General features: G+C 58.9%; 88 protein-coding genes and 2 tRNA genes (2 of these 90 only partly in view). 45 read left to right on the top strand and 45 right to left on the bottom strand.

Annotated features, from left to right (window positions below; translation table 11 throughout):
* Both Pan181_RS26660 and Pan181_RS18980 read left to right on the top strand, forming a co-directional pair.
* Positions 1-131, top strand: partial view of a family 16 glycoside hydrolase gene (locus Pan181_RS26660; RefSeq protein WP_231943643.1) — the final stretch only. 1,363 nt of this gene lie to the left of the window's left edge; the window shows 131 of its 1,494 coding nt (coding positions 1,364-1,494); its start codon lies off the left edge, out of view; the stop codon is at positions 129-131.
* A 173-nt stretch (positions 132-304) separates the two neighbouring features.
* Positions 305-1,744 carry a Gfo/Idh/MocA family protein gene (locus tag Pan181_RS18980; protein WP_145249100.1) on the top strand — a complete coding sequence of 480 codons (1,440 nt, stop codon included), beginning with the start codon at positions 305-307 and terminating at the stop codon, positions 1,742-1,744.
* 32 nt (positions 1,745-1,776) lie between these two features.
* Here the strand turns inward: Pan181_RS18980 and Pan181_RS18975 are convergent, their stop codons facing one another.
* Positions 1,777-3,051 (bottom strand): ATP-grasp domain-containing protein, encoded by a 1,275-nt coding sequence (locus Pan181_RS18975; protein ID WP_145249098.1) that lies wholly within the window; start codon positions 3,049-3,051, stop codon positions 1,777-1,779.
* A gap of 238 nt (positions 3,052-3,289) precedes the next feature.
* On the opposite strand from Pan181_RS18975, the gene Pan181_RS18970 reads away from it, so the two are divergent.
* Genes Pan181_RS18970 through Pan181_RS18950 form a run of 5 tightly spaced genes read left to right on the top strand, consistent with a single transcriptional unit; the run spans position 3,290 to position 9,524 of the window.
* On the top strand, positions 3,290-4,432 hold the full coding sequence (locus tag Pan181_RS18970) for a fatty acid desaturase family protein (protein WP_145249096.1): 1,143 nt from the start codon (positions 3,290-3,292) through the stop codon (positions 4,430-4,432).
* 42 nt (positions 4,433-4,474) lie between these two features.
* Positions 4,475-5,545, top strand: coding sequence for a ketopantoate reductase family protein (locus Pan181_RS18965; protein ID WP_145249094.1), 1,071 nt, complete (start codon positions 4,475-4,477; stop codon positions 5,543-5,545).
* 50 nt (positions 5,546-5,595) lie between these two features.
* Positions 5,596-7,275, top strand: coding sequence for a GH3 auxin-responsive promoter family protein (locus Pan181_RS18960; protein ID WP_145249092.1), 1,680 nt, complete (start codon positions 5,596-5,598; stop codon positions 7,273-7,275).
* Positions 7,276-7,326: 51 nt separating this feature from the next.
* A complete protein-coding gene (locus Pan181_RS18955; protein ID WP_145249090.1) occupies positions 7,327-8,328 on the top strand; it encodes an NAD-dependent epimerase/dehydratase family protein in 1,002 nt (333 codons plus the stop codon).
* An 11-nt stretch (positions 8,329-8,339) separates the two neighbouring features.
* A complete protein-coding gene (locus tag Pan181_RS18950) occupies positions 8,340-9,524 on the top strand; it encodes a dipeptide epimerase (RefSeq protein ID WP_145249088.1) in 1,185 nt (394 codons plus the stop codon).
* Positions 9,525-9,922: 398 nt separating this feature from the next.
* Here Pan181_RS18950 and Pan181_RS18945 read toward each other — a convergent pair whose 3' ends face one another.
* Positions 9,923-10,300: a hypothetical protein gene (locus Pan181_RS18945; RefSeq protein WP_145249085.1), complete on the bottom strand. Its 378-nt coding sequence runs from the start codon at positions 10,298-10,300 to the stop codon at positions 9,923-9,925.
* Positions 10,301-10,615: 315 nt separating this feature from the next.
* Between Pan181_RS18945 and Pan181_RS18940 the strand changes: the two genes are divergently transcribed.
* Together Pan181_RS18940 and Pan181_RS18935 are read left to right on the top strand one after the other, a co-directional pair.
* Positions 10,616-11,641: an IS110 family RNA-guided transposase gene (locus Pan181_RS18940; protein ID WP_197528511.1), complete on the top strand. Its 1,026-nt coding sequence runs from the start codon at positions 10,616-10,618 to the stop codon at positions 11,639-11,641.
* Positions 11,642-11,961: 320 nt separating this feature from the next.
* Positions 11,962-13,044, top strand: coding sequence for a family 43 glycosylhydrolase (locus Pan181_RS18935; protein WP_145249083.1), 1,083 nt, complete (start codon positions 11,962-11,964; stop codon positions 13,042-13,044).
* Between the two features lie 40 nt (positions 13,045-13,084).
* On the opposite strand, the gene hemC is transcribed toward Pan181_RS18935, so the two are convergent.
* The 3 genes from hemC to Pan181_RS18920 all read right to left on the bottom strand — a co-directional run bounded on the left by hemC (position 13,085) and on the right by Pan181_RS18920 (position 15,869).
* The gene (hemC, locus tag Pan181_RS18930; protein WP_197528510.1) at positions 13,085-13,999 is read right to left on the bottom strand and encodes a hydroxymethylbilane synthase; all 915 of its coding nucleotides are present in this window, start codon (positions 13,997-13,999) and stop codon (positions 13,085-13,087) included.
* Between the two features lie 11 nt (positions 14,000-14,010).
* Positions 14,011-14,976, bottom strand: coding sequence for a DUF502 domain-containing protein (locus tag Pan181_RS18925; RefSeq protein ID WP_145249079.1), 966 nt, complete (start codon positions 14,974-14,976; stop codon positions 14,011-14,013).
* A 119-nt stretch (positions 14,977-15,095) separates the two neighbouring features.
* Positions 15,096-15,869 carry a ComF family protein gene (locus Pan181_RS18920; protein WP_145249077.1) on the bottom strand — a complete coding sequence of 258 codons (774 nt, stop codon included), beginning with the start codon at positions 15,867-15,869 and terminating at the stop codon, positions 15,096-15,098.
* 156 nt (positions 15,870-16,025) lie between these two features.
* Here Pan181_RS18920 and Pan181_RS18915 point away from each other — a divergent pair, with 156 nt between their 5' ends.
* Positions 16,026-17,162, top strand: coding sequence for an LptF/LptG family permease (locus Pan181_RS18915; RefSeq protein ID WP_197528509.1), 1,137 nt, complete (start codon positions 16,026-16,028; stop codon positions 17,160-17,162).
* Between the two features lie 356 nt (positions 17,163-17,518).
* Here the strand turns inward: Pan181_RS18915 and Pan181_RS18910 are convergent, their stop codons facing one another.
* The gene (locus Pan181_RS18910; protein WP_145249073.1) at positions 17,519-18,733 is read right to left on the bottom strand and encodes a hypothetical protein; all 1,215 of its coding nucleotides are present in this window, start codon (positions 18,731-18,733) and stop codon (positions 17,519-17,521) included.
* A 388-nt stretch (positions 18,734-19,121) separates the two neighbouring features.
* On the opposite strand from Pan181_RS18910, the gene sppA reads away from it, so the two are divergent.
* The 4 genes from sppA (at position 19,122) to Pan181_RS18890 (ending at position 24,276) form a co-directional block, all read left to right on the top strand.
* Entirely contained in the window at positions 19,122-20,990 is a 1,869-nt protein-coding gene (sppA, locus tag Pan181_RS18905) for a signal peptide peptidase SppA (RefSeq protein ID WP_197528508.1), read from the top strand.
* A gap of 167 nt (positions 20,991-21,157) precedes the next feature.
* Positions 21,158-22,465, top strand: coding sequence for an adenylosuccinate synthase (locus tag Pan181_RS18900; protein WP_145249069.1), 1,308 nt, complete (start codon positions 21,158-21,160; stop codon positions 22,463-22,465).
* Between the two features lie 14 nt (positions 22,466-22,479).
* The gene (locus Pan181_RS18895; RefSeq protein ID WP_145249067.1) at positions 22,480-23,235 is read left to right on the top strand and encodes an isoprenyl transferase; all 756 of its coding nucleotides are present in this window, start codon (positions 22,480-22,482) and stop codon (positions 23,233-23,235) included.
* A 63-nt stretch (positions 23,236-23,298) separates the two neighbouring features.
* The gene (locus Pan181_RS18890) at positions 23,299-24,276 is read left to right on the top strand and encodes a phosphatidate cytidylyltransferase (protein WP_145249065.1); all 978 of its coding nucleotides are present in this window, start codon (positions 23,299-23,301) and stop codon (positions 24,274-24,276) included.
* A gap of 28 nt (positions 24,277-24,304) precedes the next feature.
* On the opposite strand, the gene Pan181_RS18885 is transcribed toward Pan181_RS18890, so the two are convergent.
* Positions 24,305-25,426 carry a nucleotidyl transferase family protein gene (locus Pan181_RS18885; RefSeq protein ID WP_145249063.1) on the bottom strand — a complete coding sequence of 374 codons (1,122 nt, stop codon included), beginning with the start codon at positions 25,424-25,426 and terminating at the stop codon, positions 24,305-24,307.
* 259 nt (positions 25,427-25,685) lie between these two features.
* Here Pan181_RS18885 and Pan181_RS18880 point away from each other — a divergent pair, with 259 nt between their 5' ends.
* From Pan181_RS18880 to Pan181_RS18870, 3 genes are all read left to right on the top strand, one after another.
* Positions 25,686-26,801, top strand: coding sequence for a GNAT family N-acetyltransferase (locus Pan181_RS18880; RefSeq protein ID WP_145249061.1), 1,116 nt, complete (start codon positions 25,686-25,688; stop codon positions 26,799-26,801).
* A 94-nt stretch (positions 26,802-26,895) separates the two neighbouring features.
* The gene (locus Pan181_RS18875) at positions 26,896-28,245 is read left to right on the top strand and encodes a radical SAM protein (protein ID WP_231943642.1); all 1,350 of its coding nucleotides are present in this window, start codon (positions 26,896-26,898) and stop codon (positions 28,243-28,245) included.
* 118 nt (positions 28,246-28,363) lie between these two features.
* Complete coding sequence (locus Pan181_RS18870; RefSeq protein ID WP_145249057.1) at positions 28,364-28,867, top strand: hypothetical protein; 504 nt, start codon at positions 28,364-28,366, stop codon at positions 28,865-28,867.
* Between the two features lie 33 nt (positions 28,868-28,900).
* Here Pan181_RS18870 and Pan181_RS18865 read toward each other — a convergent pair whose 3' ends face one another.
* Positions 28,901-30,376: an alpha-L-fucosidase gene (locus tag Pan181_RS18865; protein ID WP_145249055.1), complete on the bottom strand. Its 1,476-nt coding sequence runs from the start codon at positions 30,374-30,376 to the stop codon at positions 28,901-28,903.
* A gap of 181 nt (positions 30,377-30,557) precedes the next feature.
* Here Pan181_RS18865 and Pan181_RS18860 point away from each other — a divergent pair, with 181 nt between their 5' ends.
* Entirely contained in the window at positions 30,558-31,328 is a 771-nt protein-coding gene (locus Pan181_RS18860; RefSeq protein WP_145249053.1) for a hypothetical protein, read from the top strand.
* Positions 31,329-31,377: 49 nt separating this feature from the next.
* On the opposite strand, the gene Pan181_RS18855 is transcribed toward Pan181_RS18860, so the two are convergent.
* From Pan181_RS18855 to lysS, 6 genes are all read right to left on the bottom strand, one after another.
* Complete coding sequence (locus Pan181_RS18855; RefSeq protein WP_145249051.1) at positions 31,378-31,812, bottom strand: hypothetical protein; 435 nt, start codon at positions 31,810-31,812, stop codon at positions 31,378-31,380.
* 130 nt (positions 31,813-31,942) lie between these two features.
* Complete coding sequence (gene ilvE / locus Pan181_RS18850) at positions 31,943-32,800, bottom strand: branched-chain-amino-acid transaminase (protein ID WP_145249049.1); 858 nt, start codon at positions 32,798-32,800, stop codon at positions 31,943-31,945.
* Positions 32,801-33,007: 207 nt separating this feature from the next.
* Positions 33,008-33,736 (bottom strand): ABC transporter ATP-binding protein, encoded by a 729-nt coding sequence (locus Pan181_RS18845; protein WP_145249047.1) that lies wholly within the window; start codon positions 33,734-33,736, stop codon positions 33,008-33,010.
* A gap of 51 nt (positions 33,737-33,787) precedes the next feature.
* Positions 33,788-35,305 (bottom strand): ABC transporter permease, encoded by a 1,518-nt coding sequence (locus tag Pan181_RS18840; RefSeq protein WP_145249045.1) that lies wholly within the window; start codon positions 35,303-35,305, stop codon positions 33,788-33,790.
* 120 nt (positions 35,306-35,425) lie between these two features.
* Entirely contained in the window at positions 35,426-35,761 is a 336-nt protein-coding gene (locus Pan181_RS18835) for a hypothetical protein (RefSeq protein ID WP_145249043.1), read from the bottom strand.
* Positions 35,761-37,356, bottom strand: coding sequence for a lysine--tRNA ligase (lysS, locus tag Pan181_RS18830; RefSeq protein ID WP_145249041.1), 1,596 nt, complete (start codon positions 37,354-37,356; stop codon positions 35,761-35,763). The genes Pan181_RS18835 and lysS overlap by 1 nt, the downstream gene beginning before the upstream one ends.
* Positions 37,357-37,558: 202 nt before the next feature.
* Here lysS and Pan181_RS18825 point away from each other — a divergent pair, with 202 nt between their 5' ends.
* On the top strand, positions 37,559-38,281 hold the full coding sequence (locus Pan181_RS18825; RefSeq protein WP_145249039.1) for a hypothetical protein: 723 nt from the start codon (positions 37,559-37,561) through the stop codon (positions 38,279-38,281).
* Positions 38,282-38,291: 10 nt separating this feature from the next.
* On the opposite strand, the gene Pan181_RS18820 is transcribed toward Pan181_RS18825, so the two are convergent.
* From Pan181_RS18820 to Pan181_RS18810, 3 genes are all read right to left on the bottom strand, one after another.
* Entirely contained in the window at positions 38,292-38,669 is a 378-nt protein-coding gene (locus Pan181_RS18820; protein ID WP_145249037.1) for a DNA polymerase ligase N-terminal domain-containing protein, read from the bottom strand.
* A gap of 12 nt (positions 38,670-38,681) precedes the next feature.
* Positions 38,682-41,204, bottom strand: a complete 2,523-nt coding sequence (locus Pan181_RS18815; protein ID WP_197528507.1) for a COG1361 family protein — start codon at positions 41,202-41,204, stop codon at positions 38,682-38,684.
* Positions 41,205-42,510: 1,306 nt separating this feature from the next.
* Positions 42,511-42,732, bottom strand: a complete 222-nt coding sequence (locus Pan181_RS18810) for a transposase (RefSeq protein WP_145249033.1) — start codon at positions 42,730-42,732, stop codon at positions 42,511-42,513.
* A gap of 423 nt (positions 42,733-43,155) precedes the next feature.
* Between Pan181_RS18810 and Pan181_RS18805 the strand changes: the two genes are divergently transcribed.
* Both Pan181_RS18805 and Pan181_RS18800 read left to right on the top strand, forming a co-directional pair.
* A complete protein-coding gene (locus tag Pan181_RS18805) occupies positions 43,156-43,587 on the top strand; it encodes an FHA domain-containing protein (protein ID WP_145249031.1) in 432 nt (143 codons plus the stop codon).
* 1,212 nt (positions 43,588-44,799) lie between these two features.
* Positions 44,800-46,311, top strand: a complete 1,512-nt coding sequence (locus Pan181_RS18800) for a DUF1598 domain-containing protein (protein ID WP_145249029.1) — start codon at positions 44,800-44,802, stop codon at positions 46,309-46,311.
* A 93-nt stretch (positions 46,312-46,404) separates the two neighbouring features.
* On the opposite strand, the gene Pan181_RS18795 is transcribed toward Pan181_RS18800, so the two are convergent.
* The 5 genes from Pan181_RS18795 to Pan181_RS18775 all read right to left on the bottom strand — a co-directional run bounded on the left by Pan181_RS18795 (position 46,405) and on the right by Pan181_RS18775 (position 51,704).
* Entirely contained in the window at positions 46,405-47,154 is a 750-nt protein-coding gene (locus Pan181_RS18795) for a hypothetical protein (RefSeq protein ID WP_145249027.1), read from the bottom strand.
* Between the two features lie 4 nt (positions 47,155-47,158).
* Entirely contained in the window at positions 47,159-48,310 is a 1,152-nt protein-coding gene (locus Pan181_RS18790; protein ID WP_231943641.1) for a prenyltransferase/squalene oxidase repeat-containing protein, read from the bottom strand.
* Positions 48,311-48,527: 217 nt separating this feature from the next.
* Entirely contained in the window at positions 48,528-49,895 is a 1,368-nt protein-coding gene (locus Pan181_RS18785; RefSeq protein ID WP_145249025.1) for a glycerate kinase type-2 family protein, read from the bottom strand.
* Between the two features lie 24 nt (positions 49,896-49,919).
* Positions 49,920-50,381 carry a ribose 5-phosphate isomerase B gene (rpiB, locus tag Pan181_RS18780; protein ID WP_145249023.1) on the bottom strand — a complete coding sequence of 154 codons (462 nt, stop codon included), beginning with the start codon at positions 50,379-50,381 and terminating at the stop codon, positions 49,920-49,922.
* Positions 50,382-50,558: 177 nt separating this feature from the next.
* Complete coding sequence (locus Pan181_RS18775) at positions 50,559-51,704, bottom strand: L-threonylcarbamoyladenylate synthase (protein WP_145249021.1); 1,146 nt, start codon at positions 51,702-51,704, stop codon at positions 50,559-50,561.
* Positions 51,705-51,827: 123 nt separating this feature from the next.
* Here Pan181_RS18775 and Pan181_RS18770 point away from each other — a divergent pair, with 123 nt between their 5' ends.
* The 5 genes from Pan181_RS18770 to Pan181_RS18750 all read left to right on the top strand — a co-directional run bounded on the left by Pan181_RS18770 (position 51,828) and on the right by Pan181_RS18750 (position 58,563).
* Positions 51,828-52,769, top strand: a complete 942-nt coding sequence (locus tag Pan181_RS18770) for an IS5 family transposase (RefSeq protein ID WP_145244898.1) — start codon at positions 51,828-51,830, stop codon at positions 52,767-52,769.
* Between the two features lie 144 nt (positions 52,770-52,913).
* Positions 52,914-53,882, top strand: a complete 969-nt coding sequence (locus Pan181_RS18765) for an NHL repeat-containing protein (protein ID WP_231943640.1) — start codon at positions 52,914-52,916, stop codon at positions 53,880-53,882.
* Positions 53,883-53,951: 69 nt separating this feature from the next.
* On the top strand, positions 53,952-57,032 hold the full coding sequence (locus Pan181_RS18760; protein ID WP_145249019.1) for a VWA domain-containing protein: 3,081 nt from the start codon (positions 53,952-53,954) through the stop codon (positions 57,030-57,032).
* Positions 57,033-57,104: 72 nt separating this feature from the next.
* Positions 57,105-58,121 (top strand): AAA family ATPase, encoded by a 1,017-nt coding sequence (locus Pan181_RS18755; RefSeq protein WP_145249017.1) that lies wholly within the window; start codon positions 57,105-57,107, stop codon positions 58,119-58,121.
* A 298-nt stretch (positions 58,122-58,419) separates the two neighbouring features.
* Positions 58,420-58,563 carry a GYF domain-containing protein gene (locus Pan181_RS18750; protein WP_145249015.1) on the top strand — a complete coding sequence of 48 codons (144 nt, stop codon included), beginning with the start codon at positions 58,420-58,422 and terminating at the stop codon, positions 58,561-58,563.
* On the opposite strand, the gene Pan181_RS18745 is transcribed toward Pan181_RS18750, so the two are convergent.
* Together Pan181_RS18745 and Pan181_RS18740 are read right to left on the bottom strand one after the other, a co-directional pair.
* Positions 58,551-59,198: an IS630 family transposase gene (locus Pan181_RS18745; protein WP_145244957.1), complete on the bottom strand. Its 648-nt coding sequence runs from the start codon at positions 59,196-59,198 to the stop codon at positions 58,551-58,553. The two genes, Pan181_RS18750 and Pan181_RS18745, sit on opposite strands and share 13 nt — an antisense overlap.
* Positions 59,186-59,650 carry a helix-turn-helix domain-containing protein gene (locus Pan181_RS18740; RefSeq protein WP_145244956.1) on the bottom strand — a complete coding sequence of 155 codons (465 nt, stop codon included), beginning with the start codon at positions 59,648-59,650 and terminating at the stop codon, positions 59,186-59,188. Before Pan181_RS18740 ends, Pan181_RS18745 begins: the two co-directional genes overlap by 13 nt.
* A 21-nt stretch (positions 59,651-59,671) precedes the next feature.
* Here Pan181_RS18740 and Pan181_RS18735 point away from each other — a divergent pair, with 21 nt between their 5' ends.
* The 4 genes from Pan181_RS18735 (at position 59,672) to Pan181_RS18725 (ending at position 63,378) form a co-directional block, all read left to right on the top strand.
* Positions 59,672-60,076, top strand: a complete 405-nt coding sequence (locus Pan181_RS18735; protein WP_197528506.1) for a TM2 domain-containing protein — start codon at positions 59,672-59,674, stop codon at positions 60,074-60,076.
* 11 nt (positions 60,077-60,087) lie between these two features.
* Positions 60,088-60,252 carry a hypothetical protein gene (locus tag Pan181_RS26240; protein WP_197528505.1) on the top strand — a complete coding sequence of 55 codons (165 nt, stop codon included), beginning with the start codon at positions 60,088-60,090 and terminating at the stop codon, positions 60,250-60,252.
* Positions 60,253-60,326: 74 nt separating this feature from the next.
* Complete coding sequence (locus Pan181_RS18730; RefSeq protein WP_145249013.1) at positions 60,327-61,220, top strand: DUF58 domain-containing protein; 894 nt, start codon at positions 60,327-60,329, stop codon at positions 61,218-61,220.
* Positions 61,221-61,230: 10 nt separating this feature from the next.
* Positions 61,231-63,378, top strand: a complete 2,148-nt coding sequence (locus Pan181_RS18725) for a vWA domain-containing protein (protein ID WP_145249011.1) — start codon at positions 61,231-61,233, stop codon at positions 63,376-63,378.
* A 121-nt stretch (positions 63,379-63,499) separates the two neighbouring features.
* Here the strand turns inward: Pan181_RS18725 and Pan181_RS18720 are convergent, their stop codons facing one another.
* Both Pan181_RS18720 and Pan181_RS26235 read right to left on the bottom strand, forming a co-directional pair.
* Positions 63,500-64,606 carry an ISKra4 family transposase gene (locus Pan181_RS18720; protein ID WP_231943587.1) on the bottom strand — a complete coding sequence of 369 codons (1,107 nt, stop codon included), beginning with the start codon at positions 64,604-64,606 and terminating at the stop codon, positions 63,500-63,502.
* Between the two features lie 37 nt (positions 64,607-64,643).
* Entirely contained in the window at positions 64,644-64,889 is a 246-nt protein-coding gene (locus Pan181_RS26235; protein ID WP_197528331.1) for a hypothetical protein, read from the bottom strand.
* 301 nt (positions 64,890-65,190) lie between these two features.
* Between Pan181_RS26235 and Pan181_RS18715 the strand changes: the two genes are divergently transcribed.
* From Pan181_RS18715 to Pan181_RS18700, 4 genes are all read left to right on the top strand, one after another.
* Entirely contained in the window at positions 65,191-66,519 is a 1,329-nt protein-coding gene (locus Pan181_RS18715; protein ID WP_145249009.1) for a Gfo/Idh/MocA family protein, read from the top strand.
* Positions 66,520-66,610: 91 nt separating this feature from the next.
* Positions 66,611-66,692 (top strand) — tRNA-Leu (locus Pan181_RS18710).
* A gap of 88 nt (positions 66,693-66,780) precedes the next feature.
* Complete coding sequence (locus Pan181_RS18705; RefSeq protein WP_145249007.1) at positions 66,781-67,209, top strand: hypothetical protein; 429 nt, start codon at positions 66,781-66,783, stop codon at positions 67,207-67,209.
* A 95-nt stretch (positions 67,210-67,304) separates the two neighbouring features.
* Positions 67,305-67,859, top strand: a complete 555-nt coding sequence (locus tag Pan181_RS18700) for a methyltransferase family protein (protein ID WP_145249005.1) — start codon at positions 67,305-67,307, stop codon at positions 67,857-67,859.
* Positions 67,860-67,894: 35 nt separating this feature from the next.
* Here Pan181_RS18700 and recJ read toward each other — a convergent pair whose 3' ends face one another.
* From recJ to Pan181_RS18670, 6 genes are all read right to left on the bottom strand, one after another.
* Positions 67,895-69,637 carry a single-stranded-DNA-specific exonuclease RecJ gene (gene recJ, locus Pan181_RS18695; protein WP_145249003.1) on the bottom strand — a complete coding sequence of 581 codons (1,743 nt, stop codon included), beginning with the start codon at positions 69,635-69,637 and terminating at the stop codon, positions 67,895-67,897.
* Positions 69,638-69,730: 93 nt separating this feature from the next.
* Positions 69,731-69,910, bottom strand: a complete 180-nt coding sequence (gene rpmG / locus Pan181_RS18690; RefSeq protein ID WP_145249001.1) for a 50S ribosomal protein L33 — start codon at positions 69,908-69,910, stop codon at positions 69,731-69,733.
* 84 nt (positions 69,911-69,994) lie between these two features.
* Positions 69,995-71,311, bottom strand: coding sequence for an ABC transporter permease (locus Pan181_RS18685; protein ID WP_231943639.1), 1,317 nt, complete (start codon positions 71,309-71,311; stop codon positions 69,995-69,997).
* A complete protein-coding gene (locus Pan181_RS18680; RefSeq protein WP_145248999.1) occupies positions 71,308-72,021 on the bottom strand; it encodes an ABC transporter ATP-binding protein in 714 nt (237 codons plus the stop codon). The genes Pan181_RS18685 and Pan181_RS18680 overlap by 4 nt, the downstream gene beginning before the upstream one ends.
* Before the next feature lie 48 nt (positions 72,022-72,069).
* The gene (locus tag Pan181_RS18675) at positions 72,070-73,659 is read right to left on the bottom strand and encodes an efflux RND transporter periplasmic adaptor subunit (protein ID WP_197528504.1); all 1,590 of its coding nucleotides are present in this window, start codon (positions 73,657-73,659) and stop codon (positions 72,070-72,072) included.
* Between the two features lie 201 nt (positions 73,660-73,860).
* Complete coding sequence (locus tag Pan181_RS18670) at positions 73,861-76,569, bottom strand: TolC family protein (RefSeq protein ID WP_197528503.1); 2,709 nt, start codon at positions 76,567-76,569, stop codon at positions 73,861-73,863.
* A gap of 279 nt (positions 76,570-76,848) precedes the next feature.
* On the opposite strand from Pan181_RS18670, the gene Pan181_RS18665 reads away from it, so the two are divergent.
* From Pan181_RS18665 to Pan181_RS18650, 4 genes are all read left to right on the top strand, one after another.
* A complete protein-coding gene (locus Pan181_RS18665; RefSeq protein ID WP_145248993.1) occupies positions 76,849-78,714 on the top strand; it encodes a BBP7 family outer membrane beta-barrel protein in 1,866 nt (621 codons plus the stop codon).
* Between the two features lie 220 nt (positions 78,715-78,934).
* The gene (locus tag Pan181_RS18660; RefSeq protein WP_145248991.1) at positions 78,935-82,654 is read left to right on the top strand and encodes an SdrD B-like domain-containing protein; all 3,720 of its coding nucleotides are present in this window, start codon (positions 78,935-78,937) and stop codon (positions 82,652-82,654) included.
* 577 nt (positions 82,655-83,231) lie between these two features.
* Entirely contained in the window at positions 83,232-83,477 is a 246-nt protein-coding gene (locus Pan181_RS18655) for a hypothetical protein (RefSeq protein ID WP_145246355.1), read from the top strand.
* Between the two features lie 37 nt (positions 83,478-83,514).
* The gene (locus tag Pan181_RS18650) at positions 83,515-84,621 is read left to right on the top strand and encodes an ISKra4 family transposase (protein WP_231943638.1); all 1,107 of its coding nucleotides are present in this window, start codon (positions 83,515-83,517) and stop codon (positions 84,619-84,621) included.
* A gap of 86 nt (positions 84,622-84,707) precedes the next feature.
* On the opposite strand, the gene Pan181_RS18645 is transcribed toward Pan181_RS18650, so the two are convergent.
* From Pan181_RS18645 to Pan181_RS18620, 6 genes are all read right to left on the bottom strand, one after another.
* Positions 84,708-89,324 (bottom strand): CotH kinase family protein, encoded by a 4,617-nt coding sequence (locus Pan181_RS18645; RefSeq protein ID WP_145248989.1) that lies wholly within the window; start codon positions 89,322-89,324, stop codon positions 84,708-84,710.
* A 328-nt stretch (positions 89,325-89,652) separates the two neighbouring features.
* Positions 89,653-90,420, bottom strand: a complete 768-nt coding sequence (locus Pan181_RS18640; RefSeq protein ID WP_145248987.1) for a hypothetical protein — start codon at positions 90,418-90,420, stop codon at positions 89,653-89,655.
* A gap of 39 nt (positions 90,421-90,459) precedes the next feature.
* Entirely contained in the window at positions 90,460-93,021 is a 2,562-nt protein-coding gene (locus Pan181_RS18635) for a sodium-translocating pyrophosphatase (RefSeq protein ID WP_145248985.1), read from the bottom strand.
* Positions 93,022-93,541: 520 nt separating this feature from the next.
* Positions 93,542-93,630: transfer RNA gene (locus Pan181_RS18630), tRNA-Ser, on the bottom strand.
* A 110-nt stretch (positions 93,631-93,740) separates the two neighbouring features.
* Positions 93,741-96,038, bottom strand: coding sequence for a sodium-translocating pyrophosphatase (locus tag Pan181_RS18625; RefSeq protein WP_145248983.1), 2,298 nt, complete (start codon positions 96,036-96,038; stop codon positions 93,741-93,743).
* 297 nt (positions 96,039-96,335) lie between these two features.
* Positions 96,336-97,316, bottom strand: a complete 981-nt coding sequence (locus Pan181_RS18620; protein ID WP_145248981.1) for a DNA polymerase III subunit — start codon at positions 97,314-97,316, stop codon at positions 96,336-96,338.
* 114 nt (positions 97,317-97,430) lie between these two features.
* On the opposite strand from Pan181_RS18620, the gene Pan181_RS18615 reads away from it, so the two are divergent.
* Both Pan181_RS18615 and Pan181_RS18610 read left to right on the top strand, forming a co-directional pair.
* Positions 97,431-98,825 (top strand): MJ0042-type zinc finger domain-containing protein, encoded by a 1,395-nt coding sequence (locus Pan181_RS18615; RefSeq protein ID WP_197528502.1) that lies wholly within the window; start codon positions 97,431-97,433, stop codon positions 98,823-98,825.
* Positions 98,826-98,968: 143 nt separating this feature from the next.
* Positions 98,969-99,256: a hypothetical protein gene (locus Pan181_RS18610; protein WP_145248977.1), complete on the top strand. Its 288-nt coding sequence runs from the start codon at positions 98,969-98,971 to the stop codon at positions 99,254-99,256.
* A 94-nt stretch (positions 99,257-99,350) separates the two neighbouring features.
* Here the strand turns inward: Pan181_RS18610 and Pan181_RS18605 are convergent, their stop codons facing one another.
* The gene (locus Pan181_RS18605; protein WP_197528501.1) at positions 99,351-100,805 is read right to left on the bottom strand and encodes a protein kinase domain-containing protein; all 1,455 of its coding nucleotides are present in this window, start codon (positions 100,803-100,805) and stop codon (positions 99,351-99,353) included.
* 233 nt (positions 100,806-101,038) lie between these two features.
* Entirely contained in the window at positions 101,039-101,320 is a 282-nt protein-coding gene (locus Pan181_RS18600; protein ID WP_145248974.1) for a transcriptional regulator, read from the bottom strand.
* 366 nt (positions 101,321-101,686) lie between these two features.
* Between Pan181_RS18600 and Pan181_RS18595 the strand changes: the two genes are divergently transcribed.
* The 5 genes from Pan181_RS18595 to smc all read left to right on the top strand — a co-directional run bounded on the left by Pan181_RS18595 (position 101,687) and on the right by smc (position 110,776).
* Entirely contained in the window at positions 101,687-104,404 is a 2,718-nt protein-coding gene (locus Pan181_RS18595; RefSeq protein WP_145248972.1) for a hypothetical protein, read from the top strand.
* A 150-nt stretch (positions 104,405-104,554) separates the two neighbouring features.
* Complete coding sequence (gene rnpA / locus Pan181_RS18590; RefSeq protein WP_197528500.1) at positions 104,555-104,905, top strand: ribonuclease P protein component; 351 nt, start codon at positions 104,555-104,557, stop codon at positions 104,903-104,905.
* The gene (yidD, locus tag Pan181_RS18585; protein ID WP_261342237.1) at positions 104,902-105,138 is read left to right on the top strand and encodes a membrane protein insertion efficiency factor YidD; all 237 of its coding nucleotides are present in this window, start codon (positions 104,902-104,904) and stop codon (positions 105,136-105,138) included. Before rnpA ends, yidD begins: the two co-directional genes overlap by 4 nt.
* A gap of 229 nt (positions 105,139-105,367) precedes the next feature.
* Positions 105,368-107,116, top strand: a complete 1,749-nt coding sequence (locus Pan181_RS18580) for a flagellar basal body P-ring protein FlgI (protein WP_231943637.1) — start codon at positions 105,368-105,370, stop codon at positions 107,114-107,116.
* A 60-nt stretch (positions 107,117-107,176) separates the two neighbouring features.
* Positions 107,177-110,776, top strand: coding sequence for a chromosome segregation protein SMC (smc, locus tag Pan181_RS18575; protein ID WP_145248966.1), 3,600 nt, complete (start codon positions 107,177-107,179; stop codon positions 110,774-110,776).
* Positions 110,777-110,807: 31 nt separating this feature from the next.
* Here smc and Pan181_RS18570 read toward each other — a convergent pair whose 3' ends face one another.
* The 5 genes from Pan181_RS18570 to Pan181_RS18550 form a co-directional block, all read right to left on the bottom strand.
* Positions 110,808-111,122, bottom strand: coding sequence for a hypothetical protein (locus Pan181_RS18570; RefSeq protein WP_145248964.1), 315 nt, complete (start codon positions 111,120-111,122; stop codon positions 110,808-110,810).
* 92 nt (positions 111,123-111,214) lie between these two features.
* Positions 111,215-112,057: a succinate dehydrogenase iron-sulfur subunit gene (gene sdhB, locus Pan181_RS18565; protein ID WP_145248963.1), complete on the bottom strand. Its 843-nt coding sequence runs from the start codon at positions 112,055-112,057 to the stop codon at positions 111,215-111,217.
* Between the two features lie 93 nt (positions 112,058-112,150).
* The gene (gene sdhA / locus Pan181_RS18560; protein ID WP_145248961.1) at positions 112,151-114,133 is read right to left on the bottom strand and encodes a succinate dehydrogenase flavoprotein subunit; all 1,983 of its coding nucleotides are present in this window, start codon (positions 114,131-114,133) and stop codon (positions 112,151-112,153) included.
* Positions 114,134-114,139: 6 nt separating this feature from the next.
* Positions 114,140-114,997 (bottom strand): succinate dehydrogenase cytochrome b558 subunit, encoded by an 858-nt coding sequence (locus Pan181_RS18555; protein ID WP_145248959.1) that lies wholly within the window; start codon positions 114,995-114,997, stop codon positions 114,140-114,142.
* 252 nt (positions 114,998-115,249) lie between these two features.
* A protein-coding gene (locus Pan181_RS18550) for a tetratricopeptide repeat protein (RefSeq protein WP_145248957.1) crosses the window boundary here: on the bottom strand, positions 115,250-115,343 show its 3' end. The gene runs 1,460 nt beyond the window's last position; only the last 94 of its 1,554 coding nucleotides appear in the window; its start codon lies off the right edge, out of view; it ends in the stop codon at positions 115,250-115,252.

Raw genomic sequence — 115,343 nt, 5'->3', positions numbered from 1 at the left:
CCTATCAGGAGTCGCTACTCAACGGCATCCGCTGGCTGGCTGGCCAGATCGACGGCGACGCGACCCCCAACCCCGAAGTCGATGCGGCAGAAAACGATCTGGCAAAATCGGCAGAAGCCGAAGCGAAATAACGCGAGGCGGCTGAAAAACAGCGTTCCAAACTCTGGATTTTGGGACGATGCAGGTAACCCACGACGACCGCAAGCGGTTTACTTCTTGGTAAGCCGCTTGCGGTCCGACTATAATTAGATGAACAAGTCTAAAGCACTTTCTGCTAGTGAAAGTACCTAAGTTGAGGTCCAGCATGCTTAATCGTCGCACGTTTCTTGCCACTTCCGCAGTTGCCGCCGGCGCTGCTATCACACGTCGCGCATCGGCTCAGTCCGATTCGCCAAACGACACCATCGGACTCGGATTCATCGGCGTCGGTTGGCGCGGTGGGCAGTTGATCGATGCCTTCAGTAGCTTGCCCGGCATGCGAATTGTCGCCCTGAGCGATCCGGACGAGGATCGCCTGCAGAATCTGAGCCGTGTTCCTGAGAAGCTCCGCGGCAAGCTGGCCAACGCCGAACGCTTTGCCGACATGCGCAAGCTGATCGAGCACCCCGAAGTCGATGCCGTGGTGGTAGCCACTTGTAATCACTGGCATTGCCTGGCGGCGGTGCGTGCTTGCAAGGCGGGTAAAGACGTCTACGTCGAAAAGCCACTGGGGCACAACTTGTGGGAACAACAGCAACTGGTCAAAGCCGCTCGGGCCAACAACTGCATGGTGCAAGTTGGCACCCAGCAGCGTTCGAGCCCCATCCAAGCTCAGATCAAACAACTGCTGCACGAAGAGAAAATTATCGGCAAGCCCGAGCGGGTGGTGGTGAGTCGTGTCGGCGAGCGAAAGCCGATTGGCAAACGGGATACCCCGCTGCAGCCGCCTGCTTCGGTCGATTACGACCTGTGGCTCGGCCCCGCGCTGGATCAACCGCTGTACCGCAACGAGTTGCATTACGACTGGCACTGGGACTTCAACACCGGCAACGGCGAGATGGGCAACTGGGGCGTGCATGTGATGGACGACGCTCTGAACGTGGCCTTCAAGGACCAACTCGGCTGGCCTTCTGCAGTGACCTCGGCCGGCATGCGGGCCGTTTGGGACGACGCTGGCAACACGCCAAACATCCAAGTCGCCCAGTACGAAAACGAGGTGCTTCCGCTCACGTATATCATGAGCAATGTGGTTCCCTTCAAGCAGCTCATGAAGGGAGCCGACTACAAAGGCTTTAATACCGGATACACCGTGTTCTGCGAAGGTGGCCGATACGAAGGCACTCGCGGCCAAGGTCGATTCGTCGATAACGATGGCAAGGAAATCAAGAAGCTCTCGGGTGGCTCGGGTAATCGACACCAAAGGGGCTTCTTGGATGCCGTGCGTAGTCGTAAGCTCGACGACCTCGCGGCCGAAGTGGCTATCGGCCATCGTTCGACTGCTTGGTGTCACTTCGCCAGCATTGCCGGCCTAGAAGGCGTTGCCAGCGAAGCAGCCGGTGCGGCTCCCGCAGGTTGGGACTCGCTGTACAACGGTTTCAAGTCGCAGGTCAAAGCCTGGGACAGCGGCGAAACTGCCTCCGGAGCGGGCAAGATCACCATCAACGATCAAACCGGCGAAATCGCCGAACTCGATTCCGACGCGGCCGAGCAACTCGTCAAACGCGAGTACCGCACTGCCGAGTACGAAAAAGAGTTTGAAGTCTAAGCCACTCGTTCACCCCCACCGATTTAGCTTCGCTAGGTCGGTGGGGTGAACAACTTGCCAAATGCCGCCGGGTCGAGCGCTTCCATCGCTTGAATCGCCGACTCCGGCAACGCGTAATTCTCAATCGTGTCAGCGACGATCTTGCGCGAGAGCCTTGGCCAGGCAAGCAACTGCGCGGCGATTCCCCACAGCGGTATGATGCTCCAATAGTCGTCGCTTAGTCGGGTAAGCTCGTCCTGGCTATCTGCGTACATCCCGCGACGCAGGCGGAACTGCACGATCTCTTTTAGCAGCTCCCAACGAGTCCCCCCGTTGTACGCGATGGTGAGCAGAATCATGAAGAAGCTCTGCGTGCGTACGCCAACTTTACTTGGCGGAAGCGGCTCGGGGTGTTCACCCAACGAGACTCGCACTAACTGCTCCGGCAGGTTGTTACCCGAGAGCCAGGCGTTCACGGTCTCGCCGACTCGCGGGTTACATTCGATGTATTCGGGCTGCTCGGTTTCGTAATCGTAGAAGTAGTCGAGGAACATCGCTCCATGCCAGTCGAGGTGGCTGCCCAAACGCTCCACGTGCTGCTCGACTACCGGATGGTGCGCTCCCGTGCGTGCGGCCGACATTCCACCGACGCCGAGCTGGCGGGCGTCGAACATGTGCAGCGCAACGAGTTTGCCATAGTCGAACACCGCTTGCACGGTCGACTGATTTCCCTTCGCTGGTTGTTGCACCAAAATCTCGGTGTTGCCATCCAACTGTCCAGCAGCCTTGAGTAACTCGATACGGTGTTCGAGTTCTTCTTCATCTGTAATATGGAACACCCCCATCCCGGCGGTGCTGTGCGACAGCTTAAGATAAAAGGGATAGCTCCAGTTATGGCGAAGCTCCTCCTCGGTGGTCGCAATCGTGGTATCGGGCAGCGGAAGTTCGAGTTTTTCGAGCGTTCTGGTGAAACCAGCTTTGTCCTGCACCTGCTTTAAGGCGTCGAACGTCGGCAAGGCAATGTTCGAAGCCAGCCCGACCTCTTCGCGAAATTTGCTGAGTAGATAAACTTGCTCGTGAGTCGGCAGAATGACGTCGTATTTTTCTCGTTGGATGAGGTCTGCAAGAAAGTGCAGGAAATCGGAAGGGTCTTTCGCAAAGTGGGGCGACTTGCGCCATCGACGGACAAACCGCGAAAATCGGCACTGGCATAGAGGGTTCGGGTCGATCACGTCGATCGTATGCAGCCCTCCCAAGGCGTACAGCGTCTGCCGGGCCGAAAGGCTGGTTCCCTCGGTAAGTAGGATTCGGAGCGAGTCGGCAGGCATGGCTATTGCAGAGGGGATGAACTCAGAAGGTACCCAACGAAATCATGGCATCGGCGGTTTGCAGGCCAATATTGAGAATTGTCGCTTTCAAGTCTTGCTAGCAAAAGGTGGCAAGTTGCATCATATTGTGTTGAAATCACGTTGTTTCCGTGCAAAATGGGTCGCTGTATTCTGTTGCCCAAAGATTCTAGTTTGTTTATTTTATCCTCGGTTTAGTTAGGTCCCACTGAGTTTTACCATGGCTCAAGCAAGTGTAGATCTGTCGCGGCGGGAAATGTACGCCGAGATTCGCAAGCTCTGTGCGCCCGATAATTTCACGAACTGGTACGTACTTACTCGCGAGTACGTGGTGTACGCCGCGATCGTGGGTGCATGTGTCTGGGCGACAAGCTTGATGACCAAAGCAGGTTGGGCGATTTGGTGGCAACTGCCAGTCTATGCAGTCACCATCCTGGCGATTGGTTTCTGGTCGCAGACACGCCTGGCAACGTTGGTTCACGAGTCGAGTCATTATCTGTTGTTCAAGAATCGATTGCTCAACGACGTGATGGCCAACCTGTTGGTGGTGTTCCCGTTTTATGGCAAGGTAGGCAACTACCGCATTGGTCACTGGGGGCATCATCGCAACGTGAACGATCCTGAACACGATCCCGACTTGATTCGCCTGATGAAGCATCAGGATCGTGAATTTCCGCTCACGCGGGCACGGTTCATCTGGGAGTACATCATCCTGCAACTCTCGCCACACAAAGCGTTTAGCTATCTGAAGGGACGGGCCGAGTACGTCGCGTTCATGAAGGAAGAGGATGGTATCAAAGACCAAAGCCCTCTCTCCAAAACTTCGCTTAATCTTTTGCGGGCGGTCTACTACCTCGGTATGGCCGCTGCGCTGTGGTGGTTCGGCTGGATTCCCGAGTACTTCCTGTACTGGGTGTTGCCGTTGGTTACGGTTTACCCTTGCTCGTTGTTTTTGCGCGAGATCGCCCACCACGGTAACTATCCCGACAACGGCGACTTCACCAACAGTCGCGTGTACGAAGGACTTTGGTTCGAGCGGGAAATTTTCTTTCCCTTTGGCGAGTGGAATCATGTGCTGCACCATATGTTTCCGACCATTCCTTGGCACAAGATGCGCAAGGCTCATCATGTGATGATGCGGTACCCACCGTATCGCGACAACGTGGTGATCTGCGACGGATACTTGTTCAAAGGCCATATGGGACAAGAGTACCCCACCGTGCTCGATGTGCTGTCGAAGCCTTCGCACGCCTATTTGCGTGGAGGGCAGACAACCGACGCAGCCGATATCCGCCGGTCGACGGTCGATGAGATCGGTGCCAACGACAACGGCGTGGGACAGCTTTTGCCAGGCGAATCTTGATTTCCAACAGTGGATCGTTGGTCGCTGAATTTGTTTGTGTAGTTGACGGATCGCAACATGAAAGTCAGTTTTCTCGGAGCCGGGGCCATCGGATCGATGTTCGCCGCGCTCTTGAAGCACTATGCGCCTGATCTGGATGTGCTGGTCGTCGTGCGGGGGGCTCACGGGCAAGCCATCTCCGAATCGGGCGAGATCCGTACGCTCGGGCCGTGGGGGACCCGCTCGGTGCCGATTGCCTGGAGCTTCGATCCAGCCGACGTTGCGGGCTCCGACTTCGTGTTTGTCACGGTCAAATCGCAGGGTACCGCCGAGGCTTTGCAGCAAGCTGGCGATGCCATTGGCGACGCCGTAGTGGTGTCGATCCAAAACGGCATTAACGATCAGGCTTACGCCAACCATGTCGCGCCCGAACGACTGGTGATGGGCATGACAACGACCAACATGGCAGTCCGCGAACCAGGTACCGTGAGCATGCAGCTTGACGGGTGTACACTGTTTGGTCCGCCGATTGGGCTCAATAGTATTGCTGCCGCTGAAAAAGTGGTCGAACTGTTGAACCGTATTCATGTACCAGGCCTCGAATTTTTGCCGCACTCAAACATTTTGGGGATTCGCTATAACAAACTCACTATCAATGCGTTAGGCTACGCGTCGTGCTTGTCGGCTTCGAACTTTATGACCGAAGCATTGTTTCACCGACCATGGCGTCGGGTTGTGGGACGCGCGATTGTGGATGAGTGCAAGCGTGTCTATTCAGCTGTTGGCATTCAAATTGCTCGTATTCCAGGGAGATCCGATCTTTCCCGCCTAGAAAACTTGATGCTAGCATTGGAATTGCCGATACTGGATAAAGTGGTACAGCTTGGATTGAGGGGGAAATTCGAACGCTCGCCGATCGTCTTTTCTCTTTACCAGGACCTCGAACGGGGAAAACCGACCGAGGTCGAGCATATTAACGGGCAGGTTGTTCGCTTGGCGGAAAGTGCGGGCATCCATGCGCCGGTGAATCGAGAGATCGTGAGCATGACTCACGAACTCGAGCAACAAGCTGCCGCAACTTTTTATGCCCGACAGGACGTGATAGACCGTATTTCTAAGTTAACTGCATCCTAAGATCCGCATTTACGGCGCCCGTCCGCCCCCTCATTATGAGTGTACTAGCGATGCAAGGTCCAATTCGTTCGGCAATACTGCGTTATAAATGCAGTCAGGTCGATCGCTTCGTCGCCGGCGCAAGCCGCGGCCGGGCTATCCAGCAAAAGGCATTGCTCGACAAAGTGGGGCGGGCCTCGTCCAGCGAGTTTGGCAAACTGTACGGATTCGATGCGATTCACGACATCGACAGTTTTCGCCGTCAGGTGCCGATCACCACCTACGAAGACTACCGTCCCTTCATCCAGAAAGTGATGGAAGGCAACGTCGAGGCGATGTTCGCCCCGAACACCCGGGTGCTGATGTTTGCCATGACTTCCGGCACCACCAACGAACCAAAGCGATTGCCGGTTACCGAGAAATTCTACAAGGAATACCGCGAGAGTTGGCAGCTCTGGGGCACCGGAGTCTATCGCGACCACGAGTCGCTGCTTCGTCGGCAAACGTTGCAACTCTCCAGCGACTGGCAGCAAGAACCGACTCCTTGTGGAGTCTTCTGCGGCAACATCAGCGGTTTGGCGGCCACCTCGCGACCGTTTTACATGAAGCGGATTTTTGCCCTGCCTGCCTGCGTGATCAAGATTCGCGACTTTGCGGCCAAGCATTACACTTCGCTGCGGCTGAGCATGGCTAGCAACAACGTTGGCATGTTCATCACGGCCAATCCCAGCACGTTGATTGAGTTCGCTCGCCGGGCGACAAACGAGGCCGAGTCGCTGATTCGCGATATTCATGATGGTGGTCTCTCCGAAGCGTACGAGATTCCGGCAGATGTTCGCAGCGAACTGCGGGCCAGGCTGCGAGCAAGTCCCAAGCGTGCGCGGCAACTGCAGCGTATTCTCGACCGAACAGGCCAACTGCGGCCGAAAGATGTGTGGCCTCGATTGGGGCTCGCAGCGACGTGGACTGGTGGATCGGTCGGTGTCTATCTCTCGCAACTTCCCGAATACTACGGCGACGTGGCGATTCGCGATCATGGCATCTCGGCCAGCGAAGGTCGCATGACCATTCCGTTTTCCGACAACACCCCCGACGGATTGCTTGACTACTCGCACCATTTCTTCGAGTTCATTCCGGCCGAAGAACATGGCTCGCCCGACCCTACAGTGCTGGCCGCCCATGAACTCACCGCCGGGCATAACTACTTTATTCTGCTGACGACCTCTGGCGGATTGTATCGCTACGATATTCACGACATGGTGCACTGCAGTGGCTTTGTTGGCGAGATGCCGACCCTCCGCTTCCTGAACAAAGGCCGGCATTTCTCCAGCGTTACCGGCGAGAAGCTTAGTGAGCACCAAGTGGTCACTGCGGTCTCGAATACCCTCGCTGATCTGGGATTGCCGACCTGCACGTTTACGCTTGCTCCGACCATGGCCGAAAAGCCCCGTTACGAGTTGTTGATCGAGCCTGGCCCGCAATTGCAGCAAGCGCAGCAGTTGGCCACCCGGTTGCAACACCACCTGTCGCTCGTCAACGAAGAGTACGCCGACAAGTGTCGTAGTGGGCGGATTGATCCAGTGGCTATCCTTGAGATTCCCCCGGGAACCTGGGAAGCGTTTCGGGCGAATCGCAGCCGAGCCCGCGGCAATTTCGAAGAGTTCAAGCAACCCTGTCTGGTCGGCGACATGCACTTCGCCGATAATTTGCCATCTCCCCTTGAATCGGCGTCCGCCCGGGTCGCGTCGTAGCCAACAGGGCTGCTCGCCGTGCGTTGGGCTTTGCATCCTGGAGCCACCACAGTGTCTGGAAAAACCGTTCTCGTTACCGGAGCGACAGGTCTGGTTGGGCAGTGCGTTGTCAAAAAAGCCTGCGAAGCGGGCTACCACGTGCAAGCCATGGTACGGGCGAACTCCGATCGATCCTCGCTCGAAGGAACCGGCGTCGAGTTCGTGGTCGGCGATCTGGCCGATACGAAATCGCTGGAAGCCGTGGTGCAACAGGCGGAGGTCGTGGTTCATGCGGCCGCTCATATTGGGGATTGGGGCCCGGCCGAAAAGTACCGGGCGATCAACGTAATGGCACTCGAGTATCTGCTGAACGCTGCCATGCGAACCGGCAAGCTCGAGCGTTGGATTCAAATTAGCTCGCTCGGTGTCTATCCCGCTCAGCACCATCACGGAACCGACGAGTCGACGCCTCCCAGCCTTACTGGGCTCGATGGTTACACTCGCACCAAGGCGGAAGCCGAGGTGCTCATCCGACAGTACATCGAGGAGCATGGCTTGCGGGCGGTCATCCTGCGACCTGGCTTTATCTACGGGCCTGGCGAGCGACACTCGATTCCGCGGGTGATCGAGAAGCTCAACGACGGCTCGATGAAGTTCATCGGCCCCGGCGACAAAGTGCTCAATAACACGTACGTCGGCAACCTGGCCGACGCGGTGCTGCTGGCCATCGAAAGCGATTCCGCCATCGGCGAGACCTTCAACATTCGCGACGCTCGGTTGGTGACTCGCGAAGAGTACATCAACACGATTGCCGATTACCTGGGCAAGCCACACCCGAAGCACGTGCCCGAGTGGTTGGCTCGACTGCTTGTCCGGCCGATCGAACGCATTGCCAAGCTCCGCGGCGCCACCGAGGCTCCGCTGCTTACTGGGGCTCGTATCAAGTTCATGACTCTCAACCTCGATTACTCGATTGCGAAAGCGAAGCGGGTGTTGGGGTACCGTCCGCAAGTCGATTTTCGCGAAGGCATTCACGAAGCCCTCGACGATCTTTGCGGCCAGTCCGCAACGTAGGCCAGCTTGTCATGCACGTGCAAAGCATCTCGGCCAACGTTCTGCGAGTGCCACTGCGTAAGCCGTTTCGCCATGCCTCGGCGGTGCGTCACTACAGCGATAACGTGGTGGTTCGGGTCGAACTGGCCGATGGTACTCTCGGATGGGGCGAAGGAGTGCCGCGCCCGTATGTCACCGGCGAGTCGCCCGACGGTGCACTCGCCCAGTTTGGTCTGGCTCCGCTGGCTGCAGCACTCTCGACCGAAGCGGACGATTGGCAGGCGGTCATCGCGATGTGCCAGCGGATCGAGCTACCCGTCGATGGCGACGATCCTCGCGACTGCCGTAGCAACTCGCTGCGGTGCGCGATCGAACTCGCCCTGGTCGACGCGTATGGCAAACACTTCGGCGAGCCGGCCAGCGCGATGCTCTCGCAATACGAACCGGCAAAGCCACTGCTCGAACCTCGCTCGCAGGTAGCGTTCAGCACCACGATCGACGCCGAATACGGGCGGAAGCCAGGCCGGTCGGCCTTCAAGATGCGGGTGTATGGATTTCGCCAGTGCAAAGTGAAGGTCGGCAGCGACAACCAGTCCGACGCTCGCCGACTAGGCCTGATCCGGCGATGGATCGGCCCTAAGGTCGATCTACGTGTCGACGCAAACGAAGCCTGGCTACCGGAGCAGTTGCTCGAGTACGCTAGCCAGCTGACGCCGTACCGCATCAGTTGTATCGAACAACCGCTCGCGCACGAGCAACTTGCAGCACTCGGCGAGCTGCGATCTTCGCTCGAAGTACCGGTGATGCTCGACGAGTCGCTCACCAGCATGGTCGATGCTCGCGAGGCGGTGCGTCTATCGGCTTGCGACTTGTTCAATATTCGACTCTCTAAATGTGGCGGGTTGCTTCGCTCCGTCGATCTGGCCGCGTACGCTGCCGAGCAGCAACTTGGCTACCAGCTCGGCTGCCATCCTGGCGAAACCGGCATCCTGTCGGCCGCAGGTCGGCACTTTGCCACCACGATCGGCGGAGCCCGGTATCTCGAAGGCTCGTACGACCGCCATGTGCTGGCCGAGCAGCTTACGACCGACGACATGACCTTTGGCTACGGAGGGCGAGCCCCCACGCTCACCCGGCCAGGCCTGGGAACCTCGCTCGATCTATCGCGGTGCGAAAAGCACCTGCAGCACGATTGGGTCACTCGCCCAATCAGCTAGCCAGCCGATCGGCTATATAGTCGGTCCACTCACCAGGCGACTCGCTGCCGGGCGGTTTTGTTTCCCATTTGCCCAAATACGATCCGATGGGAAAATTCATACGTCGATCGCCGGAGCTGTAACCTGTTGTCAGACATCGACTTGCAGCGTATGCAATCGACGGAAGTCAAAATTCAATTTTCCCATATGGGAATCTATTCTGAGCATAGTGCATCTATGGGAGTTCTCCTTTTGCGCAGCCTAGCAGCGCGTGCCTCACCTACGGCGCGCACCGGTAGCGCAAATGGGGTGATTTAGTGTTCGGATTGTTGCATGTTCATTGGAACACCTAGGGTGGCCATTTTCCACTTAAAAGTTGGCAAGTTTCGAGAGCACACTTTGTGGGCGATTCGGGGTGGTCACATGCCCGATGCGCGGCGTTTCGCCCGTAGCATGGCTGCTGGCACTGCGGCCATCGAACTAGCAACCAGCACCATCACGGAGCAGGCGACCGCTTCCACTCCCCAGCCGAGCGCGACCGCCCCGGAAGTGGTGCGTTCCAGTAACCCCAGGCTACCGATGGTCAGATAGATCGCAGTAAACAGAAACCCATACCCGAGCGCAAGGTATCCGTAGCGAAGGCCGAACCATGCTCCGAGTGAGATGGCCGGCAACACAATCAACAGGAGAATCACTTTGCCATCCGATAGCCCGCTTCGCGAAAAGACGAGAAACAGCAGTACGTGTGCCAGGCTGCTGGCGAAGAGTATCGCAAGTGGAGCGCCCTTGGATTTCAACGTTGGATTGTTCCATAGAGAAGAAGGGGGATCGCGAGGGAATACCAAAACGTCGACGAATTTGGCCCTCACGAACTTGGTTTGATCATACCCGTTCTGGGGAGGGGGACCAATACAATTGCCGGTGACTGCTGGTGGAGAACTCAAAAAAATATAGGTATGCTGGCGTCGCGAACGTCGCCCCCTTAGACTGATGGCAGCTTGTTGAGTGAAAACATGGGAATCAGCCCGTTGCGTGCGTTGTCGCGTGCACCGGGGCGTGGTACACCGACGGACGGTTATTCGCCCGTCTCACCCCGACGCAAGGAGATTCCCATGAAGTACGTTGGTGCCGATTTGCATAAGAAGACCGTTAGCCTGTGCGTGGTCGAATGGCACGACCACTCCACGCGAGTCGTCCAGCGAAAGCGACTACGCTGCGACGAGCCCGATCAGATCGGCGAGTTCCTCGCCTCGCTCGGGGAGTTTTGCATCACCGTCGAGGCGACCATCGGCTACGACTGGTTTGCGGCCCTGGCCGAACCGCTGGCCCGGCGGGTGGTGATCGCCCACCCCCATAAACTCCGCGTCATCGCCGACAGCACTCGCAAGAGCGACAAGATCGATGCCCAGACGCTGGCCGACTTTCTGGCTCACAACATGATCCCCGAAGCGTGGCGAGCCACGCCCCGCGTGCGGCAACATCGCTCGCTGATCCGCCGACGGCAGAAGGTGCAGAATCGCATCACCTCGATCAAGACCACGATTCGCGCGCTATTGACCCGTTACAACGCCGACCGCCGCGACCTGTTCACTCGCATCGGGCGGAAGGCCCTCAGACAGTTTCAATTTCTCGACGAAGAACGGTGGCTCGTTGACGACCTGTTGGAAGACCTCGACCAGGCCCGGCACCACTTGGCGAACGTCGATTGCCGGTTGCGTGAGTTCGCCGAGCGGGCACCGCTGGCCGAACGCGAAGCCCGCGAGGTGTTGGCCACGCTTCCCGGCGCAGGTCCGGTGACCATCAACGTGCTACTGGCCGAGTTGGGCGACTGGCGACGGTTTACTAGCGGCGATGCGGTGGTCGCCTTTGCGGGACTGTCGCCCGGGTTCCGCGAAAGCGATGGCCACCGCAAGGCCTTGGGCATCACCAAAGCGGGCTCGCCGCTGTTGCGGTGGGCGATGATTCAACTGGCCCACCGGGTCAAGCAATCGAGCAGCCGCTGGCGGACGACCTTCGAGCGATTAAGCCAACGCACCGGCAAGAAAAAGGCGACCTGTGCGATTGCCCGGCGACTGCTCTTGGTCGTCCACGCCATGCTCCGCGACGGACGAGCCTACCAGTTTGCCGCGGCCAAGTAGCCATCCACGAACGAACCGACCGTAAGCCAGGATGATCTCGATATAGAGAATGCCGGCGGAGAGCGACTCCGATCGGCGCACGAGTGAATGGGACATTCTTCGCCGACGTTTTTATGGGACACTTGCCAACGGAGTAGCGGGTGATCACCGCATAGATGTTTGAGCACGGACGGCAGGTCCGATGACTCGCATACCCCAGCGGTCTTGGTTCAACGAAATAAAACATCCGACAATAGGAGAAAATGATGATCCCCTAAGAAACCACGCTTGACAAAGATTCCCATAGATTTCTCTTTACCACTGCTTTTCATGGTTGATTCATGTTCCATAAGCAAATCTTGAGTTGGGCGTTGGTTGGTTTGGTTGGCTATGCGTTTGGCGGAGCCGCGCTGGCACAGGACCGCGGTGTCGGGGCTCACGACCCTGTGATTGCCAAGCAGGGCGACTCCTATTACATGTTCTGCACCGGGCGCGGCATCCGGGTGAAAATCTCGCACGATCTGGTGAGCTGGCAAGACGAGCCGCCGGTGTTCGAGCAGCCTCCCGCCTGGGCGTGGAAGGCGGTGCCGCAGTACCGTGGCGACATCTGGGCACCCGACATTTTCTTTCACGATGGCACGTACTATTTGTACTACTCGGTCTCGGCATTCGGCCGTAACACGTCGGCCATCGGGGTGGCGACCAACAAGACACTCGACCGCAAAAGTCCCGACTTCGCCTGGCATGACCATGGCGAGGTGATTCGCTCGGTGCCGGGCCGTGACATGTGGAACGCGATCGACCCGAACGTGGTGATCGACGAGCAAGGCACTCCCTGGATGACGTTTGGTTCGTTCTGGATGGGCATCAAGTTGGTAAAACTCAATGCCGATCTCACGAGTGTAGCAAAGGGAGAGGAAGCGGAATGGCATACCATCGCTTCACGCAGTCGCGATATGGAAGTACACGAGCGCGATGCGGGCGACGCGGCCAATCCCGAACTCGACTACGACAAGCTTTATAGCGAAGACCAGCTCAAGCGAAACAAGAGTATGATGAACGGAGCGATCGAAGCCCCGTTCTTGTTCCAGAAGGATGGCTACTGGTACTTGTTCGCTTCGTGGGATCGTTGTTGTCAGGGAGTGAACAGCACTTACAAAGTGATCGTCGGTCGGTCGAAAGACATCCGGGGTCCGTATCTCGACCAACAGGGGCATCGTCTGGTGCGCGGCGGAGGCACAATCGTCGTCACTGGTGATGGCGAGAACTGGGCCGCTGCTGGTCATCCCTCGGCCTACACGTTCGAAAGCACCGACTATCTGGCGCTGCACGCGTACGACCTGAAGGATCGCGGCCGCTCGAAACTGCGGGTTCGCGAGATGACCTGGAACGACGGTTGGCCCTCCCTCGAACTAGGCGAGTGAATCATTTACCAGAGAATCGAAGGAATCGCTGCAGCCGAGGTTAGCGACGCTCTTGCACGAGTTTGGCCGCCCCTTGGGCAAGCAGGGCGTCGCCGGCTTGTTCGCCGACCTGCTGGGCTTGCTCCATCGCCCCGGTCGCGGTGGCCGACAGTTGCTGCGAGCCATCGCCGCTCAGGATGGTGGAGTTCAACGTAAGCTGGCCATCGACAACGGTTGCGTAAGCACCAATGGCGGCCAGGCAGCCTCCCTCGACGCGGGCGAGCATCGCCCGCTCAGCCGTGGCCGCGGCGTCGGTTTCTGCGTGGTTGAGCGGGGCAAGTGCGTCGAGCACCCGCTGGTCGCCCGCGCGACACTCGAGACCCAAGGCCCCTTGCGCGGGGGCGGGCAGCATTTGTTCGGGGGGAATCAGCTGAGTGATTCGCTGAGCGAGTCCTAGCCGCATCAGTCCGGCGGCCGCCAGGATAATGGCATCGAACTCTCCCTCGTCGAGCTTGCGAAGGCGCGTGTCGACGTTGCCGCGGATGTCGGCCAGCTTGAAATCGGGTCGCAGTCGCAGCAGTTGCGATCGCCGGCGAAGGCTGCCTGTGCCGATGATCGAGTCGGGCGGCAGCGCCAGCAGCGGAGCCCCCTCTCGTGAAACGAGGGCGTCGTTTACCTCGGCTCGTTCGGGAATGGCAGCCAGCGTAAGACCTTCCACGGGAGTGGTCGGCAAATCTTTCAGGCTGTGCACCGCTAAGTCGACTACTTTGTCGAGCAGTGCTCGCTGGATCTCTTTGGTAAAGAGTCCGACACTGCCGATGGCTCCCAGGTCGTGCGATTGATTGGCGTCGCCGGTGGTGGTGATCTCGACGATTTCCACCGTGTGGCCAAGTTCGCGTAACTCGGCCGCGGTCCAGTCGGCCTGCCAGCGAGCGAGTTTGCTACCGCGTGTGCCTAGTCGCAATGCCTGGTGCACGGCTGGGGGCCTCATTCGTCGCTGGATGGTGGAGTCGGGGTAGGGGAGTGAGGTTTGGAGTCGACCGACAGAATGCGGTCGCGCCCATCCACATCGGCCGAAACCTGATGCGGTGGAACCACTACACCACAACTCACGATAAACTGCAAGGCTTGGTCGATCGTGATATCGAGATCGATCGTTTCGCTCTTGCGGACCGTCATCGTAAAACCGGTGAATGGCATCGGCGAAGTAGGCACCAGCACGCTGAGCACTGGCTCGTTGGCCGCCGCACGGATGTCGAGGAAGCTCTCACCGGTGACCATGGCCAAGGTCCAAATGCCACGGCGGGGATATTCGATGGCCACCACGCGGGTGGCCTTCAGTTCGGTGTCGGAGAACATGAAGTCGGTAACTTGCTTGACCGACGAGTAGACGTTACTTACCAACGGCAGTCGCTTGATCAGACTTTCCATCTGCGACCAGAGGAATCGACCAACACCGGCCGCGAGGAACTTGCCCAGCAGGTAGAGCACCAGAACGAGGACTCCCAGGAACACAGGGATCACGTACTCGCGTTGCAGGTACTCTTCGTCGATGTAGGCTTCGTAGATCTCGCTGGCTTCTTTCGAGCCGGCGCGGCCCACCACCGATTCCACCTTGTCGTACACCGGCACCGGCACGTATTTGCCGTCGTCGGCCTTGGCGTAGAGTTCGTCGCCAATCAGATAGGTGTTGTAGTTCGCGTTACTGTCTTGAACGAGTTCGGCCGCCGCGTTGCGAGGCTGAATATCGGTCGCGTATCGCAAAAGGGTGCCGCGGGCCACCTGCTCCATCGGTTCGAGCATATAGGTGATGACCGTATTGCCTACCCACACGAAGATGACAATCGTCAGCAGCGGGGGTAACAGCACCGCCAATCCGCGCAATACCGCCCGGCGAAACGGGTCGAGTGGCCGTTTCGGGCTATTGGTCGAAGTGGAATTGGAGGCTGCCATGGGCGGATTTTCGTGGAGAGGCGGCGGTCGCTACTTATCTATTCGTAATATGTTCTCAATATTGCAGCATTATTTTCGCGACATTCGAGCCCTTGGCAAGCGACGCAGCCGGTGCGGCATTAACGACCCGAATAACTGCGCCCTATCACCGCCAGGGTCACGCTCTTGGCCCCGGCTCGGCGTAAGGTTCGGGCCGCTGCATTGCAGGTGGCACCGGTTGTGAGGATATCGTCGACCAGCAGCACGTGTGCCGACTGTAGCTGATATCCGGCCCCCAACGCGAACGCCCGGCGGACATTCTGATCCCGCCCGCTCGGGGCGAGCGACGTTTGCGGGCGAGTCGCCCGACGACGCCGAAGCAGGCCGGCAGCCAGCGGTACCTGCAGCCGTCGGGCGACCACATCGGCAATAGTGGTGGGACAGTTCGCCATGCGGCGGATCCGCCGCCGCCAGTGCATGGGGACCGGGCAGACCACGTCGATTTCGCGTTCGCGAAGCTCATTGCCATGCAGTTCGACCAGTCGCTCGGCCAGGGCGAGGGCCACGATTTCCCCCTGCGGTCGTTTCGCACGTAGAAGCAAATCGCGTAACAGCCCCTCGTACGGACCGAGTGCGACTGCATGGTTGTATCGCCGTCGCTCACCATGGCAATGCCCACAGGTATGCCCCTCTGGAAGGTCGACCGGCACACTTGCCCCGCAGCCTGCACAGAATGGAGGGCGGAACTCGTCGAACAGCTCCAGGCAGTCGTCGCAGAACTGGGCCGGGCCTCCTTGGGCGATCGGCGCATGACAGGCTGCGCAGCTAGGAGGAAACAGCATTTCAAGCAGCCGCTCGCGGCCCGCCAGCCCAGCTTTTAGCCAGCGTTTCGACGCATGATGCCAGAGTGTCATGATATTGGTTTGCCCCCGATGCGAATCTGTCCTGCTAGCATTGTAATTCGGGGAGAATACCGGTGCACGCGGCGGTTCGCGGTTGACGCTGGGGTTGCCGATTCAGTACCTTCCCCCGATTGCCTGAATCCGCGCCCCCATGCTATTGGCCACGCCATGAAAATCATCGATCGCTACCTGCTATGGCAGTTCGTACAGATGTTTCTCATCTGTTACATCAGCCTGACCGGGCTGTTCGTGGTGATTGACGCGTTTACGAACATCGACCACTTCATGACCTTCGCCCGCAATCAGGACGCGGCCCTAGGCGTGGTGATGGGCAAGTACTACGCGTACCGAGCGGTCGCGATTTTCGATCAAACCAGCGGTATTCTCGCCTTGGTAGCCGCGATGTTCACGGTTACCTGGATCGAGCGATACAACGAACTGACCGCCCTGCTGGCGGCCGGCGTGTCGCGGCTACGTGTGCTGCGTCCGGTGATTCTGGCAGCCCTGGCGATTGGCGTGCTGGCGGCTACGAATCGTGAAATCGTAATGCCGCAAATTCGCGAACACCTGGCGGTCGATACACGAAACATTGGTGGCGACCAAGGCGAAGACGTCTTTTCGCGGAGTGATAGCAAAACCGACATCCGCATCGACGGCGACGAGGCCATCGTGTCGACGCAGACGATTATCGGCCCGAGCTTCATCCTCCCCTCGAACTTATCGGCCTACGGCAAACAGCTGGCAGCCGAGCAGGCGCTCTACATGCCGGCCGAGGGCAACCGCCCGAGCGGATACCTGCTGAGCGGCGTGAAAGTGCCTACCGACCTGAAGTCCAAGCCCTCGCTGTTGCTCGACGAGCAACCAGTGATCGTCACGCCCCACGACGCTTCGTGGTTAAAGCCCGACCAGCTTTACGTGGTTAGCGACGTTGATTTCGAGCTACTCACTGGCGGATCGGAATGGCGCAAGTACGCTAGCACCACCGAACTGGTGGCAGAACTTCAGAACCCGAGCATCGAGCTTGGCAACGACGTGCGCATGGCAATTCACATGCGACTGCTAAAACCGTTCATGGATGGGGTGCTGCTGTTCCTGGGATTGCCGCTGGTGGTCTCGCGAAGCAATCGCAACCCGTTTGTTGCCATCGGCATCGCGATTCTGGTGGTGGCCCTGTTCTTTGTCGTGACGCTGGGAAGTCAGTCGCTGGGTAACTCAGGGTGGATTCGCCCAGCACTGGCTGCCTGGCTTCCGCTCATTCTCTTCCTACCCGTCGGCGTGTTCCTGGCCGACTCGCTGAAGCGATAAGCTTCTGGTCCGTTGCATTCGTCGTGCTGCGAGCACCGCATTTCGGCCCGACAAACGCTGCGTGAGATCGTGACGCTTGTTGGTAGGCTCCCATCACCGGAATAGAGTCAGCCAGGTGCTGGGCTCACTGTAGAGAGTCTGATCGTTGGCTCCTTGAGACCCTGAGTTCGTCGCCGGTCTTCTGCAGCGACTCGTCGTCTGACAAGCGGCCACTGTTCAATGAGTGCGATGCACTTATCTCTTCTGCCCGATGATGGGGCAGCGCATAGGAAACGCCGGCGAGTCGACGACTCGCCGGCGTTTGTAGATCTGTTTCACACTCGCAAACTAGCCCTGCACCAGGGCGGGGAGGTTCTTTAGCGTCCCCAGGCGTAAGCACTGGTGACCGACTGCTTGGGGGCTTCGATCACTTCGGGGTTGATGTCGAGTGGAATGAAATTATCTTTGTCGTACTGGATGTACTTTGGCTGCAAGCCAGTCGCAATCTGACCATGCTGGTTGGAGAAGCGGTTGTTGAACTGACGCACCACTTCTTCCGCCCGCTTGCGGTCGACTTCGGGAAGCTGCTCGCCGACGCTCAAAGCATCCGGTGTTTTGTAAGCGGCCCCGAAGGTTCGCAGGATGATATCGACATTACGAGTCGGCTTGATGCTGCCATCCGCCGCGCGGGTGGCTACCGTGTCGAACGAACCAACCGTAACGTAGCTCTGCGTGCGATCGTGAAACTCGTAGGCTTCCCAGCCTTTGCTGCGGAGGAACACGGTGATGTTGTGGGCGTTCATGGCCGCTTCCATCAGGGCTTCGCCTTCGTCTTTCGATTTGTTGCGACTGCCGCTGCTCGAGAACGAACCTTGCAGGGTGACATGCCCTTCGAACGTGGCGATTTTCACCGTGTATTTCTTCGGGCACTTGAGCACGGTGAACTCGGCACCGCTGTTCATCTTGGCGACAAACGGGTCGACCCCCTTTGGCTTGAAGTACTCGGCCGGCAGGATCGGGTTGCGGGTGAGGAACGCCTTGCTCATGGGTGGAGCATCGTGCCCGCCGCGAATGCGGGCGATATACTCGCGCTCGGCGGCCAGGTTCTGAGCCGTGGTGCCAGGGCTACCAGCCAGAGCTTCGGGGCGCATCTTTTTGATGGCATCGAGCAGCTTTTGCGCCTCGCGGTCCTGAATATTGGGGAAGTCGCCCACCAACACGGCGATCTCATGATTCTGTTCGCCACTTTGATAACGCATGCGGAGCGGCGAGCCGTAGCGATCGACTCCACGGCCGAGGCGCTCGTCGCTGGAGTGATCGAAGGTCATTTCGTGAATGTAGGCTTTCAGGTTATGCTCGCGGCGTAGTTCGAGCACCAGGGCGCGAGCCTGATCTTCGGCTCCCATGCCGCTGAACGTGGCGGCCATCACCATCCAGGGGCCACTGGTTTCGCTCAAGGTGTAATCGCCTTCGGGACCCGACTCAACGCGGTCGACCGGGGCAAACATCTGCCAGGGTGTCTCGGCCAGGGCGAGCGGAGCAACGGCCACCAGGCACATCAGGGGGACAACTGGAGCGAGTAGCTTTCGCATCAGGATTTCCTCAGACAATCGTGAGATAAGTCGTTCACAAAGCACGCATAGCCCAACCGGGCGAACGCCCGGTCGGTTTTGATTCGGGCGAACGTTAGCAAACCGGCAATCCGGCGGCCAGAGCGGTTTTGCGGTGGAAAACTGCTAGATTCCGCTGATTCCGTGCGGTCATTCCGGGAACAAGCTGGAAGTCGTCGGCCCGACTGGCAAAAATGGGTAAAGTTTGAAACCCAACCGGAAGCGGGTGGGTAACCTTAAGAACCAATTATTAGGGACACGCCATCTTTAACGGCCTGTCCTACTTTTTCCCATCTGGAACAACGATTAGAGCGAGACCGAGTTCATGTCCCTTTCCACCCTCCGCCCAACGGCATTAGGTGCCTGCTGCATGGCTCTAGCCATCTTTGCGTCGTGCACGTTTAATTCCGCCATGGCCGATACCGCGGTGGCCGAAAAGCCAGCCGAGAAGACCGAAGCCAAGGCCGACAAGAAGGAAGAGTCCAAGCAGGACAAGCAGGCCAAAAAAGACAAAGAGGGCAAGAAAGAAGAGTCCAAAAAGGTCGAGAAGGTCCGCTTGGCCCTGATGCAGCTTTCCGGTGCCCTGCCCGAATCGCCCGGCGGTAGCGGTTTGCTTGGCGAACTGACCTCCGACCTCAAGACCACCCTCGAGCGGATGGAGCGGGCGGCCAACGACGACGAAATCCAAGGCCTGGTGCTCAAGATCGACGGCGCTTCGATGGGCCGCGGCACCATCCACGAGATCCGCGAAGCCATCAAGCGGTTCCGCGCAAAGGGCAAGAAGGTTTACGCCCAAATCGATTCAGGCATGGCCGCGGATTACCTAATTGCCTCGGCTTGCGACGAAATCTCGATGCCCGAGTCCGGCACGCTGGCCATCACCGGCGTCACCATGGAGCGGATGTTCTACAAAGGTCTGCTCGACAAGCTTGGCGTTGAGGCCGACTTCCTGCACATGGGCGAAGCCAAAGGCTTCGCCGAGCCGTACACTCGCACCGAGTCGAGCGAACCCGTGCGTGCCAACCTGACCGCCATGATCGACGACATCTACGAGCAGATGGTGGCCACGGTCGCTTTCGAACGCCCCATCACTCGCGAGGAAGCCGTCGCCACGATCGATCGCGGTATCCTCAGCGCGCCGCAGGCCAAAGAACTAGGCCTTATCGACAAGGTGGCCTACGCGACCGAGTTGCGTCAGAGCTTGGCCAAGTCGTACAACACCGACAATCTGGTATACGTCGAAAACTATGGCAAGAAGAAGGTCGACACCGATTTCTCCGGCCCCACTGGCATTTTCAAGCTCATTAAGCTGATGTCGGGTAGCTCAAGCAGCAGCAAGTCGAGCGGCAAGAAGATTGCTATCGTCTACGCAACCGGCTCGATCACCACCGGTAAGAGCGAGCCCGATTTGTTCGGTTCGTCGAGCTCCATGGGGTCGACCACCATCATCGAAGCTTTGCGGACCGCCAACGACGACGAAGACGTGGCCGCCATCGTACTGCGAATCAACAGCCCTGGCGGTTCGGCCTTGGCAAGCGATTTGATGTGGAGCCAGATTGAGTCGCTCGATAAGCCGATCGTCGCCAGCATGGGCGACGTGGCTGCCAGCGGCGGTTACTACATCGCGATGGGCACCGACAAGATCCTAGCCGAGCCCACCACCATCACCGGCTCCATCGGCGTGGTTGGCGGCAAAATGGCTCTCGGCGGACTGTACGACAAGCTCGGCCTGACCGTCGAAACCATTAGCCGTGGGGCCAACAGCGGCGTCTTCTCTTCCACCGACAAGTGGACCGAGAGCGAGCGAAAAGCCATGCGGGAAATGATGGAGGACACCTACAAGCAGTTCACCAGCAAAGCCGCCGAAGGACGCGGCATGCCGCTTGAGCAGCTAAAAAAACTTGCCGGCGGTAAGGTGTACACCGGCCGTCAGGCCAAGGCCAACGGCCTGGTCGACGAACTCGGCACCCTGGAAGACGCGATTTCCGAAGCCAAGAAACTGGCCAAGATCGCCGACGACGAAGAGGTGAAACTGATGACGTTGCCCGAAGCCCCCGACTTCTTCGAGTCGCTGTTCGGCAACACCGGTGCTGAAAAAGAGGTGAAAATCAAGGTCGATCTCGGCCTTGGCCAGATTCACCCCGAGCTGAAGGCTCTGTTAAGCCGTGCCGAGATGCTGCAGCGGGTATTCCAGGATCAGGTGGTCCTGATGCTGCCTTACGACCTGCAGATCAAATAGTCGAAACCGAGCGAAATCGCTCGTTTTGACCGCGGAACTCACGATTCCCAGGTGGCGAAAGCCGCCTGGGAATCTTTATGCGCCCTCGCTAGGTTGACCACGCCCCGTGACGACGCCTAGAATCCGGGGTTTGGGGTTTTCATGGTGTGTGATTGAGGGCAACCGGCGTGTCTGGAACTTGTGTCATAGGGCTCCAATGGGGCGACGAAGCAAAAGGCAAGATCGTCGACTTACTGACGGCGGGACAACGTTACGTAGTGCGCTATCAGGGCGGTGCGAATGCCGGTCATACGGTAGTCGTCGGCGACGAGGTCTATAAACTCTCGCTGCTCCCCAGCGGCGTGCTCACTCCCGGGGTCACCTGCCTGATCACCGGCGGCGTCGTGCTGAACCCCGATCGGGTGCTCGAAGAAATCGACGAGCTCACCAGCCGCGGCATCGTGCTCGACGGCGATAGCCTGAAAATCAGCAGTCGCACGCACGTGATTCTTCCCTGGCACTTTGCCGAAGACCGTGTGCTCGATACCAGCACCGGCGGCGAGAGCATCGGCACCACGCAGCGCGGCATCGGACCTTGCTACCGCGATAAGGTGGCCCGTAGCCATGCGATTCGGCTGGGCGACATGTATCGCGCCGACTTCCGCGAGCGAATCGAACACATCACCAAGGCGAAGAACCAGGTGCTAGCCGCTATGGTCGAAGGGGGCGACTTCGAGCCGCTCGACGCCGAGGCCATCTACAAGCAGTACTCCGACTTCGCCGAACGGCTCAAGCCGTTTGTGGCCGACACCACCGACCTGCTGCTCACCGCGCTGGAGAACAACGAGAAGGTGCTGTTCGAGGGGGCCCAAGGCTCGCTGCTCGATGTCGACCATGGCACCTACCCCTACGTGACCAGCAGCAACAGCTCAGGCGTTGGTATCTCGAACGGTTCCGGCGTGCCTGGCAAGTACATGAACTACGTGCTCGGCGTGGTAAAAGCCTACTCCACCCGTGTCGGTGGTGGTCCGTTCCCCACGGAACTCGATAACGAGACCGGTCAGTATCTCCGCGACCGAGGCAACGAGTACGGCACGGTTACCCGTCGTCCACGCCGTTGCGGTTGGATCGACGCAGTGGCCATCCGCTACACCGCCCGCTTGGGTGGGGTCGACGCTTTATGCGTGATGCTGATGGACGTGTTGAGCGGGCTCGACGAAATCAACATCTGCACCGCCTACGAAATCGACGGCGAGCGGACCAATGTGTTCCCCGCCCACGTCGACGACTTGCGGAAGGTCAAGCCGATCTACGAGACGGTGCCTGGCTGGAAGGAAGAGATCGACCAGGTGAAAACCTACGAAGATCTGCCAGCCGCCGCGCACGCTTATCTCGACCGCATTGCCGAGTTAGTCGGCTGCCCGGTCGATGTGGTTTCGGTAGGCCCCGGCCGCGAGCAAACCATCGTGGTCAATAAGTCGCTGACGCAGAGCTGACCTGGGGCGATGGTATGGCGAACGCTCCCGACACACCCCCGCTAGCCGACGTGCCCCCCGAGCGCCGTCCCGCCCATATCGCGATGATTATGGATGGCAACGGGCGGTGGGCCCAGCGTCGTGGTTTGCCGCGTGTGGAAGGTCATCAGCGCGGGGCGAGCGTGGTGCGAGAGGTCACCGAGCTGTGCTCCGATCTGGGCATCGGTCAGATAACGCTCTATTGCTTGTCGAGCGAGAACTGGAAACGCCCGGCCGAAGAGATCGAATTCCTGATGCTGCTGCTCAAGCAGTACATCATCGACGAGCGGGAATCGATCATGCGGAACAACCTGCGGGTTCGGATGCTCGGCCGCCGCGAAGCGATTCCCGATCACGTGCTGGCCGAACTCGACAAGACCATCGAAATGAGCCGCAGCAACTCCGGCATGTGGCTCAATCTGGCCATCAACTACGGTGGCCGTGGCGAGCTGGTCGATGCTACCCGGGCGCTGGCTGCCAAGGTGCGGCAAGGCCTGCTCGAACCCGAAGACATTACCGAGGAGACCATCTCGGGGCACTTGTATACAGCGGGATTGGCGGATCCCGACTTGTTGGTACGCACCGCGGGCGAGATGCGGGTAAGCAATTTCCTGCTCTGGCAGATTAGTTACGCCGAGATATGGGTGACCGATCGCTGCTGGCCGGAGTTCGACGAGGAAGCGCTGCACGAAGCGATTCGCGCCTACGCATCGCGGGACCGCCGTTTTGGGGGCCTGCCCGATCTGGCATAATGGTATGATGTTGCCGACTCGTAATACTCCGACCAATCTCCCCTGACCTACGGCTCCGCATCGATGCTTCGTTGGCGACTCATTCTGGCTGCGATCGCAATCACGCTCGTGCTGGGCTTGGCGTGGCTCGACCACTTTGGTCCCCGCCCTGGCATGGTGATGCTTCCCTTGGCCGTGGTTGGCGCCTGGATGTGCGCGGGAGAGTTGCTGGGCCTCTACGAAAAGGCGGCCGCCAAGCGGAAAGAAATGAGCATTGCCGAGGCCAAGCGAGATCGCACCTCGAGCATCCCCTCGCGTCCCCTGGTTTACACGGCCACGATGTTCACCGTGTTTGCCGCGACCGCACCGATGACTCTCTTCTACCCCGATGGAGGTGTGAGCGGGCGGACCGGTTGGATCGCCTGGGGCATCATCGGTGGCTTGCTGCTGGCTTTGATGTACGAGATGCGTACCTACGACGGGCCCGACCAACCACCGGGAACCATCGCGACCAGGCTCGCTAGGACCATGTTTGCCATCGCCTACGCTGGAGGGCTGATGGGCTTTGTCGTCCAACTACGCATCATCTCCGGCGGCGTCTGGCACGACGACTGCCGATGGGGAATGCTTGCGTTGCTCACGACGATTGCCACGGTAAAGCTCAACGACACCGGCGCTTATGTCGCTGGGCACGCGTTTGGTCGCCATCGGATGACCCCCAAGCTGAGCCCGGGCAAAACCTGGGAAGGCACCATGGGCGGCTACCTGGCCTCGATCGGCGGCACCATGTTCTTTCTCGGTCCGGTTGCGAACTGGTTGGGGTGCGACCACGAGCAAACGTTTGCAGCCTGGTTTACCGGCGCGCTGATCTACGCGGTGGTCGTTGGCACCGCCGGCATTCTCGGCGACCTGGCGATCAGCCTGCTGAAACGCGACGCTGGCGTGAAAGACTCGAGCACCTGGATGCCCGGCTTCGGCGGCTTCCTCGATCTGCTTGATTCGCTGATGCTTGCCGCGCCGGTGAGTTACGCCCTGTGGATGGGACACGTCGTCGGTCCGTGATCGCTATCGATTCGTGAAGCTCGACTGCTTAGTGGAGTGAATGGCGTAGTTCGCTGCTCGACAGATCCTTGCGGAAGGTGGATTCGGCCACCGCGGTCGATATCTGTACGAGCGAGCGTGGCAAACCAAGCGTTTTGAGCGATTGGTATTCGCCGCTGATTTGCCGCCCAAACACCAGAAACTTCGCCCCCAGTTCAGCGAGTTCGGCGATGGCCATATCACGCTGGCGGATGCTGCCGCCGTAGTAGCGGGCGTCGCCGATGCGGGCGATCGTATCGGCACCGACCACGAAGGTGGTGTTCGGGAAGAGTTTTGCCTTCTCTACGAATGTTGCAGCACTGGTGAGCAGCAGCGGCTTGCCTTCGAACTGAACCGCCCGCGATTCGATCTCTACGTAATCGAGCGGTGGCTTGTCGACATTGGCAATCGATAGCTCGTATAGCAGATGACAGTCGAGGATTTCCTCGGCCAGCGCCGCAATCTCCACATGCCCAGCATGCAGCGGATTGAAGGCCCCCGGGTAGATGGCAATCGTGTCGGTGGCTCCACGAGATTGGCTGCTAACGAAGGGGACCTCGCCGGAGAGTAGTTTTTGCCAATCCTGCTGCCCATCCACCTGACGGCGAGTCACTTTTTCGTTCGACAGTAATTCAAGTTCCATCCGCGAACGAAGACCTGCGGCCTCGGCCAACGCATGAAGCACTAGTCTGGCTGTGAGGGTTTCCTCCTGCTCGCGGGTGCGTGCTCCCTTGGCGAGTACGAGCGATAGGGCGCAGGTCGTGGAGCGAGTTTGGTACGCGACGTGGATGCGATGCTCGCCTCGTTTCGGGCGGTCGGTCGCCAGCGAGGCAGTTACCGCCACTCCTGCGATCGCCGCGTCTGAATCGTCCAGTTTGCGGGCTCGCATGAATGCAGCCATCGCCATCGCCCTCGCGGTTCGTTCGCAGCAGGCTTGCTCAGGCTCAGCTCCTAACCACTCCGAAAGGGCCGCCAGGCTGTAAGGAACCTGGGCGTCGAGCACCGTTTGCGATCCTCCAGGCACGGTCAGCAACTCACCGATGGCCGAGCTTCCCCCACCTGTCATCGCGATCACCGCTCGCATCGGCGAAGCGTGAATGGCTTGAATCAACTCTAGTTCCGAAGACTTCATCGGCAGCGTAGGCACAGGGGGCGAGAGGGAGGGAAAGCTATTTGTCGCCATGCGACGACATGGTTGTAATTTCGAAACATGGCGTCACCAAGTCGGGCGATTCGACCGTGTCGATTATAGCGATTTTCTGGCCGATTGGCTGCCGTGGGGGGCTAACTGGTAGTCTTGGCATGCTGGTTGCGTAATGCTCTGACGTGGTTGACCAAACCAGTCGCCAGCTGCTCCTCATGCCCCTTCTCAAGTAGTTCTAGGTTGATCGATGGCTGAAGTCCAAGAGATTAACGACCTTCGCACGCTAGCCAATTATCGGCTCTTGTGGAATTCTCTACTGGAGGAAACCCCGAACGCGAGTTTTCATCACACCTTCGAATGGCTCGAGAACTTCTGGCGACACGATGGTAGCGACAAGCGTCTGCGGGTGCTGATCGTGCGTGTGGCGGGACAGGCGGTTGGTATACTTCCGCTCTGCGTTATCGAGCGACGTCATCGACTCGGTACGCTCGACGTGCTGACTTACCCACTCGACAACTGGGCGTCGTTTTATGGCCCCATTGGTAAGAATCAAACAGCCACGCTCATGGCTGCGATGAGGTATTTGGCAAGCACTCCGCGCGATTGGGACCAAATCGATTTGGGGTGGACCGACGTCGATGCGGTGGATCATGGTCGCACCCGCAACGCGATGCGACTCGCTGGGCTTGCCGCCGATAGCCAATTGCAGGACGAGACTTCGGTGATCGATCTTGCTGCTTTCACTAACGGGGAAGAGTACCTGGCATCGTTGTCGAAGAAGACACGCCATGAACTTCGCCGCCATGAACGACGAGTGAGTGAGTTTGGCGAAGTGACGTTTGAACGCCACCGCCCAGGGCCTCGCCGCGAAGGAGGCGGCGACGAGCGTTGGGATCTCTACGACGAGTGCGAACAGATCGCTTCGACTTCCTGGCAATCGGCTTCGACTACTGGCAACACGCTGTCGGATCGCGAGTACGTTGGTTTCTTTCGCGATTGCCACGCAGCAGCAGCTCGACAGGGAATGGTCGATATGGCCCTTCTGCGACTTGCCGGTAAGCCGGTCGCCTTCTGGTATGGGTATCAGCATCAAGGTCGGCTGATCGGAATGCGGATGGGATACGATCCGTCGACTCCGGTCGGGGGAGTGGGCAACGTGCTGCTGAAGCGGTTGATTGCCGATAGCATCGCCCGGGGCGACCAGCATCTCGACATGGGAGTTGGCGGTGAACAGTACAAGCTGCGGCTTCGCACCGGCAGCAAGTCGATTTACCACATCACTCACACGCCTACTTTGGCCGTGCGTCCACAAATGGTGCGAGCCGCCCGCTGGTTGAAACAACAGATTGCCGCAGTGGTCTGAATTCCCGGCGGTGGCTCACTAGAAGTTCAGCCGTTTGAGCGATAGGATCTAAGTAGTGTCGCTACTAACTTTGGATCTCCCCTCTTAGCCAGCCGTGTCCGCTGCATCGCTCCCAACGTTGAGTTCTTACGCCGAATGGCTCCAACAAACGGATGACCATGCGGGGCATCACCTTGCTCTGGTCGAGCAGGTGCAGGAGTGTCTGGAACAAGGGTGGGCGAAGTCGCCCGATTCGCACACTCTGGCGGAGAAGCTCGAACGCTGGCGCTATCAGCTGTTAAACGAGCACGCGAGCAACCTCACCCCGCGAGATGCCGAACTCGCCGAAACGCTCCTTCGCACCGCGACCGAACTGCGAGGGCAGGGCGACCGGCCAGTGCGGCGCACCGTGCAAGCGGTGACCGGCCAGGGCGAAACCTCCGACGCTTGGTCGGTAGTGCTGGAAGTACTCGACTTGGAGTACCCGCTCGAACCGCTCATCTCCCGCGCCCAGCAGAAGACCGCCGAGGTGTTTGCCACCACTACGTCGGCGCATGGGCCGCGGTGGCCAATGCTGCTGTATGCTCCGCTGTACGTGTCGAGCCATTGCGTGAACCACTGCACCTATTGTGGGTTCCGCTACACGATCGATATGGATCGTCGACAACTAACGATGGACGAAGTCGACCAACAGATTCATCATCTCGAGCAGCATGGGTTTGGTCATATCTTGGTCGTTGGGGGAGAGTTCCCGCGACTGACCACTGCCGACTACTACAGCGAAGTCGTGCAGCGATTAGGCTCGCGAGGAATCGAGCCCGCGATCGAAATCGCCCCGCAGTCTTTGTCGGCGTATGCTCAGATGGCCCAAGCGGGAGCTTGTGGACTGACGCTCTATCAGGAAACCTACGACGAACAACTGTACGCGGCTTACCATCCGCGGGGGCCCAAAGCCAACTACTACTGGCGGCTCGAATCGCAAGACCGCGCCGCCGAGGCGGGCATCGGCCGCGTTGGGTTTGGGGTGCTGTTGGGGCTCGCGGATCCCGAGCAGGACATGCTCGCAATGATCCGCCATGCCAGTTACCTGTCGCAGCGGTTTCCGGAGTTGAAGCTTTCGTTTGGCTTGCCGCGTATTCACGAAGCACCTGACGACTTCACCATTCCCTATCGCGTGTCGGACGAAGACCTGATTCGCTACTACTGCACGCTACGATTGGCTTTTCCAGAAGCGACACTGGTGCTGTCGACTCGCGAAACACCAGAGCTACGAAATAAGCTCGCGCAGATTTGCATCACCCAGCTAAGCGCAGGGAGTTCGACCTCGCCGGGCGGGTATGGCGACGACGAGCCCGATGGCGGCGAGCAGTTCCCGATTACCGACGAACGTTCGGTCCGCGATGTCGAAGCATGGTTGAACGAGCAGGGCTTTCCGATTGTCTGGAAGCACGACTCACCGGCTTAGCGCCTTTCGCTGACACTCGAATGGCACGAGAATGAGGGGGACGTCCGTTCGCAGTAGCTGGGTGGCGACCCGGGCGGAGCTTGCGTCGTCGTTTGCAACTTGACCTACGGAGGCCGACATGGAACATCCGCCCGAATGGACTCAAGAAGAGATGCAGGAGCTCGAGAACAAGATTCGCGAGCACCGCAAGTTTTCGCTCGCCGAGGCGATTGGACGCCTGGGTGGGGGTGACCTGATGAAGGGGGCTTCGCCGGTCACGGCAAAACGTCGCGCTGAATTGGTGATTGAAGACTATCTGGAAAAGCATCTGCGCGACGCCGAGGGGGCGCTCGAGGTCGTGCTGCTCCGCCGCGCGGCGACCAGCCAGACTCTGATGGAGGTTGGATACGACCAACCGCTAGTGGGGCTGGGCAAGTATTGCCGCGAGGTGATGCTCTCTGAAAGCCGGTTGCGTGATCTGGTTCGCGATGTGGATGCCCAGTGGGGGCGGATATACCTGGAGCGGCCGAAGTTCGACGTGCCAGGTCGCCCACCTGCGGACGACGACCCTTATACGTTGGAATCGGTTACCAAACAGCTCGAACAGTTGCTCGGCACGCTGACGGGCGACAAAGACGACTAGGTCGATCGTCGCCCGTCGCCCGTCGCGTTTGGATTACAGCTGGTACAGTCCGACCTCGCTCAAAGCTGGGCAGACGGGGCCGTCGACCGTGATGCGGACCTTCGAGGTGGTGATCTCGTCGCCCCGCCAGAGTCGGCGATTGCCAATCGACTTGCCAGCGGCAAACTCCTGCCATTGGCCATCTTGCCACTGCTCAAGCTTCCACGAGCGAACTCGCTGCCCCAGCGGAAGGTACTCGCGAAGATCGACAATGTGAAAAGTCGCTGGCTCACTGAACTCCAAGATCAGCGAGGCTTCGGTGCTATCGTCGTCGGTCGCCCAATAGGTTTCGCGGTCGCCATCGACCAGATGTTTGGTGGCAAACTGCTCGCTATCACCGCGGGTGTTCGACGCGGTGATCTCGGCCTTGGTGGCCAGATTGTTCGCGAACAACGCATCGAGTTGCTCGCGGAACTTACTAAGCGACGCTTGATCGTTCTCGTGGATCAGGCCTCGGCGATCAGGAGGAAGGTTCAGCAGGAACGACGAGCCACGCCCTACCGACTTGAAGTAAAGGTCCATCAGATTGTCGGCCGAACGCACTTTGTCGTCCTGCGAAGCATGGTAGAACCAGCCCGGCCGAATCGATACGTCGGCTTCGCCAGGCATCCAGAACTCGCCGTCCGCGTGGCCGGTGGTACCTTCCTGGTAGATGGTGGTGCCTGGGCCGGCGATCTTCTCATCGCCATTCACGTGGGGGGTATAGGTGGCCCAGCACGTTTCGTTGGCGAACCCCTGTTCGTTGCCGATCCAGCGAACGTCGGGACCTGCGTCGGAGAAGATCATCGCTTTGGGTTGTAGCTGGCGGACCAGTTCGATGGTGTTCGGCCAGTCGTAGTAAGTCGAGCGATCGATGCGGCGAGTCTCGCGGGTGCCGCCGTAGTAGCCGTCGCCGCCGTTGGCGCCGTCGAGCCAAACTTCGAATACCTCCCCGTAGTTGGTAAGCAACTCTTTCATCTGGTGGCGGTAGTACTCGATGTACTCCGGCTTGCCATAGCCCGCGTAATTGCGATCCCAAGGCGACAGGTACACTCCGAACGCAATACCGTGGCGCTGGCAGGCGTCGGAGATCTCGCGGACCACGTCTCCCTTGCCATCCTTCCAGGGGCTGTGCTTCACCGAGTGCTCGGTGTACTTGCTGGGCCACAAGCAGAAGCCATCGTGATGCTTGCAAGTGAGGATCAGCCCCTTCATGCCAGCAGCCTTGGCGACGCTCACAATCTGGTCGGCATCGAAGTCGGTGGGATTGAACACCTCGGGGCTCTCGTCGCCGTAGCCCCATTCTTTGTCGGTAAAGGTATTTGTGGTGAAGTGCAGGAATCCATAAAACTCTTTGTTATGCCACTCCAGCTGGCGCTCGCTAGGGAGCGCGCCATAAGGCTCAGGTGCCGACACCGGTTCGGCAGCACCAGCCATGCTAGCAAAGGCAAGGCAAACAAACATCGCGCTAAGCAGTGATTGAGTCTTCATAAGTGTTCTTGCGTGTTGCAGGAGATAGGGGGAGGAGTTTATCGCCGGTGATAGATGATAGCAGAACCGCGGACTGGATGCGTCGATCCGCGAAACTTGTCGATTGATGTTTACACTCCTTTGTAAAGCTCCTAATCTCCGGCGAACCGAAGATGCGTGCCCAAATTCGAAGGAGAGAATCATGCTACGCGGTCTGATGGCTTGGATGCTAATCGTACTGCTAACTCCCGCCGCCTTGGCGGTGGATTTTCGTATCGAAACCAAAGTCTATTCTGGCGACGAGGAAGTTCCCGTCTCGCAGAACACCACTTTGTTCCAAAACGGCGTGGTTTACGACTTCGTCGAAACCACGAGCCGGGTCTCTATCTATCGCCATGGCATGAACGACCAGCCTGGTCGGTTCGTGTTGCTCGATCCGAATCTCAGCATCAAGACCGAACTATCGACCGATCGCATGGATGTGGCCATTGAGAAACTCCGCGGCTGGGCTCGCCTGCAGCAGCATCCGCTGTTGGTTTTCTCGGCCGATCCGAACTTTGCCGAATCGTTCGACACCGAGACTGGCGAACTGAGCTTGGTGCATCCGCAGATGACCTACAAGGCGGCGACCAAGCCGGTGAACCGCTCGGAGGCCTGGACCGACCTGCGGAACTACTTCGACGCCTACGCAAAACTGAATTGCATGCTTGGCAGCCCCACGCCGCCGACGCCACGCTTGGCTCTTAACAAGTCGCTCGAGAACCACAACGTCTATCCCACCGAGGTCACGTTGAGCATTGCCGGCAACAGCCTGACCGGCGAAGGCGACACCGAACTGCGAGCCGAGCACACGTTTACCTGGCGGCTGTCGAAAGACGATCGTGCCCGGATCACGCTGGTCGACGAGCAACTGGTAAGCTTCCGCTCGGTGTCGAACGCCGAATTCCAACGCCAGAGCGTTGCCAGCAAGTAGCGATTGGACAACCGCTTGTGCATTTCTCGCATCAGCAGCGTAAGTTCGCTTACCCTAAGCTAAACGGTTTGCACTCGGCGATTAGTTGCTCTTTAGTGTAGGGAGCCAGGAAAGCCGCTGCTTGAGTTAGGTACGCAGCGAGTTTTGGAGCGATCTGGTCGAACGGGAGTCGCTCGAAGATCATCTCGCCACCGTCGGAGTAGCGTTGACCAACGTCGTCGACCCAGGCACCGGCCCATAACGAGTACGGGACCGAACTTTCGAACTCCTCGTACGGCCTGCCGGTACTGCGGTTGTTCTCCATGTAGAGATCAATCTTCCGCTGAATCTCCGACTCCTGCACCGCGCTGCGATGCGGATATCGCCCCAGCGTCCCAGTGTTGTCGCGATACTCGTGAGCCTTCAGAAACTCCTGGAACACCGGATCGATCTGCTGGAGGTGCTCGCCGAGTTGGGCAAAGTCTTCGGGGGTATCAAGCGACATCGAAAGTTCCTTAACGCAGGGTTCCAGCCGTACGCGACTGGGCTCTCACTTCGTAAGCCAGGAGAGTTACAGGCGACGGCAATGGAATGATTGCCTCAATACCATGGCGGGTAAACCGAGCCTACTCCCGCTAGCTGCGGACCATCTTGTGGAACGCGTCGGTCAGTTGCTTGGTGACTGGGCCGGGCTTGCCGGTGCCGATGCTGCGGGTGTCGACGGTCACTACCGGCACGATTTCGGCTGCGCTGCCGGTCAGGAAGCATTCGTCGGCCACGTACACGTCGTGCTTCGTAAGCACCTGCTCAGCGAACGGGAAATTGAGATCGAGTGCCAGCTCGATCACGGCCTGACGGGTGACGCCTGCCAGGATGCCCGCATCGAGCGGCGGCGTGAGCAACTTGCCATCCTTCACGATGAAGACGTTGTCACCGGTGCACTCGGCCACTTCGCCCTTGTGATTGAGCATGAGGGCTTCGATGCAGCCAGCTTGCAGACCTTCGATCTTGGCCAGGATGTTATTCAGGTAGTTGAGCGACTTGATCCGCGGGCTGAGCGCGGCTGGATGGTTGCGGATGGTGCTCACCGTGACGATCTCGAGCCCGTTGTCGTAATACTCTTGCGGGTAGAGTGTAATCGTCGAGGCGATGATGATAATCTCAGGGTTGCTGCACCGGTTGGGATCGAGTCCCAGGGTGCCAGAGCCACGGGTCACGATGGCCCGTACGTAACCATCGTCGAGGCCGTTCTTGGCGACCGTCTCGTTAATCGCCTGGGCCATCTCGGCCGGCGTGAGCGGGATGTCGAGCACAATGGCTTTGGCCGACTCGTACAGCCGCTGAATGTGGTCGTCGAGTCGGAATACCTTGCCGGAATAGATCCGCAGGCCTTCGAAGACGCCGTCGCCATACAAAAGCCCGTGGTCGAAGACGCTGATTTTGGCGTCTTCCGGGGGAAAATAATCACCGCTGATGTAGATAAGTTTAGCCATGCCCAAGCGACACTCGAAAAGCGAAAATGGTTCGTGAACAACGAGCGGTATATGATAACGCCTGACCCGCTGGTGAGGAATAACGGGGCCCGCCCGAACAGGCGACCCAAAATTAGCCAAGATAGCAAGGCTGCATAAGCTTAGCTTAGGCGAAAGCCGGCAGCCGAAGACGACGTTTTTCCCTCGTCTGGAAGGCCCAATGGGCCGTTAGGCGGCTGCCTGGTTGCTGGTTTTCACCCGGCCTTCGACGAGCTGAATGGTGCGATCGGCCCCCGCGGCAATCGACGGGTCGTGCGTGACCATCACGATGGTCAGCTGACGCTCGTCGTTCAGGCGACGGAGCACGGTAAGGATCTCTTCGCCGGTCTGGCGGTCGAGGTTGCCGGTTGGCTCGTCGGCCAGCAGCAGGATTGGCTCGGAAATCAGCGCCCGGGCGATGGCGGTGCGTTGCATCTCGCCGCCGGAGAGTTCCCGTGGCTTGTGGTTCAAGCGATGGCTCAGCCCAACGGTTTCGAGTAGTTCCTTCGCCCGCTCGCGATACTTGCGACGGTTGGCCCAGTAGCCCCACACCGAGTGGCGAATCATCATCGGCGCCAGCACGTTCTCGATAGTCGTAAGCTCAGGCAGCAGGTGATAGAACTGAAAGATCAGGCCGATGTAGCGGTTGCGAAGCACGTCGCGTCCGGCCGCGGTGAGGTTGTCGATGCGGTTGCCCTGAAAGTGGATTTCGCCAGAGTCGGGCTGGTCGAGCGTGCCCATCAAGTGCAGCAGCGTGCTTTTGCCACTACCACTTTGGCCGATGATCGAAACCATTTCCCCTTCCGACACCGAAAGGTTCGCCCCATTGAGCACAGGCACTTCGATCGCTCCCTTGCGATAGCACTTATGCAAGTCGACGGTCGACAAAATGGGAGCGAAGGTGGGATTGGTGCTCATGACGTTTAACAGCAGGAAGGGGGATTGGCGTGCGCGACGACGGGGTGTGGTTTACTCGAAACGCAGTGCTTCGACCGGGTGCATCTTGGCGGCTCGCAGGGCAGGGAATACGCTCGCCAGCACCGCGATGCCCATCGCTCCCAACGCGATCCACGAGACCGTAAACGGCTCGACCAAAGTGGGGATCTCCAGCGTGGGATAGATCGACGAGTCGTACAGATCGATACCCGCGAATACGGCAAACGCTTCCGCGATCTCTTGCACGTTGTAAGCAATGATTAAACCAAGCAGCACGCCACATCCGGCGCCTACCAGGCCGAGGCTGAACCCATAGGTCAGGAAGATGCCCATCACTCCGCTGCTCGACGCTCCCAGGCTCTTGAGGATGCCGATGTCGCGGGTTTTCTCGACCACAATCATGAAGAAGATGGCGAGAATACCGAACCCAGCAACGGCGATAATCAGGAACAGCAGCAGGTTGAGAATCACGATCTCCACGGTAATAGCCGTGAGCATGGGACCTTGCAGGTCGCGCCAGGTGTAGACGCTATACAGGTGGGGCTGGAAGTGCTCGCGGAGTAGGTCGCGGGCAGTATTTTGATCGACGCCAGGCTTGAGTTTCAGTTGAATCGCATTCACGAAGCGAACGCCGCTTTGGGGATCGATCATGCCGCGCATTTCCTGCAGCTTATCGAGCGGCATGAAAATGATGTTGCCGTCGACCATTTGGATTTTGCTGTCGTACAGGTCGGTAACCGTGAGCTTCGAAACCAGCGGCTTGGGAGGACGACCCGCTGAGGGAAAGGTGATTTCGATGTCGTCGCCAGGCAGCAGGTGAAAGCCGATGCCGCCGGCGCCGGTTTCATGGGTGCAGAAGCCAAGCTGTACGACGGTGCCGGTGTGTTGATCGGTCGCTGGATTGAAGTCCTCGGCAACCGGAGCCGATTCGGCGGCAAACGGGTTGTGAGGATTGTCGTCGGTGTCCTGCAGGTGAGTCGACTCAGGGGATACTTCGAGCCGCTTATTGAACTCGGCCACTTGCCGGCGGTGCAACCATCCCGCGGTTGCCATCACTTCGCGCGATTGGGCCTTCGCCGGGTTCGAAGCCGAGTGGTCCACGGTGTCGTAACCGGAGTCTTTCAGCTCGAAATCGGGATGCTCGCGGTTCTCGGGGTGTTGCAGGAACTCGGTGTAAGCGCAGACCTGATTGTAGCTTTCGGGATCGATGCCCATCACCTGCACTTGCTGGGTCATGTACTGGCCCGAAGTGTAGTAGCCGAGCATCGCTGGCACGTGGGCCACTGGGGTCATGGCGACGACGTCGTCGCCGAGTAGTCGCATGATTTCCTGGTGGTGCCATTCGTAGTTAGGAATTCCCTCGAGGCTGCGGCCGCGGATGGTGATGTCGCCGAGCACGTCGTTCATGCGCTCTTTGGTTTCTCGTGAGACGCCACCCATGACGCTATTCACCACGATCATGGTTGCCACGCCGAGCGTGACGCTGACGATGCACGCCAGCGCAATGTAGCGCGTCTTGAGGTACCGCCAACACAAGAGAAGTTTATACATCGCCAATCCGTGGCTAGTAGGTGTAGAGTCTCGCTGCATGCATGCAGCCGCATGGGGGAGTGGCAGAATAACGCCCACCGGCCCCCTGCGCCCAGAGCGGTTTAGCTAGTGCTAGCTAAGCTACTCGTCGACCCGCCAGGAGAGATTGACGATTCTCGATTTTTCGAGGTACATGAATCCCCCCGATTCGTACTCGAAGACCACCGCGTCGTCCAAAAAATGCAAAGCCCGCATCGGAACATTGTCGCTTCCGCTGCTAGAACTCGCGCTCGTCTGCTGGCGATAGTTCACCAGCAGCGGCCCAGTAACCGTGGTTTGCGGGCCACCGACGGGAAAGCTACCCGGGCGCGTCGGCTCGGGCACTTTTCGCGAAGTGAGCCATAAGGCCAGCGCCAGGGCGACGATGGTCGTGACGTAGATGACATCTCGCAACGAAAATCGGGCGAGGCGTTTCATCAGGTGGTCTCAGGCCGGAGGAGCGGGAACAGGATGACGTCGCGAATGGTCTGCGAGTTTGTCAGCAGCATCACCAGACGGTCGATGCCGATGCCCAAACCACCCGCGGGGGGCATGCCGTTGCGCAGCGCGCGGATGAAGTCGTGATCCATCTTGGCCATCGAGTCTTCTTCGCTCAGACCATCGAGCTGGGTCTTAAACAGCTCTTCCTGCAGGTCGGGGTCGTTTAGCTCGGTATAGGCGTTGGCGACTTCCATGCCTTTGATGAACAGCTCGAACCGCTCGGCAACGTCGGGATTGTCCCGCTTACGCTTGGTAAGGGGGCAAATGCTGGCAGGATAGTCAATTACGAACACCGGCCCCTCGAGCGCATCTTCTACCTTTTCTTCGAACACGTCGCTCTTGATCACGTCGGGGTGACGGCCCTTGGTTTCAAAACCAATTTCCGCTGCTAGCTTCGCGACCGCTTCCTGGTCGTTGGGATCGACTCCCGTGTGCTCGGCGAACAGCTCGTCGTAGGTCTTGCGGGCGAACGGCGGGGTAAAGTCGATGGTGCCATCCTTCCACGGCAGCACGTAGGAGACTTCGCCGCTGTTGTCGCCAGCCTTGGCTTTGATCGCGTCGACGATGCAGGCTTCGGTCAAATCCATCATCGTGTGATAGTTGCCGTATGCCTCGTAGACCTCAAGCATCGTGAATTCGGGGTTGTGCTTGGGGCTAATGCCCTCGTTGCGGTAGACCCGTCCCAGCTCGTAAACCCGTTCGATACCACCGACCAAGAGCCGCTTCAGGTGCAATTCGAGGGCGATTCGCAGGTACAGCGGGATATCGAGTGCGTTGTGGTGCGTATTGAATGGCCGAGCCGCTGCCCCGCCGGCGATGGAGTGCAGCGTGGGGCCTTCGACCTCTACGAACTTGCGGGTCGCCAGGGTGTCGCGAATGCTGCGGACAATGCGGGTACGCTGCAGAAAGGTCTCCATCACCCCATCGGTGTGGATCAGGTCGACGTACCGCATCCGCTGACGCAGTTCGGGGTCGCTCAGGCCATGGTGCTTTTCAGGCGGGGGATCGAGCGTCTTGGTGAGGAAGTGCACCCGATCGGCCAGAATGGAGAGCTCGCCGGTGTTGGAGACGACCAGCATGCCGTCGACGCCGACGATGTCGCCCAGGTCGAGCTGTTCGACCACTGCCCAGTCGTCGCCGACCTGGTTCTTGCCAACCATCAGCTGGACGCTGCCAGTCATGTCCTTCAGGTCGATGAAGTGTAACTTGCCCTTGTTCCGATGCAGCATGATGCGACCGGCCGCGCGGACCACGGGGCCGACGAGCTCGCCTTTGCCTTGGTCGGCCTTCCATTGGCGGAAATTAAAGTCCTCGCCCTGGGCGGCGAAGTCGGGCAGGGCGACTTCGGTGCCATCCTCGATGCGGTAGACGATCTCGCCCAGGCGGTTGCGAATGTCGCCGATCGCCTCGTGATTCTCGAAGCGACCGCCCCAGGGATCGACGCCGAGCTGGCGTAGAGCTTCGAGCTTCCGACGGCGGGCTGCGCGGGGATCGGTGAGGTTTTGATCGTCGGATTGTTGCGAGTCGTCCATAACCGGATTCTTGTTTCTCAAACCAAACTGCTGGAAAAGCCGTAATTCTAGTGGGCGCAAGCAGTTCGAGAAAGGTAAGCATCCCCGTAAATCGCCCCCCAGACCGAGCCCCGGCCCGAAAAACGTTGACCTGAATCGGCTGCTTGCCTACGATTCGTCGCGAACTTCCTTTCCCCGATGCCCGCCAGAACCAGGATAAATCATGCTCAAACGTATTATCCTGCTGGCCATTCTCGGGGTGATTCTCGTGCTTGGCATCGGAGCTGGCAGCATGTACTGGGCGGTCACTTCCACCCAGCCGTACTACGAATTAGCCCTCGAACAGCCGGTCGAGGTGCTCGAAGAGAGCAGTCGCCAGCTCGAAAACCGCTTTACGACCCTCACTAGCGATGTTCAGGCCGAAGGGGAGTGGCAAACGGTCATTTCCGCCCAGGAGGTCAACGGCTGGCTGGCATTCAAGCTGCCCGAGTCGTTCCCCAACTTGTTGCCGCAGGAAGTACAGGACCCTCGCGTCACTATCACCGCCGACGATCTGATTCTCGCCGCCCGGGCGCATAAGTCGGGCATGGACGTCGTGATCAGCGTGTATCTCGAGCCGTTTGTCACCGAAGAAGGCGATTTGGCGGTCGAGATCAAGCAGGTGCTGGCGGGGTCGCTTCCCTGGCCCACCAAGGAACTGGTCGATCAGCTTGGCCGCGAGTCGAACCGAGTCGGCCTGCCGGTTCGCTGGACTCAGTCCGATGGCAATACGGTGATGATCGTCGAGCACGGTTTGTGGGATACCGAAGACGCCCAGCAGCGTGTGCTCGAGGCGATTGAGCTGGCCGACGGCGAGATGTTTCTCTCGGGGCGTACGATCGCCTCACCGGCCGAAACGGTGACCGAAAGCCGCAAGCCGACAGCCAAGACCGATTTGTTCGAGTAAGCAGAGTGGGTTACTCCACCTTCAGTTCCCAGCGCTCGTCGTCGATTCGCTGGAGCTGCACTTGCAGTTCGGTGTGCGACATCGCTAACTCCACCACCACCCGGTCGGGCGAATCTTCCAGCCACTCGCAGGTGCCCGACGTTACCTGGCTCACCACTCCACGGTTGCCGCTCACGGGGCCTTCGTAGTCGAGGTAGTGCTTGCGATGGTCGCCTAGTCGCAGCGCGACGACCACTAGCAGATTGCTCTCGGCCGACAAACCAGCGGGCAACTCGTCGAGCGCCCAGGTTGCGCAGGCATCGGCTTGTTCGAGTAGCAAGTCCCAGTGACTTGCGCGACCGAACTCAGGGGGGACATCGTGACGGAGCAGGACAAATCGCGTTGGCATTCGTGTCACCAACTACCGAGGTTGAACGTCGATCGGACAATTGTAGGGGACTTCGGGAGACCCAGGCAAGATAGTGCTGACGTAGAACTCACCCCTGCCGGGGGAGACTGCGTCGACTGGAATCATCACACTAACCGTACCACCTGGGGCGATATCTGGCATTGGGCCGACCGTGAGTTCCTGTCCCAAGTTGCCAAGCGTCCCTCGCTGTACGAGTTGTTGCGGCTGAATCAACGTAAGGTCGGGCTGCACGACTTTGGGCACCAGGAAGTGCAGGCTGAGCCCCTGTTTGGCCACGGTGTCGTTGTTTTGTACCGTGACCGTAATCAGTACGCGCTGCTGTACTCTTGGTTGAGTCACCGAAAATCGCACCCCCACCCCGAGCCCGCCACTGTTGGGATTGCTGGGCGGAGGCTGAGTGGTGTTATCGGGGATCGTGGTCGGAGGAGGAGAGATTCCCCCGCCGCCAAGCGGTTGGCGGATTTCGACGCATTGCGATTGCGTGATCGCTTGTGCCAACCCGGCTGCCTGGACGACGCCACGCGCGCAACTGCTCATCGAGGAGGCTTGGCAATCACAAAGCACATCTTGCTGGAAGCGTTGGCCAGGCTCAATACGAGCAAAGGTCCAGCGTATTTGCCCCGTTTGTTCGTAGTAGATGCTATCGAATGGTTCGGTGGCTTTCAGCGGTTTCAGTTCGGCATCCAACTCCACGATGGCGACCACGTTGGTTGCCGCAACGGTACCGGTGTTTTCAATGGTTAAGCGAAACTCAGCGGTTTGACCAACGTCCTTGCGTGGGGGACCCACGATGGTCACGTTAAGTTGCGGTTCCACGGGCTCCGCTTCGGCAACGGCGTTGAGCAAAGCCCGCTGGGTGCGACTTACAGCGTTCTGGGCCGACACGGTCACGCTGTGCGACAAGCTGCCGGCTCGTGTGATCCGAAACTCCAGGGCAGGGGGCTGCCAGGTTTGCTGCGGATCGAGGTTCACCACCTGCAACGGATCGCTTTCGATGTATTGCTGCCCCGTGGCGACCACGTCGCTCACCAGTCCCAGGTCGAAGTCGTCGCGCAGTTTCACGTTCCGCGCGGTGCCATTGCCTTGGTTGCTGACGGTAATTTGGTAACGAACCACGTCGCCCACTTTCAGGGGATCGGGCGTGAGTTGCTGGATGTCGACCGCTAAATCGGGCGTGCCGGTTTCGCTAGGCGACGCAGGTCCCGATGGCGTGTTGTCGAGCGGCGGCGCCGGGGGGATCGGGGTGTTATTCCAATCGAGTCCGCCGGAGTCCGAGCCACCCGACGAATCGGGAGTCGGTTCCAACGCCGGCGGTGGAGTGGTCGGTAGCGAGGGATTCGGCGACCCGGCGATACCTCCGTCGGCCCAGCTTATCGTGGCCGCGCCTTGGGCCAGCGTTACGCGAGGGCTGGCCGCGTAGCCCGCTTGCTCGGGGCGGACGATTTCGATCTGCACGTTCGTGGTGCCGCCACGAGCATCGGTCGGCGAAATGCGAACGCTCGCGCGACCTTGGTCGTCGGTGGTTTCGTCGCTGATGGGGCCGTCGCCATAGCCAAGGCCGGCGCTGCCGCCGGCTACTTTGTAGCGGACAATCCAACCTTTGATCGGAGCCCCGTCGCTCTGACGGGTGACCGTGGTGGTGAGCGTGTGTGTTTCGCCAGGGGCCAAGGTGACCGAAGCAGGGAAGCTCCACTGGGCGTCGATCCAGTAGATGGTGGACCTCGCGGTGCGACCTTGCCAGTTCGGCACATTCGGTGCGTAGGCGGTGACGTACGTTGTGCCTTCGGCGGGTGACGTGATTGTTGCCCAGGCATCGCCGCGGCGGATTTGCACGTCGTCGTTGGGGTCGGGCGTGCCGCGGTCCAGGCACTCGTTGAAGGGCGAGGTGGCACCGATCGCAAAGTAATTATCGACCTTGCGGGGAGTGTTCTGCGGCAAGCGGAACATATCGAGCTCGCCCCGCCCGCCGACCGTGACAATCTGTCCCGTGCCAGCCCGGTCGAGCATCCACTCGATGCGTTCATTGGTTCGCAGGTAGCCGTTTTCGGCGCAGACGCCGGCGACCAGTATGACTTCGCTTCCCACCGGGGCGAGAATGCGTGAGGGAGTTATGCGGACCGCTTCGCCTGGCGGATAGGCGACCTGCTGCGGTATGCCAGCGATTGGTTGCCCCGTGCTCGAGGCGACCGCAGGACCCACCACCACGGGGCGACCGAGCCAGTCGGTGGTCGAGGTGCCGGCCCCCGGCAAATAGGGATCGGTATACACCGGAGCGGTCGTGGTGTTGCCGGGAGTCGTCGGCAACGCGGCCGTGGTGCCTGGCACCAACGTGGGAGCGGCCGCCGGGGCGGTGGCCGACAGCGTTGGCGTTGGCTCGTTCGGCCAGATCAATAACCGCTGCCCAGTCGGGTCGATGCGAGGCATCCCGCTAAGCGCACACCCCCCAGCGGTAGCAATCGTCGCAACGATGGCAACCAAGGTAAGGGTTCGCGTTGAGCTGGCTAGGCGGTTCATGGTTCCGGTTTGGGAAAACGAGAGCGGCTCTCCGCTGGATCGCGGGAGTCGCGCGTTAAAATATGCCGCCTGACGACACCGATGATGCCGTTTTCCCACAACGGATGATGACATTTGGCAACAATTCTTGCCGACTCTGCGGGTGCTAAGGGTTCTGCGGCGAGAAACAACGCTAGCAGCCGCAAGAATTCAGTTGCCAGCTGTGGGAGCCTCCGTGGACCTGAGGGCAAATTGTTGGTGGCTAAGCGGCTCAAGTGGGGCACACCTACGCACCTACAATCAGCCAAGCGTTTTTAATCAAGCGAGACAAGGAGGTACTCCGACGACTTGCTTTGACCCGATTTTGCGATTTGCGGGGAACTAATCTGCGGTAACGTCTCTCTAAGGACTCGACAGTAGCCTCGATCCGATGGAGTCACGAGTGCGATGGGGAAGTGCTTATTTAACGTTGCCGCAGCAGTTTCGTTGGCCGTGTGCTTGGTGACGGCCGGATTTTGGGCACGAAGCCTGGGGCACTTCGAACAAATCAGTGTCAGCCGTATTAGCAAGCCTCATCCGGACGAAGCCCACGTTAGCACCTGGCAAGTCCGATGGTATTCAAACACGCTTCGATTCCACGCTTCGCACTCGCCGCTGCCAGCTAGTGACGTCGAGAAGCAAAGAGAAGGTGTGTCCGAGCGTGCTGGCAATACGCCCAGCTACCGCACTGGCTGGAAGTATTCTTTTGAAGGGGATGACAATACGCGTTTTATGGAAGCTCCCACTCCCGGATTTGGACTCCGTCATCCGTCAGCAGGTAGCGGCCATTGGTTCTTGACGCTCTCTGTTCGCCCTTGGCTGCCTACGCTGATCGCATCCGTCTTGCCTCTGACCTGGTATCTCCGTTTTCGGAGAGCCAATCGCTCCCATCGCTCCTGGCAGTTCAGCCTTCGTGAAATGCTTGTAATGGTGGTCGTGGTTTCATTGCTCCTAGGTGTCGCTGTCTGGTTGAAGCATTAGAGACCGGGAACTTCTCGCAGTCACGAAGTTTTCGCAGCCGAGGACATCAAGAACATGCAGCCCCAACTGCGCAAGGAGGCGTCGACCTGAGGGACGCGATTGGTGGCCAAGCGTCGAATAGGTAGGCTCTAAGTCACTGGAGGTTGGGCACACCTCGTGCAGTTTGGTGGCTCGGCGATACCTGCGTCGGCAGATGTGGCGGAGTAGCGTTTTTTAGCCGCGGAGCGGCGGCAGCGCATAGCCCGGGACGCAAGTCCCGGGAAGAGGTGGAGACGGTAACGCAAGCCACGGAGTGGCGACAGTGGCTTTATCCAACGTGCTCCTGCTCGAACACGTAGCGCGGGTCGTAGTCAATTTCGTGCCGCTTGAGCAACTCCATGAACTCTTCCTGAAAGCTCCGCCGGCGATGATGCTCTTGTTGACTGCGGATGTAGTGACTCACAACCTCCCGCTGCGAAACGCTGACGGTAAATGCGGCGAAACCCAGTTGCCACTGGAACTTGGTCATCCGATCGCCGCGCTCGTTCATCTCTGTCCCGTGGCTCACGCCCCGGGCTATGTGCTGCCGCCGCTCCGCGGCTGAGATGAACCTACCCCAAGCGTGACACGCCTACGCGTTTTGGAGGCACGTAGTTAAGTCGCTGAGGATGTCACAACCTCAATCAAATCGGCGATCTCCGAATCAGCCTCGTTTGCATCACCCTCGGCGTGTCGGGGGCTGAGCGAACTGCACGAGGGGGCTGCGCCGAGAGTAGATCTCAGCGACTTCATGGCGGGCGCAGCCTACTTCAGTGGGGTCGGGAGCGGTTCCCCGCTGCAGTAATTGGGGTTTTTACGAATAGTCGGTTCCCCTTTTTCGACTACAATCAACGGTAGAGGACTTGTCTCGCGTGCTGCTTGCGCGCCATTCGTTAACGACCGATACTCACACTTTTCGAAGGCGGGTGTCAACATGCAATACAGATTGTCTGCCGATAACCGACTGAACGGGCTGGAGGAAAGGGATTGGTCGTTGCACTTGCCGGCCACCCTGGGGCGGGAACCCAACAACGACGTGATGATCAACCACCATTCGATCAGCCGCTACCATTGCGAGTTGCATCTCGATGGCGAAGGGTCGTTGGAGGTGCACGATCTGAATTCGATGAATGGCACCTACGTGAACGACGAGAAGGTGAGCCGCTCGGTACTGATGACCGGCGACCGGCTACAGCTAGGGGCCGTGGTGCTGCGGGTGGAATATGTCTCCGACACCGATGTCGGCAAGCTGAGACCGAGGCCGACGGCACCCCGTCAAAACGTGAACTCCACCGTGCCGATGAGAACCTCCGATCTCCCGCGATCGAATCCATCACCGCAGAAGAAGTGGTGGCAGCTTTGGTAGGCGACCCCGCACAAGCAGCCCGCTAACTTACAGCGGGCGTGGCACCGACAGTCTTGTGCTCTGCCTACCGGTTCGGTCCTCTCGAGTGGATCGCCGCTCCATTCTCAAATACTCCCCTCCCCGGGCCTGATAGCCCAACCCCTGTTCCTGAAAATGGGCCAGCAGAGGGTGAAATTGGTGTTTGGATTCTCACCGGATTTCGCTGGGAATTGGCCACGTGTGGTGTTCTAATGGACAGGTGTTGTTTGGTCCGTTGTTTGTGGTCAGTAGTTCGTTGTTGGAGGAGGATGGAAAGATCTAGTCGAGTGAACATGAAATCCATGAAACCATCTATCACGCAAGCGCGCTGTAGGAGGGTTCTCCGAGCCCGATTTCGGCTGCGCGGGCGTTTGCTGCTGCGCGTGTGTCAAAGCTGTAGGCTTTAAGCTGCAGGCGAGATTCTTCAGTCGCTGGAAGCTCCCTCAGAATGACATCCGCTTACCCCCATTCCGCAATCCGCAATCCGAAATCCCCAATCCGTCCCCTCCCCAAAATAGTTTCCCACCCATGGGAATCTATTTTGGGCACTTTCGACGGAGGTGTTGATGCAACTTATTGCTAACAAACAACTTACGATAGATTCCCAGCGGGGGAATAGATTCCCACTCGATGCGTTTTGGGAAATGGGAATCTATTCGAGAGCGAAAAACCCTGGTTTTGTAGCGTGGGCGGAGATTCAATTTTCCCATCGGTGGGTAAATTGGGAATCTATTGGGGGGCGGTGGGAGTAAATGATCCCCCGGCAGAGCCGGGGGCTTTCAAGTGTACGCCCGGAGGGCGTGCTCATTTGTTTAAAAAGTGGAAGTACGGCGTAGCCACCTGATTATGACCACGTCCAGAGGACGTGGTTTTCCTTCAGAATCAATTCGCTCAGCGGTGGGAAACAATGCTGCCGGGGATCGGCTGACCGCAGAATTTGGCGTGCGGCAGACCGCGTTTCTGGCGAGTCGGCGCCGATCGGGAAGGGAGAACCGATTTTTCGTATTACGAATCCTATTTCGATGGGCGAATGTGGGCTCGGTTTGCTTGCTTTGCCCAAAGTCCCCGATTAGTATCAAGTTAGGGCATTTCCTAGCCGCAGCGCGGAGGGTATTGGCTCCTAGTGTAGCGGTCCTTATCTAGACTGCCCCCCGTGAACCGAAGTAGGCATTAACGACGAATCAGAGGTCCCAGATGGACTTGCGAATCTTCCAAGGCATTTCCCGTAAATTCTTTACCGCTGTAGCGGTGGTCTTAGCTATTACCCTGTCGAGCACCTCGCTGGCCCAATTCGGCGGCGGTGGTGGTTTTGGCGGTGGCGGCTTCGGCGGCGGTGGTGGTGGTTTTGGCGGCGGTGGCGGCGGCTTTGGCGGTGGCGGCTTCGGCGGCGGCACCAGCGGCGGCAACCAAAACGGCAGCCGTGCTGGCGGCGTGATGGTCGACGCCGATGGCGTGATGCACCGCGAATTGATTAACGATCCCACCGGCGAACTCACTCGCGCCCGCATCGAAGGGGCCATGGCCCGACTCGAAGGCGACCTGACCAAGGTCAGCGAGATGCGTAAGGTTTCGCTCACTCGCCTGGAGCAGGCGATTGCCAAGAAGATTGCCGCTGGGAGTGGTCCCGACGAGGTAATGAAGAACCTCGCTGGTTTGACCCGCATCGAGTACGTGTTCTGCTATCCCGAGACAGGCGACATCGTGGTCGCTGGCCCCGCGGAGCCTTGGGTGGAAGACCTTGATGGTCGGATGCGAGGCCTTAATACCGGCCGTCCGGTGGTGGAACTGCAAGACATGATTACCGCTTTGCGGGCGTTCCCTGCACAGTCGGGTGGCAAAGCTCCCTTGATGTATTGCTCGATCGATCCCACCGAGGAAGGCCTGCAACGCATGCAGCAGTTCCTCGCTCAGTTCGGTCGCTCGGCCACGCCCAACGACACGCAGTTCATTGTGAACAAACTGCAAGAAGCGATGGGCAAGCAAGTGATCACCATCGGTGGTATTCCTGCGACGACCCACTTCGCTCAAGTGATGGTCGAAGCCGACTACCGCATGAAGCTCATGGGCATCAACCTGGAGCAACCCCCCATTCGCCTGAAGAGCTACGTGGATCGCGCCCGCCCGGGTGCGGTGTCGCGAAACGCGATGGAACGTTGGTACTTTGTGCCTGATTACCAGTGTGTGCGTGCTGCGGAAGACTCGCTCGCTATGCAGATCGTCGGCCAAGGCGTGAAGCTGGTTGGCGAAAACGAAGTAATCAGCATGCACGGCGGACGGGCCACTTCGGGCCGCGTGAATGCTGCCAGCCAGCAGTACACAGCCGCGTTTACCAAGGCCTATCCTGAGTTGGCCGAGCAATCGCCGGTGTTCGCTCAGCTGCGTAACTGCATCGATATGGCCGTGGCAGCTGCCTTTATTCAGCAGCACGACCTCTACAGCAAAGCGGGGTGGTCGATGAGCCTGTTCGGCAGCGAAGAACAGTATCCCGTCGAAACCTTGAATGCTCCCGCCGAAGTAGCCACGGCTGTGAACGCCATCTGGAAGGGTCGCACCCTGATGACCCCCATCGGCGGCGGTGTCGAAGTGCGTCCGACCAAGGCTCTGGAGTCGGAGAATCTGCTTAAGGACGAAGACGGCAGCGTTGCCAGCCAACGTAAGCAGCTTGATCTCAATACCCTCGGCCCCGACCAATGGTGGTGGGACTGATCGTTGCCTTGAGCAACAGAGGATTCAAAGAAACCTCCGGCGAGGGAAACCTTGCCGGAGGTTTTTTCCATTGAGAGGGAGGAACCGCGTTTTCTATCGCCCTACGTTGTAGTGCACCAGGTACCACTTGGAGGTTAGCTGAGCCAGCTTATCGACTCGATAGGGGGTTTCGAGCCCGCTCTTGAAATCGCCCGGCTGGCCGCCATCGGGTTGCCATTCGAGCCAGGCAGGTTGCTCGCCGCCGGCAAGCTCGAACCGCAGCACGCCGTCCTGTGTGCGTTCGATGGCCGACACGGTGAAGCGGGTGCCAGGCAGCTGAGGAGTGCCGACAAGCAGCAAGCTGGTCGGCGCCGGTTTGGGGTACGCCAGGAATGGGCCCAGGTTGTCCCAGTCGCCATCGTCCTCAGGCCAGTGGCTGGCCAGCTGCTCGGCGAACTCCGACAAAGGATCGACCGCCTGCGAGGCACGCATCTGCTGCCCTTGCCAGTACAGGTCGTCGGTGCCGAGCCCCAAAGTCAACCAACCGGCTGCAGCGACCATCAGCAATAGCCAGCTCCGCACCGAGCGGAACCGGCGAGGCCCGACGAGCACGCTCGCCAGCATCACCAGCCCAGTAGCCGCGGCCGCAGCAATGGCCAACGTTGGCCACCACGACTGGTAAACGGCTAGGCTGTTGCCGTCGGCCGAAACCAGCGACAACGCCTTGAGCCGGGTTGATTCGAGCTGCTTCAGCGAGTCGGCCCGGGTAGCGATCCACCCGACCAGACCAACCCAGAGTGTTAGGTTAACAATCCAGGCTCCGGAGCAGGCAATGCTGCCGAGCTTTACCAAATAGTGTTTCAAAGCCTTACTCTTCCGATGGCTTGCTGGGCTGCAGGTCGTCGTCGCAGTAGCTCAACGAAAGCAGCGAAAACGCGGTGCACAGGCCCGGATCGTTCTCGAACCACTGGCGATTCTGGTTGACCCACGAGCCATCGTCTCGCTGGGTTTTGGCCAGATGGTCGATCAGCTCTTTCTGCCATTGCTTGCTTTGGCCGTCGGCGGTGGTGATCTCAGGGGCACCCATCGCGGCCAGGGCACTGGCAAACGTGTGGTAGTAGTAATACAGACCAGCGGTCCCCTGACCGGGGTTTCTCTCCAGCGTGTAGTTCTCGCGAATCCACTCCAGCGCCGCGGTGGCGCGGGGATCGTCCTTGGTCAAACCCGCATAAACTAGGCTCTTCAGGCCCGAGTAGGTCATCGAGCCATAGCTCCGCAGACCACCGTTTTCGGTATAGCGGTCCGAAATCGAAGGGTCGACCTTCTCGGTCGGAATGACGTAGTAGAAGCCACCATCGTCGACCAGGGCGGCAAACTTGGTGTCGTTGAACTCGGCGTCCAGATTCTGGCAGCGGGAGACAAACGTCAGGGCGCGCTGAACCGCAGGGTCGCTGCTTGGCGTATCCACGGCGTGCAGGGCCTCGAGCAAGTAGACCGTGTTCGACAGGTCGGGTCGCTCCTTGCCGCTGTAGCCGACGCCGCCAAACTCGGGATCGGCTTTGTCGACCTGCCCGTCGGAGCCGATCTGCAGGCCGCGGACGAACCGCTCGGCGTTGTTCAGGATGTCGTCGTAACGAGCGTCGCCGGCCACGTTCTTGGCCTCGGCAAAGCACATGATCGCCACGCAGGTTTCGTAGTTCTTGAGTCGTGGGCTGGAGTAGATACCGCCATCGGGCTTTACGACGCCTTCGAGGGCCTTCAAGCCTTTTGCGACTAGTGGATCGTCGAGCGACACGCCCAGGCGGAGCGCCGCGGTAACCGAAAGCGAGGTAATGCCCGATCCCGAGCGGGGGGAGATCATGCCGGAGGGCTCCTGAGCGGTCTCACGCAGGTAATCGAGGCCCTTGGTAACCACCTCTTGTAGCTTTGCGTTTTCGGTTTCCTCAGCGGAACTCAGCGGGGCCAGTGCCGCCAGGCAGGCGACGGCCACGCAGGTGGCAATCGTACGATGGATGCTCATCTTGCTTTACTCGGAGTGGGGGAAGGAGTGTGAGAGGTCGCTAAACTTAGGCTCTACTGCAATGATTGGTCCATTTGCCAAAAGTCAATGGAATGCTGCAGTAAACCGGCGGAAACAGCCTGCGAATACAGAAAACTGCAATCGCGGGACGTGATCGCCCTGTCGACCTAAGTGACACGAATGTCGCTGGGGTCGACATCGCGGAGAAAGTCAAAAGCTACTTGGCTTTTGGTTGTTGATCGACCACCAACACGCGCAAGTCGCAGACGTTGGTGCCGGTCGGGCCGGTCTTGATGAGCGACTGAAGCGGCTCGAAGTAATGGTAGGCGTCGTTGCGAGCCAGATAGTCGGCAGCCGACAGCGAGCCGGCCTGCGCCTGGCGAATCACTTGCTCGTCGACAAACGCTCCTGCAGCGTCGGTGGGGCCATCTTCGCCATCGGTGCCGCCTGAGAGCAGGGCGATGCCCTGGCAATTGCCGAGCTCCTGGATGGCTGCCAGGACAAGTTGCTGATTCCTGCCGCCCAGGCCTCGCTGGTCGCTTGCCACCAGTTTCACGGTGGGCTCGCCGCCGGTGATCAGGCAATTGGGGCCGCCGGGCGTGTCGCGCATCGACAAGGCCATGCTGGCCAGATGCCGCCCTACGTCCTCAGCGGGCCCCTCCGACGAGGTTGCGCAGTCCATGGCGTGATTGTACCCGCGACGCTCGGCCTCGATGCCGGCCGCGTCCACGGCCGTCGCATTGTTGGCCAGAATCACGTGATGCAGCTCTGCTATCGCCGGGGTAGGGGAGTGAGGCCCCGTTTCCAGCCGGCGGCGAAGGAACTCGACGATGGATACCGGATCGGGGTGTTCGAGCAGCTCCAGTTCGGTCAGCACCTGCATCGCTTCCTCCGGCCCGGCCTTTGTCGGGTAGGTCGGCCCCGAGGCAATGGTTTCCAGGGGATCGCCCAGCACGTCGGAAATCACCAACGTCACCAGTTGGCTCGCCGTGCAGGCGCGGGCGAGCCCGCCCCCTTTGATGTCGCTCAGCTGCCGCCGAACTGCATTTAGCTGGTCGATGGTCGCTCCCGAGCCGGAAAGCAGCCGGGTGATCGCGATTTTCTCGGCCAGCGAAACACCAGCCGAGGGGGCTGGGAGCAGGGCCGATCCCCCTCCCGAAAGCAGGCATAGGCACAAATCGTTCGGAGCCAGCGACGAAACCAAGTTGAGAATCTGTCGCGAACCCTCCACCCCTTCAGGGCGGGGCTCGTTGACCCCCGCGGGGCGGCTGGGGTGCAGGTGGATGGCCGTGGTGGGGGTGACCGTTCCGGCGGGCACGTTCACCCAGCCTTCTACCTGTTTCTCGGCGAGCAACTGCGGGCCGAGGGCCGATTCGAGCCCGCGGGCCATCGCGGCACCCGCTTTGCCGGCTCCGACCACGACAATGCGGCCGACAGGTTCGAGGTCGAACTCCTGGTCGCCGACAAGCAACCATTGGCCGTCAATCTGGACTTCACGCTCCAGTAATCGGTCGGCAAGCACCGAGTCGACTCCCGCCTGCCAGATGGCTAGTGCGTCGCGTCGAAGCTGGGTAGCGGTGGGCATAGCACTCGCAAAGTTCAGGGGCGACTATTCGTTCTCGCCATCCTTCTTGCAGCATTCCAGCTCGTCGATCTTCTGGATCCGGCGAAGGTGGCGTCCCCCTTCAAACTCGGTATTTACCCAGGTTTCGATCATTCGCTCGACCGTACGGGGCGAGATGAGGTCGGCCGACAGGCACAACACATTCAGATCGTTGTGACGACGGCTGATTTCGGCGGTCACCTCGTCGGTGCAGGGAGCTGCCCGCACGCCGGGGAACTTATTGGCGGCAATCGCCATCCCGATGCCGGTGCCGCAGATCAAGATGCCTCGATCAGTGGTGCCGTTGCTAATTTTCTTAGCAACGATCGCGGCAAAGTCAGGATAGTCAACGCTCTCGGGCCCGGTGGTTCCCGCGTCTTCCACGTCGTGGCCCTTATCGCGGAGCATGTCAACGATTTGCTCTTTGATCTGGAAACCGCGGTGGTCGCTCGCAACGGCTATACGCATTCGCTAGGGTCCCTATCGCATGGGAACAAAGGCTGAGACCTTCCCGCACCTACGGACAAGACACCGCGGGAAGTATGCCAAATATTATAGCAGGAGAACTGCTGTTTGTTACGTGGGGGGTGCGCCGAATTTAGGATGTCGATGGTTGCAGCCGAATGGCCCGTGATTGCAGTAAACTCATTCAGCAGCAGTACTTCGGACGATTTCGGCGATGCGTTCGGCGTGATAATCCACGCCTTTGGCAATTTGCTCGGCACACGCCCGGTAGGTTTCCAGCGGCCCACCGATGGGGTCGGCCACGTCTTCCCCGCCTGGCATCAGTGGTTCGGTTTTGGCTCCCGCTTCGGGGCTCGACTGGGCGATCGCGTGCAGATGGCTGCGAGTCATCGTCAGCACCAGGTCAGCGTGTCGCAGCACCTGGTCGGTCAGCGGTTGCGAGCGGTGGTCGTCGATCGACAGGCTGTGCTCCTTCATCATTGTCACCGACTCGGTGCTGGGGGGCGAACCCGGCGCGGCCGCCAGACCGGCCGACATGACCAGCACGCCGCGGGCGTCCATTTCGTCGAGTGGAATGCCCAATTTGTCGGAAAGGGCCTTTCGCATCAGGGCTTCGGCCATCGGGCTGCGGCAGGTATTGCCGGTGCAAACCATTACCACCATGTATCGTGCGAGTCGCTCCAAAGTCGGTTTGCCCACTACACCCTCACGCAAGATCGAGAACTTGTTTCCATTCACACGCACCACCGAACTGGGGCGTCCGTAGCGGGCGGGGCCATCGTCGAGCACCAGGTCGACTTTGTCGCCGAGCGACTTGATCACGTCGTCGGCATTGATGGCCTCGGGCTCCCCTTTAAAATTGGCGCTCGTCAGCGCGAGCGGGCCATTAATCATGCACAGTACGTCGAGCAGCACCTGATTCGCCGGGACTCGCAGGCCCACGGTCCCCTGAGGGCAGACCGCCTGGCGAACACTGGGGGCCAGCTGACCGACCAAACCTCGCTTTTCGTCGCAATCAACCACCAGCGTCACCGGCCCAGGCCAACAGCGGCGGGCCAGACGGTAAGCCAGCGGGCTCATGTCGGGAGCATAATCGCGAGCCTCGCCGGCGCTTTTGATCGCCAGGGCGAAGGGGGAGCCAGGATCGCGACTCTTGGTGGTTAGCAGCCGATCCACCGCTTCGGCGTTGCAAGCACTGGCAGCGACACCATAGACGGTTTCGGTGGGAAAGGCCACGAGTTTGCCTTCGACCAGGGCCTGTACAGCGCGATGGACTACATCGCGTAGGTCGTCGGTGCGGTGGATGTCGATAACAAGCGGCGGCATGGTGTCTAATGTGCCCTGGATCCAGTGTTAGAATCCCAATTGGCCTTGTTGAACAATTAGTCACAAACCTCCGTAAAAACTAACGTGGAATGGAACCACGTACCTTTTTTACGGAGATCGAACATGGCTACGAAAGAAAAACGAACCTACAAAGTCACGAACTGGAAGGAGTATAACAAGTCGCTCATCGAGCGTGGAAACATCACTATTTGGTTTAGCGACGAGGCGTTGGAGAACTGGGAACATCCTAACGACCAGACAAAAGTCGGTCGCCCTTTTGTCTTCAGCGATACGGCGATCGAGTGCTTGCTGACGATTCGCGAACTGCTGAAACTTCCCTATCGGCAGACTGAGGGATTCGGCCGCTCGCTGGTGGCGATGTTGGGCGTCGAGGCAGCGATTCCCAATTATTCTTCGCTCGCCAAGCGAGCCAGCAAGCTGAATGTTTCGCTCGATATCGCTAACAAGAGGGGCGACATCGATATCGTGGTGGATAGCACCGGCATGAAAGTGTTTGGCGAGGGCGAATGGAAGATGCGGACGCATGGCAAGTCGAAGCGGCGGACATGGCGGAAGCTGCATTTGTCGGTGAATCCTGACACCCGCGAGATTGTGGCGGAGATTTTGACCGAGAACAGTTGCCACGATGCCGATGCGGTTCCCGAAATGCTGGAGCAGGTGGAGCAGCCCGTAAAAAAGTTTCACGGCGACGGTAGTTACGACAAGTGGAAGGTTTATGAAGGGCTGGAATCCGAAGGCATTGAGCCGGTGATTCCGCCGCAGCACAACGCCAAGATCAAACAACATGGCAACTCTGCGGAGGAGCCTTTGCCCCGGGACGAGGCAATTCGTCAGATTCGACGCAAGGGGCGTAGGAGTTGGAAAGAGGAAGTGGGCTATCATCGTAGAAGCTTGGCGGAAACGACCATGTACCGAGTGAAACAAAGCTTTGGGAGCCATCTCAAAAACCGAGTATTCGAAAACCAACAAACGGAAGCCCGCTTGCGCTGTAAAATCATCAATCAATTCACCCAACTCGGGCTTCCACAGTTCGAGTGGAGTTAGTCAACAAGGCCGTCCCAATTTATAAGGTTTTGGGGTCGAAGGGTTCAACCACACTTCGAAAAACGGATAATTCGCTGGCGAACTTGCCCACTATTCGAGTGATATCGGTTGCCAAGCAGACGGTCTAGCGGTTGTAATTAGGGAGTGAACAAATTGCCTTTCCATTACCGCTCTTCCCTCGCAAGTTCGCAAGACCGGCGAGCCTTTCTGCTGAACATGTTGGCTGCGGGAGCCGCGTTGCCATTGGTCGGGTGCACCGGCGGCACGAGTGGCAAGAAGCCGGATAAGGTGTGGGGCGAACGTGGCATCACCGACGGAAAGTTGCAAAAACCGCGGGCCATGTGCATCGACCAGGACGACCTATTATACCTAGTCGATATCACCGCTCGTATCCAGGTGTTCGATACCGACGGCAAATACTTGCGCGGCTGGCGAACACCGGAGAGTAAAAATGGCCGCCCCACCGGCATGTCGATCATCGATGGCTGGCTGTATGTAGCAGATACCCACTACTTTCGGGTGCTGGTTTACTCGCTCGATGGACAATTGAACGACGAGCGGACCTTCGGCCAGGAAGGGGATGGCCCTGGCGATTTGGGCTGGACCACGGACATCGCCCGCGACTCGGCTGGCAATCTATACGTGTCGGAGTATGGCAAACACGATCGCGTGCAAAAATTCGCCCCCGATGGAACTTTTCTCCTACAATGGGGCACGCACGGCACTGAGCCGGGACAATTCCTGCGTCCGCAATGTTTGTGGGTGGACGAGAAGGATCAGGTTTGGGTCTGCGATGCTGGAAATCATCGCTTGCAGGTCTTCGACACCGAGGGGGCGTTTCTTTTCACTTGGGGCGAAGAGGGAATCGAGCCGGGACAGCTTTCGTATCCTTATAGTATGTGGATTGACCACCAAGATCAGGTGTTGGTTTGCGAATACGGCAACAGCCGGGTGCAGAAACTGACCCGCAAGGGGGAACCAGTCGCCATGTGGGGCGACGTGGGCCGCGAACCGGGGCAGTTGCACAATCCCTGGGCCATCGTCCAAGATTCAAAAAAGAAAACCTACGTGCTAGATAGCTATAATCACCGAGTCCAACAGTTTAGGATCTAAAGAAGTCGAATGCGTGTCGGTATATTGCCGGTTTATTGAGTTTCGCTTTACCCCAGTCGCTTACATAGCATGCCTTTCGCCTTCGATAGCCCCTGGTATCTGCTGCTGTTGTTGCTGCTGCCTGTCATCTGGGTAGTCAGCTATCGCAGTATTTCAGGATTGGGATTCTGGCGCTGTATATCGGCCATCACACTGCGTTCGCTGGTGTTTTTGCTGCTGGTGTTTGCCTTGGCCGACATCCAGTACCAGAAGAAGACCGACAAAATGACGGTCGTCTATTTGCTCGACCAGTCGATGAGCATCCCCGAGGATCATCGACAGTTGATGAAGGAGTTTGTCAACGAGTCGGTCGACAAGTTCCGCCAGGAAGACCGAGACCGGGTCGCGGTGATCGTGTTCGGCCGCGATGCCGAAGTCGAAATCCCACCGCTCGAGTATTTTGTTGGGCTGCGAACCTTCAATAGCCTGCTCGATCCCCAGTACACCAATATGGAAAGTGCCCTCGAGCGTGCTCAGGCGCTGTTCCCCGAAGAGACCGCCAAACGCATCGTCGTAGTGACCGACGGCAACGAAAACCTGGGCGACGCGCTTAGCGAGGCCCGCGCGTTGGCCGACGCGGGCATTAGTATCGATGTGGTTCCGGTCGACCTGCCGCAGCGGAGCGAGGCTTCGGTCGAGAAAGTCGACCTGCCGAACGATGTTCGACAAGGGCAACCCTTCGAGCTGCGAGTGGTGCTGAACCACGATGCTGCGGAGGGATCGCCTCCGTTGCCTGGTACGCTACGGATTAAACGCAAGTCGGGCGAGCAGGAGACCATCATCGCCGAGATGCCTGTGGAGCTGGATCCGGGCAAGAGTCGATTCTCGGCCACCGAAACCATCGACCGTCCTGACTTCTACACCTACGAGGCGGAGTTCTCGCCGGCCGATCCGAGCAGCGATACCACCGCCCAGAACAACGAAGCGACGGCATTCACTCACGTGCGCGGTAAAGGTCACGTGCTGGTGATTGAAGACTGGGCGGCCACCGGGCAGTTCGACTACATGGTCGATCGCCTGCGGACCAGCGGCCTGGAAGTGACGCTGATGCCAAGTAATCAGCTGTTCAGCTCGCTTGCCGACCTGCAGCGATACGACACCGTGGTGCTGGCCAACGTTCCGCGAAGCAGCACCAGCGGCGACGACATCGACGAAGATGGTGGTGCCAACTTCACCGACGAGCAAATCGCCATGCTGGTTCGCAACACCGAGGAGCTTGGTTGCGGGCTGGTGATGCTGGGGGGGCGCAATAGTTTCGGCGCTGGCGGATGGGCCAACACCGAGCTAGAGAAAGCGATGCCGGTTGATTTTCAGATCAAGAGTACCAAGGTGGTGCCGGTCGGCGCGCTGGCCATGATGATGCACGCCAGCGAAATGCCCCAGGGCAACTACTGGCAGAAACGCATTGCCATCGAAGCGATCAAAGTGCTGGGCGACCGCGACTACTGCGGCATGATTCAGTGGAACATGTCCGATCAGTGGATGTGGGGACGCACCAAAGGGGGCATGCTCACGGTTGGACCGAATCGCAATATGATGCTTGGTAGCGTCGACCAGATGAACGTCGGCGATATGCCGGCTTTCGAAGGGGCGATGAAGATGGTGGCCAACAGCTTTGTGTTGTTGGATAGGCAGACCAATAAGCCTGCCACGAAGCACATGATCATCATTTCCGATGGCGATCCGACCGCACCCAGTGCGGCGACGCTTAAGCAGTTCAAACAGCTCAACGTAAAGATTACCACGGTCGCGGTCGGTGCGCATGGTACCGTGGGTACCGACACCATGCGACAGATCGCCGAGGTAACCGGCGGCAAGTACTACATGGTTCGCAACGCGAACGCGCTGCCGCGCATCTATCAGCGCGAAGCCCGCCGCGTCGCCCGCCCGCTGGTGAAGGATCTGGAGCCACCGCAAGCTCCGCGGATGGTATCGGAGCATGAAATCGTCCGCGGCATCAGCCCCAGTAGTTTTCCACCGCTCGATGGTTACGTGCTGACTACAGTGAAGGACAGCGCCCTGGTTGAGGTGATCTTGCGTTCCCCGACGCCGGCCATCGATGCCAACAACACGTTACTTGCCGCCTGGCCCTATGGTTTGGGCAAAACGGTGGCTTTTACCACCGATGCGGGCCATCAGTTGAGCAAACAGTGGGACTCGTGGGAGCAGTACGATCAGTTCTATAGCCAGATGATTCGCTGGTCGATGCGCCCGACCGGCGACACCGGTAATTTCAGCGTTGCCACCAGCGTGTCCGATGGTCGTACGCGAGTGGTGATCGACGCGCTCGACAAGAACGAAGAGTTCATCAACGTCACCACCATGGGAGCCACGGTGGTCGGTCCCGACATGCAACCGGTGCCGCTGGTGATCGAACAAGTGGCTCCAGGACGCTACATCGGCGAATTCGACTCGATTAGTCCTGGTAGTTACATGATCTCGATCCTGCCGGGGGGCGATCAGGCGATGATTCGCACCGGCGTGAACGTCAGTTACAGCCAGGAGTTCAAGGACCGCGAGACTAATCTCTCGCTGCTCAGAACCATCGCGAACCTCGAACCGACGGCCGGCAAGCCGGGCGAGTTGATCGGGGCGGCCCAGAACGCCATGCTCACCGGCGACCCCAAGATCTTGCCGGCGCTATTGAACACCGACCCTTACCGCCGGGATATGCCGCCGGCCATCTCGCGCGATAGCATCTGGCCATGGATGGTGTTAATCGCTGCGACGCTGTTCTTCTTCGATGTGTTCATTCGCCGTGTGCAGATTGGTTTCGAATGGCTCGCTCCCGTGTGGGCCTACATCGGCGAGAATCTGCTCGGCCGCGAACGCGAAGCCGAGGCTCCTGCAACGATGAGTCGTTTGCAGAGTCGCAAACGCGAGGTGCAGGAGCAATACGAATCTCGCCGCTCGGCAACGCGATTCGAAGCCCCCGAAGAAGCTCCCGACAGCAACGAGCCGGCGCCGCTCGCTGGATTGGAAGAAAAGCCAACGCAGCGGACCTCGCCGAAACCGACACCCAAGGTCGGCGAAGAGAAGAAAGAACAAGAGTCCTACACGTCGCGATTGCTCAAAGCCAAGAAAGACGTGTGGAAAGATCGCGACAAGTAATGCCGTATTCCTTTGGGCGTCGCTTCCAACGACTTCCCTGATCCACGACCCCTGACCCCCGACTGTTTCCCAATGAGTCTCGCCGAATCGATTGAAAAACGTGCCCAAGAGTTTTCGGACCGCTACCGGAAAGTTCACGAGCAGATCGCTCGCGTGATTGTCGGACACGACGACATCGTTCACGGGGTGCTCACCTGCTTGTTTGTTGGTGGTCACTGCCTGCTCGAAGGTGTCCCAGGACTGGGGAAGACCTTGCTCGTGCGGACGCTCTCCGAAACGCTCGACCTCAACTTCTCTCGCATCCAGTTCACCCCCGACCTCATGCCGGCCGATATTCTCGGCACCAACATGATCGTGGAAGATCCGGATGGACGCCGACGATTCGAGTTCCAACGCGGGCCGGTGTTTACCCAGATTTGTCTGGCCGACGAAATCAACCGCGCGACGCCGAAGACCCAGTCGGCCATGCTCGAAGCGATGCAGGAAAAGTCGGTCACCGCCGGCGGCAACCACTACAAGCTCGACGCCCCGTTCTTTGTGATGGCCACGCAGAACCCGCTCGAGCAAGAAGGTACCTATCCGCTGCCCGAAGCCCAGCTCGACCGCTTCTTCTTCAAGCTGGTCGTCGGTTATTCGAACCGGGCCGATCTGAACAAGATTCTCGAGCGGACCACCAAAGGCGAAGAGATTCGCCCCGAAAAGGTGATGGACGGCAGCGAGATCGTGCAGTGGCAGCAGCTGGTTCGCGAGGTGATTTTGGCTCCTCACGTGCAGGACTATATCTGCCGCCTGATCCTCTCCACCCATCCCGAAGGGGAGTTCGCCCAGCCGGTTACCAATCAGTTCCTCCGTTGGGGCTCGAGCCCCCGTGGTGCCCAAACCGTCGCCTTGGCAGCCAAGGTGCGGGCACTGCTCGGTGGTCGGTACAACGTGAGTTTCGACGACATCCGCCGCGTGTTCGTACCGGCGCTTCGGCATCGTGTGATTCTAAACTTCGAAGCCGAGGCCGAGAGCGTGAATCCAGACGATGTCTTGCTCGAACTGCTCCAGAAGGTGCCCGAAAAGGCCGACGATATTGCAGCTGCGTAAAGCAACGCAGGGGGCAGGAAATGCCCCAAGTTGGAAGTACTCAAGAACAAGCTCGAAATGAACCCTTACCAGTCACCTCAGAGCAAGAACACCAATAGTCCGCAGAGACCAACGAAGAAATGGTGGCACCTTAACTTGATAGAGGTTGCCGTTGTACTGATTGTTCTCCTGATGCTTATCTCGCTTTTACAACCTGCGGCTACTATTGGCGGTCACCCCCGGCGAATCCAACCAACGGAAACAACAGAACAACTTTCACCTGTAGAAACGCAACCCGCGAACTGAGTCGCAAGGAATCATGTCGAACAAATGGTACGTAAGCCGGCCCGGCGATTCGAAACGCTTTGGACCCTACGACGACGAGAAGCTCAAGCAACTGGCCCACGAAGGCCGGCTGCAACCAAACGACCTAGTACGTCGTCCCGGAAGTCATTTCCTATAGAGTTCAGGGAAGACGCGTTTGGCGTCTTTTCGATGGAAGGTCCAATTGATTTTGATTTTCTTCCGATTGCGGTCGCGTGAACAGTGGGAGAGTTCGCTTTGAACCTTGTCGAGCGAAGCCAACCGACGTCCCAGGCATTGTCGCTGTATGGCCGAGATTTCGATCTCGGCCATGTTGAGCCAACTGGCATGCTTGGGGGTAAAATGCCACACAATCCGCTCCAGCATTGGCCGAGCCGCCTCCTCGCCAAAGGTTTCGATCAACGACTTCTCGTTGTGCGTGTTGAGGTTGTCCATCACCAGATGAACCCGCTCTGCGTCGGGATAGCGCTTCAAGAGGTCGCGGACGAACCGGGCGAAGTCGGCTCGCTTGCGGTGACGCTTGGCCTGAACGAATCGCTTGCCCGCCTTCGGCTCGACCGCCACGAACACGCTGCAGGTTCCGCAGCGGCGGTACTCGTAGTCCTGCTTCGCGATCTTGCCGGGTGCCGCGGGCTCGGGCGGCCGCGCGTCGTCGACCCTCTGATAGGGCTGCTCGTCGAGGCAGACGACCGGCTCGTTCGGGTCGAGCGGCTTCTCGTACTGCTCGAGGACGTCCTCCATCCGCTCACAGAACTCGTCGTTCAGCTTGGGCACGCACCAAGTTTTTTTCGCCACGGCTTCAGGTCGTGTTCCTTGAGCCACAGCGAGACCTCCGTCACGCTGAGCGAATCGACGAAGCCTTCCTTCACCGCGTGCTCGCACAACAATTCCAGCGTCCAGCGAGCCCGTCCCTCGGGCGGCTCGCTGCACGCCAGGGCGATTACCTGTTGCTGCTGCCGCTTGGTGAACTCTGGGGGGCGGCCCGAGCGAGGCGCATCGTACACCGCCCGCTGGACGCCCTCTTCGCAGAACCGCTTTCGGACGGCTCGGACGTTGCGCGTCGTGCAGCCCACATGCTCGGCGATCTCTTCGTCGGTGCATCCCGAGTCCGATTTCAATAATATCTGGCAGCGACGCACCACTTGCGCCGCGCGGGCGCCTGAGCGTGCTAGCTGCTCCAAACCTCCACGGGCCTGGTGGTCCAGGCAAACAATGTGCTTTTTCATTCCGCAGCATATAGCAGCGGAATGGATTTCAGGAAAGACGTACTAGTATGGCGCGACGGCATGGCCGACTGGGTCGAGGCGGTGGATCTGGGGGGCCTTGAGGTCGAGCTTCCTCCACCAGCACCGCCGACGTCTCCGTACGCTTCGCCTCAAACGACAAGTACTCATCAATTCAAAGGCGATAGTAATGGTACAAAGATCGTCGCCGGCTTATGCGGCATCTTTCTTGGCTGGCTAGGCGTGCATAAGTTTGTTTACGGGGCGACGACCCCTGGGATCATCATGCTGTTGATTACCATTTGTACCTGCGGATGGGCCGCCATCATTGTGTGGGGGATCGGCGCTGTTGAGGGTATTATTTATCTCACCAAGTCAGACCAAGACTTCGAAGAAGAGTACATGATTGGCAAGAAGGGGTGGTTTTAGCGCACGTGTCGATGGAATCAGAACAACCCGAGTTAAACCCTTATGTTGCCCCATTAGCGGAAGAACATCTGGCGGTGCCGCCAGAGGGACAGGAGCTTACCAGCCCAGTGGGACTTTCGCTGTGGATCGGTGGGCTGATCGTCGTGTTGGTGTTGATTGTCGCCATCGTCGGATAACTGTTTACTAGCTGCCTGGTTGCCGGGGTAACGTCGTCGGCACGGATTCGAGTTCAAAGAGAAGATCACCACCTATGAGTACCGGCGAACTGCAATCACTGCTTGAACCCGAGTTGATGAACCAACTCGAGCGCATGGAGCTTGTCTCTCGCAAGATCTTTCGTGGCCGTATGAAAGGCGAGCGTCGCAGCAAACGCAAAGGGCAGAGCGTCGAGTTTGCCGACTTTCGCAACTACGTCGCTGGCGACGACCTGCGGATGCTCGACTGGAACCTCTACGCCCGGCTCGATAAGTTGATCGTCAAGTTGTTTCTGGAGGAAGAAGACCTGCACTTCTTTACCCTGATCGACGCAAGTCCCTCGATGGGGTTTGGCGACCCCTCGAAACTGCAGTACGCCAAGCAACTGGCTGCTGCGTTGGGGTTCATTGGACTGATTCGTAGCGATCGAGTCGTCATCGAATCGCTTGGGCAAAGCGCCCAGAAACGAGGCCCGGTGCTTCGTGGTCGTCGGAGCGTCTGGCGGATGCTCGACACCCTGGCTGAAATCGAGCCCGATCAAAACATCTCGCTGGCTGATGGAGTCAAGCGGTTTTGCCTTCGCAATCCAGGCAAAGGCATTATCGTGTTGATCACCGACCTGATGGACAAGCAAGGCTACGAATCGGCCCTTCGCTACCTAGTAGCGCGTCAGATGGATGTGTATGTAATGCACGTGCTGAGCCAGGAGGAGATCGATCCCGATGTGAAAGGCGATCTGAAGCTGGTCGACTGCGAAGATCAGGACGAGGCCGAAATCACGGTCAGCGCTCCGCTCCTCGCACGCTACAAGAAGACGCTCGACGCCTTTACCCGCGGCGCCCAGGATTACTGCAGCCGTCGAGGAATGAACTACCTGCTTGCACACAATCGGTTGCCGGTAAAAGATTTAATGAGCAACTACCTGCGCAAACGAGGCTTGGTGCGATAGCCAAGATACCATGACTTCCCTGTTTCGAAACGCACTCGAACCACTTTGGCTGTGGGGCCTGATGGCACTACTGCCTTTGGCTGTGCTTGCGCTCTACTTCCTGAAGCTCAAACGCGATCCAGTCGAGGTGCCGAGCACCTACTTGTGGAAGAAGTCGATTGAAGACCTGCACGTCAACAGCTTATGGCAGAAGCTCCGTCGAAGTTTGCTGTTGTTCTTGCAGTTGCTGCTGCTGGCGCTCGCGATCTTAGCGCTACTTCGGCCCGGCTGGGAAGGGCAAGAGCTGCAAGGCCAGCGGATGATTTTCGCGATCGACAATTCGGCCAGCATGGGTTCCGCCGACGTGAAGGACGCTGAAAGTCGACTCGCCGAAGCGAAGAAGCAAACAATCGCCCTGATCGAACAAATGCAGTCCGACATGGCCGCGATGGTCATCAGCTTCAATAATGAAGCCCGGGTGATGCAAGGCTTTACCTCGAATCGTCGCAAGCTCCGCGAAGCGGTCGAGAAAATCGAACTGACCTCACGCCCTACCAATCTGCTGGGCGCGTTGCAGTTGGCCGATGGGTTGGCCAATCCGGGGCAAGTGATCGAGCCCGAGTCGAACGTTGCGATCGACATCAGCGACGGAGAGAAAACGACGCTCTACATCTTTAGCGACGGGCGTTTCTCCGAAGTTAAAGGCTTCTCGCTCGGCAATCTTCAGCCGCAGTTCTTTGTGCCACTAGGCACCCGCGAAGCGAACAACCTGGCGATCACCGCCTTCAGCACCCGCAGGAGCGAGAGTCGGCCCGATGAACGGCAAGCGTTTATTCAGGTGAGTAACTTCTCGACCGACGAACAGACGTCGGTCGTCGAACTCTCGCACAATGGCACTTTTCTCGACGCCCAGGAGGTAACCGTTCCCAGTGGCGAAGCACGCGGCGTCACATTCGCCCTGGCTGGAGTTGAGTCGGGCAAGCTCGAAGCCAAACTCTCGAGCACCGCTCTCAAGGCCATGAGCGACGCCCTGGCGATCGACAACAAAGCCTACGCAGCGGTTAACGACACTTCGGCCGGGCGAGTGCTGCTCGTGACCCCCGGCAACAAAGTGTTGATGACCGCTCTCTCGACCGAGAGAATCAAACGCTATGCCGACGTGGAAATTGCGACGCCGGATACGCTAAAAACCAAAGAGCACCAGGAACTGGCAGCCAGCGGTGCGTACGACCTGATTATTTACGATCAGTGCGCTCCCGAAGAGCGGATGCCAAGGTCGAACACACTGTTCTTCGGCAGCGTTCCCCCAACTTGGTACGCTTCGACCAAGGCACCAGCGGCCGAGGAAGAATCCCCGCCCGCCGAGACGGATGCGGCCGCCGAGTCTACGGAACCTGCTCCCGAAGCTCCCGCTGAACAACCAACACCCACTGTCGAACGAGTTGCCTTGCCGGCGATCATCGACCAGAGTCGCGAGCATCCGCTCATGGCCTACGTCGAGCTAGGCGACTTCCGCATCAATGGCAGTAATATCGTTCCGCCGCCCAAAGGGGGGCAGGTGCTGGTGGAATCGACTCAGGGACCTCTGGTATCGATTGCCCCACGGGAAGGCTTCGAAGATGCGGTAATCGGTTTCGAGTTGACCGTGAACAAAGATGGCAGCGAATACATCAATGCCGATTGGTATCGCCGATATAGTTTCCCCACCTTCTTGCTGAATGCCTTTGGTTACTTCGTGAATCAAGGGCAGGAAGGATCAGATCGCACAAACTTGCCAGGCCAGGCGCTAGCGCTGCGAACCAAGTCGTTGGCTGAGAAGCTCACCGTGAAAGGCCCCGACAATCGCGAGACGGTGGTCGAACGCAACGCCGACGGAAGCTATTTGTTCCACGACACCGAACAGCCTGGCTACTACGAGATACTCGACGCTGGCAAAGTGGAGAGTCGCTTCGCGGTGAACTTGTTCGACGGTCAGGAAAGCAACGTCAAGCTCGCCGTGATGGGCGACGACGACGCGACCGACAATATCGAATCGGTCGCTTCGCTGCAAATCGGACATGTTGAGGTGAAAGGAACCCAGCAACCCGCCCGGAAGGAAATCTGGCGGCCATTGCTGCTGCTGGCCATCATTCTGCTGTTGGTCGAGTGGTATATCTACAATCGCCGCGTCTACTTGTAACTGGTGCGGGCGACGTTGCGCCAAGTTCATAGGTATTTGGCTGTTTTTCGATGGATTTATGTCCAGAAAACCATCGCTGCCGACGTGTGCTGTGTAAGCGTCACAATTGTGGGCAGTTTGCTTAAGCTGCGTACTTTTGCCAGTAGTCTTCCCAGCAGCCGCGTTGGCTGAGGTAGAGGGCGCGGAGGTGGCACACGGCGTTTGAGCCGTGCTGGCTCCAGCGCATGCCGCTTTGCTTCAAGCGCCCCGCCACGACGGTTTTGCACGCGCTCTCGACCGGGCCGCTGCCGATCTGCCAGCCGTGGGCCACGTAGCGGGGGTAGTTCATCTTGTGCTGGTGGTTTTGGAAGTATCGCAGGCAGGTCGTATAAGCTTCGCGTTGAGCGGAAGACCAGTTGGTCTTCTCCAGCGACTGCAACATCCACACGATGCTCAAGCCTCCTTGGTGCTTCAGCCGGTGACACCACGATGCCAACTGAGCAGTGCGATGCTCCTCGTCGTCCGGATAGAGCGACTGGCTTAATTCCACCAGGTACTCACTCGCGTGCCAGAAGTCGAGGATCCGCTCCGCACGCGGGAAGTGCACTCGCAAGAACTCTTCTAAACCAGCACCGCCATCCGAGATCGCGATCTGCTGCTCTGCCTCGTCCCACCCAACCGCGGCGGCTTGGCGACGCAGTTGCCGCCCAAGTTCCGGGAGTTCATAAAACCCCGATAAATACCGCACCGAATGCGGGTCGGGCGAGCGAGCATCCTGCTCGCTGTTTATGTTGTAAATCATGCCGACGTACGCCATGCGGCCCTCGGCCTGCGCGCCACGAGGGCCTTGCTGTCGCACGCCTGTGGCGTCGAGACTCACGTACGCGCACGTCTTGCCATGCGCGTCGCGTTGCCAGGCGAACGGCTCTGTGTTGCCAAACGTCTCGCCTGCGGCGAGTAACGTTTGGAGACGCTCGCCAGCGTCTTCGGTGACTCGCTCGACGGTCGACTCGCTGACCTTCAGTCCACACAGTTTACGAAGTGTCACTTCGCTCGACTGAGCGAAGCTCGTTTGCACGCCGGTGATGCTCACCACTTGGGCCGCGGCCGGACTAAACTTTCGCTTGCCGAGTCCCAACGTTTTGTCCCGCGGAAACAATCCGTGACGGCACCGGCGGCAGTGGTAGTAGTGACGCCTCACTTGCAGTGGGCCGAGCAGGCTATCGACCCACCGCGAGCGAACGTTCACGCAGCGGGCGTCGCCATTGCAGGTCGGGCAGACGCAGCTAGCTTTCTCGTACCCGTCCCTTTTTTTGTCGCTCGTTGGCGACTGTTTCCAAGGCCTTGGCTCCGAGTGCATGCACTCGGTCGCGGAGGTCGAACTCCGTTTGCCCAAACAGATTCGAGTCGTCCTTGTCGTGCAACAACTTGGCCATGCGACGAATGTCATCGTCGCAAGCCTCCTTTAGAAGCTCGTAAGTCCGCTGCTCCTCTTCGTTTAGCTCGATTGGCTCACGCGGCGAATAGGCCATGATCATCTCCTGGCGTGTGGCAAAATAGGAAGAGTCACCCGGCACAATATATTAGAACCGATTTCATGCCTACTTTCGAGACGCTTACACACGTGTGCTGAGAGCTGCAGGATAAGTTTGCATCGCGCATCGGCTTGGGCTAGAATCTGCCTTAGGCATAAGCCACCTGAACAAACAGGCCACCCACCTTTTACCCCCTCCTTTCCCGAGGTTCTGTCAGTCGGATTCTCGCCTCAGCGGTCAGGTGGTCATCTCACCGCTACTGAATTCCTGGCACGAAGCTCTATCACAGGTATCTGACATGCAAGCGACTTCGAAGCAAAATAACGACGCTGGTCACGATCGTCGTACGTTCCTGGCGAGCAGCTCCCTTGCTGCTGCTGGTTTGGCTCTGGGGGCCAACGGCATCGTGAATGCGGCTCACCCGTTTGGCGACGACGTAATCAAAATTGGTCTCGTGGGTTGTGGTGGTCGTGGTACGCAGGCCGCTGGCCAGGCGTTGTCGACCGGCGAGAACGTGAAGCTTGTTGCCATGGGCGATGCGTTCAGCGATCGCTTGGAAGGTAGCCTGAACAGCCGAAACATTCAGGATCATGGCGACAAGGTCGACGTGCCTGAGGAGCGTCGCTTCGTGGGCTTCGATGCCTACCAAAAGGTGATTGACTCGGACATCGATCTGGTGATCCTCACCACTCCTCCCGGCTTCCGCCCCATCCACTTCGAAGCGGCCGTGAAGGCTGGCAAGCACGTGTTTATGGAAAAGCCGGTTGCCGTCGATGGTCCTGGCATCCGCAAGGTGCTGGAAGCTGCGAAGGTGTCGAAGGAAAAGGGACTTGGCGTTGGTGTTGGTCTGCAACGCCGCCACGATCCTACCTACATCAACACGGTGCAGCAGATTCAAGACGGAGCCATCGGCGAAGTCGGCCTGACTCGCGTTTACTGGAACGGCGGCGGCGTCTGGATGATTCCTCGCAAGCCCGAGCAAACCGAGATGGAATACCAGATGCGTAACTGGTATTACTTCAACTGGATCTGCGGCGACCACATCGTTGAGCAGCACATCCATAACCTCGACGTCGGTAACTGGGTCAAGGGCATGCTTCCCGAAAAGGCTCAGGGCATGGGGGGTCGTCAGGTGCGTACTGGCAAAGAGTACGGCCAGATCTTCGATCATCACATGGTAGAGTACACCTACCCCGATGGGTCGACGATGCTGAGCTGCTGCCGACACATTCCGGGCTGCTGGAGCCAGGTAACCGAGTATGCTCACGGCACCAACGGTACCACCGAAGTCGGTCGCGGTGTGCTGGTCGGCAAAGATGGCGAGCAGCTCTATCGCTACAAGGGCAAACGAGTAAACCCCTACCAGCAAGAGCACGACGACCTGTTTGCCAGCATTCGCAGCGGAAATCCGCTGAATGAAGCAGAGTATGGTGCTCACAGCACGATGACCGCCATCCTGGGGCGGATGGTCACCTACTCCGGAAAGGTGATTACCTGGGAAGAAGCGATGAATTCGAGCGTAGATCTTTCGCCGAAGGAATACGCCTGGGATGCCACCCCGCCGGTAGTACCGGATGAGGAAGGCCGTTACCCGATTCCAGAACCAGGGAAAACGCAGGTCGTATAAACCGAACATTTCGGTCGCTTTTGGCGTCTTTGGATGAAGGGAATTGTCCCAGGCGACCGGTATGCTAAAGTAGTACGATGTCAGCTGACGAGGGGATGTGGCGGAATTGGCAGACGCGCTGGATTTAGGTTCCAGTTCCTTCGGGAGTGCAGGTTCGACTCCTGTCATCCCTACTTTGTCAGCGATGTAACTAGAACGATAGCTGGCCCCCATCTGCCATGGGGGCCAGTTTCTTCCTGATGACTGAGAAAGGTATCCTTGATGCGACAATTCTACGTGACGCTACTGCTCGTGTTCTTGGCATCTGTGGGAACCGAACGTGCCTTCGGGTTCATGGAGTTCCACAAAGAGTGGGTCAAAATGTACATCGACGAAGACGATGAGTCGGAAGAGATGGCCGAATACGAGAAGCTGGCTGCCAAGGGTAGCAGCAAGTGTCTGGTGTGCCACCAAGGAAAGAAAAAGTCGAATCGCAATGCCTATGGCAAGCTGTTCGAAGGCAAGTTGAGCAAGGACGACAAGAAAGACCCAGAGAAGATTGCCAAGGTGCTTGAAGAAGTTGGCAAGATGAAGGTCGATTCCGACAAAGAAGACTCGCTGACCTACGACGAAGTGATTGCCAAGAAGGAGCTTCCTGGCGGTACTCTAGAAGAGTTGAAGGAAGAGCCGAAGGAAGAGTCCGAGGAATAATCGAATTACTACGTCGAGGTAGTAATCGCTAAGCTTTTTAGATAGCCTCGGCCAGATCGGCCGAGGCTATCTTTTTTTCTAGTCGTAGCGAGGTCATGAAGCAGCTGCCGGTTATATTTGCTGCACTTCTGCTGTTAGTGCAGGGGCTTGCCGAACTGGCCGCCATGTGGCGCACCGGGGCCCTCCGTCGGCGCCGCACCCCCGAGTGGACCTTTCGTGCGGTGAATCTGCCTTATCGGCTTATGTTCGTTTGCGGCATCGTCGAGTGGTACTATCGCGGAGAAACCCTGCGAGCCGAGCTATTTGCGACCGGAGCTGCGCTGGCCAGTGCGGGGGTGCTGTTGCGTGTGATTTGCCATTTTCAGCTGGGATACCACTTTTCCCCTTACGTGGATCTCGCCGAAACGCATCAGCTCACCGAGCAGGGGTTCTACCGTGTCGTGCGTCATCCCATGTACTTGGGAACGCTCCTGATACTCATTGGCGTTCCTCTGCTGACCGCCTCGTGGTGGGCGGCGGGCTTTGCCGTTATATCAGCCGCTGGTTTACTAGCGCGCGTGGTGAAGGAGGAACGCTTCTTAAGCCAGAATCTCCCAGGTTACGAAGAGTACACCCATCGCACTTGGCGTCTGGTGCCTTGGATCTGGTAGGTTGAAGCACGCGATCTTCGGGAGACGGAACAGCGTTACTCGGGGCGCCAGTCGACCAGATGCATTTCGACACTCACCCGCCCGCGAAAGTGATTGAGTACCGGGTTGAAGGCAATGGCAATGTTGCCGCTGCTGGCTTTTTCCAGATCTTCCAGCCAGTCGCCACCGCCGAACGCAACCGCACGCAGGCGGACGCCGTGCTGTTCGAGCTCAAGCGATAAGTGCCGCCCGCCGGAGCCGATCGTACGCGGGGGGGCTGCCATACGCACTTCGTGGGCGCAGAGCGTGGGGCGACGATTTCCGCACCCGAACGGAGCGAGGCTCTCGATTTGCGTGATGGTCTGACGCGTGAGTGAAGCAAATGCCGTTTCGGCATCGATATCGATTTGAGCCGTGCGGTGTTCGGCCGAAATCTCAGCGGTGGCAACCGCACAGAACTCGTCGCGGAAGCGATCGATATGGCGGTCTTCGATCCGCAGTCCAGCCGCAGCGGCATGGCCACCATGGCTCACCAGTTGCTCGCTGCATTCGCTGAACGCACGATGCAAGTCGAATCCCGGAACACTACGCCCTGACCCGGTTCCTGGTTTTATGCCCAGCTTGTCCTGCGAGATTAGCACGACTGGGCGATGGAATTGTTCGACGAGTTTGCCTGCGACAATGCCGATCACCCCGGCATGCCAGCCATGATCGGCCAGCACCAAGGCGGAATCCTCTTGAGGATTAAAGCGGTTCTTGGCCTGCTTACGGGCGGCGAGCAGCACGCTGCGTTCGAGCGATTGTCGCTCCAGGTTCAACTCGTTGACGAACTCGGCCAGCTCGGCAGCCCGTTGAGGATCGTCGGTCGTCAGTAGTTCTACGGCCAGTTCAGCTTGTCCCAGTCGTCCGGCCGCGTTCAGGCGGGGGGCGATGGTGAACCCAATGTCGTCGCTCGCCAGGGCTGGTTTCTTATCTAGCTCGTTCGCCCGCACCATGGCAGCGACACCGACAGTGGGTGTCGCCGACAGAGCCTTGAGCCCGTGAAGCACCAGCACTCGGTTCTCGTCGACCAGCGGAACCACATCCGCAACGGTACCAATCGCAGCCAGTCCCGTCGCCTGTAGCAGAAACTCACGCATGGCGGGCTTCACCCGCTTCTCGCCAGAAGCGAGCTGGCAGAGCGCCCAGGCGAGTTTGAAAGCGACTGCTGCGCCGCACAGGCCAGGGAACGGGTAATCGTAGCCTGGGAGTTGAGGGTGGACGATCGCCACGGCTTCCGGCAGTCGCGAAGCCATTTGATGGTGGTCGGTCACCACCAGGTCGATGCCGAGTTGCTTTGTGTGGTCGGCCTCTTTGAGGCTGGCGATGCCGTTGTCGACGGTGATCACCATGTCGGTGCCGGCCGAGTGCAACTCGTCGAGCGACTGGCAGTTCAGCCCGTAGCCTTGCTCAAGCCGGTGAGGAACATAGAACTCCACGTTGGCGTGGAGCAGCCGCAGGCACCGCATCAGAATCGCAGTGGCTGTCATGCCGTCGGCGTCGTAATCGCCGTAGATGACGATGCGTTTCTTGGCCTTCGCAGCGGCGAAAATCATCTCGGCCGCATGGGGGACGCCGGGCAGCTGATCGGGATCGCGAAGATCGGTCAGCTTGGCGTCGAGGAACCGCTGGGCCACTTTGGGGCTATCGATGCCACGGCCGATCAGCAGTTGCGCAACGACCGGAGGGACATTCGCTGCGATCGCGAGACGTTCTACCAGCGCCGAATCGTAGTTCGCAATGCGCCAGAGCTTGGTCATCGAAGAAGAAATGGGAGAAACATCACCAACCAGAAGCCAGTGCGACCGGCGCATAGATTGCCTGCCGCGACAGCAAACCAATGGTTCGCAATGTTACTTCTTCTTTTCGTTATGCAATGTGTGGCGTTGCAGGCGCGGGCAAAACTTCTTCAGTTTTAGCTTCTCGCCACCCACCTTACGGCGGACCGTGTAGTTGTAATCGCCGGTCTCTTCACAGACCAGGAATACAACTTCAACCTTCTTTTTACGTTTGCCACCACTCTTCTTGGCCATGACCAGATTCCTCGAAATGAGCTAAATTTCGCTAGCCCGGCAGTATAACAAGCGTCTGGCCAGGCATCCAGGGGGCAGCCAGCATTATTCCCGTCGGAGGGCTTCGATCGGGTCCAATTTGGCCGCTTTCATCGCTGGATAGACTCCAAACACCACGCCGACTACCACGGCAATGATCAACGACAGCGGAATCGACCAGCCGACCAGCAGCGGTTCGACGTCGCGGATTTCCTCGGGCAAGGCGGACATCTGCGATGGAAACAGGTACAGCAGCGAGCTGCGCAGCGGCCCAGCCAGCAGCGGGCAGGTAAGACCAGCCGCGATGCCTAGCAGACCTCCCACGGCCGACAGCACGACCGATTCGATTAGAAACTGCCGGGTAATGTCGCGACGTTTTGCTCCCAACGCCCGACGGATGCCGATTTCGCGGGTCCGCTCGGTGACCGTGGCCAGCATAATGTTCATGATGCCGATACCACCGACTACCAGCGAAATAGCCGCGATCATCCCCAAGAATACAATGAACAGCAGCCGAGTAGTACGGGCTTGCTCCAGTAGTTCCAGCGGTACGGTCATGGAGTAGTCGGGCATCGTGTGCTCTTTGGCGATGGTGGTCTCCACCACCTGGGCCATGTCGAGCACTTTGTCCTGACTGGTCACCTCCAGCACAACCTGACTTATCTCTACGATGTCTTGCTGGAAGAGCCCACGAGCGCGGATTACGATCATGTCGCCGATGCGACGCCAAAAGGTTTCGATGGGGATGTAGATGTCCTTGGAAACATCCTCGGGCTTCAGCGACTTGTTATCGGAACTGTGCGAAGTCTTGTTTTTCATCACCCCGATGACTTCGTAGAACTCCTCGCCAATGCGGACTTTCTGGCCAACTGCGTCGCCAAACGGGATGAGTTCAGCACGAGCCTGGGGCCCGAGCACGCAGTAGTTGCGTTCCTCTTTACCGTCGTTGGGGGTGAAAAACCGCCCCCCCTCCTCCATTTCCATCCGCATCACTTCCAGGTATCCGGCAGTAGTTCCCACCAGTCGGCCTTCGAGTTCGCGGGAACCGCGCCCAAAGCTTTGCGTAATCGCCCGGACGGGGACAATGCGATCTAGGTCATCCGACAGTGTGTTGGTAAGCCGCTGCAGGTCGTCGCGAGTGATTCCGTACAGCCGGCCCCCTTCCTGCCCGCCCGATGGCTTTACCGTTCGCAGGATGATGTTTCGGGCTCCGAGGTCGACGATCTGTTCTTCCGCCTTGCGGCCGATTCCTTCGCCGATGGCCAGGAGCCAAATTACACTGGCAACACCGATGAAAATACCGAGCACCGTGAGCGACGAACGCAATGGGTGGAGCAGCAGTTCTTTGATGCTGAGTCGAATTGCACGCAGCCAGGCAATCATCCGCGCAACCTCTCGTCAATCTGTACCTGGCCGTCGCGAAGCACAATTTTGCGTTTCGTGTGGTCGGCGACTTCTGGTTCGTGGGTGACCATTAAAATGGTTCGCCCCTCGCGGTTCAATGCATCGAGCAAGGCGAGAATCTCAGCCGTGGTGCTCGAGTCGAGGTTGCCTGTTGGTTCGTCCGCCAGCAAGAACCTTGGGTCATTTACCAGGCTGCGGGCGATTGCCACGCGTTGTTGCTGACCACCGGAAAGTTGTGTAGGGCGATGCTCCAGACGCGAGCCAAGTCCCACTTGCTCGGCTAGGCTAATTGCCCGCTCGCGCGACTCCTTGGTGAGCCGACCGCTGTAAAGCAGTGGAACTTCGATGTTCTCCACCACTGTGAGGGCTGGCAGAAGGTAGAACGACTGGAAAACAAAGCCGATCAATGTCGAACGGACTTCGGCTCGCTGGTCATCGTCGATTTTGGCAACGTCGAGGTCGCCGAGAAAAAAGTTGCCACTGGTCGGCGTATCGAGACATCCCAGCAGGTTCAGCAGGGTACTCTTGCCTGAGCCCGATGGGCCCATGATCGAAACGTAATCTCCCTCCGGCACGTCGAACGAGACGCCTCGCAGCGCATGCACGGTCTCGCCACCGAGGACGTATTGCTTGTGCAGGTCGTGAATACTAGCGGCGAGCGTACCGTTAGCAGTCCGGGAGGTGGGCATCGAGGCGGTCAGGGCAGAAGGCGTCAGACGGGGAATCGAAAAAGGCCGCTAGATAGCGGTGTTTTGCTCCGAGGTAGTTTCGGTCTCCGAGGTCGTACTAGTCGACGTCGTCGTGTTAGCTGGCGTAGCTTGAGGAGCCGAATCGGGCTGCGTAGGACCAGGTTCGTCGGCCGAGGCGACCGGGGTGCTTGGGCCTGGAGGTCCAGGCGGAATTGGCATATCGTCTCTTACTTTGGGAGCTTGCTTGGGGAGATCAGGCAGGTCGACCGCAGCGATGTACTCACGCGGATTCATCGAAACTTTTTCACCTGCTTCCAGGCCGTCCTCGACGACAAAGTACTCGCTATTGGTCGGACCGCACTTCACTTTGCGGGCTTCCCATTTATTTCCAGAGCGGACCAAGCAGTAGTAGTCACTACCGTGGGGATGAATTGCCTGAACCGGCACCATCAGCACATCGGGAATGTAGTCGCATTTCACGGTCACCGAAGCAGTCATGCCCGAACGCAAGCCCGGCACTTCTTCGTCGATGGAAACAAAAGCCTTGTACTCTTTCACGTCGGCACGCATCCAGCCACCCGGTTCCGCGTAGCGATTCACCGTGGTGACGCTGCCGTGGAGTTCGAGGCCGTCGAGACCGATGGGAACAATCGTCGCAGGCATGCCCTGTTTGACGTATTGCACCAAGGCTTCGTTGATCTTAAGTTCCACTCGCATGGCGGAAGAATCGGGAAGCCGGAACACGACCTGACGCTCACGCACCTCGGCCCCTTCTTCGACAATCCAGTCTTCGTTGCCATGACGATCGACATCGTTGTTGTAGATCACGACGCCATCTTTCGGGGCGTAGATCGTGCATTTGGCGATCAGGTCTTCCACTTCCTGCAGTTTCGCCAGTTCGAGCTCGTAGCTCTTCTTTGCCGAACCCCATTTGGCTTCGGTAATGACGATGTCGCTATCCAGCTGCTTCACCATCTTCGGTTTAGTGTAGTTGTCGAGAACAGTCAGCTTGGTTTTGGCGGCATCGAGTTCTTTCACCGATTTATCAACGGCAAACTTGTCGGCCTCTAGCTGCAGTTCGTTAATGTGACCTTTCGCGGCCAGTTTCTTGCTGAACTGGTAGTACTCGCGGGCGCGGTTCAAGTTCTCTTCGGCAACGAATACTTCGCTCTCGATCACCTGACGCTCTTGGATGTACGTACCCTCAATGTATTCCTGCTTAGCAATCAGGGCGGTTTCGTACAGGTTGCGAGTTTCCACCACGGTGGCTTCCGCCAGATTTACCGCATTCTGCTGCGTGGTTTGTTCGGCTTCGAGGGCCGATGAGTCGAGTTCCAGCAGAAAGTCGCCCGCTTTCACGTGAGTACCTTCAGGCACCACGCGGAGAATGGCCAGACCAGGCTGGTTTTGAGTTTTGACTTCCGAGCGAATCTCGGTGACGCCGGCCGCTTCCAGTTCACCACGCTCGGTGATCGAAAGCACAAAGTCGCTACGTTCCACATCGTGGAGCACCAAATGATCGGCCGAGCCGTTATCGCCAGAAGAGCGGTACCAGTAAATGCCACCTACCACCGCGGCAATAGCCAGAACTGCGAGCAGTAGAACCTGAACGAGTCCATGACGGGGCGTTCGGAGCATTGGAACAGACATGGCAGGGCCGCCTTGCAGGAGGGAATATGAGGAAGGGGATTCTATTATAGGCAATTGGCCGCTCGTCGCCAGAAGAACTTCTTGGTACGAAAGCATCGTACACCGGCATTTGGCGACTTGCAGGCACAAGCCTCCCCTACTGGATGTAACCCCGAAAAGGAGGAACGAGACCGCGGATTCCTCGTTTTTTTAGGGTTCAATCTCGGCGGGCTGCTCGAGTATCGGCATTTCTTCCAGCGTTGGCACCTCGATCGGCTCCGCTGGCATCGGCTCGGCCTCGATATCTGCGTCCCGCAGCAACGGTGCGGCGGTCGGCAGTACTTCCATCGCATCCTGGGTTTCGTCAGAAGGAGCCCCTCCCATGCCGGGATACAGATCGCTTGGGTAGACCGGCAAGTTATTCAAATATTCCGTATAGGGAACTCCTATATCGACTCGCATGCCCTGCGAGTCGACTTCCATGATGCCTAGGTCGAACTCAAGCGACATTTGTTGCACCGAGTAGTCGACCCACACGCTAAGGAAGTCGTTCTGGACGTTCAGCAGATCCGAGAGCGACTGCACCAAGTCGCGAGCGGTGGTATTGCCAAATTCGGCCGTCTCGCCCGGTTGCGGAGGTTCGCTTAGCCGCAGTTGCGTCAGATCGACCTGCGAAATCGCCAGCTGCACCGCGGCGCGGCGGAGTTCCAGGTTCACTTCGTCTAACCGCAGTTGGCGGAGGGTGTTACGCAGGCCGAGGTAAATGCCATCGCGGTACTGATAGTATCCCCGACGGGCTTGTTGGTATTCGATAAGCGACTGCCGGTAGACGTTGCGTTCGGCCAGTCGGGTGATGGGAGCATCGACAGACAGGCCAACCTGTAGCGAACTGTTGTCGTCCTGGATGTTGAACGGATTCTGACCTACGTTGCCGATATCGCCGTTGAACACCAGACTCACGTCGCTCTCCAGGTCGTTGGCGTTAAACTTCAGCAGTCGCCAGGAGTCCACCAAGCTTGCACGGGCGTTCTTCCAGTCGCGCCGATACGCGCTGGCAATGGCCAAGGCTTGCTCTGGCTGGATCTCAATTGGATCGATCGTAACGCTTTCGAGTCGCACGCTGGCTTGCAGCAGCGACAGTTCAAGCAGTTCGCTGGAAGCCACGCTCAGGAGCTCGATGGTCTTATTCAGTCGGGCATCCAGATCCCCCGGTGGATTCTGAGCAAATCCCGTCATTTGCTCCTGCGTTTCGGTGAGCGTGGCTCGCAGGCGTTCCATTTCTTCGCGTCGACCGGCAATGTAATCATCGAGTCGAGAGACACTTAGCAGCGACGTATCGATTTCTGCCTGGATGACTTCGGTGCGCGAGATCAACTGTTCCAGCGACTCACGACGCTGAGGGAGCACTTCGTCGAGCTTCACGAAGTCGGCGTCGACCTCGGCAATGCGCGTGGTGATGGCTTGCGACAGGTCTGCGAACGCAACCACCACGGCTTCGACATCCTGCTCGATGTTGCCCGCTACCGGGCGGTTCGCCTCGATGGCCTCGCGACGTTCTTCTCGTCGGGTACGCAGGGTGTCGAGCACAATCGCGATGTCTTGCTTCAGAGTTTCCAGCTCAGGATCAAGCAAGTTGAAGCGATCGAGATAGGGATCGTTGATCACCACCTCTAACTCAGGGGGCAGGCCAAGATCGGTTTGGAACGACTCGAGCGACGCTTTATAGCCGTTTTCTTGCTGTAGCAGCACGCTTTGAGCGTTGAATAGTGCCTGACGGGCCAAATCGACCTGGAAACGGTCGATCCGCCCAGCTTCGAACGTAGCTTCCAGCTGAGCGACACTTGCTCGCAACGCTGCGACGTTGGCTCGTTGGTTGCGAAGTTGCTGCTGATCTTGCAGAAGACCGACGAAGCCACCCGCCTGGGCGGCACCGGCACCGCCAGTAACTCCACCACCACCGCCGCCGACCGAGCCAAAGCCGCCGGAACCGACGCCGCTAAAGCCTTCGAGGCCGGCCCCACCAAACACACCACCACGACGCGACGGTCCAGAGCCCGCGCTTCGCCCGGTGATGGTCTCGACGTAGAAGCCACGGCGGTAGCGTTCCATGATTCGCACGTTCGCCAGCAAGGCTCGTTCGGCAATCGTCAAACGTTCGAGCACCACGGTCCGACCTCCTGCACGCAGCAAGGGCTGAACCAGACTGAAGTCGATAAGCGACGATCCGTTGTAGTTATCCGATCCGGAGAACTGCCAGACGAGTGAGTTAGCAAAACCAACGACAAACTCGCCGCCGGTGGCGGTGAGCGTTTCTGCACGGAAACGATTGCCGCTAATGCTAGGGCCAGCGGCCGCGCTCGAAGGGGCGACATGCAGGGTGCTTTCGCCACCGCGGGCGGAACCATCGTTTTGGTAGACGATTTGCGAGCCACCAAAAAACTGGGTGTCGAATCGAAATCGCTCGAAGGTCACGTCGAGCGCGGAGAGGTAGAGGTTTTCGAGTTGTCGCTGGTAGTCGGTGGAATGCACCAAGGCCAGCTCCATGGCCGCTTTCTGATCGAGCGCGATCTTACCTGCTTCATCGCGCGGCAGGTAGTCCTGCCAGGTTGGGTTGTCGACGAACGACGTTTTCGGCAGCTTCCGCCAGTCGGAGGATCCTCGCTTACCATCGACGCACTCCAGATACCGGGCCGACGTGGGATCGTCCGGCGGCATCGGTTCGCAATCGGGATCGAACGGATCGAACATGCGAGAGCGAGGGTCAAGATCGATACGGTATTCGCCAGGGACACCTTCGGCCGGAATCGCCTTCTCGTCGACCAGGCAATTGGCTTCCTGATCGGCTTGACGACGGTAAAAAGTGGAACTGCAGCCGGTGCCAACGAGAGTCAGCACGACTAGCAATGTCAGGGATGCCAAGCGGGACAGCATACGTATTCCAAGCTCGCTAACGATTAATAACGGGTGCTAGCACTCCAGCTCTAAGTACGGACTTCATCCGTTGGTTCGTCCTGGGAACCGTGCCGACTTTAACGATTGTGCCGATTTTGCGGTCTGACGTTGCAGCTTCTACCTGCTTTTGATACAAGCCTGCTCGCTAACTTTTCGTACGGACTTTTCATTCAACACGCTTATCTGCTTTGCTCATGCGGGCCTTCGTAGGAGGGTCTCGCGAGAGACCGGATTGGGAGCTATTTCATGGAATCGTCGCCCCGATTCAACGTTCGAATTCAACTTGCTAACTGCATGGCTGCAGCGGTCGTGCTGTGTGGTGTTTCGCTGATGCCAGCCGAGGCCCAGCCACTGCAATGGTCGCCGCAACGCAATGCACAACCGATTCGTTCGCTGGAACAATTGGCCGCCGAGTCGGTGCAACCGGCCGCGTACCATGCGCCTGCTCCAACTCTGATGCCGACGCCCGCTAATCCGGGCACGGGGGCGATGCAGCAAGCGATTTTGATTCGCAATCCAAACACTAGCGATGGTACGCCTGAGTTTGCGTTGGCCGACCAGTACGGAACCGTCCAGCGTTATGTCGAACAGAACGGCGGCATCGACCTGCAATCTTACGTCGGCGAGCGCGTCGCGGTGCGTAGCGATACCGGCGACACCTTGCTGGCAACACAGTTATTGCTGCCATCGATGCAGCCAACCTCCGCTTATCCGGTGCAGCAAGCTGAGCACCAACAAGCGGTGAAGCCTTTGCAAGCAAATAGTCCGACGCTCCGCACTGCCCAGGTTGCTCCGGTCGTGATCGATGATTACGGAACCGTTTCCACCAATTGTCCGAACTGCAATGGAGGGCAGTACATCGGTCCCTCGATAGGCGGCATGGTAAACAGTTACGACGGCTGCCAAACCTGCGGCCCTTATTACTTGATGCCCCAAACCAGCTTTGGCCCCAGTTGTGGTCGCGGCGCACGTGGTCAGTTCTACGGTAGTGCCGAGTGGTTGCTGTGGTGGTTCGACGGGATGTATGCTCCGCCGCTGGTGACGACGAGCCCCAATGGTACCGCCCAGGCCGACGCGGGCGTGCTCGGCGAGCCGGGCACCCAAGTGCTGTTCGGCGGTGGCGACATTCTCGACGGTAGTCGCAACGGCATGAAGTTCACGTTGGGCACTTGGTTCAACGACTATCAGGACATCGCCCTCGAAGGGGATGCCTTCTTCTTCGAGACCGACTCGGTGGGCTTTGGAGCAACCGGCTCCGGCGGCTCGCCGATCCTGGCCCGCCCGTTCTTTAACATGGCTCCCATCGATGGTGTCGGCGATCCGCTGGTCGCGGCCGAAGATGCCGAGTTGGTGTCGTTCCCCAATGTGGTGGAAGGAACCGTTTCGGTCTATGCCAACAGCGAATTTAATGGAGCCGGACTGCGTTTGCGGAAAGCAATCTGCTGCAAAGAGATCGGTGGCACCTGCACCAGTTGCAATCCTTGCATGCCGGTGGTTTCGCCGTCGTGTGTGTCGCGCATCGACTTCATCGGCGGTTATCGTTATCTGTCGCTCGACGAGCGGATTCTCGTACGAGAAAACCTTAACTCCTTGCTCACCGCCAGCCCTGGGACGTTCGATCTTTACGATCGATTCGATACGTCCAACGAGTTTCATGGCGGCGACCTTGGTTTTATCTGGGAATGGGAATCGCAAAAATGGACACTCTCGCTGCTTAGCAAAGTGGCTCTCGGTAACACGCACCAGCGGGTGAACGTGGCTGGGCAAACCACCGTGAGCGACGGAACCAACTCGTACACCGAAGAAGGTGGCTTGCTAGCACTGCAAAGCAACATTGGTACCTACAAGCGGGATGTCTTCTCGGCGATTCCCGAAATCGGAGCCAAGCTGGGTTACAAAATAACCCCGCGTCTGCAGGCGACTGTCGGTTACACGTTGCTTTACTGGGGCAACGTGGCCCGGCCCGGCGAGCACATCGACCTCGATGTAAATCCGAATCTTCTGCCTCCGGTAACGCCGCCAGTCGAGGGTGCCAGCCGCCCACGATTCGAGTGGCACGACAGCCCACTGCTAGCACATGGACTGAATGTAGGACTCGACTACCGCTTCTAAACTGCACCTGATTCGCAGGTGTTTCTCTTCGCTGCGATGCTCTAAGTTCACAGGTTGCGACGAGTTCGATTGGCCTAACCAGGGCGCATTTGGCGATAAGGTAAGCGTGCAGTAATTTGCCAGCGCGAACGACATGCGCGCTAGCAGACTGCCAGCACTTGTCCCCCGCGCGCTGTCGCTCCGTCGACTTATCCTTGAAATCCTCTGAGAGTTCGCCAAGATGAACTTGCACATCGAGCGTTTGGAAGACCGCCGACTGCTGGCCTCCGACTTGGGCCAAATTAGCGGCACCGTGCTTAACGATCTGCAGAACGATAGCAATACGGCCAACGATGTCGTCGTGGCGGCCTTGCCGGTCACGCTCTATCGCGATGGCAACGCGAACGGCCTGTTCGACGGTGCGGCAACCGACGCCCAGGTCGACTCGACCACTACCGATGCTAGCGGCAACTACACCTTCACCGGACTGACCGAGGGGACCTACTTCGTTCAGATTACCCCGACCTCCGGGCAGCAGGTGCTCTCCGGCGGCGACCTGCAAACCATCAGCTTCAATGCTAGCGAAGCGATGGGAGCTACCGGGCTGACGATCGACGACTTCAGCACCGTCCAGACGATTACCGCTTCGCGATCCGGTAGCGACACCGGCACCACCGATGCGTCGTCGGCCGATGGGGCGAACGCCACCGATGGCGGAGTGCGCGACCTGTATGTCGAAGCTACCACTGTGGGTAACGTGAGCCTCACCTCGCAGTTCGGTGGAAGCAACATCCTGAGCCTCGAGTCGAGCAGCGGTACCGAAGGCATCGCCCGCGTCTCCTGGGACGGAGCGGATGGAGATGGCGACGCGGTCGACGAAAACGGGTTGAGTCTCGATTTCTCCGACAGCGGCAACAACTTCGGCATGCTGCTGAATGTGAGTGCCGATTCGAAACCGGGCGCCGAGGTCACGGTTCGCCTGACCAGCGGCAGTGGCAATTCGGCCGAAGCCACGGTGAGCATCCAGGATCAGGATGGCCTGATCGACGGGGATGCCGACGAGCAGATTGTCATTCCGTTCACCGCGTTTACCGAAAATGTGCTCGGCACCGGTATCGACTTCACGGATGTCACCGCTATCGAGGTCGAACTCGATTTCCGCGATCCTTCGATCAACGGACTCGACGCCCGCATCGAAGTCGTGGGCGTCATGGGATACACCACCAAGACGGCCGACTTCTCGGTACTGAATCGCATGAGCATCGGCGATCAGGTATTCGCCGACTTCGACAACGATGGAGTCCTCGACCCCGGCGAAACCGGCATCGAAGACGTGGTTGTGTCGCTGTATGAGGATACTGATAGCAGCGGCGACTACACGCCCGGCGATGTCTCTGGCCACTACGATCCTGCTACAGACAGCGGAGCGACCATTACATTTAGTGGGGGAGCGGATACCCAGACCGACGTAGCCTCCACTTTTTCGGCGACCACCACAGGTGGCGAGAATTTCGATATCAGTTTTGCGAGTGGGGTAGGGTCGAGCATTGTCATTACGGGGGATGCTTCCAGCGGCTACACGGTGACGATTGGGCAAGACTACGTTGGCGACCTGGATTCGGTCGCTGCTGTGATCAACGCAAACATCAGCGAGATCTCCGACGCATCCTTCAGCTCTGGAAGCCTTGTGCTCGATATGACGCAAGGCGACAACGCTTCGATTGCCAACGTGGTGAATATCACCGGTGGAACCGAGGCCGGGGCGGTCGGCACTTTGGCCATCGATATCACCACCGACGACAATATCGAAACCTACAATGGCTACAGCATCAACGTCACCGAAGGGGGAGGCTCCACTGATACGGTAACCGCCGTACTTAATGTTGGTGGTAGCAGCATCGATATCAACATCACTGGCACGGTCACTGCTCAAGATATCGTCGATGCGATCAGCAGTATCAGCGGTTTCACGGCGAGTTTCGATGCCACGAACTCTGCCGCTGGCTTTACCGCGTTGGGTACCTCGTATGTCGAAGCCAGCGACTCGCCTCCCGGCGTAGCCCCTACGCTCGCAGGTGGCGATAGCGGTGCCTCGACCTTGTCGCCCGCGACGGCCGATCTGGATCTCACACTCAACCAAGCCGCGATTGCAGGCAGTGTGACAGGCGGATCCGCGTTTGCAATTGATACCGCAGAGACCGATGCGACTGCTACATTCAACGGGTTCGGTTCGACTCCAACTGGCACGTTTGTGTTCAACGGAACAAGTGCGTTTGTCGGAGCCAGCGGCAATAATCTGACTGTTGCGTTTGCCGAAAATAACGCATTGCCGGTTTCTGGTTCTACTGCAACGCTGGTTGGCAATACACTCACGATTACCATCGGCACCGACGATGGTTCCGCCGACGACACCCCGATCGACTTGGATGCTGTATTCCAAGCCCTTCGCGACAACAGCGAAACCGATTTCACCGATATCTTTACTTACAGCGACGGAGCGGACGTACTCCTCGCAACGGACACCACCGACTCGTTGGGCAACTACCTGTTCGAGGACCTTACCCCCGGCGATTACATCTTGCGGATCGCTGAATCGTTGTTCGATAGCGGTGAGCCGCTCGAAGGTCTGGTTTCGTCCACCGGCAACGAGTCGGGCGGAGTCGCTCCCGATGCCGACGATAATGTCGACGACGACGACAATGGCTACGCCCTCTCGACGTTCGGCGTTGTTACCCAGGCGATCACGCTGGTAGGCGATGCCGAGCCGACCACCGATGGCGATGCGGATGCGAATACGAATCTGGCTGTTGACTTTGGTTTCTATGGGTTTGACCTCACGATTACGAAGGATGTCGACATGGCGGCCGTGTCGCCTGGCAGCACTCTCACCTACACAGCGGTAGTTACCAACAACGGACCGTCGAACGCTTACAGTCTCGCTTTCACCGATACGCTTCCAGCGGATGTCACCTTCACTTCCGGCAGCAGCGATTCTGGCACTGGTACCGTGTCGCACAGCTCGGGTACTGTGACCGCCGACCTCGGCGATCTGGCACCGGGAGCCTCGGCCACGGTGACCATCATCGTGGCGGTCGATAACGACGCCACCGGAACGCTCACCAACACGGCCAGTGTCGCTGCGGCCAACGAGTCGAACACGTCGAACAACAGCGACACCGCGGCCACCAGCGTCGAGGAACTCATCGACCTCCAAGTAACCAAGGTCGACGACGATGCCGATGCCGACGTCGCGCCGGGCGACACGGTGGTCTACACCATCGATGTCACCAACAATGGTCCATCGACTGCAACCAACGTGGTGCTGACCGACACGTTGCCGGACGACGTTACGTTCAACGCTGGTAGCTCGACTCCATCGCCCGACACTAACGTCGGCGGAGTGCTCACTTACAACCTCGGCACGCTTGCTTCAGGAGCGAGCACGCAGGTGATTGTCTCGGTAACCATTGATAACGACTTCATTGGTACCATCACCAACACCGCGACGGTCACTGCGACCGAGTCCGAATCGAACTCGGCGAACAACACCGCGGCGGCCTCGTCCACCGTGGCGGTCGAGACCTCTTCGATCGAAGGTTACGTCTATGTCGACTCCGATAACGATGGTGTCTTCGATCCGGGCGAGGCTCCTATCGCGGGGGTGACGATCACGCTGACCGGAATCGACTTCACCTCGGCGGCTGTCAATCAAACGACTACCACCGATAGCAATGGTCGCTACCAGTTCAGTAGCTTGCTGCCTGGCACGTATCAGGTAACCGAAACCGATCCGGCGTTCTATCCCGATGGGCAGGACACCGCGGGCTCGGCCGGCGGCAGCGTGGCCGACGACGATATCTCGAATATCACCATCGGATCGGGCGTCGAAGCTACCGCTTACAACTTCGGCGAACTGCCACCGACGCTGAGCAAACGTCGATTCCTGGCGTCGAGTCTGTAGTCGCCCGCTTCGTCTGGCCGCGACGATCATCGTGAATAGATTCCCAAAACTGGGAAATACGATTCTATGGGAATCTATTTTCGTGGTGGGAATCTATCGCAAGTCGTGTGATAGTAGTGAGTTGCAGCAACACCTCCGCTAAAAGAGCCCAAAATAGATTCCCACCCATGGGAAAGTATTTTGGGAGGGGCCAGGGTTCAGGGGCGAGGGGCCGGGGGATTTGGGAGTGAGAAACATCTAGCCTACCGCTTTCAGCTTAGTGCCTACAGCTTTGACAACCGCGCAGCAGCGAACGCCCGCGCAAGCAACCATTCGCCTGCGCGTCGCTAGTTGTTCGATCTCACCGCAAGCATCACATCCGAGCACACCCTCCTTTCGTTTTAAAAACCGACAGCCGATAGCTGAAGGCCGACAGCCATCAGTGACTGTCCATTAGAACACCGGTGGTGGCCAATTCCCAGTGAAAAGTCGCGGGAATTGCGAAGGAGTGTAAGCGTCTCGAAAGTAGGCATGAAATCGGTTCTAATATATTGTGCCGGGTGACTCTTCCTATTTTGCCACACGCCAGGAGATGATCATGGCCTATTCGCCGCGTGAGCCAATCGAGCTAAACGAAGAGGAGCAGCGAGTTTACGAGCTGCTGGGAGATTGCTTCGAGCAGGAACGCCGGCGGATCGCGAAGGCGCTCGCTGGCAAGGACGACTCGAATCTGTTTGGGCAGACGGAGTTCGACCTCCGCGACCGAGTGCATGCACTCGGAGCCAAGGCCTTGGAAACAGTCGCCAACGAGCGACAAAAAAAGGGACGGGTACGAGAAAGCTAGCTGCGTCTGCCCGACCTGCAATGGCGACGCCCGCTGCGTGAACGTTCGCTCGCGGTGGGTCGATAGCCTGCTCGGCCCACTGCAAGTGAGGCGTCACTACTACCACTGCCGCCGGTGCCGTCACGGATTGTTTCCGCGGGACAAAACGTTGGGACTCGGCAAGCGAAAGTTTAGTCCGGCCGCGGCCCAGGTGGTGAGCATCGCCGGCGTGCAAACGAGCTTCGCTCAGTCGAGCGAAGTGACACTTCGTAAACTGTGTGGACTGAAAGTCAGCGAGTCGACCGTCGAACGAGTCACCGAAGACGCTGGCGAGCGTCTCCAAACGTTACTCGCCGAAGGCGAGACGTTTGGCAACACAGAGCCGTTCGCCTGGCAACGCGATGCGCATGGCAAGACGTGCGCGTACGTGAGTCTCGACGCCACAGGCGTGCGACAGCAAGGCCCTCGTGGCGCGCAGGCCGAGGGCCGCATGGCGTACGTCGGCATGATTTACAACATAAACAGCGAGCAGGATGCTCGCTCGCCCGACCCGCATTCGGTGCGGTATTTATCGGGGTTTTATGAACTCCCGGAACTTGGGCGGCAACTGCGTCGCCAAGCCGCCGCGGTTGGGTGGGACGAGGCAGAGCAGCAGATCGCGATCTCGGATGGCGGTGCTGGTTTAGAAGAGTTCTTGCGAGTGCACTTCCCGCGTGCGGAGCGGATCCTCGACTTCTGGCACGCGAGTGAGTACCTGGTGGAATTAAGCCAGTCGCTCTATCCGGACGACGAGGAGCATCGCACTGCTCAGTTGGCATCGTGGTGTCACCGGCTGAAGCACCAAGGAGGCTTGAGCATCGTGTGGATGTTGCAGTCGCTGGAGAAGACCAACTGGTCTTCCGCTCAACGCGAAGCTTATACGACCTGCCTGCGATACTTCCAAAACCACCAGCACAAGATGAACTACCCCCGCTACGTGGCCCACGGCTGGCAGATCGGCAGCGGCCCGGTCGAGAGCGCGTGCAAAACCGTCGTGGCGGGGCGCTTGAAGCAAAGCGGCATGCGCTGGAGCCAGCACGGCTCAAACGCCGTGTGCCACCTCCGCGCCCTCTACCTCAGCCAACGCGGCTGCTGGGAAGACTACTGGCAAAAGTACGCAGCTTAAGCAAACTGCCCACAATTGTGACGCTTACACTGCGAAGGAATGTGCGGTTGCTGGAGGCGAGTTGCGAACCGGTCGCCCGCAGTGGGTTAGCGTCCGCGGCGGGCTTGCCGCTGCGTTTGCGTGAATACCTGCTGTGCCAGACTATTGCTGCTGGCCAGCGAGCTCTCGGCTAACGTGCTGTCAGCCAACGAAGCAGGCGCCTGGTGCGGGCGGGGGAGTTGCCCTTTACTGGCCGACTTGTCGAGCCAGTCCTTCTGCTCGAGTTCGCCCAACACTCGATCGACGAGGTGCAGGTGATCGAGCGCGGGGGTCGGCAACTGGTCGGGGGTCGCGTCGAAGTGGGTGCGGCGCAGCGGCTTGGCCGATTGGTGCAATGAGCGATCGAGCGAAGTCGCCAGCGGCGAGGCAGCCAGTTTCTGTTGTTGGCTACTATTCGAAACGGTGGTTGGCTCCGATTCGTCGGCAATCGCCATCGCAGCATCTACCGCAGCACTGCTTTCGGACTCGGCGGAGTTCGTCGAAACAACCAGTACGCTGGAGTCTGCCGACGCAGTCTCGGCAGCTGCTGTCGAGGTGTCGCCAAGCGTAGTTCCCGGTACCGTTTCGGTTGCGGGGGTGGGGGCCGAGTCGGTGACGCCCGCCAATTGGGCGAGGGCCGCCACGGTGGCTCCCAGGTTGTCGCGCCAAACGGTGTAGTCGGCCAGGCTCACGGTGCCATCTTGATTGCCATCGGCCGCCAGGATGGTGGTGGAACCATACGTCGACTTCCAAAGTTGGTAATCGTCCATGTCGACGATGCCATTGCGATCGAAGTCGCCAGACACCGTGAAGAACTCACCTGGTGTGCCACCGGTCGAGGCACTTACATGCCAGTTGCCAGCGAAGCTGTAGTCGCCGAAGGGATCGGTCACTTCGAGCGAAGGTCCATCGCCATCCACGCTGTCAGGCCAGGGAGCATCGTCGCTGTAGGTGAAGTCGACAATTGTCTGACCGTAAATATCGGTTACGGTGATCTGCTCGCCGCCATTGCTGAGCTTGCCATCGTACACCCCAGCAACCAAGATCGACTCACCATAGCGGGCATGGAACGCGGTGAGGTTTTCGACCACCACGACCGACTCGCCCGGCGCGAGCGTGAGCACGCTGCTGGTGCTGAAATCGTAGGTAATGCCGCCAGAGATCTGCACGCCGGTCAGGCTAATGGTGTGGCCGCTCGTGTTGGTTAACTCGAGGAACTCGTAGTTGTTGTCTTCGGTACCTGGAGCCAGCTGTAGTTCGGCCGCGTTTGGTTCGGCAGGATGGTAGTGCAGCTCGCTAATCCGCAGGTTTGTCGCGTCGGCCGGCATGGCCGCGGAGTAGACGTTCGAAACCAAACTGCTCCAGCCGGTGTTCACCGCGACCATTTGGCTATTAGCCGAGTGGATGGCCAGTACTTGATCGTTGGGCGACAGGACTGGAGTGCCTGTGCCATCGGGAGTCTGATAGAAGCTCAGGTCGCTAATCCCAAAGTCACTGCTGTTAGCAACGGTGGAAAACACTAGCTTGTAAGAGGAATACGCGGTGGAGGTGTTATCCACAGTGATTGCTTCGGACGTGTACGACCGTCCTGGGGCCTGAAGGCTGCCGGAGTCGATCAAGGTCCATTGTTCACCGGTACCAGTACTATTATCGGTGCTGTTGATCGAATTATTCGTGCCGTACAATATCCAATTCGTGGGATAGCTTCCGTACAACGAAGAAACCGTGTTGATCACGAAGCTCTGCACCACGGAGAGGCCATACTCCGGCGTGATGATCAGGCCGGAGCCGGCGCCGCCTAGATTGATATGCTGCGTATTCTCGTCGCCGTCAAGAATATTCGAAGGCGAGTAGTAAGGCAGGTAGTAACTACTGCTCAATGGTTTGCCCAGCGGATTCGCATAGCTGCGGGCGTTGAGCTGCAGGGTACCGTTCACGGTAATCGGGCCAGTGTAAAGGATGGCCGAGGGGGAAAGTGCCCCCCCTTCGTCGCGGGGGTCGCTGCCATCGAGGGTGTAATAGATGCTAGTGTCTTGCGAATCGGCTTGCAGCGTGATGGTTTGCCCTTCCGGAACATTGCCGGCCGGGATCGAAACCGCTGGCATCATCATCAACTGTTTGTCGACCCAGTTCGCCCGCGCGACGACCCAGTTCGCGAGATGACTCACTTCGCCTTCCCAGCCAGTGAGCGCTGGGTCGGCGTAAGGTCCACTGTTCGGCACGACGTAGCCCGACCAACGCACAAAATTGCGGGCCTGGGCTTCGGCAATCTGCGCCGCCTGCCCGTTGATGGTCGCCAGCAGATTCTCGTCGCTCAGCACATTGCTGCGAAGTTCTTGCCAGCGGTCGACCCAACGTTGGGCGAAGTCGGGATCGTCGAACAGTTCGCCCCACCAGTCGGACTCAAAGAAATCGACATCAGGCAAGTACCAGCCTTGGGGATCCGCTGCCCGAGCGTCGTTATCGGGGCCCGAGGAGCGATCAAAGTCCCAAACCGGACCAAAGGCGAGTTTGCCATCGCGTTCTTTCGTCAGGTAGGTACTCAAACGCAACGAGTCGGGCTCTTTGGAGAGTAGTCGCAGAATGTGATGGTCGATCGAGGTATCAACCTCGAAGTAGGCTTCGTAGCCAAGTTCGGGATCGGTGGAATTCGGCCCGTACAAGGCGTCTTCAAAGTCTTGAATGTATCCGCGAATGTAGTCGATCTGCTCTGGCGACAGGTCTTCGTACTCAGGTTCTTCGTTAATGAAGATCGCATCGTTTAGCGTGGGGTTATTGCGATCGGTCCTCCAGGTGGCCGCACCGGGCGTGTCGGAGTCGGGGGTGTCGGACACCACCATGTAGCCACCGGTAATGGCCGACCCGCTGTTTTGCGTAGGAGTCAGTTCATCGATGTCAACGCGGTCGCCATCGCGCTTCACGTTCTCCATCAACACGTACACGCCCATGTATTGATCGGAAGATAGGTAGCCCCCTTCAAAGTTGGCGTAGACTTCGACAAAGCGGATGCGCGGGGCCCATTTGCCAAGTTGCCGGCTCAGATCGTAGTACAAGGTATTGCGGAGCATCGCCCGATCGAACGTGAATGGGGCGTACAGAATCCAATCGGACTCCGAAGGCATACCAAGCAACGACACTTCTTTGTCTTCGCCGGTTTCGTCGCGTAGTTCGACGCGAAGATTGGTTTTCGCATTGCCTGCGGTGCTCTTGCCGCGACGGTGTTGTCCGATCAAGGTGCTCAGCGTGGGAGCACTGTCGAAGCTCGCTCGTCCGGTGGCCGGATCGACTTCGTACAAATTCAACGCGGCCGTTTCGAAATCGGTGGTGCCAGGAGTACCACCGCCCCAGTTCTCGAGCACGATAATCGGCAGATCCGAATTAAACGAAGACGCGCTGGTAACTGCGAAGGTATACGATTCGGCTCGAACTTGCCCTAACTCTCCGTTCGCCCCGAACGAACGCGCCCGAATCTGTCGGCTTCGGTTCATTGAGAACGGACCGGTATACAGGTACGAGGCTTCGGTGGGATCCGAACCGTCGATGGTGTAGCGAATGGTCTCACTGCTATCGCTGGTGCTAAGTGCCAGCATGATCTCTTCGGAATACACCCCGCCGGTTTGCGAGAAGATTACATCCGAGGCCAGCAAGGGAGTGTTCGGTTGTCCCGGCGTTGGATAAGTTAGCTGCCCGACATCTTGAAGGTCGATCGGATCGCCCAACAACGCTGGCATCTGAATCGCAGCCAGCATGTCGGAACTACTGGCCGATCTATTCAGCATGTGAATCGCCAGCAGGTTCTCTCCTTCATGCAGTAGATCCGTATAGGAAGCGATGTTGAAGTCGACAAACTGTACCGCCTGGCTATCATCGTGCGAGCCGGTTGCTGTCGAAAGGTAATTCAGAGTCTCCGGCGCCGATGCGCTCGCGACCCGAGTGCCATTGATGTACGCGATGAACCCATCGTCGTACTTCATCTGCAGCGTCGTGAGCAGGGTCGAAGGATCGTCGACCTGGAAAGGAATCCGCACGTAGGCCGAACGCGTGCCGGCAGGGAGAACCGTGTCGAGCAAACCAGCACTGGCATAGTTGCTACCCGATAGTTCGTAGCCCAAACTGGCAGTACCCGTTTGCCAAGTCGAGTCGTCGAAATCTGGCATCATCCAGATGCCATCGACGAGACCATTGCTTGGTCTCAGGTATTGAACGGTACTCTCGGGAGTAACCAAGATCGATGTTTCGGTAAGGAAGCCCACCCCGTACGAAATGTTGGTGTCTTGCGGGCCGTAGTCGGTCGTGGCCGAACCATACGCGGAAAGTACCGAGCCGCTAGGGTCGACTAGCGCAAGGTACTCTCCATCGTCGGATAGCGAAAAGTTAGTGTGGAAATTGCCGGCGGAATCGAGGGAGTCGTTGCCGCTGGCAAACACCACCAGGAACTCATTGGGATCCAGCACAGCACTCGTAGGAAAGCTCCACTTGCTGAGATTGTCGTAGTTATCTGTCAGGTGGTAGCCCTGCAGATCGACACTCTCGTCGCCGTGATTGTAGATCTCGATCCAATCGAAAGGATCGCCGTCGCCATCTTCGAGAATGCCATCGTTCGAGGCCAGAAACTCGGTGATGATCAAATCCGCCGCCAGGAGTTCACGAGGCTCTAAGGCCTCGAACTTGAGCCGCTTACGCATGGGTGCCGCCTCTATACACGCTCTTCTTACATTCCGTTGACCAAGCTGGTCGAACCAAGAACCTCCATATTAGCAGTAACCCGCACCTATTGCGCGGGGGATCTTCATTTCTTCTTAACACTCCCGCGGCAGAGGTCAGCGGGAAAGGCTCTTACTCGTCATGGCACCCTGGCAGGCTAGCGGGGGCGACGAGCTGCTGGTGCGCGAAAACGAGGCCATTCTCCCCCCCCCTGTCGAAGCCGAGAGTCGACGAAAAAAGGTTGCAGCGAGCGATTCCCTTCTGCCCGCTGCAACCTTCTGGGAGGTCGCCTGAATAGACTACTTGGGTTTATCCCATGGAAGCCGATCGCCACCAGCGATGGTGCTCGGCGTCGAGCGTCTTCGTGTCGGGGAAGGGATAGAACTTTACGCCTTCGCTGCCGCCGAGATAGAAGCCGCTATCGACGGTGCGATAGAAGGCCATCAACGGCGGGTTGCGATCGACCGTCTTGCTCGGCTTCTGGGTGCGATCCTGAACTTCACGGACGCAAGCAACCACATGTTCAGGATTCCGATAAGGCAAGTAACTTGCCAGGCTATCGTCCTTGATTTTGAGTTGCGTGTGGGCGAAGAAGAGCTTCGGCACGCTCACCTGCACCGACTGGTCGGTGAGCTTCTGGCAGAAGTCATACGGATTCAATTGCGAGACCACCCGCGGAGTGAGCGGGCAGAGCTCGGCGTACATATAGGGGCCGTCGCCAGCGACGTTGGCCCCTGGTTCGAGGGTTTGGCCTTCGAGCGACAGCACCCGCCCGTCGCGGGTCACCAGGTGCAGTTTCCCAAACGCACTGAGCGGCACCCGCTCGAGCACCCGGTAAACGCTAAGGTACTTACTGCGTTTCGGCGAGCCATCGGAATGAGGCTTGCAAAGCTCTTCGAGCGAGCTAACCCCGAATTCATTCAGGCACTGGGTTGCGTCGATTTCGAAGAAGGCTGTGTTGCCAAAGGTCTTCTTCTGGGTACCGATCGCCATGTAAGAGCCAAAGTCCGTTGCTTCCAGCTGCGAGGCGATTAACGCTTCGGTCTGGTAGCACATCAGATAGAGATGAGTATCCATGCAAAACTCCAAGCGATATTGAATAGGGGAAATGCTGACCTACTGGCCCATGCCAAGATAAGCAGCAATGACTGGGGCGAACTTCACGACCAAACCAGCGAACACGATGCTCACCATGTTCATCAGCTTGATCAGAATGTTGAGCGACGGGCCGGTGGTGTCCTTGAACGGATCGCCCACGGTGTCGCCGACCACAGCCGCCTTATGGGCGTCGGAGCCTTTACCACCATTCTTACCAGTCTCGATCAACTTCTTCGCGTTGTCCCAGGCACCACCCGCGTTGGCCATGAACACGGCCATCGCAAACCCGGCACACAGGCCGCCGACGAGCAGACCCATCACGCCGCTCACGCCGAGCAGCAGGCCGATGGCCACAGGAGCCAGTACCGCGAGCATCGAAGGTCGCAGCATCTCGCGCTGAGCACCTGCGGTCGAAATGGCCACGCAGCGAGCGTAGTCGGGTGTTTCGGTGCCTTGCATGATGCCGGCCTTCTCGCGGAATTGCCGCCGAACTTCTTCGACCATCGCCATCGCAGCCCGGCCGACCGCTTTCATCGTCATGGCTCCGAACACGAACACCATGAGCACACCGCAGAAGGTGCCGACCAACACTTTGGGATTCATCAGCGTAACGTCGTAGTAGCTCATAAAGTCGGTGAGTCCTGCCGAAGGTGCACTCTGCAGCGCCAGCAGTGTTGCGTCCTCGGTCTCGATCTTGGTCGCACCACCTTGGTGATTCACCACCAGATGGACCGGTTCTTCATCCACCATAACTTCGACCGCGTAGTCTTCGTTGCTCTCGAAGGCACTGATGGTGTAGGACTCTTGATGGCCTTGGTCGGCACCCGGCAGGAAGATACCGTACTTGCCGTAGCCAAGATCCTCGACGTTGTACGCCTCGCCATCCACTACCTCGTACACGGCGGCCGCTTCGCGATGCAGGCCGACGCGAACCTCTTCCACGTACGCGGCCAGCAACGCCAGCGACGTGAGAGCGGCCGAGCCAATGGCAAAGCCTTTACCGACCGCAGCGGTGGTATTACCAAGCGAGTCGAGGGCGTCGGTGCGGTTGCGAACTTCAGGCGGCAAGCCCGACATTTCGGCGTTACCACCCGCGTTGTCGGCGATCGGGCCATAAGCGTCGGTCGCCAGGGTGATGCCGAGGGTCGAGAGCATACCGACCGAGGCCATACCAACCCCGTAGAGACCCATCGCCAGGTTATCGAAGCCATCGCACAAGGCGAACGACATCAGCATGCCGATGCAGACCGCGGCGATGGGAATCCAAGTCGACATCAAACCAACCGCGACACCGTCGATCACCAAAGGACCGGTGCCCGACACCGCTTGATCGGCGATGCTTTGCGTTGGTTTGTATTCAGCACTGGTGTAGTATTCGGTTCCGTAACCGATGGTGAGACCGACGATCAAGCCGATGGCCACCGCGCCGACTACACCCCACGCGATAGCGGAGGGAAGCAACATCGGCAGCACGATCGCAGCGACCACGATCACCAACGCACTCGAACCCCAGATGCCTTTGTTAAGGGCCCACATCAGTTCTTTCATGCTGGCTCCTTCCTTGGTCGAAACCAGGAAGATGCCGGCCAGCGACAGCAGAATGCCGAGGGCGCTGAGCACCATTGGGGCACTCAGAAACGCCATTTTGGCCGAGAGTTCGTCGGTAAAGCCTTCAGGCAGACCACCGAAGCTAACCGCCGCGACACCGAGAGCCATCGTGGCTAGAATCGAGCCGGCGTACGACTCGTACAGGTCGGCACCCATGCCGGCGACGTCGCCGACGTTGTCGCCCACGTTATCGGCAATCGTCGCAGGGTTGCGAGGATCGTCCTCCGGAATACCGGCTTCCACCTTGCCCACCAGGTCGGCACCAACGTCGGCCGCCTTGGTGTAGATGCCGCCACCGACGCGAGCGAACAACGCTTGCGACGAGGCACCCATGCCGAAGCAGAGCATGACCACGGTAATGGTCTCGAGCGTCATCGGCTCGCCGCCAAAGACGACGTGATGGAACTTATAGAGGTAAGCAAACCACAAGCTGATGTCGAGCATCGCCAGACCAACAACCGTGAGGCCCATCACCGAGCCTGCCCGGAAGGCGACCTTCAAACCGCGGTCGAGCGATTCGCTCGCCCCTTGGGCGGTGCGGCCCGAGGCCATCGTCGCGGTCTTCATCCCGAAGAACCCGGCCAGGCCCGAGAAGAAGCCACCTGTGATGAATGCGAACGGAACCAGCTGGTGCTGCACGTGCAAGCCAAAAGCCATGAAGGCGAGAATGGCCGACACGGCGATAAAGAACACGGTGACCACGCGGTACTGACGTTTGAGGTAAGCATAAGCTCCCTCACGCACGTACTGGGCGATCTCCTTCATGCGATCGTTGCCTTCGCTCTGCTGGACGATCCAGCGATAGAACACGTACGCGCTAACCAGCGCGACCGCGGCACAGATCCAGGTGATGTGCCACCAGAGTGGCAACGTACGAGTGGCCGCTTCGCCTGTCGCAATAGGCTCGGCAGCCAGAAGACCAATCGATTGGTGCCAACTGCTAGTCAAGTTGGCAAGGGTGTGGCACTCCATGATGGAACAACCTCTGTGTTAAACAAATCAGGCAGCGTCAGGGTCGAATCACGAGTCCGACACTTGGCGAGCCAAGATAGGAGTAGAAGATCCGAGTCGGTTCGCGAAAGAACACAGACTCGCGAAACGCCTAATGCAATTCATGTGCCAGAGATCGTCCGCACAGAGTGTGCGAAAAAGCGGTACAAATCGAATCGCCAACTGTGCACGCTGTGCGATTGGGCACATGCTGGCGTGCTGGCTTCGGCACTTGACACATGGTAGGACGAATGGCCGAAGCCGCTTGAGGGCGCTTCTTGAGTACCATTTATTAGGGATGCACTTCCAACAAATCGGAGAAAAATGGCGGCTCTGAGCCCCCAACTGGGGCAGTATGTGTCGGGCGAAAGCTATAAACCATCGGCTACTCACCTGTACTGGCAACTCGACCGGACACGGCCTTGAATCGAGGGCAGGTTACCGGAGTGCGCACAAAAAACCCTCACCTATCCGACCAACAGATAGGCGAGGGTTCATGGAGCGGAGAGGACAGGATTCGAACCTGCGGTACAGTTTGACCCGTACGCCGATTTAGCAAACCGGTGCTTTCGACCACTCAGCCACCTCTCCAGCTTCTTTTTCGCGGCAGCACGAATGTCGCCACGAGTATCTATTTTACGTCGCCCAAGCCTCGCTGAAAAGTCCAGCAAATCTCGGGCGTTTTGCCATTCCGCGAAGAATTATTCCTCCGCAGGGGCAGTTGCCGCGGCCGGAGCCTGGGTGTTTGTATTGTTAGACACGCTACTGCCGTCGGTGGTTCGGTCCTTGTGTACCGCATACAGCATGGGGGCGATAATCATTGCGACCACGCTAATGAGCTTGATCAGAATATTGATCGATGGCCCCGAGGTGTCTTTAAACGGGTCGCCCACCGTGTCGCCAGTCACGGTGGCCTTGTGCATCTCTTCGTAGTCGGCCCCCCATTTGCCTTGGCCTTCGTCCTTGGTCTGCTTCTTCGCGTTATCCCAGGCCCCGCCAGAGTTGGCCTGGAAGATCGCCAAACAGACGCCCGATACGGTCACCCCTACTAGCAGCCCGCCAAGCATGTTCGGCGAGTAGAAGCCGACCAGAATCGGCACGATCACCGCCAGCAGTCCAGGAGCGATCATTTGCTTGATGGCTGCACCGGTGGCGATCTCTACGCAGTGGGCGTACTCGGCCTTGCCGTCGGCGGCTGCGATCAACGCTGCTTCTTCCGCCGAGGGATCCCGCTCCTCGCTTTCGGCTCGTTGGGCAGCGTCGAGTGCGGGGCGGAGTTCGGGGATGTCGCGGAACTGTCGCCGGACTTCCTGTATCATGTCCTGAGCAGCATTACCGACCGCTACCATGGCCATGGCCGAGAAGCGGAAGGGAAGCATGCAGCCGACCAGTAGGCCAACCAGAACCTGAGGATGCACCGCGTTGATCTCCACGGTGCCATGCATCTTGGTCATAAAGGCCGCTGTCAGGCTCAGCGCGGTCAAGGCGGCCGAGCCAATCGCAAAGCCCTTGCCGATGGCGGCCGTGGTGTTGCCCACTGCATCGAGCTTGTCGGTGCGGCTGCGCACTTCGCGGCCCAAGTGCGACATCTCGGCGATGCCGCCCGCGTTGTCGGCAATCGGCCCGTAAGCGTCAGTCGCCAGTTGTATCGCGAGCGGCGAGAGCATACCGACTGCCGCCAGGGCGATGCCATAGAGCCCGGCAAACTGATACGCGACGAGGATCGCCGCGCCGATCACCAGAATCGGAGCCGTGGTCGAGTTCATGCCGACAGCTACGCCTTGGATGATAGTGGTCGCATGGCCGGTACGCGACGCGTAGACGATACTCTCCACCGGCGAGCGATTGCAGGCGGTGTAATGCTCGGTGATCATGCCGACGCCAGCCCCCGCACCCAGGCCCGCCAGCACTGCGACGGTCACATCGATCCATCCGTAGCGGAGTATTTCGTCAGTGAAGATGTCGCGCACCTCCACTCCGTTGCCGATGCCGTAGTAGAGCGCGGCGATGGTGCCAATCAACAGCAGACCGCCAGCGACGTACATGCCGCGGTTGAGTCCCTGCTGGGGATCGCCTCCTTCGCTGGTGCGGACAAAGAAGCAGGCGATGATCGACGCAACGGCTCCGATGACCGCAACCACCAATGGCAGGTACACCGCGTTCATTCCGCTGCCGGGGCGGACCGCTTCGAGCCCGTCGTACCAGGCGACTCCCAGGATCATGGCCGACAGAATCGCACCGACGTACGACTCGAACAGGTCGGCACCCATGCCGGCGACGTCGCCGACGTTATCGCCCACGTTGTCGGCGATGGTTGCAGGGTTCAGGGGATGATCTTCGGGAATGCCGGCTTCCACTTTACCCACTAGGTCGGCACCAACGTCGGCCGCTTTGGTGAAGATGCCTCCACCGACGCGGGCGAACAACGCAATCGACGACGCCCCGAGCGAGAAGCCTGACAGCAGGTTCAGCACCAGCATCGTAGGGTCTCCACCCTGCAGCGATTCGGGATAAGCACGGGTGAAGCCGAAGAAGAGGACTCCCAATCCCAACAGGGCGAGCCCTACGACCGACAGCCCCATCACTGAGCCACCTGTGAACGCGACCTGCAGCGCGGAGTTCAATCCGCTGCGTGCTGCCGAGGCGGTGCGGGTGTTGGCCAACGTGGCAGTCTTCATCCCGAAGTAACCAGCCAAGGCCGAGCAAAAGGCACCCAGTACAAACGACAGGGCAACCATCCAGTTGGTCAGGTGCTCGGCCCCGAGTGCCTGGTTCGAAGCTCCCAGAATCACCGCGACCGCGAGCACGAAGATCGCCAACGAGCGATACTCGCGCGAGAGGAAGGCCATCGCTCCCTCGGAGATCCAGGTGCCGATCATCTTCATGCGATCGGTGCCAGCGTCTTGTTGCTTGACCCAGTTCGACCGGATCATCGCGTAGATTAACGACGCGACTGCGACGACGGGCACGATATAAATAATGACGCTGGGGTCTTCCATGTTGCTGGTCCTCTTGGCTCAGTCTGCGTAACAAAGTCAAAATGGGAAGGGCGATCCATAGCGTGGAGCGTCGTCAGATCGAATGAGTGTAGCGCAACAAGTGGCCCGCTCGAAACTTCACTGCTCCTTACGGAAACTGAAAGCCCAAACGAACACTTGATAGAAGGTGCAACGACCCCGAAGTGATGAGTTTACCCGCCTGAAAGAACTGGCCGTGGAGTCTAATGCAGGGTTCGAATCGCTGTCAATGCATTCGGCGATTCAATCGGGGTTTTGCGTTGAATTCTTTACTGATCCCTACGCGCGAGCCAGGTCGTCGGCCCATGCTTGAATGACCGTTTGCAGATGCACGTTCCGCACCACGTGCATTTCAGCGTCCAGGCAGCGATCGATCTTCGCGATCCAGTATGGTGCGACAGGGGAGTTCGGATCGTGTCGCAGTTGTCGGCGGTAATGTCGGGCGACAAGGCCCAGTACGCGGAGCATCGCTTGCCGGCGCGGTTCTGCGTCTTTGCCAGCCGCGTTGGAGTACTCGTGAACCACCTCTGCCAGCCGCACGCTGTCGAGCACCCGGCGATCCAACAACTCCACGGCCGTGGTATGCAGTTGCCAAAGTTGCTCGTCGGCCATTGCGCGGGCCTGATCCAGGCTGCCTTCGGCCAGTTCCGATACGGTGGTCGCCACCTGCGGGTTATCCACTTCGCCCGTTTCCAGCAGCAACCGAGCGACCACCTCGGGCTGCAGAGGTGCAAACCGTACGATCTGCGACCGCGAGCGAATGGTCGGCAACTGTTTCGACTCGCTGGTGCCGATCAGAATGAGCAGCGAATGGGGGGGCGGCTCCTCCAAGGTTTTCAGCAACGCGTTGGCCGTTTCGGTGTTAAACGTATCCGCGTTGTCGATCACCGCGACCCGCCGGGAGGCTAGGTACGGCCGCAGCGAGATGTCGTGGCACAGCCCTTCCTGGTGACGATGCGCTTTGTCGCCGATAAACTGCTCAAGCAGCAGCGAGCGTTTGTCTTTCAGCAGGCCAACTTCGAGAAAATCGGGGTGATTTCCGGCCGCCATCAGCCGGCAAGACTCGCACTGCCCGCAGGCGGTCAGGTCGCTATCGATCGACTGCGAGCAGAACAGGCACTCGGCCAACCGGCGGGCGAACAATCTTTTGCCGATTCCGCCGGGTCCGACAAACAAATAGGTGCTCGCCAGGCGTCCTTCCCCTAGCACGTGCGCAAACCGCTGGGCGAGTTGGTCGTGGCCTTCGATGTTCATCCACATGACGGGTTACTTCTGGAGTGTTTGGACGCTGCTCAGAGTGTTTGGTTATACTCGATGCCGCGGCTTTCGGCGTCCCCCCGCAGGTGGTTGGTTGGCCAGAGGTTTGAAAAGAAAATGTCCGATTCCACCATCACCACGCAATGCCCGCATTGTCGTACGCGGTTTAAGGTGGACCTGAGACACGTGGGGCGCCAGGCTCGGTGCCCGAATTGCAAGGCGGGGTTCGAAGTGCACGCGGTCGCCGAGCCGACGTCGAAGCCGAGTGGGCCGACCTTCGTGGGGGTGAATTGCCGACTCTGCGGCACCCGACTCTATGGCCGGCACGACCAGGTGGGGCAGCTGCTGACTTGTCCCGACTGCAACACGAAGACCAAGTTGCCGGCCCCCAAGCCGAAAGAGCCTACGAAAATGCCAGCCGCTATGCTGGGGCAGCAGTACGAGTTGTGGGATGGCGACTCGCAGCCTTGGGGAACTGAACTGCTGAAGCAGCAAAAAGCGTTAGTGCCGGTTCGCTGCGAAGTGTGTGAGACCCTGCAGTACGTCGAACCGGCGATGATTGGCCAAGCGATCGAATGCCCCGACTGCGGGCACGCAACGGTAGTGAAAGCACCTAAGCCAAAGCTCCCGCCAGCCCCCGCCGAGCCCGATCTGGAAGTGGAGGAGGTACGAGTCGACGAGTCGTTTGCACCGTCGATGCCGCCGATCTACTCGCGGTACGAGGATTTCGAGTCGCTGTCGCCAGAAGAGCAGCTGGCCGCGATGAATCGAGTTGTTACCAACCGCAAGAGCCGACCCCAGATGAATGCCTGGCCGTTGCTCACTGGTTGGAAGGCCTTTCTCACCGGGCCGGGGGTCGTGAGTCGCTGTCTATCGATTGGCATCCTGCTGGCCTTCTTCTTTACGGTGGCCGTGTGGGTGTATCCGATGATTCTTAGCGGTTACGGTGCCGTGGTTGGATTGCCTATTATGGTCGCCACGGCGGCGATGATCATGCTCGGCCTGGCCTCGGCCTCGGCCTGCGCCATCAAGGTGGTGACCGAGAGTTCGGAGGGGAATGACCGCATCGAGGAGTGGCCGGTCAATAATCCGGTCGACTGGATGGGAGAGTCTTTCTACATGGCGATCGGAGTAATGAGTTCCGGTATTCTCGGTTACCTCATCGCGTGGGCCTCCGGGGCCGACGTGGCTGGCAAACTGCTTGGCATCGCTGCGAGCATGTGGGTTTGCTTTCCTGTGGTCCATCTGTCGACACTCGAAGCCTTGTCTCCCTGGTCGCTGCTGATGCCAGGCGTGTTGCGGAGTATGACGAAAAGCGCAGGAAGCTGGTTGCAGTTTTACTTGCTATCAGCAATCGTGGTTGGTCTGTTTGTGGGGACCGTGATGCTGCTGAATCGCTACTCGCCTGAATTGATCTCGCTAGCGGCGATTCCCTTCATGATTGCCGGTATGTTCTACTTTCGCATGCTGGGGCGATTGGCCTGGCGAATCCGCCATGACGGTGACTCTTGAATAATCACTTCAACTCGCATGTTGCGACATTCGCATGCTAGCAATGCATCGCATTTCAGTGGGATTCAATAGCGATGGTACTGCGCGCCGATCATACTGAAGTCTGATCTCTTATTTCGAGTTCGTATCGCGAGGCCTGCAGCATGGCACTCTTTTTTGGATCGCATTCCCACAAGCAAGATTTGGGTAAGTTCCGCGAAAGCCGCCGCATCGGGGTGCAGCACGACGATCAAGTAACCCACGATGGTTACCGCTTTGAGCTGATGTCGATGAAGTCGAACTCGCCGATTAACGCGATTCGCTATCACGTAAGCATCTATGGCCCGCAGAAGTTGCGAGTGGGCTACTTACGAGATTTTCCCTCCGCCAGCCAGGCAATTAGTGCGGCAAAGCGTTGGGTTGCCGATCGGCAGCTTACCGAGAAAAAGTAGCCGCAAACGCGAATCGTGGCTTGAAGCCAGACGCGATCGACCGGCCTAAAACAGCGAAGATCTAGCTGCAGGTTTGCAAAGGCCGAACTGGCGTTTACACCGCTTGTCGGCTTAGCACTTTGCGAACTGCCTGACGCAATTCACGCTGCTTGATCGGCATCGTGATCGTCAATCGGTGATCGCTGACGTTGGCTTCTGGCTCCCACGTAGCGTGTGCCTCATCCAGCAAGAGAATGGCTGGAATATCGCGGGTGCCAGATTCGGTGGCGAAGCGGTTGAATGCCTCGAGCGTTGCGCGGCCATTATGACCGCTACTGAACAGTACCACCTCAGCGGCGTCGGAGTCGGTGTAGAAGCGATCGATCGCCCGCTCGGGATCGCTGGCCACGAGCACGCGATAGCCATGTTGCTTGAAAAGATTGCGGAGTACGTCCTGCATCTTTACGTTCGACTCCACCACCATCAACCGGCGTGGCTCGCCTTGTTCGTTATGGCCTTCGTTGCTCGCCAGTTCGTTCTTCACACTCTGGGTTGCACCACGCTCGGCTAGACGCTTGGCAGCAATCTTCAGATCGGTGAGCATTTCGAGCGGAGTCTGATACCGCTTTTCGGGATCGAACTCTATCGCCCGGTTAATCACCTTGGCAAACGTCGGCGGCACCTTCGGGGCAACGCTGGCGATGGGAGGAATGTTCTGGAAGGTTTCTTTACTCAACTGCTTTGCCCGATCACGACCCTCAGGCATCGGCGAGCGACCACTTAGCATATGGTAGAAAATGCACCCGGCGAAGAAGATATCGCTACGGGCATCGTCTTTACGCACTCCGGTTGCGCGCTCGAGGGCGGCATACTCCACGGTACGTTTCACGCCGGTATCGCCAGCGACGTCGCTTTCGATCGCCGCCAGACCGAAGTCAAGCAGTTTCGACTCGCCTTCGCTTGAGACAAGCACGTTCGACATCTTCAAGTCGCGGTGCGACACACCTTGCTGGAAGGCGTAGTTGAGCCCAGCCAGCATGCCGTCGAGGATTTTGGCCGCTTCGAGCGGCGCAAACACGCGACGCACCCGAGTGAATTCACGCAGATTCCGTCCTTCGATGAAGTCCATCACAATGTAGTGCACATCGCGTTTGGAATAGACTTCGTGAATCGGGACAATGTTGGGATGTTTCAGCGAAGCGCCGAGTTCCCCTTCGCGACGGAACGAGTCGGCGTATTCGGTGATGCACCGGTTGCGGAGCACCTTTACGGCAAACACCTCGTTGGTATCGACGTGCACTGCGCGAAACACGCGGGCGAACGATCCCGCGCCGACGCAATACAGCACCTTGTACTTGCCGTAGAAGAAGCCCGACTGTAAGCCTTTGACTAACCGTTCGAGCTGGTACTGGGTAAGTAAGTTGCGGCGCAGCAACTCTTGCGACATGGTAGCCAGGTCGGGCGAACGGGTGCCTAGCTCTCCTCGAACCACTTGTAATTGGCGATGGTCGAGAATGCCCACCTCCATGGCGCGCCGTTCCAGATCATCCGCAGTTGTAACGGTGGACATAGCGCGAAAATCTTCGTCCATTGCCAAGGCGGTGCGGGTGGGCAGCGTCCGCGCGGCTTAGCACTGAAAGGTCACTCAAACATTCGCAAAAGGGAATACCCTAGTTCCCTTCCGCATCGGGGGTGGCTAATCGGTCGCGGTCGCTAGAAAGGACCCACGACCAACTGCCGAGGAGGACAATCACTACGCTCGCGGGACTACCCGCGAGCTCGTGTTGATCACCTGTTCCGTGATTATTCGTTCTCCAACTGCTCCTTGTATGTATCTCGCTCGCGGCGGGTGGCCTCGAGGTCGAACATCAAGTACTTCATATCAAGCCGGAGTTGGCCCAAGGCATCTTGTACCAGCGTCAGGATCCGACGACGACGCTTGGTGCTTTCCAGCACGCGGTCAAGCACCGGTAGAATCTGTTCCGAATAGTGATCTGGCAAACCGTGGATGAACTCCGCAAGTTGGCGGACATCGGCGGGGACTTCTTCGCTAGCAGTGGTGGCATTCGGCGTAAGTTCGGGCATCTTCAAACTCCAGGGTTGGGGGATGCTCGGTACTAATGCATGCCGCGCGCCACAACTGATCGCCACGGTCCCTCGGACCGCCCGCAACCGATTATACACAAACAACTTACGTGCAATCAACAGGTTGGCATCGGCAATCTTACATTCGTGCCGATGATGGAGAAAAGCATCAAACTGATCTGGGGTTGTGGCGGAAACCTTGCTACAAGCTGGACTTACGTCGATGTAGCCCCTTAGAAATCGTTGTGGCGTTTTTGCAACCGCGCGGGGACACTTGGGATTGCGCATACGCGCAAGTTGCCCCACCCCTGGCCCCCGATACCGAACGCCCGACGGTCACCGTCAGAACTGAGTATGGATTGGTCGATGCTCGAGCCAGTGCCCTGTTGCGGGCGGCTTCGCCGCTCGGCTGGCTGCTGCGCGGTATTGGCGGTTCTCGTAGGGCTCATTCTCAGCGGGCCCAGGCTCCACGCGGCCGACGTCGTGGTCGACGAAGGCTTCGACGGCCCCATGGTCTCCTGGAAGCTCGAGCCGGCTCCCAATGTTCGCCAGGTAGCTCAGCTCCGCACGCAGCTCTCGAATTCGCAGAAACCAGCGTCGGTCGAGCGGGTGGTGATGACAATCGCTCCGGGTTACGGCGCTCATCTGAAACACCAGGTCGAGCACTTGCCGGTGCTCGACGAACTGGCGATCGAAGTCGTAATGCGCTCCAACCGAGCCGCGGTCCAGCTGGCTGCCGAGGTGGTTTTTCCGCGAAATATTGATTCCGAAACCGGCCAGCCGCTGCGAACCACCGTGGTTGGGCAGCGGTACTCCAATGCTGGTCAATGGCAGCGACTACGGCTCGATAGTGTGCCCAAACTGGCTACGCGCCAGGCCCGGTTCCTGAGTACCAACCCCAACGTCCAGGTCGACGACCGTGAAGCCTATGTCGATCGCGTGGTGCTTGTGGTGCCAGGGGGCTCGGGCGAGACCTTGGTGGAAGTCGACCAAATGCAGGTGGTCGGCGTGCTCACGCAGCCTGGCATTGCCGCAGCGGGTCCTTTGCTCTCGGCACCGCAAAACGATGGCCCCATGCTTAGTGCTCCTGGCAACCAGCAGAGCGAACCGATTACGTTCGATCCGGTCGAAGTCCGCCGGCACGGCACTACCATTTCTGTGGCTGGCGAGCCGCTGGTACCTCGGGCGATTGAGTACCATGGCGAGTCGTTTTCCGAGTTGGCCGAGTTGGGATTCAACACGGTCTACCTCGCAAGCCCCGCCACCGAAGCCCAATTGCGGGCCGCCCGCGAGGCGAAGCTCTGGGTGGTCTGTCCTCCCCCTGAGCTCGATCGACTGGTCGAGATCGCCCCGAATTCGATTTGGCAAACCGTGCTCGCCTGGTCGCTCGGACTGGAAAACACGGCACTTTCACTCGATCAACTGACTTCGCAGTGCGAAGCCGTACGACGGGCTGATCCCTTGCGGCGGCCAATTGTGGTGGGAGCCAGCGATCGTCCCCGACGTTTCGCCCAGCTGACCGACGTGCTGGTCCGTCCGCGTAAGATCGATTTGGCGGGCGACGCCAATGTTGGCGACGTTGAAAAGCTTGCCCCTGTGCTTGGCTGCTCTCCGTGGGTGGCCGTTTCGCTGGGGTGGAGCGACGCTGCTCGCGAACAAGCCGAACTGCTGGCACCTAGCGCCCGCTACTTGGGGTGGCACGAGCCATGGCAAATCCGTCAGGCGCTGCTGGCAACCATGGCAGCTGGGCATCGCGGGCTGCTGGTGCGTACTCCTGGCCGACTGGCGAGCAGTTCGCCGGAAGCCAGGCGGCTCTGCGAGCAACTGCGGCTGCTCAATCGCGAGCTCATGCTGGCCGAGCCATGGCTGGTTACCGGCAAGCGCATCGCCGGCGCTGAACTACGAAGTTCGAACCAAAAGTCGATTGCCTGGCAGCTCGGTCGCTCGCGGCTGGTTTTTCTGCCGGGCGAGCCGCCATCGCAGCAACCAGCTAGCACCTCGCCGGTGCTCGTCGTGGCCGGCGTGCCGGAGAACTCCAAAGCCCATTTATTGACGCCTGCGGGGTTGGTCCCGCTGCGCGGCGAGCGAGTAACCGGCGGCTTTCAAGTGCCACTTACTCGTATCGCTTCGCCTCGCTGGGTGGTGTTGACCGACGACTCGCTGACCTTGGCCCAGATCGAACGCCGACTCGGCAACGAAGCTCCTCAGGCTGCTCAGGCAGCACGCACGCTGGCCATGGCCGACGTCATGGAGCTCGAAACCGTAATGCAACAGTTGCTCAACCCGCAGGCGAAGGCCCTCGCTGGGCGCGTGGCCGCGGTTCGCCAGCGACTTGAGCAGTGCGATCAACTGCTAGCCTCACGCAAGTACGCTTATGCGATTGAGTTGGCCCAAACCTCCAGCGATCAAACCGCGGAAGCTCGCCAGCAACTGTTCAAGTACGTTACCGCGACCACCGGTTTTGCCAGTATTCCCACGGAGTACGACCTGCGACTACTCCCCACGCATCAGGCGCTGCAGCCGGCGCTTGCCAGCCTGGTTCGTGGGCAGAATCTGCTTGTCGGCGGTGATTTTGAAGACCTCGCCTCAACGCAATCGGCCGGGTGGGTCCACACCGACTACGCGGATTCGCAGCACGACACCGCGGTGGAGTTCTCGCCGCGTGATCCCCAGCATGGTCGCGCCTGCTTGCGGTTGGTTGCTAAACCAACGAGTCAGGCCATGTTTACCAGCGACGACGATCCTCCGTCGGTTGTATGGGTAACCTCTCCGCGAGTTCCTCTGCAAGCGGGCAGCGTCGTGGAGATCACTGGTTGGATTCGAGTGGTGGGCTCGGCCGAGGCAAACGGCAAACTGTTGATTCAAGACACCCTTGGCGGACAGGAGCTGGCATTGCGAGTGCCGACCACCGCGGGATGGCAACCGTTCCGGATGGTTCGCACCGTGAATCAGACGAGCAGCGTACAGCTGCACCTGGCAGTGCAGGGGGGAGCTTTGGCCGATATCGACGCGGTGATGGTGCGGCCGATTTCGGTGCCCCGTCGCACCGCAAACCAGTCGTTTACTGCCCCGCCACGTCAGTAAAGCACTGTTTTGGAAGTCTCTTTCCGCTCCATTGCTGGTAGGTGGTATGGCTCCCTGTGCTAGCGGCTCCGTAGCGGGCAGCGGGCCAATCGTTTTAGAATGGGTGGGCCTCCTAAACCCTCACGTTTTACCTTTTCGCGTAGCGAAACCTTGGCCCACACCTTTCCGAAAACCCACCGCCTGCTCCAGAAGGACGATTTCGACCGAGTCTTTGCCGTGCGGCGAAGTCGCGCCGACGAGCGACTCGTGGTGTATGTCGCGCCGAACGAGTGCAAGCATCCTCGCTTGGGATTGGTGGTGTCGCGAAAGGTGGGCAACGCGGTCGCGCGGAATCGCTGGAAGCGACTGCTTCGCGAGGCCTTTCGGCTCACGCAGCACGAACTGCCCAACGTCGATCTCGTTTGTTTGCCCCGAGCCAAGGCGGTTCCGACCCTCGAGGAGCTTCAGCAATCGTTGGCTAAGCTCACAAGTCGCCGACCTCCGAAGAGGAAGCGATCGTGAAATTTCTTCGCTTGCTAGCACAGCTGCCTTCGATGATTCTGATCGGCATGGTCCGTTTCTATCAGCTCGGTATTAGCCCACTGCTAGGCAAAAACTGTCGGTTTCAGCCGACTTGCAGCGAGTATTTCATCCAATCAGTCCGCAAGTATGGCCCTCTACGCGGCAGTTGGCGGGGAGTGAAACGTATCGCCCGCTGTCATCCTTGGAACCCTGGTGGCTACGATCCTCCGTGAGATTGCAGTGGCGTGCGAAGCTCGTGTTCAGAGCACAAGTGCTAGCAGACACGAGCAAATACTTTGCCAAAGTTGCCGGATCGCCTTGACCGCATCTTCTACTCTAGGTAATCTCCGCCGTCGAATTTTATATTTGCGTTGAAGTTCTACGCGCAGGAAGCGCAACGCGAGCTTCGACGAGTTAGCATCCTTATTACGCCGGCACGGTTGCCGGATGGAGCACCCCAGCATGATGCGACGGGAACGCTTATCGCAACGAATCTTCTCTGGTCCAGAACCACTGTTGGTGGTTTGCTTGCTTGGGATCAGTATGTCGGTGGGCTGCATGAGTTACATTGGTTTGCCTGGCCGTGAGAAGGAAACCAAAACACTCGAAGACCTATCGGACGAAGCGCCCGATCTGGTTGGAAAGTACACGCATCCCTCTGGCATGGACTACGTGAAGATCGAAGCCATCTCGTTGGTGACCGGACTCGACGGCACCGGCGAAGATCCCGCTCCCACTCCTCAGCGGGCAGCGTTAATGGCCGAAATCAACCGTCACAACATTCAACATGCGGAGCAGTTGCTCGCGTCGACTAGCACGTCGCTGGTGCTCGTGCGAGGTTTCTTGCGTCCCGGCATTCAGGAAGGCGATCGCTTCGACGTCGAAGTGCGAACCCCCACACGTAGCGAAACCACCAGCCTTCGTGGCGGTTGGTTGTTGTCGGCGCGCATGACCGAACTGGCCGTGCTCGGTCAGCAGATTCGTTCGGGCCACATTCTCGGTGTTGCCGAGGGTGCCATTCTGGTCGACCCCAGTGCTACTGGCGAAGAGGACGAACCCTACGCCACGCGCGGTCGTGTGCTCGGTGGCGGTGTCGCGGTGAAGTCGCGCCCGATGGGACTCGTGATCGACGACCGGTACAAGTCGGTGCAAATGGCAACACGCCTTGCGAAAAGTATCAACCTTCGCTTCCACACTCGAATCGAAGGTCACAAGCGAGGCGTTGCAGATCCGAAGAACGACGAGTACGTCGAGATCTCGGTCCACCCTCGGTACAAAGACAACATTGGCCGCTACGTTCGCGTGCTGCAGAGTATTGCCGTGAACGAAACTGGCAACCAGCAGCAGCAACGCGTGCTAGTATTGGCCGAGCAAATACTCGACCCGCTTACCGCTGCCAAAGCGGCGCTGCAACTCGAAGCCTTGGGCGACGCGCAAGCGATCGAACTACTGCAAAAAGGCATGGCCTCGAGCGACACCGAAGTACGATTCTACGCCGCCGAAGCCTTGGCCTACCTCGACGACACCTCGGCCGTGGAAGTGCTGGCGCAAGTCGCTCGCGACGAGCCCGCGTTCCGCATCAATGCCATGGCTGCATTGAGTGCGATGGACGATCTCGAAGCATTCAACGCACTGTATAGCCTGCTGTCGGCCGATAGCGCTGAAACGCGTTATGGCGCCTTCCGCTCGCTGTGGGCGATGAATCCTCATGACCCAGCGATTGCTGGCTTCGACATGAATGGTTCGTTTAGCTACCACCGCCTGAACAGCGTGCAAGGTCCTCCGATGGTACACGTGACCAACAGCCTGCGTCCTGAAATCGTACTGTTTGGTGAGCAACCACCGCTGAAGCTGCCATTGTTGGTGGAAGCTGGTTCGGGGCTTATCGTCAACGGTACTCGCAACAATCAGCTGGTCATCAGCCGCTTGAAGCGGGGTAGCGAACCAGAACGACGGGTGATTGAGCCCGAAATCGACGAGCTGATTCGCACCATCGTCGAACTCGAAGGCACTTACCCCGACGTGGTGCAGGTGCTGCAAGCCGCCAAGAAGTGTGGTGCTCTCGATTCGCGACTCCGCGTCGACGCGTTGCCCAAGCCAGGTCGCGAATATCAACGCGATGGTGAAGGGGACGATCAAGGCGAAGTCGAAGAAGGCTCGCATTTTGATCTGGCCACACCGCTGCCCGATCTGTTTAAGTACAAGTCGTAAACTTCTGGACGCCTGCGACCGTCCCGCTTTGCTACCTATGTTCCCGAATGTTCCGTTCCGATGCTCAAAGCGCTCGAACTTGTTGGCTTTAAGAGCTTCGCGGACAAGACGCGATTCGAGTTCCACGAGGGCATTACGGTCGTCGTGGGGCCGAATGGTTCGGGCAAGTCGAACGTAGTCGACTCAATTAAGTGGGTGCTCGGTTCACAAAGTGCCAAAAGCCTACGTGGATCGGAGATGACCGACGTGATCTTCAACGGGTCTGGCAGTCGCAGCCCGTTGAACATGGCGGAAGTCACTTTGGTACTCGACAACCGCGATGGCAACTACGGCGGCGAACGCCTGGGCCGCGAGGTGGCGATCACCCGCCGGGTGTATCGCAGCGGGGAAGGGGAGTACCTGATCAACGGATCGGCCTGTCGGCGGCGCGACATTCGCGACCTCCTGGCTGGCACCGGTATCGGCACCGAAGCTTATAGCATCATCGAGCAAGGCAAGGTCGATGCGCTGCTGCAAGCGTCGCCACGGGATCGCCGGGCGATTTTTGAAGAAGCCGCCGGCATCAGTCGCTTTCGCGCCAAACGTCAGGACGCTGCTCGCCGGTTAGCGCGAGTCGAACAGAACCTGCTGCGACTGTCGGACATCGTCGACGAGGTCGAGAGTCGGCTGCGAAGCATCCGCATGCAGGCGGGTAAGGCGCAGCGTTATCGCGAAGGAGTGAAGCGACTCAAGGAGCTCCGCACCGAGATCGGCATTGCCGACTGGTTTCGGCTATCGGAACGCATCGATAACGTGGCCGGCGAGCTGGGCAACTTCCAGACCGACGACACAGCCCGTCGAGAGTGGATGGAGGAGGCTGATAACCAGTTGCCGAAACTGGCTGAGTCACTGGCCAACGCCCAAGCGGCCTACGATGCTTGCGACGAGCAAGTTACCACGCTTCGCGAACGCATCGCCAGTTGCCAGGCGACACTCAACGGCTTTGATGGCCGCAAGCAGGACCTCGAAGCCAACCTGAAATCGCTCGAAGAGCAGCGCCGCGCGGCCGAAGCGACGCCGGCCACGGATGGGGCCGATCGCGATTCGTTGGCGGCCAAATTGGAAGTCGCCGAGAGCGACTACGACGAAAACAGCCGCGTGTTGGCCGATACTAGCCAGCGTCTGCACGAGCAAACCACGCTGGTGGAGCGTTTGGAAATTCAAGCTCAGGACATCGCCGAGCGTCACGCCGCGACTGAGAATCGCCGCAATTTGATGAGCCAAAAGCTCGAGTCGAACATCGATCGACAGCAAGCTCAGAAGGAGCAAGTCGCTCGTTTGATTGCCGAGCTGGCCGATTTGCGCGAGCAGTTGGAAAAGCTAAATCAGGAGATCGAAGAACTCACCACCAAGCACTCTGGCGCAGAGCATGAGTCGAACTCCAGTGAAGCGGAGCTCTCTCAGTCGCGCGACCGTTTGGCAGCCAGCCAGAGACGCCTGGACGAAGTGCGTCGCGAACATCAGCGGGCCGAGTCGGAGCTGGTCGCCTGCAAGCATCGCATCGAACTCATCGGCGAGATCGATCGTCAGCAGCAAGCGACGAGTCAGCAGGTGCGAGAGTTTGTTTCGCAAACGTTCGGTATTCGTCCGCAGTTGGTTGCCGACGTGCTGCACGTGGATGTCGATACCGCTCCCATCATCGAGGCGGCGCTCGGAGCGCTGGCCGAGTACGTGCTGGTACCTTCATCGGTGAACCTGCTCGACCACGCTGGGGAGCTTCCCCCTGGAGCGAGGATGATGCGGCTCGACTGGCGATCGCCTCCGGCTGCTATCGACCAGCTCGATCTCTCCGACGAACCGGGCGTGTGGGGACGGGCCGATCAGTTTGTCGATAGCGAGGCTCCCTATCAACCATTGATTCGCCGGTTGCTTGGCCGCACCTGGCTGGTCGATTCGCTCGCTACCGCCCATCGACTGAGCGGCATGGAGACCGGACTGAATTTCGTGACCGCCGATGGCGATGTAGTCGGGGCCGATGGCACCATCGTTGCTGGCCTGCGCGACGAAGCGCGGACGTCGCTAACTCGTCGGCAAAACATCGAGCAGCTGAGAGCCCAAGCGGTCGAGCTGAAAACTGACGTCGATCAGTTGGCCAAACAGCAGCGGGAGCTGGAAGCGACCATCACCAGCATTCAGCAGCAATCCTCCGACGCGTTTGAGAATAATCGTCAGGCGATTCAGCATCTGGCAGCGACTCGCGAACGTCTTGCCGTGCTGCAAACGCAGCGCGAAGTGAACGTCAAGCGAGCCGCAGAGGCTGGGAGCTTTGTCGAGTCGCAAGCGGCCCAAACCGAATCGTTGGACCAAGAGATCGAACGCACCCGCGCGGCGATTGTCACGCTCGAAGAGCAGTGCGCCCGCCTGGCGACGCTCCGCGAAGACTTTTCCGCCCGGCTCGACGAGGCCTCGCGAGTTCGCAAGGAGTTGGTGGAGAAGGAAAACCAGCAGCAGCTCGAACTGGCCAAGCTGGGAAGCAAAGTGGAGATGCTACGAACCTCGCTGCAACACGCGACCGAGAGACGGGCGACGAGCGAAGTTTTGGAGGAGCTGAGCAAGCATGCGGAAACCTTGCAGACCAGGCTCCAGAATCTCGGCGGCGAACGCGAGCGGTTGGAAGCGGAGCTCGCGGAGCTGAACACCCAGTTGCAGGAGTTGTTGCCGCAGCGAGAACTGCACCAAGTAAAGCGCAAAGAGATTAGCGAACAACGCGACGAGCTGAACAAGAAGCTGCAAGCTGCCCGGCGGCAGATCGACGAATCGCAAGCCCGCCGATCGCAGTTGGAGGTCACCCTGGCCAAGCTCGAACATCAGCGACAAGCCTTGGTAGACCGCTTGCAAGAAGATTACGAGATCGACCTGCCGACCGTGGCTGCACAGGCTCCCGCCGAGCGGCCCGCGATCGATCGCAAGCAGATCGAGACAGAGATCAACCAGATCCGCGACGGGCTCCATCGCATCGGAGCGGTGAACGTCGATGCGCTAGAAGAACTGGAAGAGATTGAATCGCGGTTCGAGTCGATCTCGGCCCAGTACAACGACCTGTCGCAAGCCAAGGCCAGCCTGGAGCGGCTGATGTCGAAGCTGAACAGCGAAAGCCGTCAGCTGTTCCTCTCCACGGTCGAAACGGTTCGCGGGCACTTCAAGGAGTTGTTCCGCCGGCTGTTCGGTGGCGGTGAGGCCGACATTCTGCTGGAGGATGCCGAAGGGGACGACGCGCTGGAATGCGGTGTCGAGATCCGAGCCTGCCCGCCTGGCAAAGACACGCGTACTATTTCGCTGCTCTCGGGTGGCGAGAAGACCATGACCTGCGTGGCCTTGCTGCTGGCAATGTTCCGCAGCAAGCCGAGCCCGTTCTGCATTCTCGACGAAGTCGACGCCGCGCTCGACGAAGCGAACATCGGCAGGTTCGTTGGTGTGTTGTCCGACTTCCTGTCGTCGACGCAGTTCGTGGTGGTGAGTCACTCGAAGAAGACGATGACCGGAGCGGACACCATTTACGGGGTCACGATGCAAGAATCTGGTATCTCGAAGCAGGTCTCCGTACGGTTCGACGACGTGACCGACGACGGGTTCATTAAGCCGACTGCTAAACCGGCCGCTTCGGATCGGAAAGCGGCCTAGACTCAGACCTGCAGGTGTCGCCGCGAGCGACCTACTGAGCAGGTGCGGTGTCGTCCACCGGCCTGGCGGGTGGTGCGGTGGCTGGGTCCAGAAAGCAAGACTCTGGCATGCCGACCGGGGTAAAGGACGAGCAGCATCCGCCCGTCGTGCAGCGGTAGTTACTTGCTTTGGAGTTTCCCGATAGCTGCGAGGCAGTCTCGGGCGAGGCGTACGCGACCAAGTTCACCAGTAATAGCGAGACTAGCACCGCACCCATAATGGACACCGCGACATGCAGTCGCGTGGTGCGGCGTGGTTCGTTGCCGATGAGCAACTCGGTCGATTGCCGGGGGGTGCTGTCGTGCATGCGGTCGCTAAGGGAAATGTGGTTTTCACTATCGGCTAGGTCAAAGCTACGGAGTAGCCCTCGCTCTACGATAGTGTACGCACCAAAGTCGCTTAGCGATCGAAGATTGTCTTGAAGCTGTACCAAGTAGCCTGGCGGCCGGCACGAGCGATCGAGGTGGTCAGCGGGATTTCTTTGGGGCAGACCGACACGCAGTTTTGCGAGTTGCCGCAGACCTGGATGCCGCCGGCCGAGGTCAACGCTTCCAGACGCTGGTCGGAAATCATGCCGCCAGTTGTGTGATCGTTGAACAGTATCGCCTGGCTGATGGGAGCGGCTCCCAGGAACTTGCCTTGTTCGGCTTCGGTCTGGCGTGCCTCGTGCTCTTCGATCGATTCGTTTGGACGGCGAGTCGCTTCGACCTTCAGGTATTGGGGGCAGGCTTCCACGCAGCAACCGCAAGTCATGCATTCCGACAGGGGATAGCGTTGTTCTTGCGACTCTTGAGATTCCTTGGGACCTGCACCGCGATCGTAGTAATCGTCGACAGGCACCCAGGCTTTCACGCGTTCCAGAGCACGGAACATGCGACCGCGGTCGACCATCAGGTCGCGAACCACGGGGAACTTGGTCATTGGTTGCAGCTCGATTTCGCCATCATGCTCTTCGAGCAAGCGGTCGACCAGGGCCGAGCACGACTGCCGAACGCGGCCGTTGATCACCATGGTGCAGGCGCCGCAGACTTCTTCCAGGCAGTTGCAGTCCCAGGCGACTGGCGTGGTTTCTTTGCCTTCGGCGGTGCGAGCCATCGTGGCAATTTTTTGCAGCACGCTAATGACGTTCAGGTTGGGCTCGTAGGGAATACGAAACGTTTCCCAGTAGCTCTGCTGACCGGGACCGGCCTGGCGGAGAATGCGGACGTCGAATGATTGCCGCTGGGTGGCGGAAGCTGTCATGGCGAGCCTTCAGGACAATTGGCGTAATCTTGGGCGTGTATAGGAAATTGTAGGACGCGGTATGGTAGCCGCCAAGCTTAATCGGGGCGGACCTTAGCTCGAGGCCCCAGCCGGTTCGGCTTGCGAGGCTTTTTGCTGGCGTTCCTTCCAAACCTGTTCGATAATGTCGCCACCGACGATGCCGTACAGGCGTGGACGGGGCGGAATGAGCGAGGTATCGACATCTTCATAGCTCAGTGTCGGATCGCCCTTCGAATCGAAGGTGGCAATCGTCGACTTCAGCCACTTCTTGTTCTTGGCGTCGAACTTGTCGCACCAGGCTTCGGCTTGTTGACGACGCTCGGCTGGGTCTTCCGACTCGATGCCGGGCATGTCGAACTCGGGCTTGTAGTGGGCACCGCGGCATTCGTCGCGAGCCAGGGCTCCTTGGAGCAGGGCCTTCGCCAGCGGGAACATGTCGAGCAAGCTCTTGGTGAACATCACGTTCTGGTTGGTCCAGGTGCCGGTGTCCGACAGCGAGCAGTTCCTTGCCCGTTCGTGCAGTTCGTAGATCTTGTCGACCGCGGATTGCAGTTGATCGTTGCGACGTACCACCGTGGCGGCCTTGGTCATTTCCTGACCAAGCTCTTGGTGGATGACGTAAGGATTCTCGCCGCCGGCGGGGCGGTCGAGCAGTTGCTTGTGTTCCATTTCCTTCTTGGAACGCTCCGCACGCATCAGCAAGTCGAACTGCTCATCGCCGGCCGAAGCACCCAGCGAGGCGAGGTCGGTCGCGATGCAGGGGCCGACAAACAGGCCGGTGAAGATGCACGACAGCAGCGAGTTGGCACCCAGGCGGTTACCGCCGTGGTACTGGTAATCGCATTCGCCGATGGCGTAGAGACCAGGGATGTTGGTCACGTGGTTACGCGGCGACGTGGGATTCAATCCACCCGCAGCGGTACGCTCGTAGTCGGCCCACAGACCGCCCATCGAGTAGTGCACCGCGGGAAAGATCTTCATCGGCTGGTCGCGGGGGTCGACGCCTTGGAACTTCTCGTAGATGTGAAGGATACCGCCGAGTTTGCGGTCGAGTTCTTCCCGCGGAATGTGGGTCAGGTCGAGGTAGACGCACTGCTTGTCGCCTTCGACGCTCAGGCCTTCATTCACGCAGACATTGAAGATCTCGCGGGTCGCGATATCGCGAGGCACCAAGTTGCCGTACTTAGGATACCGCTCTTCGAGGAAGTAGTAACGCTCTTCTTCGGGAATGTCGCGGGGAAGACGCGAGTCTTGAGGAGTGCGTGGAACCCATACGCGGCCACCTTCGCCGCGGGCACTTTCGCTCATCAAGCGAAGCTTGTCGGCACCGGGAATCGCGGTGGGATGCACCTGAATGAACTCGCCATTGGCGTACTTCGCACCGTACTGCACGCTACGGCTGGCAGCGCTACCGGTGCAGGCCATGCTCATCGTGCTACGGCCAAACAGCAAACCACAACCACCGGTGGCAAGCACCACCGAGTCGGCTGGGAACGCCCGAATTTCCATGGTCACCAGGTTTTGGGCCGTCGCTCCACGGCAGCGACCTTCGTCGTCGACGATCGGTCCCAGGTAGTCCCAACCTTCGTAGATTTCGACCTTACCTTCGGCATGGCAGCGACGCACCTGTTCGTCCAGGGCGTAGAGCAGCTGCTGACCGGTGGTCGCCCCGGCAAAAGCGGTTCGTTTGAAGAGCGTACCACCGAACCGGCGTTGATCGCGATAGCCTTCCACGGTGCGGTTGAACGGCACGCCCAGGCGGTCCATCAGGTCGATGATCCGTGGGGCCCAGTCGGCCATTTCCTTCACTGGCGGCTGATGCTGCAGGAAGTCGCCACCGTAAACGGTATCGTCGAAGTGCAGATACTCACTGTCGCCGAGCTGGCGAGTGGTGTCGTTCACACTGTTGATACCGCCTTGGGCACAGGCGCTGTGCGAGCGTTTTACCGGCACCAGGCTAAGCAGGTCGACGGCAATGTCCAGCTCGGCAAGTTTCATGGCGGCTGCCAGACCGGCAAGACCACCACCTACGACGAGGACACGTTGCTTGGCCATTTTGGTTTACTCTCCGCTCGTTGAGGTTGGTTCCGACTCGCCCACTTCCACGCTCGGAAGGCTCAGCGTTTCCGCTTCCTCCCGCAGCTCGCCTTCGTACCGCTTGTGCTCGTTCGCAGGAATCAGGCCGTCTTCGACTTTGGCCTCGTACATGCGATCTTCCACTTGCAGGGCTTCTACCGGATCGATTTGGCGGGCACCCCAGATGGCTCCCAGGCCAACAACCGATAGCACCACGAACGCACCCAGGCAGACCTTCAAGGCGCGGGCCTGAGCTTCGGGGCGGGTCCAGATACCCCAGGTGATGCCTGCGGTCCAGATGCCGTTGAAGAAGTGGAAGGCAGCCGACAGCACGCCGAGGGCGTAGAGCAGGGCGATCAGCGTATTGCTAAGTGCCATGCTCAAGGTAGACGATGCATTGTAGGGCGAGAAGACGTGTCCGCCCCATCGCTCGGCCAAGTGCAGCCAGGCGTCGAAATGGAACCAGCCATGCATGTGGAACACATGGTACAGGATGAAGAAGAACAGGTAGAGCGCGGTGATGCGTTGTACCGTGTACCGCCAGTTTGCTTCGTAGGGGTAGTTCTTATTATTGGGCAGCATGCCCATGGTCATTCCCAGACCGACGATCATGTGGAACAAGATCGGCGCGAAGAGCAGGGTCCATTCCACGAGCGGCAGGATGCTGCCAGGCATGTGGATAAAGTGGACCATGTTCTGGAACGCTCCAGGACCTCCCAGCACGCTTGCGTTTACCAATAAATGGAAACAAACGAAGCCGCCGAAGAAGATACCGGTCAGCGAATGAAGTCGACGAATCAGAAATTCGTGACGAACTAAGAACGACGGCTCAGTTGCAGCCACCGTAGCACCTCGTGGGTTTAATGCCAGACGTGTCCGCGACAGGTAACTTTGCCAGACGATGCTTTGGAGTTACCCAGATCGCGAGTTAGCACAACTCGTGTACAGGCTAGTATAGAGCCAAGGGCTCGCGCCGCAAGGTGAGGGGGCCTCATCCAAGCGACAGTTGCACGAATACGAAGCGCCTGTTTCGGCGCGATTCGAGCGGGTTGCTAGCCACGATTTTTGAAACCTTCCGTAGTGTTTATTGTCGCACTACTGGGTAATGCTCGCCCGCTTCTCGCGATAGCGATTCGCCAGCTCTGCCTGTCCTTGTTGCTCGAGGGCTGGGATCAGCAGATCGTAGGCA

It is taken from the genome of Aeoliella mucimassa, assembly GCF_007748035.1.
GTDB classification, from domain to species: Bacteria; Planctomycetota; Planctomycetia; order Pirellulales; family Lacipirellulaceae; genus Aeoliella; species Aeoliella mucimassa.
Note: the sequence above shows the minus strand (reverse complement) of the source record. Positions and strands in the feature narration are given on the sequence as shown.

Coding starts and splice junctions, on each gene's coding strand:
- Pan181_RS18980 (WP_145249100.1), top strand. CDS start 305: ATGCTTAATCGTCGCACGTTTCTTGCCACTTCCGCAGTTGCCGCCGGC.
- Pan181_RS18975 (WP_145249098.1), bottom strand. CDS start 3,051: ATGCCTGCCGACTCGCTCCGAATCCTACTTACCGAGGGAACCAGCCTT.
- Pan181_RS18970 (WP_145249096.1), top strand. CDS start 3,290: ATGGCTCAAGCAAGTGTAGATCTGTCGCGGCGGGAAATGTACGCCGAG.
- Pan181_RS18960 (WP_145249092.1), top strand. CDS start 5,596: ATGCAAGGTCCAATTCGTTCGGCAATACTGCGTTATAAATGCAGTCAG.
- Pan181_RS18950 (WP_145249088.1), top strand. CDS start 8,340: ATGCACGTGCAAAGCATCTCGGCCAACGTTCTGCGAGTGCCACTGCGT.
- Pan181_RS18940 (WP_197528511.1), top strand. CDS start 10,616: ATGAAGTACGTTGGTGCCGATTTGCATAAGAAGACCGTTAGCCTGTGC.
- Pan181_RS18935 (WP_145249083.1), top strand. CDS start 11,962: ATGTTCCATAAGCAAATCTTGAGTTGGGCGTTGGTTGGTTTGGTTGGC.
- Pan181_RS18925 (WP_145249079.1), bottom strand. CDS start 14,976: ATGGCAGCCTCCAATTCCACTTCGACCAATAGCCCGAAACGGCCACTC.
- Pan181_RS18920 (WP_145249077.1), bottom strand. CDS start 15,869: ATGACACTCTGGCATCATGCGTCGAAACGCTGGCTAAAAGCTGGGCTG.
- Pan181_RS18915 (WP_197528509.1), top strand. CDS start 16,026: ATGAAAATCATCGATCGCTACCTGCTATGGCAGTTCGTACAGATGTTT.
- Pan181_RS18910 (WP_145249073.1), bottom strand. CDS start 18,733: ATGCGAAAGCTACTCGCTCCAGTTGTCCCCCTGATGTGCCTGGTGGCC.
- sppA (WP_197528508.1), top strand. CDS start 19,122: ATGGCTCTAGCCATCTTTGCGTCGTGCACGTTTAATTCCGCCATGGCC.
- Pan181_RS18895 (WP_145249067.1), top strand. CDS start 22,480: ATGGCGAACGCTCCCGACACACCCCCGCTAGCCGACGTGCCCCCCGAG.
- Pan181_RS18890 (WP_145249065.1), top strand. CDS start 23,299: ATGCTTCGTTGGCGACTCATTCTGGCTGCGATCGCAATCACGCTCGTG.
- Pan181_RS18885 (WP_145249063.1), bottom strand. CDS start 25,426: ATGAAGTCTTCGGAACTAGAGTTGATTCAAGCCATTCACGCTTCGCCG.
- Pan181_RS18880 (WP_145249061.1), top strand. CDS start 25,686: ATGGCTGAAGTCCAAGAGATTAACGACCTTCGCACGCTAGCCAATTAT.
- Pan181_RS18870 (WP_145249057.1), top strand. CDS start 28,364: ATGGAACATCCGCCCGAATGGACTCAAGAAGAGATGCAGGAGCTCGAG.
- Pan181_RS18865 (WP_145249055.1), bottom strand. CDS start 30,376: ATGAAGACTCAATCACTGCTTAGCGCGATGTTTGTTTGCCTTGCCTTT.
- Pan181_RS18860 (WP_145249053.1), top strand. CDS start 30,558: ATGCTACGCGGTCTGATGGCTTGGATGCTAATCGTACTGCTAACTCCC.
- Pan181_RS18855 (WP_145249051.1), bottom strand. CDS start 31,812: ATGTCGCTTGATACCCCCGAAGACTTTGCCCAACTCGGCGAGCACCTC.
- ilvE (WP_145249049.1), bottom strand. CDS start 32,800: ATGGCTAAACTTATCTACATCAGCGGTGATTATTTTCCCCCGGAAGAC.
- Pan181_RS18845 (WP_145249047.1), bottom strand. CDS start 33,736: ATGAGCACCAATCCCACCTTCGCTCCCATTTTGTCGACCGTCGACTTG.
- Pan181_RS18840 (WP_145249045.1), bottom strand. CDS start 35,305: ATGTATAAACTTCTCTTGTGTTGGCGGTACCTCAAGACGCGCTACATT.
- Pan181_RS18835 (WP_145249043.1), bottom strand. CDS start 35,761: ATGAAACGCCTCGCCCGATTTTCGTTGCGAGATGTCATCTACGTCACG.
- lysS (WP_145249041.1), bottom strand. CDS start 37,356: ATGGACGACTCGCAACAATCCGACGATCAAAACCTCACCGATCCCCGC.
- Pan181_RS18825 (WP_145249039.1), top strand. CDS start 37,559: ATGCTCAAACGTATTATCCTGCTGGCCATTCTCGGGGTGATTCTCGTG.
- Pan181_RS18820 (WP_145249037.1), bottom strand. CDS start 38,669: ATGCCAACGCGATTTGTCCTGCTCCGTCACGATGTCCCCCCTGAGTTC.
- Pan181_RS18815 (WP_197528507.1), bottom strand. CDS start 41,204: ATGAACCGCCTAGCCAGCTCAACGCGAACCCTTACCTTGGTTGCCATC.
- Pan181_RS18810 (WP_145249033.1), bottom strand. CDS start 42,732: ATGAACGAGCGCGGCGATCGGATGACCAAGTTCCAGTGGCAACTGGGT.
- Pan181_RS18805 (WP_145249031.1), top strand. CDS start 43,156: ATGCAATACAGATTGTCTGCCGATAACCGACTGAACGGGCTGGAGGAA.
- Pan181_RS18800 (WP_145249029.1), top strand. CDS start 44,800: ATGGACTTGCGAATCTTCCAAGGCATTTCCCGTAAATTCTTTACCGCT.
- Pan181_RS18790 (WP_231943641.1), bottom strand. CDS start 48,310: ATGAGCATCCATCGTACGATTGCCACCTGCGTGGCCGTCGCCTGCCTG.
- Pan181_RS18785 (WP_145249025.1), bottom strand. CDS start 49,895: ATGCCCACCGCTACCCAGCTTCGACGCGACGCACTAGCCATCTGGCAG.
- rpiB (WP_145249023.1), bottom strand. CDS start 50,381: ATGCGTATAGCCGTTGCGAGCGACCACCGCGGTTTCCAGATCAAAGAG.
- Pan181_RS18775 (WP_145249021.1), bottom strand. CDS start 51,704: ATGCCGCCGCTTGTTATCGACATCCACCGCACCGACGACCTACGCGAT.
- Pan181_RS18770 (WP_145244898.1), top strand. CDS start 51,828: ATGGCTACGAAAGAAAAACGAACCTACAAAGTCACGAACTGGAAGGAG.
- Pan181_RS18760 (WP_145249019.1), top strand. CDS start 53,952: ATGCCTTTCGCCTTCGATAGCCCCTGGTATCTGCTGCTGTTGTTGCTG.
- Pan181_RS18755 (WP_145249017.1), top strand. CDS start 57,105: ATGAGTCTCGCCGAATCGATTGAAAAACGTGCCCAAGAGTTTTCGGAC.
- Pan181_RS18750 (WP_145249015.1), top strand. CDS start 58,420: ATGTCGAACAAATGGTACGTAAGCCGGCCCGGCGATTCGAAACGCTTT.
- Pan181_RS18740 (WP_145244956.1), bottom strand. CDS start 59,650: ATGAAAAAGCACATTGTTTGCCTGGACCACCAGGCCCGTGGAGGTTTG.
- Pan181_RS18735 (WP_197528506.1), top strand. CDS start 59,672: ATGGATTTCAGGAAAGACGTACTAGTATGGCGCGACGGCATGGCCGAC.
- Pan181_RS26240 (WP_197528505.1), top strand. CDS start 60,088: ATGGAATCAGAACAACCCGAGTTAAACCCTTATGTTGCCCCATTAGCG.
- Pan181_RS18730 (WP_145249013.1), top strand. CDS start 60,327: ATGAGTACCGGCGAACTGCAATCACTGCTTGAACCCGAGTTGATGAAC.
- Pan181_RS18725 (WP_145249011.1), top strand. CDS start 61,231: ATGACTTCCCTGTTTCGAAACGCACTCGAACCACTTTGGCTGTGGGGC.
- Pan181_RS26235 (WP_197528331.1), bottom strand. CDS start 64,889: ATGGCCTATTCGCCGCGTGAGCCAATCGAGCTAAACGAAGAGGAGCAG.
- Pan181_RS18715 (WP_145249009.1), top strand. CDS start 65,191: ATGCAAGCGACTTCGAAGCAAAATAACGACGCTGGTCACGATCGTCGT.
- Pan181_RS18705 (WP_145249007.1), top strand. CDS start 66,781: ATGCGACAATTCTACGTGACGCTACTGCTCGTGTTCTTGGCATCTGTG.
- Pan181_RS18700 (WP_145249005.1), top strand. CDS start 67,305: ATGAAGCAGCTGCCGGTTATATTTGCTGCACTTCTGCTGTTAGTGCAG.
- recJ (WP_145249003.1), bottom strand. CDS start 69,637: ATGACCAAGCTCTGGCGCATTGCGAACTACGATTCGGCGCTGGTAGAA.
- rpmG (WP_145249001.1), bottom strand. CDS start 69,910: ATGGCCAAGAAGAGTGGTGGCAAACGTAAAAAGAAGGTTGAAGTTGTA.
- Pan181_RS18685 (WP_231943639.1), bottom strand. CDS start 71,311: ATGATTGCCTGGCTGCGTGCAATTCGACTCAGCATCAAAGAACTGCTG.
- Pan181_RS18680 (WP_145248999.1), bottom strand. CDS start 72,021: ATGCCCACCTCCCGGACTGCTAACGGTACGCTCGCCGCTAGTATTCAC.
- Pan181_RS18675 (WP_197528504.1), bottom strand. CDS start 73,659: ATGCTCCGAACGCCCCGTCATGGACTCGTTCAGGTTCTACTGCTCGCA.
- Pan181_RS18665 (WP_145248993.1), top strand. CDS start 76,849: ATGGAATCGTCGCCCCGATTCAACGTTCGAATTCAACTTGCTAACTGC.
- Pan181_RS18660 (WP_145248991.1), top strand. CDS start 78,935: ATGAACTTGCACATCGAGCGTTTGGAAGACCGCCGACTGCTGGCCTCC.
- Pan181_RS18655 (WP_145246355.1), top strand. CDS start 83,232: ATGGCCTATTCGCCGCGTGAGCCAATCGAGCTAAACGAAGAGGAGCAG.
- Pan181_RS18645 (WP_145248989.1), bottom strand. CDS start 89,324: ATGCGTAAGCGGCTCAAGTTCGAGGCCTTAGAGCCTCGTGAACTCCTG.
- Pan181_RS18640 (WP_145248987.1), bottom strand. CDS start 90,420: ATGGATACTCATCTCTATCTGATGTGCTACCAGACCGAAGCGTTAATC.
- Pan181_RS18635 (WP_145248985.1), bottom strand. CDS start 93,021: ATGGAGTGCCACACCCTTGCCAACTTGACTAGCAGTTGGCACCAATCG.
- Pan181_RS18625 (WP_145248983.1), bottom strand. CDS start 96,038: ATGGAAGACCCCAGCGTCATTATTTATATCGTGCCCGTCGTCGCAGTC.
- Pan181_RS18620 (WP_145248981.1), bottom strand. CDS start 97,316: ATGTGGATGAACATCGAAGGCCACGACCAACTCGCCCAGCGGTTTGCG.
- Pan181_RS18615 (WP_197528502.1), top strand. CDS start 97,431: ATGTCCGATTCCACCATCACCACGCAATGCCCGCATTGTCGTACGCGG.
- Pan181_RS18610 (WP_145248977.1), top strand. CDS start 98,969: ATGGCACTCTTTTTTGGATCGCATTCCCACAAGCAAGATTTGGGTAAG.
- Pan181_RS18605 (WP_197528501.1), bottom strand. CDS start 100,805: ATGTCCACCGTTACAACTGCGGATGATCTGGAACGGCGCGCCATGGAG.
- Pan181_RS18600 (WP_145248974.1), bottom strand. CDS start 101,320: ATGCCCGAACTTACGCCGAATGCCACCACTGCTAGCGAAGAAGTCCCC.
- Pan181_RS18595 (WP_145248972.1), top strand. CDS start 101,687: ATGCTCGAGCCAGTGCCCTGTTGCGGGCGGCTTCGCCGCTCGGCTGGC.
- Pan181_RS18580 (WP_231943637.1), top strand. CDS start 105,368: ATGATGCGACGGGAACGCTTATCGCAACGAATCTTCTCTGGTCCAGAA.
- smc (WP_145248966.1), top strand. CDS start 107,177: ATGCTCAAAGCGCTCGAACTTGTTGGCTTTAAGAGCTTCGCGGACAAG.
- Pan181_RS18570 (WP_145248964.1), bottom strand. CDS start 111,122: ATGCACGACAGCACCCCCCGGCAATCGACCGAGTTGCTCATCGGCAAC.
- sdhB (WP_145248963.1), bottom strand. CDS start 112,057: ATGACAGCTTCCGCCACCCAGCGGCAATCATTCGACGTCCGCATTCTC.
- sdhA (WP_145248961.1), bottom strand. CDS start 114,133: ATGGCCAAGCAACGTGTCCTCGTCGTAGGTGGTGGTCTTGCCGGTCTG.